At 63.5% G+C, this 110,014-nt stretch carries 112 protein-coding genes (2 of these 112 running past the window's edge); 54 read left to right on the top strand and 58 right to left on the bottom strand.

Annotation, left to right across the window (positions count from 1 at the left end):
- Positions 1-752, top strand: the 3' portion of a protein-coding gene (locus ACFFNA_RS09570) for a S1C family serine protease (RefSeq protein WP_378917685.1). It extends 196 nt beyond the left edge of the window; the window shows 752 of its 948 coding nt (coding positions 197-948); the start codon falls outside the window, past its left edge; its stop codon occupies positions 750-752.
- 3 nt (positions 753-755) lie between these two features.
- On the opposite strand, the gene ACFFNA_RS09565 is transcribed toward ACFFNA_RS09570, so the two are convergent.
- Entirely contained in the window at positions 756-1,583 is an 828-nt protein-coding gene (locus ACFFNA_RS09565; RefSeq protein WP_378917683.1) for an arginase family protein, read from the bottom strand.
- A gap of 181 nt (positions 1,584-1,764) precedes the next feature.
- Positions 1,765-2,181: a VOC family protein gene (locus ACFFNA_RS09560; protein ID WP_378917681.1), complete on the bottom strand. Its 417-nt coding sequence runs from the start codon at positions 2,179-2,181 to the stop codon at positions 1,765-1,767.
- 66 nt (positions 2,182-2,247) lie between these two features.
- On the opposite strand from ACFFNA_RS09560, the gene ACFFNA_RS09555 reads away from it, so the two are divergent.
- Complete coding sequence (locus ACFFNA_RS09555; RefSeq protein WP_378917679.1) at positions 2,248-2,874, top strand: TetR/AcrR family transcriptional regulator; 627 nt, start codon at positions 2,248-2,250, stop codon at positions 2,872-2,874.
- On the opposite strand, the gene ACFFNA_RS09550 is transcribed toward ACFFNA_RS09555, so the two are convergent.
- Positions 2,807-3,766: a LysR family transcriptional regulator gene (locus tag ACFFNA_RS09550; RefSeq protein WP_378917677.1), complete on the bottom strand. Its 960-nt coding sequence runs from the start codon at positions 3,764-3,766 to the stop codon at positions 2,807-2,809. The two genes, ACFFNA_RS09555 and ACFFNA_RS09550, sit on opposite strands and share 68 nt — an antisense overlap.
- Before the next feature lie 111 nt (positions 3,767-3,877).
- On the opposite strand from ACFFNA_RS09550, the gene ACFFNA_RS09545 reads away from it, so the two are divergent.
- Positions 3,878-4,513 (top strand): FMN-dependent NADH-azoreductase, encoded by a 636-nt coding sequence (locus ACFFNA_RS09545; protein WP_378917675.1) that lies wholly within the window; start codon positions 3,878-3,880, stop codon positions 4,511-4,513.
- 56 nt (positions 4,514-4,569) lie between these two features.
- On the opposite strand, the gene ACFFNA_RS09540 is transcribed toward ACFFNA_RS09545, so the two are convergent.
- The 3 genes from ACFFNA_RS09540 to ACFFNA_RS09530 form a co-directional block, all read right to left on the bottom strand.
- Positions 4,570-5,796 carry an ROK family transcriptional regulator gene (locus tag ACFFNA_RS09540; protein WP_378917673.1) on the bottom strand — a complete coding sequence of 409 codons (1,227 nt, stop codon included), beginning with the start codon at positions 5,794-5,796 and terminating at the stop codon, positions 4,570-4,572.
- 140 nt (positions 5,797-5,936) lie between these two features.
- The gene (locus tag ACFFNA_RS09535; protein WP_378917671.1) at positions 5,937-6,959 is read right to left on the bottom strand and encodes an SIS domain-containing protein; all 1,023 of its coding nucleotides are present in this window, start codon (positions 6,957-6,959) and stop codon (positions 5,937-5,939) included.
- Positions 6,960-7,886 (bottom strand): BadF/BadG/BcrA/BcrD ATPase family protein, encoded by a 927-nt coding sequence (locus ACFFNA_RS09530; protein ID WP_378917669.1) that lies wholly within the window; start codon positions 7,884-7,886, stop codon positions 6,960-6,962.
- Between the two features lie 148 nt (positions 7,887-8,034).
- Between ACFFNA_RS09530 and ACFFNA_RS09525 the strand changes: the two genes are divergently transcribed.
- The 5 genes from ACFFNA_RS09525 to ACFFNA_RS09505 all read left to right on the top strand — a co-directional run bounded on the left by ACFFNA_RS09525 (position 8,035) and on the right by ACFFNA_RS09505 (position 13,151).
- Positions 8,035-9,285, top strand: coding sequence for a sugar ABC transporter substrate-binding protein (locus ACFFNA_RS09525; RefSeq protein WP_378917667.1), 1,251 nt, complete (start codon positions 8,035-8,037; stop codon positions 9,283-9,285).
- Position 9,286: 1 nt separating this feature from the next.
- Positions 9,287-10,222, top strand: coding sequence for a carbohydrate ABC transporter permease (locus ACFFNA_RS09520; RefSeq protein WP_378917666.1), 936 nt, complete (start codon positions 9,287-9,289; stop codon positions 10,220-10,222).
- Positions 10,219-11,067 carry a carbohydrate ABC transporter permease gene (locus tag ACFFNA_RS09515; protein ID WP_378917664.1) on the top strand — a complete coding sequence of 283 codons (849 nt, stop codon included), beginning with the start codon at positions 10,219-10,221 and terminating at the stop codon, positions 11,065-11,067. The genes ACFFNA_RS09520 and ACFFNA_RS09515 overlap by 4 nt, the downstream gene beginning before the upstream one ends.
- Positions 11,068-11,098: 31 nt before the next feature.
- Complete coding sequence (gene kce, locus ACFFNA_RS09510; protein ID WP_378917662.1) at positions 11,099-12,031, top strand: 3,5-dioxohexanoate:acetyl-CoA acetone transferase; 933 nt, start codon at positions 11,099-11,101, stop codon at positions 12,029-12,031.
- 61 nt (positions 12,032-12,092) lie between these two features.
- A complete protein-coding gene (locus ACFFNA_RS09505; protein ID WP_378917660.1) occupies positions 12,093-13,151 on the top strand; it encodes an ABC transporter ATP-binding protein in 1,059 nt (352 codons plus the stop codon).
- A gap of 60 nt (positions 13,152-13,211) precedes the next feature.
- Here ACFFNA_RS09505 and ACFFNA_RS09500 read toward each other — a convergent pair whose 3' ends face one another.
- Both ACFFNA_RS09500 and ACFFNA_RS09495 read right to left on the bottom strand, forming a co-directional pair.
- Complete coding sequence (locus ACFFNA_RS09500; RefSeq protein WP_378917658.1) at positions 13,212-13,511, bottom strand: branched-chain amino acid transport AzlD family protein; 300 nt, start codon at positions 13,509-13,511, stop codon at positions 13,212-13,214.
- Positions 13,508-14,242 carry an AzlC family ABC transporter permease gene (locus ACFFNA_RS09495; protein ID WP_378917656.1) on the bottom strand — a complete coding sequence of 245 codons (735 nt, stop codon included), beginning with the start codon at positions 14,240-14,242 and terminating at the stop codon, positions 13,508-13,510. Before ACFFNA_RS09495 ends, ACFFNA_RS09500 begins: the two co-directional genes overlap by 4 nt.
- A 171-nt stretch (positions 14,243-14,413) precedes the next feature.
- Here ACFFNA_RS09495 and ACFFNA_RS09490 point away from each other — a divergent pair, with 171 nt between their 5' ends.
- Both ACFFNA_RS09490 and ACFFNA_RS09485 read left to right on the top strand, forming a co-directional pair.
- Positions 14,414-14,872 carry an Lrp/AsnC family transcriptional regulator gene (locus tag ACFFNA_RS09490; RefSeq protein ID WP_378917654.1) on the top strand — a complete coding sequence of 153 codons (459 nt, stop codon included), beginning with the start codon at positions 14,414-14,416 and terminating at the stop codon, positions 14,870-14,872.
- A 191-nt stretch (positions 14,873-15,063) separates the two neighbouring features.
- Positions 15,064-16,266: an MFS transporter gene (locus ACFFNA_RS09485; protein ID WP_378917652.1), complete on the top strand. Its 1,203-nt coding sequence runs from the start codon at positions 15,064-15,066 to the stop codon at positions 16,264-16,266.
- Positions 16,267-16,276: 10 nt separating this feature from the next.
- On the opposite strand, the gene mocR is transcribed toward ACFFNA_RS09485, so the two are convergent.
- Positions 16,277-17,728, bottom strand: a complete 1,452-nt coding sequence (gene mocR / locus ACFFNA_RS09480) for a rhizopine catabolism transcriptional regulator MocR (protein WP_378917650.1) — start codon at positions 17,726-17,728, stop codon at positions 16,277-16,279.
- 98 nt (positions 17,729-17,826) lie between these two features.
- Here mocR and ACFFNA_RS09475 point away from each other — a divergent pair, with 98 nt between their 5' ends.
- The 5 genes from ACFFNA_RS09475 (at position 17,827) to ACFFNA_RS09455 (ending at position 22,859) form a co-directional block, all read left to right on the top strand.
- Positions 17,827-18,945 (top strand): Gfo/Idh/MocA family protein, encoded by a 1,119-nt coding sequence (locus ACFFNA_RS09475; protein ID WP_378917648.1) that lies wholly within the window; start codon positions 17,827-17,829, stop codon positions 18,943-18,945.
- Positions 18,942-19,841 carry a myo-inosose-2 dehydratase gene (iolE, locus tag ACFFNA_RS09470; protein WP_378917646.1) on the top strand — a complete coding sequence of 300 codons (900 nt, stop codon included), beginning with the start codon at positions 18,942-18,944 and terminating at the stop codon, positions 19,839-19,841. Before ACFFNA_RS09475 ends, iolE begins: the two co-directional genes overlap by 4 nt.
- A 114-nt stretch (positions 19,842-19,955) precedes the next feature.
- Positions 19,956-20,912 carry a rhizopine catabolism ABC transporter substrate-binding protein gene (locus tag ACFFNA_RS09465; RefSeq protein WP_378917644.1) on the top strand — a complete coding sequence of 319 codons (957 nt, stop codon included), beginning with the start codon at positions 19,956-19,958 and terminating at the stop codon, positions 20,910-20,912.
- 55 nt (positions 20,913-20,967) lie between these two features.
- Positions 20,968-22,065, top strand: a complete 1,098-nt coding sequence (locus tag ACFFNA_RS09460) for an ABC transporter permease (RefSeq protein WP_378917642.1) — start codon at positions 20,968-20,970, stop codon at positions 22,063-22,065.
- Positions 22,065-22,859 (top strand): ATP-binding cassette domain-containing protein, encoded by a 795-nt coding sequence (locus ACFFNA_RS09455; RefSeq protein WP_111543000.1) that lies wholly within the window; start codon positions 22,065-22,067, stop codon positions 22,857-22,859. The genes ACFFNA_RS09460 and ACFFNA_RS09455 overlap by 1 nt, the downstream gene beginning before the upstream one ends.
- Positions 22,860-22,974: 115 nt before the next feature.
- Here ACFFNA_RS09455 and ACFFNA_RS09450 read toward each other — a convergent pair whose 3' ends face one another.
- From ACFFNA_RS09450 to ACFFNA_RS09440, 3 genes are all read right to left on the bottom strand, one after another.
- A complete protein-coding gene (locus ACFFNA_RS09450; protein WP_378917640.1) occupies positions 22,975-23,271 on the bottom strand; it encodes an HlyU family transcriptional regulator in 297 nt (98 codons plus the stop codon).
- A 51-nt stretch (positions 23,272-23,322) separates the two neighbouring features.
- Entirely contained in the window at positions 23,323-23,505 is a 183-nt protein-coding gene (locus tag ACFFNA_RS09445) for a hypothetical protein (protein WP_378917638.1), read from the bottom strand.
- Positions 23,506-23,602: 97 nt separating this feature from the next.
- The gene (locus ACFFNA_RS09440) at positions 23,603-24,280 is read right to left on the bottom strand and encodes a PadR family transcriptional regulator (RefSeq protein ID WP_378917636.1); all 678 of its coding nucleotides are present in this window, start codon (positions 24,278-24,280) and stop codon (positions 23,603-23,605) included.
- A gap of 271 nt (positions 24,281-24,551) precedes the next feature.
- On the opposite strand from ACFFNA_RS09440, the gene ACFFNA_RS09435 reads away from it, so the two are divergent.
- Complete coding sequence (locus tag ACFFNA_RS09435; RefSeq protein ID WP_111542997.1) at positions 24,552-24,809, top strand: DUF2798 domain-containing protein; 258 nt, start codon at positions 24,552-24,554, stop codon at positions 24,807-24,809.
- Between the two features lie 67 nt (positions 24,810-24,876).
- On the opposite strand, the gene ACFFNA_RS09430 is transcribed toward ACFFNA_RS09435, so the two are convergent.
- From ACFFNA_RS09430 to ACFFNA_RS09405, 6 genes are all read right to left on the bottom strand, one after another.
- Entirely contained in the window at positions 24,877-25,269 is a 393-nt protein-coding gene (locus tag ACFFNA_RS09430; protein ID WP_245445677.1) for a thiol-disulfide oxidoreductase DCC family protein, read from the bottom strand.
- A 40-nt stretch (positions 25,270-25,309) separates the two neighbouring features.
- Positions 25,310-26,374, bottom strand: a complete 1,065-nt coding sequence (locus ACFFNA_RS09425) for a DMT family transporter (RefSeq protein ID WP_378917634.1) — start codon at positions 26,372-26,374, stop codon at positions 25,310-25,312.
- A 104-nt stretch (positions 26,375-26,478) separates the two neighbouring features.
- Complete coding sequence (locus tag ACFFNA_RS09420; RefSeq protein ID WP_111543731.1) at positions 26,479-26,772, bottom strand: GYD domain-containing protein; 294 nt, start codon at positions 26,770-26,772, stop codon at positions 26,479-26,481.
- Between the two features lie 185 nt (positions 26,773-26,957).
- On the bottom strand, positions 26,958-28,979 hold the full coding sequence (rpoD, locus tag ACFFNA_RS09415; protein WP_378917632.1) for an RNA polymerase sigma factor RpoD: 2,022 nt from the start codon (positions 28,977-28,979) through the stop codon (positions 26,958-26,960).
- A 520-nt stretch (positions 28,980-29,499) separates the two neighbouring features.
- Complete coding sequence (dnaG, locus tag ACFFNA_RS09410; protein WP_378917630.1) at positions 29,500-31,434, bottom strand: DNA primase; 1,935 nt, start codon at positions 31,432-31,434, stop codon at positions 29,500-29,502.
- 152 nt (positions 31,435-31,586) lie between these two features.
- Positions 31,587-31,955 (bottom strand): RcnB family protein, encoded by a 369-nt coding sequence (locus ACFFNA_RS09405; protein WP_378917628.1) that lies wholly within the window; start codon positions 31,953-31,955, stop codon positions 31,587-31,589.
- Positions 31,956-32,317: 362 nt separating this feature from the next.
- Here ACFFNA_RS09405 and ACFFNA_RS09400 point away from each other — a divergent pair, with 362 nt between their 5' ends.
- From ACFFNA_RS09400 to ACFFNA_RS09390, 3 genes are all read left to right on the top strand, one after another.
- The gene (locus ACFFNA_RS09400) at positions 32,318-33,982 is read left to right on the top strand and encodes a Na/Pi cotransporter family protein (RefSeq protein ID WP_111543730.1); all 1,665 of its coding nucleotides are present in this window, start codon (positions 32,318-32,320) and stop codon (positions 33,980-33,982) included.
- Positions 33,983-34,089: 107 nt separating this feature from the next.
- On the top strand, positions 34,090-34,299 hold the full coding sequence (locus tag ACFFNA_RS09395; RefSeq protein WP_111542992.1) for a DUF2061 domain-containing protein: 210 nt from the start codon (positions 34,090-34,092) through the stop codon (positions 34,297-34,299).
- 159 nt (positions 34,300-34,458) lie between these two features.
- A complete protein-coding gene (locus ACFFNA_RS09390) occupies positions 34,459-35,643 on the top strand; it encodes an MFS transporter (protein WP_378917626.1) in 1,185 nt (394 codons plus the stop codon).
- Positions 35,644-35,704: 61 nt separating this feature from the next.
- On the opposite strand, the gene ACFFNA_RS09385 is transcribed toward ACFFNA_RS09390, so the two are convergent.
- Positions 35,705-37,942 (bottom strand): heavy metal translocating P-type ATPase, encoded by a 2,238-nt coding sequence (locus ACFFNA_RS09385; protein WP_378917624.1) that lies wholly within the window; start codon positions 37,940-37,942, stop codon positions 35,705-35,707.
- A 107-nt stretch (positions 37,943-38,049) separates the two neighbouring features.
- Here ACFFNA_RS09385 and ACFFNA_RS09380 point away from each other — a divergent pair, with 107 nt between their 5' ends.
- On the top strand, positions 38,050-38,466 hold the full coding sequence (locus ACFFNA_RS09380) for a MerR family transcriptional regulator (RefSeq protein ID WP_378917622.1): 417 nt from the start codon (positions 38,050-38,052) through the stop codon (positions 38,464-38,466).
- 18 nt (positions 38,467-38,484) lie between these two features.
- Here the strand turns inward: ACFFNA_RS09380 and ACFFNA_RS09375 are convergent, their stop codons facing one another.
- Both ACFFNA_RS09375 and katG read right to left on the bottom strand, forming a co-directional pair.
- Positions 38,485-39,042: a GNAT family N-acetyltransferase gene (locus ACFFNA_RS09375; protein WP_378917620.1), complete on the bottom strand. Its 558-nt coding sequence runs from the start codon at positions 39,040-39,042 to the stop codon at positions 38,485-38,487.
- Between the two features lie 195 nt (positions 39,043-39,237).
- Positions 39,238-41,424, bottom strand: coding sequence for a catalase/peroxidase HPI (gene katG / locus ACFFNA_RS09370; RefSeq protein ID WP_378917618.1), 2,187 nt, complete (start codon positions 41,422-41,424; stop codon positions 39,238-39,240).
- A 262-nt stretch (positions 41,425-41,686) separates the two neighbouring features.
- Between katG and ACFFNA_RS09365 the strand changes: the two genes are divergently transcribed.
- Positions 41,687-42,667, top strand: coding sequence for a hydrogen peroxide-inducible genes activator (locus ACFFNA_RS09365; protein WP_378917616.1), 981 nt, complete (start codon positions 41,687-41,689; stop codon positions 42,665-42,667).
- An 8-nt stretch (positions 42,668-42,675) separates the two neighbouring features.
- Here ACFFNA_RS09365 and ACFFNA_RS09360 read toward each other — a convergent pair whose 3' ends face one another.
- Positions 42,676-43,389 carry a DNA helicase gene (locus tag ACFFNA_RS09360; protein WP_378917615.1) on the bottom strand — a complete coding sequence of 238 codons (714 nt, stop codon included), beginning with the start codon at positions 43,387-43,389 and terminating at the stop codon, positions 42,676-42,678.
- A gap of 377 nt (positions 43,390-43,766) precedes the next feature.
- Here ACFFNA_RS09360 and ACFFNA_RS09355 point away from each other — a divergent pair, with 377 nt between their 5' ends.
- Complete coding sequence (locus tag ACFFNA_RS09355; protein WP_378917716.1) at positions 43,767-44,753, top strand: hypothetical protein; 987 nt, start codon at positions 43,767-43,769, stop codon at positions 44,751-44,753.
- A gap of 49 nt (positions 44,754-44,802) precedes the next feature.
- Here ACFFNA_RS09355 and pcaD read toward each other — a convergent pair whose 3' ends face one another.
- Positions 44,803-45,594, bottom strand: a complete 792-nt coding sequence (pcaD, locus tag ACFFNA_RS09350) for a 3-oxoadipate enol-lactonase (RefSeq protein WP_378917614.1) — start codon at positions 45,592-45,594, stop codon at positions 44,803-44,805.
- 106 nt (positions 45,595-45,700) lie between these two features.
- Between pcaD and ACFFNA_RS09345 the strand changes: the two genes are divergently transcribed.
- Positions 45,701-46,633 carry a LysR family transcriptional regulator gene (locus ACFFNA_RS09345; RefSeq protein WP_378917612.1) on the top strand — a complete coding sequence of 311 codons (933 nt, stop codon included), beginning with the start codon at positions 45,701-45,703 and terminating at the stop codon, positions 46,631-46,633.
- Between the two features lie 375 nt (positions 46,634-47,008).
- Here ACFFNA_RS09345 and ACFFNA_RS09340 read toward each other — a convergent pair whose 3' ends face one another.
- Positions 47,009-47,458, bottom strand: a complete 450-nt coding sequence (locus ACFFNA_RS09340; RefSeq protein ID WP_111543729.1) for a GatB/YqeY domain-containing protein — start codon at positions 47,456-47,458, stop codon at positions 47,009-47,011.
- Between the two features lie 278 nt (positions 47,459-47,736).
- Here ACFFNA_RS09340 and carA point away from each other — a divergent pair, with 278 nt between their 5' ends.
- Entirely contained in the window at positions 47,737-48,942 is a 1,206-nt protein-coding gene (gene carA, locus ACFFNA_RS09335) for a glutamine-hydrolyzing carbamoyl-phosphate synthase small subunit (RefSeq protein ID WP_378917610.1), read from the top strand.
- Positions 48,943-49,127: 185 nt separating this feature from the next.
- Here the strand turns inward: carA and ACFFNA_RS09330 are convergent, their stop codons facing one another.
- From ACFFNA_RS09330 to ACFFNA_RS09315, 4 genes are all read right to left on the bottom strand, one after another.
- Entirely contained in the window at positions 49,128-50,048 is a 921-nt protein-coding gene (locus tag ACFFNA_RS09330) for an aldo/keto reductase (RefSeq protein ID WP_378917608.1), read from the bottom strand.
- Entirely contained in the window at positions 50,045-51,310 is a 1,266-nt protein-coding gene (locus tag ACFFNA_RS09325) for a TCR/Tet family MFS transporter (protein ID WP_378917606.1), read from the bottom strand. The genes ACFFNA_RS09330 and ACFFNA_RS09325 overlap by 4 nt, the downstream gene beginning before the upstream one ends.
- Positions 51,311-51,465: 155 nt before the next feature.
- Positions 51,466-52,371 (bottom strand): KPN_02809 family neutral zinc metallopeptidase, encoded by a 906-nt coding sequence (ypfJ, locus tag ACFFNA_RS09320; protein WP_111542981.1) that lies wholly within the window; start codon positions 52,369-52,371, stop codon positions 51,466-51,468.
- Positions 52,372-52,637: 266 nt separating this feature from the next.
- Positions 52,638-52,787, bottom strand: a complete 150-nt coding sequence (locus ACFFNA_RS09315; protein ID WP_378917604.1) for a hypothetical protein — start codon at positions 52,785-52,787, stop codon at positions 52,638-52,640.
- Between ACFFNA_RS09315 and ACFFNA_RS09310 the strand changes: the two genes are divergently transcribed.
- Positions 52,786-54,603, top strand: coding sequence for a hypothetical protein (locus ACFFNA_RS09310; RefSeq protein WP_378917602.1), 1,818 nt, complete (start codon positions 52,786-52,788; stop codon positions 54,601-54,603). The two genes, ACFFNA_RS09315 and ACFFNA_RS09310, sit on opposite strands and share 2 nt — an antisense overlap.
- Here the strand turns inward: ACFFNA_RS09310 and ACFFNA_RS09305 are convergent.
- Both ACFFNA_RS09305 and mntR read right to left on the bottom strand, forming a co-directional pair.
- Positions 54,600-54,788, bottom strand: a complete 189-nt coding sequence (locus ACFFNA_RS09305) for a hypothetical protein (protein ID WP_111542980.1) — start codon at positions 54,786-54,788, stop codon at positions 54,600-54,602. The two genes, ACFFNA_RS09310 and ACFFNA_RS09305, sit on opposite strands and share 4 nt — an antisense overlap.
- A 103-nt stretch (positions 54,789-54,891) precedes the next feature.
- The gene (mntR, locus tag ACFFNA_RS09300) at positions 54,892-55,347 is read right to left on the bottom strand and encodes a manganese-binding transcriptional regulator MntR (RefSeq protein WP_378917600.1); all 456 of its coding nucleotides are present in this window, start codon (positions 55,345-55,347) and stop codon (positions 54,892-54,894) included.
- 233 nt (positions 55,348-55,580) lie between these two features.
- On the opposite strand from mntR, the gene ACFFNA_RS09295 reads away from it, so the two are divergent.
- The 3 genes from ACFFNA_RS09295 (at position 55,581) to ACFFNA_RS09285 (ending at position 58,664) form a co-directional block, all read left to right on the top strand.
- Positions 55,581-56,945 carry an Nramp family divalent metal transporter gene (locus ACFFNA_RS09295; RefSeq protein WP_378917598.1) on the top strand — a complete coding sequence of 455 codons (1,365 nt, stop codon included), beginning with the start codon at positions 55,581-55,583 and terminating at the stop codon, positions 56,943-56,945.
- A gap of 87 nt (positions 56,946-57,032) precedes the next feature.
- Positions 57,033-57,875, top strand: coding sequence for a protein-L-isoaspartate O-methyltransferase family protein (locus ACFFNA_RS09290; RefSeq protein ID WP_378917596.1), 843 nt, complete (start codon positions 57,033-57,035; stop codon positions 57,873-57,875).
- A gap of 135 nt (positions 57,876-58,010) precedes the next feature.
- Positions 58,011-58,664: a dihydrofolate reductase family protein gene (locus ACFFNA_RS09285; protein ID WP_111542976.1), complete on the top strand. Its 654-nt coding sequence runs from the start codon at positions 58,011-58,013 to the stop codon at positions 58,662-58,664.
- Between the two features lie 190 nt (positions 58,665-58,854).
- Here ACFFNA_RS09285 and ACFFNA_RS09280 read toward each other — a convergent pair whose 3' ends face one another.
- Positions 58,855-59,724, bottom strand: a complete 870-nt coding sequence (locus tag ACFFNA_RS09280; RefSeq protein ID WP_378917714.1) for a LysR substrate-binding domain-containing protein — start codon at positions 59,722-59,724, stop codon at positions 58,855-58,857.
- 97 nt (positions 59,725-59,821) lie between these two features.
- Here ACFFNA_RS09280 and ACFFNA_RS09275 point away from each other — a divergent pair, with 97 nt between their 5' ends.
- Entirely contained in the window at positions 59,822-60,421 is a 600-nt protein-coding gene (locus ACFFNA_RS09275; RefSeq protein ID WP_378917594.1) for a LysE family translocator, read from the top strand.
- Between the two features lie 21 nt (positions 60,422-60,442).
- Here the strand turns inward: ACFFNA_RS09275 and ACFFNA_RS09270 are convergent, their stop codons facing one another.
- On the bottom strand, positions 60,443-61,237 hold the full coding sequence (locus ACFFNA_RS09270) for an SDR family NAD(P)-dependent oxidoreductase (RefSeq protein WP_378917592.1): 795 nt from the start codon (positions 61,235-61,237) through the stop codon (positions 60,443-60,445).
- A gap of 220 nt (positions 61,238-61,457) precedes the next feature.
- Here ACFFNA_RS09270 and ACFFNA_RS09265 point away from each other — a divergent pair, with 220 nt between their 5' ends.
- Positions 61,458-61,910, top strand: coding sequence for a MarR family winged helix-turn-helix transcriptional regulator (locus tag ACFFNA_RS09265; RefSeq protein WP_378917590.1), 453 nt, complete (start codon positions 61,458-61,460; stop codon positions 61,908-61,910).
- 25 nt (positions 61,911-61,935) lie between these two features.
- Here the strand turns inward: ACFFNA_RS09265 and ACFFNA_RS09260 are convergent, their stop codons facing one another.
- A complete protein-coding gene (locus tag ACFFNA_RS09260; RefSeq protein WP_378917588.1) occupies positions 61,936-63,111 on the bottom strand; it encodes an MFS transporter in 1,176 nt (391 codons plus the stop codon).
- A 209-nt stretch (positions 63,112-63,320) separates the two neighbouring features.
- Here ACFFNA_RS09260 and ACFFNA_RS09255 point away from each other — a divergent pair, with 209 nt between their 5' ends.
- The 4 genes from ACFFNA_RS09255 to carB all read left to right on the top strand — a co-directional run bounded on the left by ACFFNA_RS09255 (position 63,321) and on the right by carB (position 69,405).
- A complete protein-coding gene (locus ACFFNA_RS09255; protein WP_378917586.1) occupies positions 63,321-63,677 on the top strand; it encodes an ArsR/SmtB family transcription factor in 357 nt (118 codons plus the stop codon).
- 54 nt (positions 63,678-63,731) lie between these two features.
- On the top strand, positions 63,732-64,490 hold the full coding sequence (locus ACFFNA_RS09250; protein WP_378917584.1) for a metallophosphoesterase family protein: 759 nt from the start codon (positions 63,732-63,734) through the stop codon (positions 64,488-64,490).
- Between the two features lie 197 nt (positions 64,491-64,687).
- On the top strand, positions 64,688-65,680 hold the full coding sequence (locus ACFFNA_RS09245; protein ID WP_378917582.1) for an SH3 domain-containing protein: 993 nt from the start codon (positions 64,688-64,690) through the stop codon (positions 65,678-65,680).
- A 221-nt stretch (positions 65,681-65,901) separates the two neighbouring features.
- The gene (carB, locus tag ACFFNA_RS09240) at positions 65,902-69,405 is read left to right on the top strand and encodes a carbamoyl-phosphate synthase large subunit (protein ID WP_378917580.1); all 3,504 of its coding nucleotides are present in this window, start codon (positions 65,902-65,904) and stop codon (positions 69,403-69,405) included.
- A gap of 84 nt (positions 69,406-69,489) precedes the next feature.
- Here the strand turns inward: carB and ACFFNA_RS09235 are convergent, their stop codons facing one another.
- Positions 69,490-70,662: an FAD-dependent monooxygenase gene (locus ACFFNA_RS09235; protein WP_378917578.1), complete on the bottom strand. Its 1,173-nt coding sequence runs from the start codon at positions 70,660-70,662 to the stop codon at positions 69,490-69,492.
- Between the two features lie 310 nt (positions 70,663-70,972).
- Here ACFFNA_RS09235 and ACFFNA_RS09230 point away from each other — a divergent pair, with 310 nt between their 5' ends.
- The gene (locus ACFFNA_RS09230) at positions 70,973-71,701 is read left to right on the top strand and encodes a DUF5343 domain-containing protein (RefSeq protein WP_378917576.1); all 729 of its coding nucleotides are present in this window, start codon (positions 70,973-70,975) and stop codon (positions 71,699-71,701) included.
- Positions 71,698-72,279, top strand: a complete 582-nt coding sequence (locus ACFFNA_RS09225) for a Swt1 family HEPN domain-containing protein (RefSeq protein ID WP_378917574.1) — start codon at positions 71,698-71,700, stop codon at positions 72,277-72,279. Before ACFFNA_RS09230 ends, ACFFNA_RS09225 begins: the two co-directional genes overlap by 4 nt.
- 6 nt (positions 72,280-72,285) lie before the next feature.
- Here the strand turns inward: ACFFNA_RS09225 and ACFFNA_RS09220 are convergent, their stop codons facing one another.
- From ACFFNA_RS09220 to ACFFNA_RS09175, 10 genes are all read right to left on the bottom strand, one after another.
- Positions 72,286-72,678 (bottom strand): RidA family protein, encoded by a 393-nt coding sequence (locus ACFFNA_RS09220; protein ID WP_378917572.1) that lies wholly within the window; start codon positions 72,676-72,678, stop codon positions 72,286-72,288.
- Between the two features lie 83 nt (positions 72,679-72,761).
- Positions 72,762-73,154 (bottom strand): RidA family protein, encoded by a 393-nt coding sequence (locus tag ACFFNA_RS09215; RefSeq protein WP_378917570.1) that lies wholly within the window; start codon positions 73,152-73,154, stop codon positions 72,762-72,764.
- A gap of 74 nt (positions 73,155-73,228) precedes the next feature.
- Complete coding sequence (locus ACFFNA_RS09210) at positions 73,229-73,693, bottom strand: cupin domain-containing protein (RefSeq protein WP_378917568.1); 465 nt, start codon at positions 73,691-73,693, stop codon at positions 73,229-73,231.
- Between the two features lie 288 nt (positions 73,694-73,981).
- Positions 73,982-74,728 (bottom strand): DUF899 family protein, encoded by a 747-nt coding sequence (locus ACFFNA_RS09205; RefSeq protein ID WP_378917566.1) that lies wholly within the window; start codon positions 74,726-74,728, stop codon positions 73,982-73,984.
- 140 nt (positions 74,729-74,868) lie between these two features.
- Positions 74,869-75,291 carry a lysozyme inhibitor LprI family protein gene (locus tag ACFFNA_RS09200; protein ID WP_378917564.1) on the bottom strand — a complete coding sequence of 141 codons (423 nt, stop codon included), beginning with the start codon at positions 75,289-75,291 and terminating at the stop codon, positions 74,869-74,871.
- A gap of 145 nt (positions 75,292-75,436) precedes the next feature.
- Positions 75,437-76,261 carry a carbohydrate ABC transporter permease gene (locus ACFFNA_RS09195; RefSeq protein WP_378917562.1) on the bottom strand — a complete coding sequence of 275 codons (825 nt, stop codon included), beginning with the start codon at positions 76,259-76,261 and terminating at the stop codon, positions 75,437-75,439.
- Between the two features lies 1 nt (position 76,262).
- Positions 76,263-77,135: a carbohydrate ABC transporter permease gene (locus ACFFNA_RS09190; RefSeq protein ID WP_378917713.1), complete on the bottom strand. Its 873-nt coding sequence runs from the start codon at positions 77,133-77,135 to the stop codon at positions 76,263-76,265.
- Between the two features lie 167 nt (positions 77,136-77,302).
- On the bottom strand, positions 77,303-78,571 hold the full coding sequence (locus tag ACFFNA_RS09185) for an ABC transporter substrate-binding protein (protein ID WP_378917560.1): 1,269 nt from the start codon (positions 78,569-78,571) through the stop codon (positions 77,303-77,305).
- 286 nt (positions 78,572-78,857) lie between these two features.
- The gene (locus tag ACFFNA_RS09180) at positions 78,858-79,346 is read right to left on the bottom strand and encodes a GNAT family N-acetyltransferase (RefSeq protein WP_378917558.1); all 489 of its coding nucleotides are present in this window, start codon (positions 79,344-79,346) and stop codon (positions 78,858-78,860) included.
- A 5-nt stretch (positions 79,347-79,351) separates the two neighbouring features.
- Entirely contained in the window at positions 79,352-80,281 is a 930-nt protein-coding gene (locus ACFFNA_RS09175) for a transglycosylase SLT domain-containing protein (RefSeq protein ID WP_378917557.1), read from the bottom strand.
- A gap of 180 nt (positions 80,282-80,461) precedes the next feature.
- Here ACFFNA_RS09175 and ACFFNA_RS09170 point away from each other — a divergent pair, with 180 nt between their 5' ends.
- Complete coding sequence (locus ACFFNA_RS09170; protein WP_378917556.1) at positions 80,462-81,031, top strand: methylated-DNA--[protein]-cysteine S-methyltransferase; 570 nt, start codon at positions 80,462-80,464, stop codon at positions 81,029-81,031.
- A gap of 171 nt (positions 81,032-81,202) precedes the next feature.
- Here the strand turns inward: ACFFNA_RS09170 and ACFFNA_RS09165 are convergent, their stop codons facing one another.
- Complete coding sequence (locus tag ACFFNA_RS09165) at positions 81,203-81,532, bottom strand: hypothetical protein (protein ID WP_378917555.1); 330 nt, start codon at positions 81,530-81,532, stop codon at positions 81,203-81,205.
- Positions 81,533-81,821: 289 nt separating this feature from the next.
- Between ACFFNA_RS09165 and ACFFNA_RS09160 the strand changes: the two genes are divergently transcribed.
- The gene (locus tag ACFFNA_RS09160) at positions 81,822-82,034 is read left to right on the top strand and encodes a cold-shock protein (RefSeq protein ID WP_010910991.1); all 213 of its coding nucleotides are present in this window, start codon (positions 81,822-81,824) and stop codon (positions 82,032-82,034) included.
- 433 nt (positions 82,035-82,467) lie between these two features.
- Here ACFFNA_RS09160 and ACFFNA_RS09155 read toward each other — a convergent pair whose 3' ends face one another.
- The 3 genes from ACFFNA_RS09155 to ACFFNA_RS09145 all read right to left on the bottom strand — a co-directional run bounded on the left by ACFFNA_RS09155 (position 82,468) and on the right by ACFFNA_RS09145 (position 85,084).
- Positions 82,468-83,079, bottom strand: a complete 612-nt coding sequence (locus tag ACFFNA_RS09155) for a glutathione S-transferase family protein (protein ID WP_378917551.1) — start codon at positions 83,077-83,079, stop codon at positions 82,468-82,470.
- A 263-nt stretch (positions 83,080-83,342) separates the two neighbouring features.
- Positions 83,343-84,191, bottom strand: coding sequence for an EAL domain-containing protein (locus ACFFNA_RS09150; protein ID WP_378917549.1), 849 nt, complete (start codon positions 84,189-84,191; stop codon positions 83,343-83,345).
- Positions 84,188-85,084: an EAL domain-containing protein gene (locus ACFFNA_RS09145; RefSeq protein ID WP_378917547.1), complete on the bottom strand. Its 897-nt coding sequence runs from the start codon at positions 85,082-85,084 to the stop codon at positions 84,188-84,190. The genes ACFFNA_RS09150 and ACFFNA_RS09145 overlap by 4 nt, the downstream gene beginning before the upstream one ends.
- A 206-nt stretch (positions 85,085-85,290) precedes the next feature.
- Here ACFFNA_RS09145 and ACFFNA_RS09140 point away from each other — a divergent pair, with 206 nt between their 5' ends.
- On the top strand, positions 85,291-86,493 hold the full coding sequence (locus ACFFNA_RS09140; RefSeq protein WP_378917545.1) for a pyridoxal phosphate-dependent aminotransferase: 1,203 nt from the start codon (positions 85,291-85,293) through the stop codon (positions 86,491-86,493).
- Positions 86,494-86,572: 79 nt separating this feature from the next.
- On the opposite strand, the gene ACFFNA_RS09135 is transcribed toward ACFFNA_RS09140, so the two are convergent.
- Entirely contained in the window at positions 86,573-86,968 is a 396-nt protein-coding gene (locus ACFFNA_RS09135) for a (R)-mandelonitrile lyase (RefSeq protein WP_378917543.1), read from the bottom strand.
- Positions 86,969-87,047: 79 nt separating this feature from the next.
- On the opposite strand from ACFFNA_RS09135, the gene ACFFNA_RS09130 reads away from it, so the two are divergent.
- The 3 genes from ACFFNA_RS09130 to ACFFNA_RS09120 all read left to right on the top strand — a co-directional run bounded on the left by ACFFNA_RS09130 (position 87,048) and on the right by ACFFNA_RS09120 (position 90,766).
- On the top strand, positions 87,048-87,242 hold the full coding sequence (locus ACFFNA_RS09130; protein ID WP_378917541.1) for a hypothetical protein: 195 nt from the start codon (positions 87,048-87,050) through the stop codon (positions 87,240-87,242).
- A gap of 195 nt (positions 87,243-87,437) precedes the next feature.
- Complete coding sequence (locus tag ACFFNA_RS09125; RefSeq protein ID WP_111542954.1) at positions 87,438-89,489, top strand: elongation factor G; 2,052 nt, start codon at positions 87,438-87,440, stop codon at positions 89,487-89,489.
- A gap of 788 nt (positions 89,490-90,277) precedes the next feature.
- Positions 90,278-90,766, top strand: a complete 489-nt coding sequence (locus tag ACFFNA_RS09120; RefSeq protein ID WP_378917539.1) for a methyltransferase family protein — start codon at positions 90,278-90,280, stop codon at positions 90,764-90,766.
- A gap of 80 nt (positions 90,767-90,846) precedes the next feature.
- Here the strand turns inward: ACFFNA_RS09120 and ACFFNA_RS09115 are convergent, their stop codons facing one another.
- Entirely contained in the window at positions 90,847-91,743 is an 897-nt protein-coding gene (locus ACFFNA_RS09115; protein ID WP_111542951.1) for a LysR family transcriptional regulator, read from the bottom strand.
- Positions 91,744-91,824: 81 nt separating this feature from the next.
- Positions 91,825-92,799, bottom strand: a complete 975-nt coding sequence (gene trxB / locus ACFFNA_RS09110; RefSeq protein ID WP_378917536.1) for a thioredoxin-disulfide reductase — start codon at positions 92,797-92,799, stop codon at positions 91,825-91,827.
- A 251-nt stretch (positions 92,800-93,050) separates the two neighbouring features.
- Here trxB and ACFFNA_RS09105 point away from each other — a divergent pair, with 251 nt between their 5' ends.
- Entirely contained in the window at positions 93,051-93,530 is a 480-nt protein-coding gene (locus ACFFNA_RS09105; protein ID WP_111542950.1) for an Lrp/AsnC family transcriptional regulator, read from the top strand.
- A gap of 252 nt (positions 93,531-93,782) precedes the next feature.
- On the top strand, positions 93,783-94,577 hold the full coding sequence (locus ACFFNA_RS09100) for a glycosyltransferase family 2 protein (protein ID WP_378917534.1): 795 nt from the start codon (positions 93,783-93,785) through the stop codon (positions 94,575-94,577).
- Positions 94,578-94,581: 4 nt separating this feature from the next.
- Here ACFFNA_RS09100 and ACFFNA_RS09095 read toward each other — a convergent pair whose 3' ends face one another.
- From ACFFNA_RS09095 to ACFFNA_RS09080, 4 genes are all read right to left on the bottom strand, one after another.
- Positions 94,582-95,229: an HAD-IIIA family hydrolase gene (locus tag ACFFNA_RS09095; protein WP_378917532.1), complete on the bottom strand. Its 648-nt coding sequence runs from the start codon at positions 95,227-95,229 to the stop codon at positions 94,582-94,584.
- A gap of 12 nt (positions 95,230-95,241) precedes the next feature.
- A complete protein-coding gene (locus ACFFNA_RS09090; RefSeq protein WP_378917530.1) occupies positions 95,242-95,814 on the bottom strand; it encodes a D-sedoheptulose-7-phosphate isomerase in 573 nt (190 codons plus the stop codon).
- Between the two features lie 7 nt (positions 95,815-95,821).
- Positions 95,822-97,315 (bottom strand): D-glycero-beta-D-manno-heptose-7-phosphate kinase, encoded by a 1,494-nt coding sequence (gene rfaE1 / locus ACFFNA_RS09085; protein WP_378917528.1) that lies wholly within the window; start codon positions 97,313-97,315, stop codon positions 95,822-95,824.
- Positions 97,316-97,456: 141 nt separating this feature from the next.
- Positions 97,457-98,089: a LysE family translocator gene (locus ACFFNA_RS09080; protein ID WP_111542946.1), complete on the bottom strand. Its 633-nt coding sequence runs from the start codon at positions 98,087-98,089 to the stop codon at positions 97,457-97,459.
- Positions 98,090-98,252: 163 nt separating this feature from the next.
- On the opposite strand from ACFFNA_RS09080, the gene rfaD reads away from it, so the two are divergent.
- The 4 genes from rfaD to ACFFNA_RS09060 are packed head-to-tail and all read left to right on the top strand — an operon-like array spanning position 98,253 to position 101,357.
- Positions 98,253-99,203 (top strand): ADP-glyceromanno-heptose 6-epimerase, encoded by a 951-nt coding sequence (gene rfaD, locus ACFFNA_RS09075; RefSeq protein ID WP_378917526.1) that lies wholly within the window; start codon positions 98,253-98,255, stop codon positions 99,201-99,203.
- The gene (waaF, locus tag ACFFNA_RS09070) at positions 99,176-100,183 is read left to right on the top strand and encodes a lipopolysaccharide heptosyltransferase II (protein WP_378917524.1); all 1,008 of its coding nucleotides are present in this window, start codon (positions 99,176-99,178) and stop codon (positions 100,181-100,183) included. The genes rfaD and waaF overlap by 28 nt, the downstream gene beginning before the upstream one ends.
- The gene (gene waaC, locus ACFFNA_RS09065) at positions 100,180-101,160 is read left to right on the top strand and encodes a lipopolysaccharide heptosyltransferase I (RefSeq protein WP_378917522.1); all 981 of its coding nucleotides are present in this window, start codon (positions 100,180-100,182) and stop codon (positions 101,158-101,160) included. Before waaF ends, waaC begins: the two co-directional genes overlap by 4 nt.
- The gene (locus ACFFNA_RS09060) at positions 101,157-101,357 is read left to right on the top strand and encodes a hypothetical protein (protein WP_378917520.1); all 201 of its coding nucleotides are present in this window, start codon (positions 101,157-101,159) and stop codon (positions 101,355-101,357) included. The genes waaC and ACFFNA_RS09060 overlap by 4 nt, the downstream gene beginning before the upstream one ends.
- A 49-nt stretch (positions 101,358-101,406) precedes the next feature.
- Here ACFFNA_RS09060 and greA read toward each other — a convergent pair whose 3' ends face one another.
- Entirely contained in the window at positions 101,407-101,880 is a 474-nt protein-coding gene (gene greA / locus ACFFNA_RS09055; protein WP_095090920.1) for a transcription elongation factor GreA, read from the bottom strand.
- 304 nt (positions 101,881-102,184) lie between these two features.
- The gene (locus ACFFNA_RS09050) at positions 102,185-102,721 is read right to left on the bottom strand and encodes a tetratricopeptide repeat protein (protein ID WP_378917518.1); all 537 of its coding nucleotides are present in this window, start codon (positions 102,719-102,721) and stop codon (positions 102,185-102,187) included.
- Between the two features lie 144 nt (positions 102,722-102,865).
- Here ACFFNA_RS09050 and ACFFNA_RS09045 point away from each other — a divergent pair, with 144 nt between their 5' ends.
- From ACFFNA_RS09045 to ACFFNA_RS09035, 3 genes are all read left to right on the top strand, one after another.
- Positions 102,866-103,291: a DUF3775 domain-containing protein gene (locus ACFFNA_RS09045; protein WP_378917516.1), complete on the top strand. Its 426-nt coding sequence runs from the start codon at positions 102,866-102,868 to the stop codon at positions 103,289-103,291.
- A gap of 186 nt (positions 103,292-103,477) precedes the next feature.
- Positions 103,478-104,512 (top strand): extensin-like domain-containing protein, encoded by a 1,035-nt coding sequence (locus tag ACFFNA_RS09040; protein ID WP_378917711.1) that lies wholly within the window; start codon positions 103,478-103,480, stop codon positions 104,510-104,512.
- Positions 104,513-104,628: 116 nt separating this feature from the next.
- A complete protein-coding gene (locus ACFFNA_RS09035) occupies positions 104,629-105,435 on the top strand; it encodes an extensin-like domain-containing protein (RefSeq protein ID WP_378917514.1) in 807 nt (268 codons plus the stop codon).
- Positions 105,436-105,541: 106 nt separating this feature from the next.
- Here the strand turns inward: ACFFNA_RS09035 and ACFFNA_RS09030 are convergent, their stop codons facing one another.
- Positions 105,542-106,261, bottom strand: coding sequence for a gamma-glutamylcyclotransferase (locus tag ACFFNA_RS09030; protein WP_378917512.1), 720 nt, complete (start codon positions 106,259-106,261; stop codon positions 105,542-105,544).
- Positions 106,262-106,371: 110 nt separating this feature from the next.
- On the opposite strand from ACFFNA_RS09030, the gene ACFFNA_RS09025 reads away from it, so the two are divergent.
- The 3 genes from ACFFNA_RS09025 to ACFFNA_RS09015 all read left to right on the top strand — a co-directional run.
- Positions 106,372-107,079 (top strand): LssY C-terminal domain-containing protein, encoded by a 708-nt coding sequence (locus ACFFNA_RS09025; protein ID WP_378917511.1) that lies wholly within the window; start codon positions 106,372-106,374, stop codon positions 107,077-107,079.
- A 143-nt stretch (positions 107,080-107,222) separates the two neighbouring features.
- The gene (locus ACFFNA_RS09020; RefSeq protein ID WP_378917509.1) at positions 107,223-108,533 is read left to right on the top strand and encodes a hemolysin family protein; all 1,311 of its coding nucleotides are present in this window, start codon (positions 107,223-107,225) and stop codon (positions 108,531-108,533) included.
- Positions 108,534-108,682: 149 nt separating this feature from the next.
- Positions 108,683-110,014, top strand: the 5' portion of a protein-coding gene (locus tag ACFFNA_RS09015) for an HD domain-containing phosphohydrolase (RefSeq protein WP_378917507.1). 246 nt of this gene lie beyond the right edge of the window; the window shows 1,332 of its 1,578 coding nt (coding positions 1-1,332); its start codon is at positions 108,683-108,685; its stop codon lies beyond the right edge, outside the window.

Below are 110,014 nucleotides of genomic sequence, written 5' to 3'. Positions count from 1 at the left end.
ACGCCAAGACGGTGCGCGTCTCGATGCCGGACGGCGCCTCCCGCGAGGGCCGAGTGCTCGGCCGTGATCCCGACACCGACATCGCGCTGGTGCGCGCCGACGGCAGCTTTACCGATGTCGCGCCGCTTGGCGATTCCAAGCGGCTGCGGCGCGGCCAGATCGCCATTGCCATCGGCAACCCGCTCGGCTTCGAATGGACCGTCACCTCGGGTGTCGTCTCGGCGCTCGGCCGCTCGATGCGCGCCTCCACCGGGCGGCTGATCGACGACGTCATCCAGACCGACGCAGCACTCAACCCCGGCAATTCCGGCGGGCCGCTGGTGTCGTCGGCCGGTGAGGTCATCGGCGTCAACACCGCCATGATCCATGGCGCGCAAGGCATTGCCTTCGCCGTCGCCTCCAACACCGCCAATTTCGTCATTTCGGAGATCATCCGCTTCGGCCGCGTGCGTCGCGCCTTCATCGGCGTTTCCGCCGACACGACCAACCTGCCGCGCCGCGCCGCCCTTTTGTCGCAAGTCTCGACCAGCACGGCGGTGCGGCTGCGCAGCGTCGAGAAGAATGGCCCGGCGGCCAAGGCCGGCCTGAAAGAAGGCGACATCATCGCCGCCATTGACGGCCGTCCGGTCACCGGCGTCGACGATCTGGTGCGCCTGCTCGATGCCGAGCGCATCGGCCGCGAGACGCTGTGCACCGTCGTGCGCCGCACCGGCGTCAGCCAGGTGACGGTGACGCCGGTGGCGCGCAGCTGAGGTCTATCGCTGCTTGAGCACCCGCCCAAGCAGCGAGACCAGCAACGCCGCCAGTTCGCCGGTCGGGTCGAGGTCGGGATCGAAGATCGTCATGTCCATGCCGATGCCGGCGGGACCGGCAACCAGTGCTGACAGGATGGCGACGAGATCGTCGGGATCGATGCCGGGGCTGCCGGGCGAATCCACTGCCGGCATCACCGTCTGGTCGAGCACGTCGATGTCGAGATGCATCCAGTAGCGAGACCGCGCCAGCGTCGACCGGGTCTTTTCCAGCACCCTCGCCGCGCCAAGCTCGCGCGCGGCAAAGACGTCGATCAACGTCATGGCGGTGGAATTGATGTCCGGCCAGGCGAAGTCCGGATCGCGGCTCTCGCGCTCGCCGATCTGGATCACCCGTTCGTCGGCCACAAGCGGCCCGGCGACATCAGGCCACCCGGTCAGCAATGGCTCGCCACGTCCGGTGGCGAGTGCGAGATCCATGCCGGCGGCCGAGCTAAGCGCGGCGTCGGCATCGTAATTGCCGGGATGACGGAAATCACTGTGACCGTCGACATGCACCAGCGACAGTGGACCGGACCGCCGTGCGGCCGCCAGCGCGCCAAGCAGGATCGAACAATCGCCGCCGACGATCAGTGGAAATTCGCCCTGCCCGATCGCGCCGGCGACAATCTCGGCAAGCTCCAGATTGAAGCGGCGGATCGCGGGACCGTTGCGCAGCCGGGTGCCCGGCTGCGGCTCCGTGCTGTAGGCGGGCCGTTCGAGATCGACCACCTTGGCGGGCGCAACCACCTCGACCAGGCCGGCCTCACTCAGCGCCTGCGGCGCCCGCATGTCCCCGGCACATGGCCGGGCCGCAGCGGGCGAAGACCAAGATTGGACGGGGCGCGGATAAGGCAGATTTCACGCATGGAAGGGCCTGGGTTTGCCAAGCCCACCATAGACCGCGAATGCCCGCCAGGTCACGCGGCCGGAACCGCCCCATCTCTGCCGACAGTTCTGCCGGCGGCCCCATTCAGGCTCCCTCGGTAAATTGAGCCTGAAACTCCGGGCTTAGCGGGATCGGCTTGATCACGTCGATCAGCACGCCATTGGGGTCCTTGGTGATGAAATGACGCTGGCCGAAGGGTTCGTCGCGCAGGCTGCACAAGATCGGCAGACCGGCAGCGGTGATCCGTTCGTAGACAGCATCTGGGTTCCTGACCTCGAAATTGATCAGCAGGCCGGACGTGCGGCCCCGCCCCTCTTCCGGGATCGTTTCATGATCGCCATGGACGATGCCGAGATTGACGCGGCGATCGTCGGCGGATTGCAGATGCACGTACCAGTCGCTCTCGAATAGCGGCTTGAAGCCGAAATGCGCGACATAGAAGGCCTTGGTGCCGGCAACATCGCCTGTCATCAGCACCGGGTAGTAGCTCGTGGTCTTCATCTTTCCTTCTCCCGTCAAACAACATACAGTCTGCATGTAAAGGGAATTAACATACAGGCTGCATGTATGCAAAAGGAATCCGCGCGCCGTTCCAACCGTGACCGCACCGAGGCGACGCGCGCCGACCTGATCGCCGCGGCGCGCAAGCTGTTCACCGAAAAATCCTATGCCGAGACCGGCACGCCCGAGATCGTCGCCGCCGCTGGCGTCACGCGCGGCGCGCTCTATCACCACTTTGCCGACAAGCAGGCGCTGTTTGCCGCCGTGGTCGAGCAAGAGGCAGCGGTGGTGGCTGACGAAATCGAGCGCGCCTCGCCGCCCTCGTTGTTTGCCCGCGACGCGCTGATCGCCGGTTCGGATGCCTATCTGACCGCCATGCGTGCGCCCGGCCGCACGCGGCTCTTGCTGCTCGATGGTCCCGCCGTGCTTGGCCGCACCGCCATGGATGCGATCGACAACCGCCACGGCAACCGCTCGCTGCGCGAGGGCCTCGTCGCCGCGATGCGGGCGCAGACGATGACGAGATTGCCGGCCGAAGCGCTGACCGCGCTGCTGGCTTCCGCCTTCGACCGCGCCGCCCTGGCCATCGAGGCTGGCGCGTCAGCCGAGGATTACCGCGCCGTTCTCATGGCGCTGATCGATGGACTGTCTCCGGCTCTTCCTCAGGCACCTCGCCCGGTTCGAATTCGTTGAAGCAGCCGAGCTGGCGCTTGAACTGCTCGATCAGCCAGGCCGCCGCCGGCTTCGGGGTACTGTCGTTACGATGCATGGCAAACAGTGGCGAGCTCACCTCCCTGAAAGGCTCGAGGTCGATTTCCACCAGCCGGCCGTTTGCCAGATCGTCGGCGATCAGCCAGCGCGGCAGCCCGCCCCAGCCCAGCCCCTCGCGCATCAGAATATGCTTGGTGCGCACATCCGTCAGCCGCCAGGTGCGGTAGGCGAAGACACCGAAGTCGCGCCCCTTGGTGCGCTCGGACTGGTCGGTCACGACAAGCTGGATGTGTTCGCGTGCATCCTCGATTGCCACGGGCTTCGGCAGCAGCGCCAGTGGGTGTTCGGGCGCGGCAGCCAGCACGATCGACATGAAGCCAATGCGCACAAGATGCACATCGTCGACCTCGCCCAGCAGGCCGCCGATGCCGAGATCGGCCTGCCCGCCGACGACATGATCGGGGATCAGGCCGAGCGAGCCGATATGCAGGCGCAGCATCACGGTTGGAAACTGCGCCTCGAACGCCTTCAACACCCGAACCAGCACCGGCGAGGGCAGCGCCGCATCGACTGACAGCGCGACTTCGGCCTCCAGGCCCTGATGATGGCCGTCGGCACGCGAGCGGATCCTCTGCAGCACGCCGACCATGCGCCGGGCGTCCTCCAGCATCGCCCGACCAATCTCGGTCAACTGTGGCTCGCGCGTGCCCTCGCGCTCGAATAGTTTCAGGCCAAGCTGCGCCTCGAGATTGGCGATGCCATAGCTGATGACGGATTGCGCGCGGTTGAGCTTGCGGCCGGCGGCCGAGAAACTGCCGGTCTCGGCGACAGTCAAAAAGACCTGAAGTTGGTCGAGCGTCGGATTGGGCTGCATGATCATATCCATTTCATGGATGGGTAGTATAGAAAATATACCAGTTTTTCAAATGGGTCGATAGGCCCATATCCGGCGGGACAAATTATTCCAACCCCCTGGAGAGCCAACATGTCCATCCTTCTCGTCACATCGAGCCCACGAGGCGCTGCCTCGCACTCGACCCGCATTGCCACTGAATTCGCTGAAAAGCTTGTCGCCGCCGACCCGTCGAACACCCTTGTCGTGCGCGACCTCGTCGCCAACCCGCTGCCGCACATCGATGCCGATTATGCCAGTGGCATCTACACGCCGGCCGAAGCGCGCACCCCGCGCCAGGCTGAAGTGGTCGGCGTTTCCGACGTCGTGCTCGACGAGCTGTTCGCCGCCGACACGGTGATCCTCGCCACCGGCTTCATCAACTTCAACATTTCCTCGACGCTGAAGTCCTGGGTCGATCATATCGCCCGCTCCGGCAAGAGCTTTGCTTATGGCGAGAACGGCCCCAAGGGCCTCGTCACCGGCAAGAAGGTTTATATCGTGCTGGCTTCGGGCGGCATCTACTCCGAAGGCGCGGCCGTGCAGTTGGATCACGCCATTCCCTATCTGCGCGGCGTGCTCGGCTTCCTCGGCATGACCGATGTCGACGTCATCCGCATCGAAGGCGTCGGCATGGGTGCTGACGCGGTGACCGCCGCGCTCGCCAAGGCGACCGCCAAGGTCGATGCCGTGGTAGCGGCCAGCCAGCAGATCTCTGCGGCGGCATAAGCCACCAATCGTTCGAATTTGAGAGGCAGGCGCCTGGCGCCTGCCTCTTTTTTTGGTCAAGCGTCCTTTGCTTCAGCGATCATATCCGTCGCGTCTTGCGCCATCTCGGGCAAAGGCGGCAACACGACAGCCGGATGCCGGCCTTCGCGCAGCATGAGCCCCAGACTGTAGTCGACGGCCAGCTTCATCGCACCGAGCGCGGTGCCACCGTCTCCCAGCGAACTGACGGCGATCCGTGTCGGCCACGCAAGCTCTGCCGCGACGCGCTCAACGTTTTCCGTCATCAGCGGGTTTCTGCCAACGCCGCCACCAAGCACGATCAGGCCGGGATCGAGCATACCGATGCAGCCGGCCGCCAGTCTGCCGATATCGGCGGCGTGACGCTCGACAGCCGCCATCGCAGACGCTGAACCCTGCCCCGCCCGCGCGAACAGATCCTTGGCCGAGTCGGGCGGCGCGCCTTCCTGCAAGGGCCAGTCGGCACGGCATCGCTCGATCAGCGCCCGCGAGCCGAGATAATGTTCGAGCCCTTCACGATAGGGCGTCTCGCTGACGGACCACGGAAACGGCATGCGGCCGATTTCGCCGGCGGCGCCGCCGGCGCCGCGAAACAACCGTCCCTCGGTGATGAAGCCAAGGCCAACCCGCACGCCAACTTGCAGAAAGGCGAAGGTCTGGTGGCCCTGCGCGGCGCCGTAATGCATTTCGCCGATTGCCGCGCAGTTGACGTTGTTTTCCAGGATGATCGGCACTTCGACATGACGCCGCAGCAGGCCAAGCACGGCGGACGGTCCGCCCGGCCGGTCGAAGCGGTCGTTGGAAACGATACGCGGCACCGCCACGGCAACGGCGCGCAGCGCACGAAAACCCTTGCCCACCTTGGCCATGGTGGCACGCGCCACCGACAGCACAATGGCGCCGACCTCGTCGGGGTGGCTGGATTTGGCTTCCGGTATCGGCTCTTCCGCCGCCGACAGCGGCTGCCCGTCCATCGAATAAGCGACAGCGCGCACCTGGGCTGCGCCGACATCGACGCCGATCGCATAACCGGCGCCCGGACCGATGCCATAGATGGTTGCCGTGCGGCCAATGGCGCCGCGCTCCAGCCCGCGCGAAGCGACGAGCCCCAGTTCGCTCAATTCCGAAACCGCTGCCGACATGGTCGGCTTCGACAGGTCGAGCATCGCGCCGAGCTTCGGCCGCGTCACGGGCCCGTGCGCGGCGAGCACACGCAGCACGGCGCGGGCGCTGTCGGTCAGATTGGGGATTTCCGCAGCCGCCATCTCTGCCTTTCGAGCTTTGCCCTGCCAATCCTGTTGCCGGTCCGTGAGAGCGAACACGCCGCCGCGACTCACAGCTGCACCCGTCCTCAATGCCTCATTGCCGGGCGGTTTGGCAATTTTCTCGATATCTGGCGGATGCGTCAGACTTCGGTCGGCGACCAAGGCTTCAGCTTGATATCGGTCTGGCGGTAACGGAAAACGATATCTGTGAGGCCAGCGGCATCCTGCATGTCGCCGACGATAAGCTGGATGGCGATGATCTCCAGGATGGCGTCGGCGACGGCGTTGCCAAGGGCGGGAATGGAGATCACCACCAGCCTGTCTGCAGAGGCGACAGCCGTGCGCCGCGTCACCAACACCGACGGACAGCCAAACATGGCGACATCGGTGGCGATCTTCACCTCGCGGCCGTCGCCGATGGCGATCAGTCCGGTCGCCGCATCCTGCGATTCCATCGGCCCATGCAGATAGTTCAGCGTGTCCCATCCGGATGCCGGTACCCGAACCGCCTCACGGATCAGCATCGCCGCCTCGCCGGCATTGGCGAAGCTGACACCGGCGCCGACGATATCGATGGATGTCCTGCCCTGCAGCAGCGTTGCCGCCTGGCCGGCCGCCTGCTCGGCACCAGAAAGAACGGTGGCGACCGCGCTTGGCAAACGCGCCCAGTCGAAGCTGTTGCCGGCAAGCCTGTCGATCAACATGCCGAGCGCCAGCAAGGTGCCGGTATAGCCGGTCGAACTCGCGCCATTGTCGGCGCCCGAATCCGTGGCAAGCACGGCGCCGGTCAGATCAGCCAGCGGATTGTCGCTGCCACGGCAGACGGCCAGCCGCGGTGCCTCCGACGCCTCGTGCATGACATCCGAAATTTCCCGGCTCTGCCCCGAGGCCGAAAGCGCGATGAAGGCATCCGCGGCGGCTTCCGTCCGGCCATAAAGATCGGTCGGCGTGTAAGCGAAGGCCCGCATGCCGCACGCGCGCAGATAAAGCGCACCGGCCAGGGCGGCCTGATAGCTGGCGCCAATGCCGGCAAGCCCGATCGCCTTGCCGGCAAAGGCGTCGAGGTCGAGACCATCGAGCGATCTGGTCACCGAACGCCTGCCGATTTCGAGACTTTCCGTCTGGCGCGCCACCGCCTGGCGGTAGCCGATACGCTTCATCATTCAAACGGCTCCGATCTGTGAGGACACACCTTGGCCGGCAAGTAGCCGCCTAGCCAGCGCGACCCCGCCGAGCACCGGCGGTTCGCGTAGTAGCAGCACCTGACTGGGTGGCGAGACTTTTGCCATGGCGTCGACGAAGGCCGTCATCAACATCGGCTGCTCCGATATGACGCCACCGCCGGCCACGACAAGGGCCGGATTGGCGCCGCGCTCGATTAGCAGTTCGACCAATGCGGCAAGCCCTGCCCCGCCTTCCCTGATCACACGGATAGCCAGCGCCGAGCCGGCGATCGCCGCATCGAACACGGCATTGGCATGGCGGCCCCAGACCGCCGCACCGCGCGTTTCGTTGAGCAGGATGCCAAGCTTGGTCTGGTCGTCAGTGCCGAGTTCCCGCATCAGCGCGCCAATCAGCGGGTCGCCGCCATCCTCGCCACGGTCGAGCGTGCGGCGGATAGCCTTGGCCGCCTCGCGCACTAGGGCAGGCGCGCTGCCTTCGTCGCCGAGGATCCAGCCCCAGCCGCCGGCAGCCAGCATCTTGCCTTCAGCCGTGCGTGCAACCGCAATCGAGCCGGTACCCGAGACGACGCCGATGCCGTCGACATGGCCAGCGGCCGGCACCATCAACTCGGCATCGTTGACGACCTGCACCGCGCCGCCGGTTCTGGTCGCCAGCAGCGCCTGGAAGCGAAGGCACTGTTCACCCGTGTCGCAGCCATGCGCGCCGACCGCCAGGGCAGCGGGCGCGATGCCGCCGCACAGATTGGTAACGATGCCGGCCAACGTTGTGGCATCGGTCTCCATCTCACGGACACGCCAGGTCTCGGTCACCAGCACCTCGTCGGCGATCGTGCGTTCGCTCAGGCACACCATGATGCGCGTCTTGGTGCCGCCGATGTCCACGCCTGCAATGATTTCCTGGGTCAACGACATCCACCGCACAAGCCGGACGAAGCGGGCTGCTTCGTCCAATTTCTATTAGTTAGGAAACTTTACAAACTATCTTTCCAGACGGCAAGAACTATGATTTGATAATCGTCGTGAAAAGCGCATCAAGCGCATGGGAGATTGCAACATGAGCAGGAGAAGGATTGGTCTGGCCCTCGCGGCCGCGTCTTTCGCGTGGGGACTCGCAGCAAGCGTGGCGCATGCCACCGACATCTCGTTCTGGACCTGGCGCCAGGAAGACAAGGCCGCCTACAACGAACTTTTCGCCGATTTCACCAAGGCCAACCCGGACATCCATGTGAAGTTCGAGTCCTTCCCGGACGAGAACTATCCAACGATCGTCTCGACCGCGCTGGCCGCCGGCAAGGGCGGCGACGTCATCCACACCCACGCTTATGGCTGGCTGGAGCAGTTCGTGAAGGCCGGCTATTTCGAGCCGCAGGACATGACATCAGTGCCCTCGCTCGCCAACCAGCCCGCCGATGCGCTGGTGGCCGGCACCTACCGCGCCGACAAGAAGGTCTATTCCCTGCCTTTCGCTTCGCAGACGCTCGGTCTGTTCATCAACAAGGATGCCTTTGCCAAGGCCGGGCTGACCCCGCCGACCACCTGGGACGAATTCATCACCGTCAGCAAGGCGCTCAAGGAAAAGGGCATTTATCCCTTGGCCAACGGCATGGGCACCAGCTGGTTCAACGAGATGTTCGTGGCCATCTTCACCAACCCGTTCCTCGGCCAGGACTTCGTCAGCGACCTGACGTCGGGCAAGACCACCTTCAAGGACCCGCGCTATGTCGCGGCACTCGGCAAGCTGCTCGAGCTGCGCGACTACATGCCTCCTGGATTCGAAGGCATCGACTATGAAACTGCAGGCCAGCTGTTCATCAGCGGCAAGGCGGCAATGCTGGCCGGTGGCAGCTTCGACATCGCCACCTACCGGACCCAGAACCCAGCGATCGACATGGACTTCGTTGCCCCGCCAATGGCCAAGACCGGCGACACGCCAGAAGTGACCAAGTTCTTCGACGGCGGTTATGCCGTCAACGCCAAGTCGGCCAACAAGGAGGCCGCGCTCAAGCTGGTCAACTGGATGGGCACCAAGGAGTTCGGCGACAAGTTCTCGGCCCTGCTCGGCAACATCTCGCCCATCAAGGGCGTCGTCATCAAGGACGAACTGCTCGCCCACGTCGCCAAGTTGAACGAAACGGCCATGCCGCATATCAATGTCGTCTACTTCCGTTTCGAGAAGCCGACGGGATCGGAGCTGCTGCAGGGCGACATCACCAAGATGATGTCGGGTTCGATCACCCCGGACCAGTTGGCCGCCGACCTGACCAACGGGCTCGCCAAGTGGTACAAGCCTTTCCAGGGCAAGTGAAATGAACAACGGCTGGCGCCACACTGCAAAAGTCTTTCGGTGGCGCCGGTCGCTCTGGATCGCATCCCTGCTGACACCAGCCCTGGTGGTCATGGTGCTGTTCGTGCTCTGGCCCCTGCTCTCGGCCTTCCGCCTTGCCTTCTATGAGTTCAATGGCTTGCAGCCCACTGGCTTCGTCGGCTTCGAGAACTTCCGCAAGGTGTTGTTCGAGACGCCGTATAGCGACTGGACCTACAATGCGCTGAAGCACAACATCATCGCCTTCGTGGCGCTGATGTTGTTCGAGAATGGCACCGCCTTCCTGCTCGCCTACGCATTGTTGAAGGCGCTGCCCGGCCATCGCATCCACCAGGTTATCGTCTTTCTTCCTGTCGTGCTCTCGGCGGTCATCGTCGGCTTCCTGTGGAAACTGTTCCTGCATCCGCTGTTCGGGCTGGTGAACCAGACGCTGGCGCTTGTCGGCATCGGCGCCATCCCGTGGCTCGGCAATGAATCGACGGCGCTGGGCAGCATCCTGTTCGCCAACATCTGGCACTGGCTCGGCTTCCCGACATTGGTGTTGCTGGCCGGCATGCAGCGCGTCAGCAAGGAAGTGATCGAGGCCGCCCGTCTCGACGGCGCCGGCGACTATGTGCTGATGACCCGGATCATCTGGCCGCTGATTGCGCCGAGCGTCACCATCGTCACCATCCTGACCTTCATCGGCAGCTTCAACTGGTTCGAAATCCCCTATGTCATGGCTGGCCTTACCGGCTCGCCCGGCGGCGCCACCGACGTGCTCGGCCTCTATTTCTACCGCACCGCCTTCGGCAGTACGACGACGGGCATCCAGGATTTCGGCCAGGGCAGCGCACTGGCCGTGATGATGTTCATCATCGTTGCCGGCGTCACCGCAATCGCGCTTCGCTACCTGCGCCGCCGTGAGATTGAACTGTGAGCGCAACAGCCGGCAGCAGGGACCGCGGCGAGTTGTTGAAGAACGGCGCCATCCAGCTGATGCTGGCGCTCAATGCCGTCATCATGATCTATCCGCTTTTCGTCATGGTGATCTCGTCCTTCAAGACCAATGCGGAGATCTTCAGTTCGCCGTTCGCCCTGCCGTCGAGCTTTTCGCTCGCCAATGCCGAACGTGTGTGGACCGAGACCAACTTCGTCCGCTACCTCGCCAATTCGGTCGGCATCACCACGGCGGCGGTGGCTCTGATCCTCTTGTTCAGCACCATGGCCGCCTACGCGATCGCCCGCTACCAGTTCAGGCTGAGCGCACTGGTGCTGATGTTTTTCCTGAGCGGCATGACTGTGCCGTTGAAACTGGCAATTATTCCGCTGTTCATCCAACTGGATACGCTGGGACTGGTCGACAGCTATGCCGGCCTGGTGCTGGTCTATGTCGCCATGGGCATTCCTTCTGCGGTGTTCATCATGACCGGCTTCCTCAGAACCTTGCCGCGCGAACTGGAAGAGTCGGCGCGCATGGACGGCGCCAGCGAATTTCGCATCATGCGATCGATCATGCTGCCGCTGGCGCGCCCGGCTCTGGTCATCGTCGCGATCCAGAACGCGGTTCCGATCTGGAACGATTTCTTCTTCCCGCTGGTGCTGATCACTTCGGATGATCTCAAGACGCTGCCGCAAGGCCTCACCGTCTTCGTCGGCGAGTTCACCACCGACTGGGGCGTGCTGTTCACCGGACTGACGCTGGCGGCGCTGCCCATCACCTTGCTCTACATCGTGCTGTCGAAGCAGTTCATCTCGGGCATCACCCAGGGTGCAGTCAAATAAGGCGCGGTCAAATAGACGAGGATTCTTTCAAGTGGCCAACCAGAACAAGATCATCATCACCTGCGCCGTTACCGGCTCGATCCATACGCCATCGATGTCGCCGCACCTGCCGGTGAGCGCCGAGCAGATCGCCCAGGCCGCGATCGAAGCCACCGAGGCTGGTGCTGCCATCGTCCATCTGCATGCGCGCAATTCCGCCGATGGCCGTCCCGACCAGTCGACCGAGGCCTTTGCGCCCTTTTTGCAGGTGATCAAGCAGCGCTCGGACTGCGTGATCAACATCACCACCGGCGGTGCTGCGACGATGAGCGTCGAGGAACGGGTCAAGCCGGCGGCGACCTTTGCGCCGGAAGTCGCCTCGCTCAACATGGGCTCGATGAATTTCGGCCTCTATCCCATGCTGGAGCGCTTCAAGACCTTCGAACACGAATGGGAGCGGCCATATCTCGAAGGGTCGCGCGACCGCATCTTCCGCAACACCTTTGGCGACATCGAGCACATCCTGCGCACCTGCGCGGAAAACGGCACGCGTTTTGAAATCGAGTGTTACGACATCGGCCATCTCTACACGCTCGCCCATTTCGTCGAGCGCGGCCTGGTCAAGGCGCCGTTCTTCGTCCAGAGCGTGTTCGGCATCCTCGGCGGCATCGGCACCCATCCGGAGGACGTCGCACACATGAAACGCACCGCCGACCGCCTGTTCGGCAACGACTACCGCTGGTCGGTGCTAGGCGCCGGGCGCAGCCAGCTGCCCATCGCCACCCAGGCGATTGCGCTGGGCGGCAATGTGCGGGTCGGGCTGGAGGATTCACTGTGGATCGGCAAGGGCCAGCTGGCGAAATCCAACGCCGAGCAGGTGCGTAAGGTGCGCCAGATCATCGAGGGTCTCGGCGCCTCGGTGGCCACCCCTGACGAGGCGCGGCAGATCCTGCAACTCAAGGGCGGCGACAAGGTCTCTTTCTGAGGCCAGATCTTTTCCAAGGCCAGATCTTTTCCAAGGCCAGATCTTTTCCAGGGATGACACGATGAGCGCGCTTTCCATCACCGATGTCGAGAAGGCCTATGGCAAGGCGAAGGTCATCCACGGCGTGTCGGTGGACATCGCTTCGGGCGAATTCGTCACCCTTGTCGGCCCATCCGGTTGCGGCAAGTCGACCTTGCTGAGGATGATCGCCGGGCTGGAGGACATCAGCACCGGCGAGATCGCACTCGAAGGCAAGGTCATCAACGACATCGCGCCAAAATCGCGCGATATCGCCATGGTGTTCCAGAACTATGCGCTCTACCCGCATATGACAGTGCGCGAGAACATGGCTTTCGCGTTGACGCTGAAGAAGGAAGACAAGCGCGAGATCGACGGCAAGATTGCACGCGCCGCGACGATCCTGGGACTGCAGGATCTGCTTGAGCGTTATCCGCGCCAGCTTTCCGGTGGCCAGCGCCAGCGTGTCGCCATGGGCCGCGCCATCGTGCGCGAGCCGAAGGTCTTCCTGTTCGACGAGCCGCTCTCCAACCTCGACGCCAAGCTGCGCGTGCAGATGCGCTCCGAAATCAAGGCTCTGCACCAGCGCCTGGGAACCACCATCGTCTACGTCACTCACGACCAGGTCGAAGCCATGACCATGGCCGACAAGATCGTCGTCATGAATGGCGGTGTCGTCGAACAGGTCGGCGCCCCGCTCGATCTCTACGACCGGCCGGCCAACCTGTTCGTAGCCCAATTCATCGGCTCTCCAGCGATGAACATCCTGCAGGGCCGCACCACCGCCGACGGCTTCACTGCCGGCGACGGCATCGTGTTCCCGCTACCGGTGTTGGAACAGATCGAAAGCGCGCTTGCCTGGGGCATCCGGCCCGAACATCTCAGGCTCTCCGACAGCGGCGTGCCGGCAGTGGTCGAAGTGGTCGAGCCGACCGGCTCGGAAACCCTTGTCATTGCCAAAGCCGGCAACAACACGCTGAGCGCGCTGCTGCGCGAGCGGGTCCGCGTGATACCGGGTCAGCAGGTCTTCCTGGCCCCGGACCTGACACAGCTCCATCTGTTCAACGCCGAGGGTCGGCGCATCACGTCCACGATCCAATAGATCGCGGCGGCGAGATGGCCGCCGATGAGAAAAGCTGGCGCCGGCGCCTGCCTTTTTGTCCTAGCCGATCAGATGCCTCAGAAGACCTGCCGAAGCGACGCCGATCAGCACGGTCGGCAGCATGGAGAACCGTGTTGCGGCGATGAACGTGATCGCCAGCGCCAGAAGGTCGGCGGGGTGCCTCGACACGAAGGCCGGTGCGATCACCGAGATCAGCACGCAGCCGGGCGCCGCTTCCATCACCGCCGTGGCACGGGCGCTGAGCGTGCGGTTGCGCAGCACGACATAGCCGCCGATCCGGGTCAGATAGGTGACGCCGGCCATCAGCACGATGGTGAGCAGGGTCGCCGCGTCGATCATGCTTCTCTCCAGAAGAACCAGGCCGAGACCAGCCCCGACACGGCGCCCGCCGCGACGTACCATGCGCCGGGAACCATGAGATAGGTCAGCGCCGCGACGACGAGGCTGACCAGCCAGGGCCGCGCGGCGGCCCCGCCCTTCCACATACCGCGCATCAACACCAGGAAGACGGCCGGGAACGCCATGTCGAAACCATAGGTCTCGACGTGACCAAGCATCGGGCCGAGCAAGGCGCCGGTCGTGGTGAAGACCACCCAGGTGAGATACATCGCCAGCGCCGCACCCATATAGTAGCGCGGGCTGAAGGCCGGTGTGATACCAGCCGCGGCACGCTGTCTGGCGTCGGCAAGCCCGAGCGCCCAGCTTTCGTCGCATAGGAAGAACAGCGCCGGAAACATCTTGCGCCGCGGCAGGTGGCGCAGGAACGGCGCCAGTGCCGCCCCCATCAGCAGGTGCCGGCTGTTGACCAGGAAGGTGATTGCGACGATGAGCACGATGTGCGGCGGCGACGTCCACAACTGGATCGCCGCGAATTCCGAGCCGCCGGCGAAATTCAGCCCCGTCATTGCCGAGAGTTCGACAACGCTCAAGCCTTTCTGGGTGGCCTGGGCGCCGAGCACCAGCGCATAGGGGATGGTGCCGAAGAGCACCGGCGCGCATGACGCCACGCCACGGCGGAACTCGGACCTCGAACCGTCGCCTGCCGCCTCGACTGCCTGTGAAATGCTCATGCTCTGCCCATCGGCTGGCCTCGCGGCCGCCGCTTTCGCTGCGTTTGAAATCAGTGATGTCGGCGGAAAACATACCCAAACCTTCTCGCAATTTGGTTGCGAAGATTGTTGTATTTCATCGAATTTTGGCATTGAATATCACAAATCGCCAAAGAAATGGAATTTGTAGCCATGAAGCTGGATGAGATCGACAAGCGCATCCTGCGGGCGCTGCAACGCGACGGCCGCATGGCCAACAACGATCTGGCCAACGAGGTCGGGCTGTCGCCATCGCCTTGCCTGCGGCGCGTGAAGCTTTTGGAGGAGGCCGGCGTCATCGACCGCTATGTCGCCGTGCTCAACCCGGCCAGCATCGGCAAGGGCCTGACCTTCTTCACCCGCATCTGGCTGAAGGCGCAGGACGAGGACACGATCGAGCATTTCGCCACCGAAGTGGCCAAGCTGCCGCAGGTGATGGAATGCTACCTGATGCTCGGCGATTGCGACGCCATGGTGCGTGTAGTGGCGGCCGGCATCGACGACTACCGCCGCTTCCAGTCGGAGCATCTGAGCCGCATCAAGGGCGTGCAGAACGTCAAGACCGACGTTCCCAGCCAGACGATCAAATACACGTCGGAGTTGCCGATCTGACGCATGTCGCCCAAACATGCGATGCGATTTTGGGAAAACGACATAGGTCCAAAAAAGACCGTGCCGCCGGGAGAACGGCGCCACCTCAGACTGGATAAAAAATGCAACCGGATTGTAGGATCGGCCTCTGCGTCAGCGTCCTTCGGGATGCAAGCAGCGCGTAGCGCTGCCCTCTGGCATGGGAGAAAAACATGAACCTTTCCTATCGGTGGGTCATCGTCGCGGCTGGCGCGCTGATGTCCTGTGTCGCCATCGGCACGATGTTTTCGCTGGCGATCTTCCTCGAGCCGATGGCGATCGACACCAACTGGTCGCGCGCCGGCATTTCGAGCGCCATGACGCTGAACTTCCTGGTGATGGGCCTTGGCGGCTTCGCCTGGGGCGCCCTGTCCGACCGCTTTGGCGCTCGCATCGTCGTCACGATCGGCGCGGTGCTGCTCGGCCTGGCACTGGTTCTGGCCAGCCGCGCCGGCTCGCTGCTGACCTTCCAGATTACCTATGGCGTTCTGGTCGGCCTCGCGGCCAGCGCCTTCTTTGCGCCGATGATCGCGCTGACCACCGGCTGGTTCGACACCAACCGCAGCCTTGCGGTCTCGTTGGTCTCGGCCGGCATGGGCGTAGCACCGATGACGATCTCGCCCTTCGCCCGCTGGCTGATCTCAGCCTATGAATGGCGCACGGCCATGTTCGACATCGGCATCACGGCATGGGTGCTGCTGTTGCCGGCCGTGCTGCTGGTCCGCCAGCCGCCGAAGCCAGCCATGGCCGATCTCGGTTCCGCGCCGGTTGCCGAAGGCGCCGGCCTGACGGTCGGCCAGGCATTGCGCTCGCCGCAATTCATCGTGCTCGGGCTGACCTTCTTTGCCTGCTGTGCCGCGCATTCCGGGCCCATCTTCCACATGGTCAGCTATGCCATGCTGTGCGGCGTGGCTCCCATGGCGGCAGTCTCGATCTACAGCGTCGAGGGCCTGGCTGGCCTTGGCGGCCGGCTTTTCTACGGCGTGCTTGCCGACAGGCTGGGCGTCAAGCCGGTGCTGATCGCAGGCCTGGCGATCCAGGCGATTGTCATTGCCGCCTATCTCAGCATCAGCCAGCTCGAGCAATTCTATATGCTGGCCGTCATCTTCGGCGCCACCTATGGCGGCGTCATGCCACTCTATGCGGTGCTGGCGCGCGAATATTTCGGGCAGCGCATCCTGGGCACCGTGTTCGGCGCCGCGACCATGCTGTCCAGCCTCGGCATGGCGCTCGGTCCGCTGGCCGGCGGCATGGTGTTCGATGCCTATGCCAACTATTCCTGGCTGTTCATCGGCTCGGCCATCATCGGCCTTGGCGCGGTCGGCATCGCCATCGCCTTCCCGCCGCTGCCACGCCGGGAGCTGCAGACGGCGTGATCTTGGAAATTTACCCGAAATGGGCTTTCAGCAAGGTACGAAATTTTTGCATCGTCTTTTCGGTGGTCTGCGCATCGGCAGCCGCAAAGCCCATGACAAGACCGTTCTGTTTTGTGCCGTGACGGTACTGGATCGATAAGGCCGAGACGTTGATCCCCTGTTGGAGCAACGCCTCGGCAATCGCCGCGTCGTTAGATGTCTCGCGGAAAATGCCGACAACCTGGATGCCCGATTCGGTGGCATGGAAATCCAGCCATTCTCCGAGATGCCTTTGAGAGCTCTCCAGGAAGAACTGCCGCCTTTCCGCATAGAGACGCCGCATGCGCCTGAGATGGCGGGTAAAGTGCCCCTCGTTCATGAAGTCCGCCAGCGCAGCCTGGGTGAGCAATGGGGCGAACTGGCCGGTCACGCTCAGCGCCGAGACAATTGTATGGTCTATTGCCTTGGGCACCACCAGAAAGCCGAGGCGCATGGCCGGAAACAGGATCTTCGCGAAGGTACCGACATAGACCACCCGGTTTGACGCGCCGATGCCCTGCAGCGCCGGTATCGGCTGCCCTTGAAAACGGTATTCGCCATCGTAGTCATCCTCGATGATCCATGAGCGCCAGGTCTCGGCCATGTGCAGGAGATTGAGCCGCTGTTCCATCGGCATGGTTACGCCGAGTGGGTGATGGCAGGAGGGCGTCACGAAAATCATGCGCGGAATGACAGGCGGTGGATCGAGGTTCCAGCCTGCATTGCCCACGCGCAGCGGCGCCAGTTTCGCCCCAGCCGAGACGAAAGCCGAACCGGCCCCGTAATATCCTGGCTCCTCCATCCATACCGTGTCGCCTTCATCGATGAGCAGCCGAGCCAGAAGGTCGAACGCCGACTGGGCACCATTGGTCACGACGATCTGCTCGGCGTTGCACTTAACGCCCCGCGACGCGGTGAGATATCGAGCTATAGCCTCGCAAAGGGGCGGATAGCCTTTGACGTGATAGGTCCCGAAAAGATCGATATGCGCAAATTTTGTCCGGCGGCTGAGCAGTTTCGACCAGGTGTTGAACGGGAAATTATCCGGGTCCGGCATGCCGGGATGAAATGCGAGCATGCCAGGTCTGCCGTGATGATAGGGTTGGGCGAGCATGGTCTGCCCGCGCAATGATATGGGATTCTCGCCCTCGGCCGATACATGTTCCGCCGCGGTCGAACGGGTGGGCAGATCCATGACCACCGAGGGCCTGCGTGGCCGTATGGCCAGATAACCCTCCAGCGCCAGCTGGTCGCAAGCGGCAATCACCGTGTTGCGGCCCACATGCAGATCCCGCGCCATCACCCGTGTCGAGGGCAGCGCCTGGCCGCTCGGCAGCACGCGCCGCTCGATCAGGTCACGCAACTGGACATAGAGCTGCCGGTGCAGGTTGGCGGAACTGCCGCGATCCAGTGCGATGCCGTCGATTGGAAAACTGGTCTTCATCGTGGTTCCGAAAAATCAATGCAATCTGGTTCTAACAATGGAACCAAAGCAGTCCTAGGCTCAAGAGAAATGCGTTCGGGTTCAGATGGGGCTGACCGATGCAGTGCATAAAGGTGGGAGTGATCGGTGCGGGTGGCGTCGCCCAGGTCGAGCACATTCCGAATCTGCTCAAGTTGCACCGGCAGTTCGAGATCCTCGGCGTCTATGATCCTTCGCGCAAAGTCCGCGCCTTTGTTGGCGAGGAATTCGGCCTGAGCACATTCGCCGATCTCGACGAGCTTCTCGCCATGCCGCTTGACGCGGTGGTCATAGCCTCGCCCGATGCCTTGCACTGGGAACAGGCTCTCGCCGCCTTCGCCAGAGGGCTGCACGTCTTCTGCGAAAAGCCGCTTTGCTACAGCGCCGGGGACATCGACGACTTGATCGCCGCCAGGGATCACGCCGGCAAGGTGCTTCAGGTTGGCTACATGAAGCGTTTCGATCCGAGCTACGAGGCGGCGCTGAAGATGCTGCCGGGCACGGCGCGGACGCTTCGCTACGTTTCGGTCGAGGTCTGCGATCCCGATGCGTGGCCGTTCGTGCGGCACCACTCCACATGCCGGGGTGACGACGTGGCAGTGGGGTTGGTTGCCTCGACCGAAGCCAGGCAACGCGAGCAGGTGGATCGAGCGGTGCCCGGCCTGGACGATCCCGACGCCTTTCGTGGTTTTGTCGGCGCCTATTGTTCAGCAATCGTACACGACGTGAACGCCGTCCACGGGTTGCTCGATGCGCTGGGGATCGCGGATGGCGACGTTGTCGGCGCGTCGCTCTTTGCCAGGGGCGAAGGCGGCCAGGGTGCCGTGCGGCTGCTCGGTGGCCAGGCGTTGTGGAACATGGTGCATCTGGCCGTACCTGGGCTCGCCGACTATCGCGAGCGCATCACGCTCTACTTCGATCACGCCGCGCTCGAACTGGAATTTCCCTCGCCCTATCTCAACCACCAGGCGACGCGACTGACCCTGCGCACCAGTGACGGCCATACGCTTTCCAGCCGTGACATCCGCAGCGGATACGAAGAGGCGTTTGTCGAGGAGTTGAAAGGGTTCTGGTCGGCGATCGTCGAAGGCACGCCGGTGCGCACCACCGCCGAGCAGGCTCGTCGCGACATGACGCTGCTGGCCGGCCTCACCCGGCATCATCTTGCCCAGCTCAAGCAATCAGGAGTTAGCCCGTGAAGGTTCGCATCGGCATAAACCCGATCACCTGGAGCAACGATGACGTGCCGGAGCTCGGCGGCGATACGCCGCTTGAGGTCTGTCTCGGCGAAACCAAACAGGCCGGCTATTCCGGCACTGAACTTGGCGGCAAGTTTCCGCGCCGGTCGGCTGACCTGAAGCCGATCATGGAGCGTTATGGCCTTGCCGTGATTTCCGGCTGGTATGATGGCCGCTGCGACGAGAAGGATGTCGGCGCGGAAATGGATGCGATCATGCCGCATCTCCAGCTATTGAAGGATATGGGCTCGACGCATGTCGTCTATGCCGACACCTCGCGCGGACGCCACAACGCGATCTGGGGGCCGATCTCGCAGCGCCCGGCCCTGAGCCCGCAGGAGTGGCCGGCCTACGGCAGAAAACTGACTGCGCTAGCCGAGCGGATGGCTGATTTCGGCGTGCGCATGGCCTTTCACCATCATATGGGAACCATCGTCGAGACCGATGCCGAGGTGGGCCTGCTGATGCGGCACACCGGCGATGCGGTCGGGCTGCTCTACGACACCGGCCATTCGATATTTTCGGGCGGCGACCCGCTGGCTTTGATCAGGGCGCACGTCAAGCGGGTCGTGCATGTACATTGCAAGGACGCGCGCAAAGCCGTCCTTGAACGTGCCCGCGCGCAAGACATGAGTTTCATGGGTGCGGTCATGGAAGGGATATTCACGGTTCCCGGCGACGGCTTCATCGACTATCCGGCCATTTTGCGCGTGCTTGCCGACAATGGTTACAGCGGCTGGCTGGTCGTCGAGGCCGAGCAGGATCCCAGCAAGGCCAATCCGCTGATCTATGCGACAATGGGATTCCGGAATTTGTCGCGCATGGCCAGGGAGGCCGGATTTACCGTCATGGAATGATCGAGGCCGCCATGCGGCCTCCAGGGAACCAGTGCTGATGAATGAAACTGGAATAAAGGGGCAACTGGACTGCCGACCGTAACTGCGGCGGCGGAAAACAAACAGGAGGTTGTTATGTTTTCGCTTTCAAAATTAATAAAGCCTGCGCTCGGCCTGCTGGCCGGCGTCACAATGATGGCAGCGGCCACCAGCCTTGCGGCCGCTGATGAGACGCGCGTGGTGTTTGTAACCCATGGCCAGAGCGGCGACCCCTACTGGTCGGTCGTGAAGAACGGCATGGACGATGCGGCCAAGACCCTGGGCGTCAAGGCCGAATATCTGGCGCCCGAAACCTTCGACATGGCCAAGATGGCGCAGATGATCGACGCTATCGCCGCCTCGAAGCCCGACGGCATGGTTGTTTCGATCCCTGACGCCGCGGCCCTTTCAGCTCCGGTCAAGAATGCGATTGCTGCCGGCATCCCGGTCATCGTCATCGATTCCGGCGGCTCGAAGCTGACCCATGATCTTGGCGGCCTGCTGTTCATGGGACAGGACGAATTTCAGGCGGGCGTCATGGCGGGCGAGCGCATCAAGGCGCTCGGTCTCACCAAGGCGGTCTGCGCCAATCATGAGGTGGGCAATTCCAGCCTTGACGACCGCTGCGCGGGCTTTGCCAAGGGCCTGGGCGTCGACGTTCCGGTGATGAATGGCGTCATTGACCCGACGGAAATGAAGAACCGCATGATCGCCTACATGACCGCCCATGCGGATACACAGTTCATCCTCGCTGTCGGCGCCAGCGGTGCCGAACCGACGCTGGCCGCGCTCGATGAAATGGGCCTCGCGGCCAAGGTGAAAACCGGCACGTTCGATCTGTCTCCCACGATCCTGCAGGCCGTTGTTGCCGGCAAGATGGAGTGGGGCATCGACGCCCAGCAATATGCCATGGGCTATATCCCGGTCGCGATGTTCGACCTTTGGAAGAAGTACAAGATCATGCCGATCGCCGACTATCCGACAGGCCCAGGTTTCGTCACCAAGGATACTGCCGCCTCGGTCATCGACCTGGCAAAACTGGGCAAGCGTTGACCGCTCGCGGCCGGGCCTCGGCCCGGCCGCTTTCACTGATGAAGGTAACGCATCCATGGCTGCAGAGATTCGCGACGAGCGGGTCCGGTCCGTCTCCCGCCTGAGCCGCCTGTTAAGCAGGCCGGAACTTGGTGCGGCGGCAGGGACCGTTCTGGTCTTTGTGTTCTTCGCCATCGCGGCGGGAAATACGGGACTTTTCAGTGCCAAGGGGATCATCAATTTCCTCGAGGTCTCGGCCCAACTTGGCATTCTCGCCGCACCCGTGGCCCTGTTGATGATCGCGGGCGAGTTCGACCTGTCGGTCGGCTCGATGATTGGTTTTGCCGGAATCCTGATCGCCATCCCCTCCGTGTTCTGGGGCTGGCCCATCTGGCTTTCGCTGCTGTTTTCCTTCGCTGTCTGCGGCGGTATCGGCGCGCTCAACGGGCTCGCCGTCGTCAGGACCGGACTGCCGTCCTTCATCGTTACGCTCGGAAGCCTGTTCATGCTGCGCGGCCTGACGCTCGGTCTCACGCGCGGCATATCCGGGCGAACCCAGGTGTCCGGCGTGCATGAACTGGCGTTGCACGATCCTCTCAACAGCCTGTTTTCGGGGCAGGTCTTTTCCGGCCTGATCGCGTGGCTTTCGGACATCGGCCTGGTCGGCAAGCGGGCGGACGGCCTGCCGTCGATCTCCGGCATTCCGGTATCGATCGTCTGGTGGATCGTATTGACATTGGTCTGTACCTGGTTGCTGACGCGCAGCCGCTTCGGCAATTGGATCTTCGCTGCGGGTGGTGAAGCCAATGCCGCGCGCAATCTCGGTGTGCCGGTAGCGCGAACCAAGATCACGCTGTTCGTCATGACCGCCATGGCGGCTGCGCTCTTTGCGGCGATCCAGGTCCTGGTCACGGGATCGGCCGACACGCTGCGCGGCACCCAGAAGGAGTTCGAGGCCATCATTGCCGTCGTCATCGGCGGCACGCTGCTCACCGGCGGCTACGGATCGGCCATCGGCGCCATGTTCGGCGCATTGATCTTCGGCGTGGTGCAAATGGGCATTTTCTACACCGGCATCGACACGGACTGGTTCAAGCTGTTCATGGGCGCCATGATGGTCATCGCGGTGCTGTTCAACAGCTATGTGCGCAACCGCGCCATGAGGAGCCGGTGATGGCCGAGCCCTATGTCGAACTGAAGTCGGTCAGCAAGTATTTCGGATCGGTCGTTGCACTGAAGGATGTGTCCTTCGACGTATGTCCCGGCGAGGTCCATTGCCTGCTCGGCGACAATGGCGCGGGCAAGTCGACGCTGATCAAGACGCTGTCCGGCGTCTACGCGCCCGACGAGGGTGAAATCCGCGTACAGGGCAAGCCGACAAGGTTTGCGTCGCCGGCCGATACGCGCAACAGCGGCATCGCAACGGTCTACCAGGACCTGGCTTTGGTGCCGCTGATGAGCGTAGCGCGAAACTTCTTTCTTGGGCGCGAGCCGATGCGCAAGTTCGGCCCGATCAGCCAGTTTGACGCCGAGTTCGCCAACCGCACCGCGTATGACGAATTGGCAGCGATGGGCATCCAGCTGCGCGATCCCGAACAGCCTGTCGGCACGCTTTCGGGCGGGGAACGGCAGTGCCTGGCCATCGCCCGCGCCGTTTATTTCGGCGCCAAAGTGCTGATCCTGGATGAGCCGACATCGGCGCTGGGGGTCCATCAGGCATCCGTGGTTCTAAAGCTCATCGTCCAGTCCAAGGCGCGCGGCATCGGCGTCATCTTCATTTCCCACAACGTTCATCACGCTTATGTGGTCGGCGACCGCTTTACCTTGTTGAAGCGTGGCAGATGCACCGGCACCTATGCGAAAAGCGAAATTGATCGCGATCAGTTGCTCAATCTGATGGCGGGCGGCAAGGAGCTGGTGGATCTGGAGCAGGAACTGGGCAAAGTCGCCAAAAACAGCTCGGCGTAAGGGAAGCAGAGGTCAAACTGTGCATGATCTCGGCCATGCAAAACGGTCGATTGGCTGGACTTGATGTCCGCTCCTGTCGCGCAAAGCCGACGATCGTCGCCTCGACCAGTCCACCCTACCCGAAGATCCGCTCACCCTGTTCGTCGACCAGCTGGATGCCCTTCTTGATCGAGATGTCGACGGCATCGTCGAGCCCGGCGAAGCGGTCGGCGCGGATGAATTTGTGCTCCTTCACCACACCATCGATCTCCTTGGAGACGACGCCGCAGGTCTGGTACTGGCCCTCTGTCTTGTAGGGCGTGGCGCTGATCAGGAACCCCTTGTGCTCGACCTGCTTGGCGGGTGCGGCACTATTCGGGTCAACCGCCTCGGCTCCGCCACCGCCACCGAAAAGACGCTTTAGAAAAGACATCGCTCAAGTCTCCCTGTTCGTCCTGCAATCGCGGCCTGCCCTGTTCGCGATTCACGACGTTGTTGTCCCAGCATGCGCGAATGTGCCGCCGCGTTCCAGTCCCCTGATGAAGACGTCGACCAGCAGGTCGATCTGCTGGCCGATCTCGTCAGCCTGCCGCCGCCTGTCGGCCGAGATGACTGTCAAGATCGAGAAGGCATGCAACGAGAAGCTGATCAGCGAATATGTCGGCAAGGAATGATCCCCGAGCATGCCTGAAGACGAAAAAAAGCCCGGGTCTCCCGGGCTTTTTTGTCTGTACTGGTTTTTTGTCTGTAGTGGACCGGCAGCTTCAGCCGCGCGACAGCGCTTCCAGCGCCTCGGCGGCGCCTTCGAGAATGGCGATCGCCTCGGCCTGCTTGTCGGCCGGGGCATCGACGAAGTCGCCGAGAGCCGCACGCAGCCGGTGACGCACGGCGCGGAACTCGTCGCGCGCTTCCGAGCGGCCACCACGACCGCCACGACGCCCGCCCTCTTCACTCTCGTCGTTCCAGCCGAACCAGTCGCGCGCCTTGGCCATCTTGCGGCCGAAACGCTCGAGATGGTCGAGCACGCCGTCGATCATCTCGCGGTTGTCGTTGAGATGCGCCTGCCCGGCTTCGGTGATCGAAAACACCTTCTTGTTGCCGTCGGCGGCGGAGGCGGCATAGCCGGCCTCTTCCAGGAAGGTCAGCGTCGGGTAGACCACGCCCGGGCTCGGGCTGTAGATGCCGCTGGTGCGCTCTTCCAGCGCCTTGATAATGTCGTAGCCATGGCGCGGCGCCTCGGCCAGCAGCGACAGCGTGATCAGCTTGAGATCACCGTCGGCCAGCATGCGCCCGGCGCGGAACATGTCGCCGGGGCCACCACGCCCGCCGCCACGACCGCCATGGCCGAATGGACCGAAACCGCCGCCACGGCCGCCGAACTTGCCGGCCATGTGCATGAACATGCGTTCGCCGAAATGATTATGCCCAAATTGCTTGTGCATTGATTGCTCCTTGAGTTCTATCTTACGATATATCTTAATTAGGCGCACCAATCACTGGAGTCAAGATATATCTTACGATGTATCTGAATGCGGCACCAGAGGCTTGCTTTTGCTGGAACGCGCCGCTAGAAGCCCGCGAGCGCCTCGGCTGCTCCGTAAGCGTCTGACGTCAAGCAACGCATCCAACCCCGGTCTTTCCGGGCAATTCCGCCGGTCACCGGCGAATGGATGCCAAATGCGACGGACCGGACACTTCAGGGAAACTCCCAAAATGACTGCAAGAAATCGGCGCAGGAAGCTGCCTGCGCGCTATGCTGCCATCCTCAGCCCGCTGGTGCTGTCGCTGTTGATGACCTTCATCGTCTCGTTCATCTCGACGCTGAGAAGCCTTGGTTTCCATCCCAGCCTGCCGTCCATCTGGATGACCGCCTGGGGTCTGTCCTGGATGGTGGCGTTTCCAACGCTGCTGCTGGTGCTGCCGATGGTGCGCCGCATCGTCGGCGCGCTCTGCGAGCCGGCCAGCCGATAAGGCCCGGCGAATGGAGGTCCGCAAATGGTTCCGGACCTCCATTCGCTCCGATCACCGATGGGAACCGCTACCAGCGGCCCTTGCGCCGGTTCCAGGCGTAGAGCAGGTCGGCGAAACGATCATAGGCAAAACGCGTCAGCGGCAGGGCGACCGGATTGCCGAAAAACCTCGCCAGCCAGCCCTCGCCCGGCGTTGCCTGCCACACGGCAATCGCGACATCGGCGCCGACCAGCAATCGGCCGGCGGCGTCGGTGGCGTGCAGCCGGCGGCGGATATCCTCGAGCGAAGCGCCAAATCCGGCAAGTGCTGCCGGTTCAAGGTTGATGTCGCGAAACTCGATCCGCCCGGCCTTGACCGCTTCGATCAGCCGCCGCTTCTGCCGGCTGATGCCGGCATCGCAAACCGGGCAGCGCGTGTTGTACCAGACGGTCAGCAAAGGCTTGGTTTGTTGCTCGGGCATGATTCTTCCAAAAACCGGCGCCTGCTTTCTGGAATCATGCTCAGCCGTGGCCATGCCTGTGGTGCAGGTCAGGATAATGCGGATGCCGGTGGCGCATGGGCGCATGCCGGTGCCAGTGCGAATGCGGCTCGCTCACCGGTCCGTCATGATGGTGCTGGTGGTGCTCGTCATGCACATGGCTGTGCTCGTGTTCCAGCGCCTCATGATCGTGCTCGTGCTCATGGCGTTCCGACAGATGCAGCCAGAGGCCGAAGCCCATCATAACCCCGGCGACCGCCAGCTTGAGCGTGACGGCGTCACCCAGGATGGCGATTGCCAGCAGCGCGCCGATAAAGGGGGCGAGCGAGTAATAGGCCCCTGTCCGTGCCGTGCCGAGATGACGCAGCGCCACGATGAACATCACCAGGCTGACCCCGATGGCAAAGAAGCCGACGGCCGCGGTGACCGCGACGATTGACGCTCGCGGAAACGAAGCCCCGCCGGCAAGCGCCAGTCCGACATTGACGACACCCGCCGCCAGCCCTTTGAGCATGGCGATCACCACCGGGTCGGTGGCCGAGATCTTGCGTGTGAAATTGTTGTCCAGCCCCCACGCCAGGCACGCCGCGGCGACGAGCACGGCACCAAGGTTGAAGGCGACGCCCTGACCTTGCCACGACAGCAGAACGGCGCCGGCAAGGATGGCGAAGGCGCCCAGGAGCAGGCGCCGGTCGACATTCTCGCGGTAGACGAGCCAGGCGATCGCCATCGTCGCCAACCCTTCGAGATTGAGCAGCAGCGCGGAACTGGACGCCGTGTTGAGGCTGAGGCCGAACATCAGCAACACCGGCGCAACGATACCACCCATGCCGATTGCCAGCGCCAGCCAGGGAATATCCCCAGCGGTCAGTTGCGCTTCGCCGGCTGCAGCCTGCTTGCCTCGAAGCAAGCGATACAAGGCGAGCCCGGCACCGGCGCCGAGATAGAGCAGGCCGGCCAGCATGAAGGGGTTGACGCTGTCGAGCAGCAGCTTGCAGAGCGGCGGCGCCGCGCCGAACAGGATGGCGGAGCCAAGAGCAAGCGGCACGCCGGGCCACAGATGCGCATGTGAATTCGGTTCGGACATGGCCGCATCCTAACGCATGTCGCCCAAAAGTGCGCAGCGGTTTTGGGCGACATGCATAAACTAAAGACCTGAAACGCGTCGGCCTCCGCGCTGTTTTCAGGGCTCTATCCCAGCGAGGTGATGATCTCGCGGTAGGCGAATTCGGGGAAGGCTTTCAGCGTCCGCGTCCTGATGTTGCCACTCGCCGCCAGCATCAGCGAGAAGCGAGCCAGCACCGCGTCGTCGGGCGCTTCGAGCACCGCCACCATGTCGTATTCACCCATGGTCAGGTAGAACGCCTTGAACGATCCGCCCATGTCTCCCAGCTGCTTCCTGGCGGCGTCGAGTCGTTTCGGTGAATCGCGCACATTTCTGGCGCCCTGTTCCGTCCAGTTCATCAGCACGATGTAGCTTGTCATGCACACCTCCCTCCGGGCCACGGAGCACGGCGGCTTCGCCGGGGCGGGCATCCGGGTTTGTCGCCCAGAAAAATGCATCCGACGCGAAATTATCCTCCCGAAGGATAAGAGCCGCAAGAGCGTGCCATGAACGAAACGAAAAAGGGCGCCATTGGCGCCCTTGAACTCTTTGCTGTCGGCAGGTCCTAGCTGTCCAGGAAGCTGCGCAGCTTGCGGCTGCGGCTCGGGTGCTTGAGCTTCCTCAGCGCCTTGGCTTCGATCTGGCGGATACGCTCGCGGGTGACCGAGAACTGCTGGCCGACCTCTTCCAGCGTATGGTCGGTGTTCATACCGATGCCGAAGCGCATTCTGAGCACGCGTTCCTCGCGCGGCGTCAGCGAGGCCAGCACGCGCGTCGTGGTCTCGCGCAGATTGGCCTGGATCGCCGCGTCGATCGGCAGGATCGCCATCTTGTCCTCGATGAAATCGCCCAGATGCGAATCTTCCTCGTCACCGACCGGCGTTTCGAGCGAGATCGGCTCCTTGGCGATCTTCAGCACCTTGCGCACTTTTTCGAGCGGCATGGCGAGCTTTTCAGCCAGTTCTTCCGGCGTCGGCTCGCGGCCGATCTCGTGCAGCATCTGGCGCGAGGTGCGCACGATCTTGTTGATCGTCTCGATCATGTGCACCGGAATGCGGATGGTGCGCGCCTGGTCGGCGATCGAACGCGTGATCGCCTGCCGGATCCACCATGTCGCATAGGTCGAGAACTTGTAGCCGCGGCGATATTCGAATTTGTCGACCGCCTTCATCAGGCCGATATTGCCTTCCTGGATCAGGTCGAGGAACTGCAGGCCGCGATTGGTGTATTTCTTGGCGATCGAGATGACGAGACGCAGATTGGCCTCGACCATTTCCTTCTTGGCGATCGCGGCTTCGCGCTCGCCCTTCTGCACCTGGTTGACGATCTTGCGGAATTCCAGGATCGAGATCGCCGTTTCGGTGGCCAGATTCTGGATTTCGGCGCGCAGGTCGCGGATGGCGTCCTTCTCGTTCTTGGTGAATTCCTTCCAGCCGCGCGAGGTCAGGTTGCCGATCGCGCGCGTCCAGTTCGGGTCGAGCTCCGAGCCCTGATATTCCTTCAGGAACTCCTCGCGGCGCACGCCGTAGCTTTCGGCCAGCCTGAGCAGCTTGCCCTCGTTCTGCACCAGGCGCTTGTTGATGTCGTAGAGCTGCTCGACCAGCGCCTCGATGCGCGCCGTGTTGAGCGACAGCGACTTCACCGCCTTGATCAGCTGGTCCTTCAGCTCCTTCAGCCGGCGATCCTGGCTGGGCGACAGCGTGCCGGCCGCGGCCAGCCGGTTCTCGACCTGCTGGTCCTGCAGCTTGCGCAGCTTCTTGTAGGTGTCGGCGATGACGTCGAGCGTCTCCATCACCTGCGGGCGCAGTTCCGCTTCCATCGCCGCCAGCGACAGGCTGGCCTCGTCCTCGTCTTCCTCGTCGTCATCGACCAGCCCGCGCGTGTCGGCGCCGACATTGGTGACGTCATCTTCCTCGTCGCGCGAACGGCGCGGCTTTTCCTCGACCTTGGCTTCCTCGATGCGCTCGACCACCGGCGCCTGCTTGGCCTCGGGACCGGCATAGGTAGCTTCGAGATCGATGATCTCGCGCAGCAGGATCTTCGATTCGTTGAGCTCGTCGCGCCAGATGATGATGGCCTGGAAGGTCAGCGGGCTTTCGCACAGGCCCGCGATCATCGTCTCGCGGCCGGCCTCGATGCGCTTGGCGATGGCAATTTCGCCCTCGCGCGACAGAAGCTCGACCGAGCCCATCTCGCGCAGATACATGCGCACCGGATCGTCGGTGCGGTCGGTCGGTTCTTTCTTGGCGGTGGTGGCGGCAACGGCGGTGCCAGTCTGCTCGGCCAGCTCGTTGGCGTCTTCCTCGGCATCGGCCGCTGTGTCCGCGGCCTCGGGCTCTTCGCCCTGCTCGTCGTCCTCGACCACGTTGATGCCCATGTCGGACAGCATCGCCATCGTGTCCTCGATCTGCTCGGAGGTCACTTCCTCGGAGGGCAGCACCGAATTCAGCTCGTCCATGGTGACATAGCCGCGCTTCTTGGCGGCCTTGATCATCTTCTTGACAGCATCATCGGAAAGGTCGAGCAGAGGGCCATCGGTGGCGCCTTCGCGTTCGGTTTCGACCTCTTCCTTTTCCTTTGTCGCCATAGTCTTTATCTTCTCCTAGCGGCCGAACATCAAAGCCGCGTAAGCTGTCGGACCAGTCAAATCGGATGCGCTCGCTTGTGAAACGCGCCTCACCGGGCCAGTAACTGCATCTATCGTTAAGTCCAGATTAACCCTGATATCTGTGGCAGGCAGCCTGCCTGTCCAGTGACCAGTACCTCACATCGCTTATTTCCCGTCGACGCGGGTTCGGGTTAACGTTTCGAATCGTCCTGATTCCGCCATTCTGCAAGAAGGTCAAGCGCCTCTCGCATGATTCGCCTTAAAAAAGCGAATCAATTACCCGACTTAGCCCGCCGCGCGCCATTTGGACGCGCAACAACGCTTTCACATTTCACTCTCTTACCGAGCCCGTCCCGCCCCTATGGGCCGGCAAGGGCTCTGTCTTCTTTTGGTGGAAGCAAGACCTTATCCCAAAACCGGTGCCCATTTTTCGGGATCATGCTTTTGGTTGGAGCATGACTTTATCCGAAAACCGGTTCCCACTTTTCGGGATCATGCTTTAAGCCCGCCCGGCCCTGCCCGAGGACACGCCGAATCCTTCGATCAGCGCTTCCGTCGCTTGTACATCCTGAAATTGCGCCTGAATTTCGATCAGGTGCCGGTAGTTTTCGTCTGTGGGATCGGTGGCGAGCGCCGCTTCCGCCTGTTTCAGCTCCTTATGTAAGGTGCGCGCGCTGCGCTGCAAGTGCAGGGCCTGGCTGAAAGCGTCGCGGGCATCCTCGAGGGCAGCGGTCTCCAGCGCCGGCCATTGCCGCGCCCGCCGGATCAGCCCGACCGCCCGCTCCCAGATCTCGGCGCAGCCGGCGCGCTCGATCGTCGAGATAACGGCCTGGCGGTCATTGGCCATGTCATGCGCCATCGCATCGAGGATGGCGGCGTGCAGCCGCCTCAGATCGGAGTTGGCGAGATCGAGAAACTCGATATGAGCGAAATTCTCGTCGATCAGCGCCGGATGGTTGACCAGCGCGACGATGATCGTCGCCTCGCGCATCGACATCCCCTCGCTGCCGCGCTTGACCAGCGCCGAGCGTCCGAGGCTCTCGGTGATCGGCGTGCGTCCGCCGCCGGCCTTGGCGAACTGTCCGCCCGGCGGCGGCGCTTTGCCCTGGCCCGGCCGCCCTTCCTGGCGGCCTTGCCTTGTGCCGCGCTGGGCGCCGAAGAAGCTCAGCACGCGCTCGCGCATCTCCTGTTGATAGTGGTAGCGCAGGCTTTCGTCGCGAATGCGGCTGGTCAGCTCGCGCAGCGTCTTTTCGAGCTCCGCCCGCCGCTCCGGTGTGTCGAAGACGCCGCCGGCCGTTTCGCGCATCCACAACAGGTCGGCCAGCGGTCGCGCGTCGGCCAGCACGGAACGGAAAGCATCCGGCCCTTCGGCCTTGACCAGGTCGTCGGGATCCTTGCCTTCCGGCAGCAGCGCAAAGCGCGCCGAGCGCCCGGCCTGCACTGACGGCAGCGCCATGTCGGCGGCCCTCCACGCCGCCTTCAGGCCGGCCTTGTCGCCGTCGAAGCACAGCACCGGCTCGCCGGCCATGCGCCACAACAGCTCGAGCTGGTTTTCGGTGAGTGCCGTGCCAAGCGGCGCCACGACATTCTCGAAGCCGGCCTGCGCCAGCGCGATCACGTCCATATAGCCTTCGACGGCGATGACCGTGCCGCCCTTCGCCAGCGCCTTGCGGGCGCGGGCGAAATTGTAGAGCACATTGCCCTTGTGGAAGAGCTCGGTGTCGGGCGAGTTCATGTATTTGGCCAGCGCGTCCGGTGCCAGTGCGCGCCCGCCAAAGGCGATGATCTTGCCGCGCGAATCCGGGATCGGGAACATAATGCGGTCGCGGAACCAGTCGTAGGAAACCGGGATGTCGTCGCCGTGGCGCACCAGCCCGCAGGCTTCGATATCGGCTTTCGGAACACCCTTGGCGGCGAGGTGCTCCTTGAGTGCATTGCGGCTGTCGGGCGCGAAGCCAAGCCGGAACGATTGCTGCGTCGCCGGCGTCAGCCCACGGTCGCGCAGATAGGCGCGGGCTTTCGCGCCCTCCGGCCCCTGCAGCCGCTCCTGGAAGAAGGCGGTCGCCATCTCCATGACATCGGTCAGGCTGGCGCGTTCCTTTTCGCGCTGTTCCTCCTGCGCATCGCGAACCGGCATCGGCAGGCCGGCCATGTCGGCGATCTTCTCGACCGCTTCGGGAAAACTCATGCCGTCGAGTTCGGTGAGGAACTTGAAATGATCGCCCGACACCGAGCAGCCGAAACAGTGGTAGCGGCCCTTCTTGTCCTCGCAGTGGAAGGACGGACTTTTCTCGCCATGGAATGGGCAGCAGGCCCAATAATCGCCGCGCGGCGCGTTGGTCTTCTTCCTGTCCCACGCGACGCGCTGGCCGATCACCGATGAAATCGGCACGCGGTCGCGTATTTCGTCGAGGAAGGCGGGCGGAAAGCGCATCGGGGAACTCGTTTCCCGACCATATAATCATGCCCGCGGAATCCGACGACCCCTAATGCGGACGATGCCCGGTTTCCACAGGGCAAAAAGAAAGGCGGCCGTTGCGGGCCGCCTTCTTTCAAGTTCCAGCCTTGTGCTGGCTCCGCCAGGTTTTACTGCGCGGCAAGCGCGCCAAAGATGACGCCGGAGAGGACGCCGACCAGCACATAGTCGTTGCCGACACGGATCCATTCCTGGCCGCGGCCGGGACGATGCAGGCCATAACGGCCATAGTCGCGGATCGGCTGGTGACGCTTCCAGCTGGAATATTTCTGGCCGTTGCGCCAATGGCTGCGCTTCACGACGACCGTCTTCTTCACGACGCGCTTCCTGACGTCGACATGCTTGCCGGGCTTCTGCCAGTCGACTTGGCTGTAGTTCGACTGCGGAGCGTTCGGCGCATTCATCGGCGCAGCCTGGCCGGTGAGCGACGTGGCGGCCAGCATCGAGAAAGCGAGAGCGGAAAGGACAATGCGTTTCATACGAAGTCTCCTTGGTTGTCGATGCCCAAGGGATAGCGACCCACCGATGAACCGAAACTGAACGCCTGCATTACAATTCTGTAATGAATTCCTTTACTTACCCAGGAGAGTTGAACATCGTCGCAAAGGCCGCAGCCGCCGTGCTACAGCGGCCTCGCAATGCAACCATTTGCGTGTCCGTCCATTTTCCGACACCGCCTGTCGCGCGGCAACGGCCCCTCGAAATCGACAAGATTTTATTATCCGGCTAAAATAGTCGGGCTATTGTCGGTCACTGCCATGAATTTGATTCGCAACCTCGCTTTTGCCTCTGATCGCCGCGCCGTCCGCGTCGCGAGCCCTGTCCGCATATGGGCGGCGACATGAGCGGTTCCGTCGTCCTTCTGCATCTGGCTGGCGCTGTGGCGCTGATGCTGTTTGCCACCCGCATGGTGAAGACCGGCGTCGAACGCGCCTATGGCGACGTGCTGCGCCATCGTCTGCGCGCCACCATGCGCAATCCGATCATGGCGGTGCTGGCCGGCACCGGCCTCGCCATCGCCCTGCAAAGCTCCACCGCCGTCACGCTGCTGGTCGGCTCCTTCGCCGGCTCCGGCATCGTCTCGGGCGCCGCCGGCCAGCTTGCCGTGCGCGGCGCCGAAATCGGCTCGGCGCTGGTGGTCAAGCTGCTGACCTTCGATCTCACGCTGCTGGTGCCGCTCTGCCTGATCACCGGCACGGTGATGTTCATGGCCACCGAGCGGCGCGATTGGCGCCAGTCCGGCCGCATCCTGGTCGGTATCGGCCTGCTGATCCTGTCGCTTGAGATGATCGGCCAGGCTTCGGAGCCGCTGCGCAACAGCCAGCTCATGCCGGTCATCATCAACTACTTCTCCAGCGATTCCATCACCGCCTATCTGCTGGCGGCGCTGATCACCTGGCTGTTTCAGTCGAGCATCGCGGCTGTTCTCCTGATGGCAACGCTGGCCGGCCGCGGCGTGATCAGCCCGGAACTCGGCGTCGTTCTCATCCTCGGCGTCAATCTCGGCTCTTCGATCATCGCGCCGATGCTGACCCGCTCGGCCGGGCCTGCCGTGCGCGTCGTGCCGATCGGCAATCTCCTGATGCGCGGACTAGGCTCGCTGGTCGTGCTGATCCTGTTCATGACCTTCAGGCCGCAGGTCGCCTTCCTCGGCGCGACGGCAGCGGACCAGATCGTCAACGCCCACATCCTGTTCAATGTGCTGATCCTGCTCGCCGGCCTGCCGCTGGCCGGGTTCGTCTACCGCGCTTCGGAAAAGATCGTGGCACTTGGCACCAAGCCGGCGCCGGCCTCGACGCTCGACGTCGTCGAACTGTCGGCGCTCAACGAAAGCGCGCTGGACGTTCCAAGCCAGGCGCTGGCCAACGCCACGCGCGAAGTGGTGCGGGTCTGTGAGACCGTCGAGATCATGCTCAAGCGCATCATCGAGCTCTATGAGAGCGCCGACGCCGACAAGATCAAGGCGCTGGCAGCCCTTGACGACCGCGTCGACCGCAAACATGCGGCGATCAAGCTCTATTTGGCCAAGCTTACCAGGAATCCGCTGACCGAGGACGAGGCCCTGCGCTGCCAGGAGCTGATCGGCGCCTGCGTCAAGCTGGAGCAGGTCGGCGACATCATCGTGCGCAACATGCTGGTGCATGTGAAGAAGAAGCTCGAGCGCGGGCTGGAATTCACCGACGAGGGCTGGAGCGAATTATGCGCCTTCCATAGCTCGGTGCTGGCCAATGCGCGGCTCGCCTTCAACGTGCTGGTATCGCGCGATCCCGAGACCGCCCGCCAGCTGGTGCTGGAAAAGGACCAGCTGCGCGACCGCGAGAAGGAAACCAGCGCCAGCCATTTCGTGCGGCTGCGCGACGGCACCGCCAAGAGCGTCGAGACCAGCTCGATCCACCTCGATACCATCCGCGATCTGAAGCAGATCAATTCGCTGCTGGCGTCGATGGCCTATCCGGTGCTGGAAGAGCGCGGCCTGCTCACCGGATCGCGGTTGAAGGCGAGCTGATTTAACGACGCGATCACGCACCGTCTTCGTTTCGGCGGCAAAATACCTTTGCTCTGTTTCCACCAGTCGGGATAAGGGTCGGTTGGCCAGCCTTTCGGAGGAAATCGATGGACACCCGTTCGCGCAGTTTCGCCAAGGCGCTTTCCTGGCGCGTGACCGGCACCATCGACACGATGATCATTTCGCTGGTCGTGACCGGAAGCATCAAGCTCGCTGCAACCATCGGCCTGACCGAGGTCGTCACCAAGTCGCTGCTCTATTATTTCCACGAGCGGGCGTGGCTCAAGATTCCATACGGACGCAAGACCCCGGCGTAGCAACCCCGGCGCGACCGGGCGTCCTCTCACCCAGTCGCCACGCGACTGGGCGACACGAGAAGTCGATCAAGAAAAGCTAAAGCGGCGCCAACAATTTCTGGATTGCCCGCGACGCCCATCCGTGGTTTGAGGCCTGCATTCGAGGAACCCCTTCCCGCCATGTCGCTTCCGCTCATCGCCCTGTTCATTGCCGCCTTCGCTTTCGGCACCACCGAATTCGTCATCGCCGGCGTGCTGCCGCAAGTGGCGGAGGGGCTTGGCGTCTCGGTTCCATCGGCCGGCTATCTCGTCTCCGGCTATGCCGGCGGCATCGCCATCGGCGGTCCGCTGCTGGCGCTCGCCACCAAGTCGTTGTCGCGCAAGACCTTGCTGCTCGGCCTCGCCGTCGCCTTCACCATCGGCCAGGCAGCCTGTGCGCTGGCGCCCGATTTCACCTCGATGCTGATGTTGCGCATTGCTGTGGCGATAGCGCATGGCGCCTATTTCGGCGTCGCCATGGTGGTGGCGGTCAGTCTCGTGCGCGAGGACCAGCGCGGCATGGCGGTCGCTGTCATCCTGTCGGGCCTCACCGCCTCCAATGTCATCGGCGTGCCGGCCGGCACGGCAATCGGCAACATCTGGGGCTGGCGTGCGACCTTCTGGGTGATGTGTGCGCTGGGCGTGGCGGCAACGCTTGCCATGGCAGCCCTTTTGCCGCGCACCACAGGATCGTCAGCCAAGCCCGCCGGCCTAGCGCGTGAGGTTCGCGTGCTGGCGCGCCAGCAGGTCTGGACCTCGCTGATCCTCATGCTGATGCTGATGATCGGCCAGTTCGGCCTGTTCACCTACATCACGCCGACATTACTCGAAATCACCGACCTTGATGAAAGCCTGGTGCCGTGGGTGCTGCTGCTCAACGGCGTCGGCGCCACGCTCGGCGTCTTCCTCGGCGGCAAGCTTTCCGACTGGAAGCTGATGCCGTCGCTGATCACCATGCTGGCCCTGCAGGCGGTGACGCTGGCGGTGATCTATGCCGTCAGCCCCTATCCCTTGCCGATGGTTGTCGCGATCGTCATCTGGGGCGGTCTCAACTTCGCCATCGGCACGCCGATCCAGACCCGCATCCTGGCCTGGACCGCCGATGCGTCCAACCTCGCTTCCTCGCTCATTCCATCCGGCTTCAATGTCGGCATCGCGCTTGCTGCATCGCTGGGCGCCGCCATGCTGAATGCCGGCTACGGCTACCGCAGCCTGCCGCTGCTTGGCGCCATCGCCATGCTGGTCGCCGTCGCGGTGGCGCTCGCCTCTTTTGTCTGGGAAGGGCGTAGCAACGCCACGCCGCCGCTGACGGCCCCAGCCGAGTAGATCACGATCCGGAAAAGTGGACGCCGGTTTTCCGAAAAGATCGTGATCAAGCAAAAACACCTCACCCACGCCAGCGCAGCAGTCGCATGGCGTTGGCGGTGACCAGCACGGTGGCGCCGGTGTCGGCCAGGATCGCTGGCCACAGGCCGGTGATGCCGGCAATGGTGGTGACCAGGAACACCGCCTTCAGCCCGAGCGCCACGGTGATGTTCTGGCCGATGTTGGCCATCACCGCCCGCGACAGCCGCACCATGCGCGCGACATCCATGACCCGGCCATGCAGGATCGCCGCCTCGGCCGTTTCCAACGCCACATCGGTGCCGCCACCCATGGCGATACCGATGTCGGCGGCGGCGAGCGCCGGTGCGTCGTTGATGCCGTCGCCGACCTTGGCCACCTTCAGCCCCTCGCGCTGCAACTCGCCGACAATGCGCTGCTTGTCTTGCGGCAAGAGCTCAGCCCGCGCCTCGATACCGAGCGAAACGGCGATCGCCTCGGCGGTGCGGCGGTTGTCGCCGGTCAGCATCACCGTGAGGATGCCCTCGGCCTTCAGCGCCGCAATGCCGGCCACCGCATCCGGCCGCGGCTCATCACGCATGGCGATCAGCCCGGCCATCACGCCATCGGCGACCAGCACCGAGACGGTCTTGCCCTGGCCGTTGAGACTGTCGATGGCAAGACGCTGCGCCTCGGTCACCGCAGCGCGTTCTCCCGCTGCCTGACCGGAGCCGAGGAAGATCGCGACACCGCCGACGCTGCCCTCGACGCCCTTGCCTAAAATCGCCTTCGCTGCCAGGGCCGGCGGCACCGGCGCCCTGGCGGCTTTGGCTCTGCCCAAGATCGCCACCGCCAGCGGATGGCTGGAGCCCTGCTCCAGTGCTGCCGCCAGCGCCAGCACGGTGCGTTCGTCGCGCCCATAGGCCACGATGTCGGTCACCACCGGTTTGCCAGCGGTCAGTGTGCCGGTCTTGTCGAAGGCGACGGCGGTGATCCGGCGAAACCCTTCCAGCACAGCACCACCCTTCATCAGCAAGCCGCGCCGCGCGCCGGTCGCCAGGCCTGCGGCGATCGCTGCAGGGGTCGAGATGACCAGCGCGCAGGGACAGCCGATCAACAGGATCGCCAGGCCCTTGTAGGTCCATTCGCTCCAGTCGCCGCCGGCGACGAGCGGCGGCAGCAGCGCCACCAGTGCACCGACCGCCAGCACCGCGGGTGTATAATATCGCGAGAAGCGGTCGATGAAGCGCTCGGTCGGCGCCTTGGCCTCCTGCGCCTCCTCCACAAGCCGCACCACGCGGGCGATGGTGTTGTCGGACGCAACCGCCGTCACCCGAACCTTGAGCACGCCATCGGTGCTGATCGTGCCTGCGAAGACAATTTCCGCGATCCCCTTGCGCCTCGGCGTGCTCTCGCCGGTCACCGGCGCCTCGTCGATATCGCTCGACCCCTCGACGATCACACCATCGGCCGGGATGCTATCACCCGGCCGCACCACGATCACGTCACCGACCGCAAGGTTTTCGGCTGGAACTTCGGCCATGCCGCCGGCCCGCTCGACAAGTGCCGTCTTCGGCACCAGATCGGCAAGACCTTGGATACTGGCCCGCGCGCGGCCGGCGGCGACGCCTTCCAGAAGTTCGCCGATCAGGAACAGCACCACCACGACGGCAGCTTCTTCAGTGGCGCCGATCATCACCGCGCCAACGGCGGCGATGATCATCAGCATCTCAATCGAGAACGGCGTGCCGGCCAATGCCGCCATCAGCGCGCGCCGGGCGATCGGCACCAGGCCGACCAGCAGCGCGGCCAGGAAGACCCAGCGCTCGGCCGCCGGAAACAGATGGCCGATGCCGTAGGCGGCAACAAGTGCCGCCGCACAAGCCAGCGTCAGCACCGCGCGGCGGGTGCGCCACCACGCCTGCCCCGGCCCGCCATCGCTGTGGAGATGGGCGGAACCCTCAGCTCGCTTGCCCGCCGGCTCACCGCCAAGGTGGTGACCTTCGTGATCGTGGCCTTCGTAATCATGGTCGGGATGGTCATGCGCCCTGGCCACTGAAGCACGCCCGTCGGTCTTGGCTTCCGCCTTGACGATGCCGTAGCCGAGCCGCGCCACCTGTTGCACCACCTTGTCCTCCGGCAGCGCACCACCGTGACTGACCGTCATGCTGGCGCCGGTCACCGAAATCGACACATCTGCGACGCCATCGAGACGACGCACCGCCGTATCGATCTTGGCCGCGCAGGAGGCGCAGTCCATGCCGCCGATCTTGAACCGCGTCTGCCTGAGGGGAGCCGTCATCACATCACCTGCCTGTCTTGCCCGCGCGGTGACCGCCGCATGGGTCTTGAATCCTGATGTCAGGCACTGTAATTGCTCTAGTCACTAGAGCTTCAAGAGGCAAAAACATGTTTTCGATCGGCGATCTCTCCCGTCGCACCGGGGTCAAGGTGCCAACCATCCGCTATTACGAGCAGATGGGTCTGGTTGCAGCACCCGAGCGTTCGGAAGGCAACCAGCGCCGCTATGGCAGGCAGGAGCTGGAGCGGCTGGCCTTCATCCGCCATGCCCGCGACCTCGGCTTCGCCGTCGAGGACATCCGCTCGCTGATCGAATTGAGCGGCCATCCCGAGCAGCCCTGCGGCCATGCCGACCGGATTGCCGAGGAGCAACTGATTTCCGTTCGGGAGAAGATCGCCCAGCTGAAGCGGCTGGAGGCCGAACTCGAACGCATCGCCTCTTGCTGCGACGGCAAGACGGTCGGCGACTGCTACGTCATCCGCGCCCTGTCCGACCACGCGCTTTGCGCTGATGAGCACGGGTGAGGATAGGTCGCGCGCGCCTTACAACTCCAGCCGGAACCGCAGGCTTTCCGCCCCGCCATAGGCGGCATCCTCGAAGAATCGATCGACGAGCTTGCCGCCATTGGCCAGGATCACCTTGTGCGAAGCCGGATTGCCCGGCTTGGCGGTGATCTCGACATAAGGCAGGCCGACCGCCCTCGCCTCGTCCAGCATGAGCCGCAGCGCCTCGGTGGCGTAACCGCGCCGCCGCTTCCACGGCACCACCGCATAGCCGATATGACCAAGCACATGCGGCGGCAGCGCTGCCGTGCCCTTCTGCCAGCGGAAGCCGATCGAACCTGATGCCTCGCCGTCCCAGATCCAGCGGCGGAAGCCCGGCAGGCGCGGCACCTTTCTGCCGTCGGGCAAGGTGATCGGGCCGCCCTTGGCCAGGGGATCATCGAGGTCGGCGAGAAAGGCCACGGGATCCTTTTCGATGGCGGCAAGCTGCTCACGCGTCGCTTGCTCGAGCCGGACATTGTCTGGCGACCAGCCGCGTTCGAGCGCCGCCTTGTAGGACGCCAAATGTTCAAGCGCGGGTTTGACGATTTGGACCATGTTGCACCGGTGGAGACGCTACCCCCGGCAAAATAGCAGCATTGCCCGGGAAGGCACGGTCCACCAAAGCGCATACTCTTACGACAAGGCCGCGTTCCCATCGCTGGAAACGCGGCCCTTGTCTTATGCCCTTGGGAGGAACCGGCGCTCCGTCGCGGCCATTCCTAGGCCGTGCCGGATTGTCCTTGTGTGAGCTCAGGCGATGTCGAAGCGGTCGGCGTTCATCACCTTGGCCCATGCCGCCACGAAATCCCTGGTGAATTTCGCCTTGGCGTCCGCCGTCGCATAAACTTCGGCCAGCGCGCGCAGCTGCGAGTGCGAGCCGAAGATGAGATCGGCGCGGGTGCCGGTCCACTTGACTTCGCCGGTCTTGCGGTCGCGGCCTTCGAACACATCCTTGGCGTCCGAAGTCGCCTTCCACTCCGTGCCCATGTCGAGCAGGTTGACGAAGAAGTCATTGCTCAGCGTTTCCGGCTGCCTGGTGAAGACGCCATGCTTGGACTGCCCGGCATTGGCGCCGAGAACGCGCAGGCCGCCGACGAGAACCGTCATCTCCGGCGCCGTCAGCGTCAGAAGTTGCGCGCGGTCGACCAGCGCTTCCTCGACGGTCAGCCGCTGCTTGCCGCTGACATAGTTGCGGAAGCCGTCAACGGTTGGTTCCAATGGCGCAAAGGAGTGGATGTCGGTCTGCTCCTGCGAGGCGTCCATGCGTCCCGGCGTGAAGGGAACCGTCACGCCGTGCCCGGCGGCCTTCTCGATCGCCGCACCACCGCCCAGAACGATCAGGTCGGCAAGCGAGACCTTCTTGTTGCCGGTCTGCGAAGCGTTGAACGCATCACGGATCGCTTCGAGCTTGTCGAGCACCTTGGCGAGTTCGGCCGGCTGGTTGACGGCCCAGTCCTTCTGCGGCGCAAGGCGGATGCGCGCGCCATTGGCGCCGCCGCGCTTGTCGGAACCACGGAAGGTCGAGGCCGACGCCCACGCCGCCGAGACCAGCTGCGACACCGACAGGCCCGACGCCAGGATCTTGGCCTTGAGCGCTGCAGCGTCCTCTTCGTCGATCAGCACATGATCGACCGCCGGAATGACGTCCTGCCAGGGCAGTTCCTCGTTCGGAACCAACGGGCCGAGATAGCGCACGAGCGGGCCCATATCGCGGTGGGTCAGCTTGTACCAGGCGCGGGCGAACGCGTCGGCGAACTGATCCGGATTCTCATGGAAACGCCGCGAGATCGTCTCGTAGGAAGGATCGAACCGCAAAGCGAGGTCGGTGGTCAGCATGGAAGGCGCGTGGCGCTTGGCCGAATTGTGCGCATCCGGCACGCTGCCCGCACCCGCGCCGCCCTTCGGCGTCCACTGGTGCGCCCCGGCAGGGCTCTTGGTCAGCTCCCATTCGAAGCCGAACAGATTGTCGAAGAAGTTGTTGCTCCACTTCGTCGGCGTCGTCGTCCAGGTCACTTCCAGGCCGCTACCGATGGCGTCGCCGCCCTTGCCGGTGCCGAACTTGCTCGCCCAGCCAAGGCCTTGCTGCTCGATGTCGGCGCCTTCCGGCTCCACGCCGACCAGCGTCGCATCGCCCGCACCATGGGTCTTGCCGAAGGTGTGGCCGCCGGCGATGAGCGCGACGGTCTCCTCGTCGTTCATGGCCATGCGCGCGAAGGTGTCGCGAATGTCGCGCGCCGAGGCCAGCGGATCAGGCTTGCCGTTCGGCCCTTCCGGGTTGACGTAGATCAGGCCCATCTGCACGGCACCGAGCGGATCCTGGAGATCGCGGTCACCGCTGTAGCGTTCGTCGGCCAGCCACTTGCCTTCCGGACCCCAATAGATGTCCTCCTCGGGCTCCCACACGTCGGCGCGGCCGCCGGCGAAGCCGAAGGTCTTGAAGCCCATCGATTCCAGCGCGACGTTGCCGGTCAGGATCAGAAGGTCGGCCCAGGAAATCTTGCGGCCGTATTTCTGCTTGGTCGGCCACAACAGCCGGCGTGCCTTGTCGAGGTTGACGTTGTCCGGCCAGCTGTTCAGCGGCGCGAAGCGCTGCTGGCCGGCCCCGGCGCCGCCACGGCCGTCGGCGATGCGATAGGTGCCGGCGCTGTGCCACGCCATGCGGATGAACAGCGGCCCGTAATGGCCGAAATCGGCCGGCCACCACTCCTGCGAGTCCGTCATCAGCGCATGCAGGTCCTTGATCACCGCGTCGAGGTCGAGGCTCTTGAATTCCTCGGCATAGTCGAACGCCTCACCCATCGGATCCGACAGCGGCGACTGCTGGTGGAGAATCTGGACATTGAGCTGATTCGGCCACCAGTCGCGGTTGACCCTGCCGACGGCAGTATGCACGACCGGGCATTTGCCCGTGCTGGGATCATCAGTTTGTGCGTCCATGTTTTTCTCCGATCGTGGCTGTGTTGAGCTGTTTCAACTGCTGCGTGAACAAGGACAATGGATGTCCCTGGAAGCGGTCCGTTTCATGGCTGGCGATGACCGTATGCCAGATACGCGACCGAATATCTTGGATGTCCTGTCGCTGCGGGCGCGCCCTGGACGAAGCCGTCCCGGCTGCTCCTCATCTCCCTTGCAGCTCCTATAGCAAAGCTGCACGATTAATTTAAGTTGGATTTCCTGATTGCAGCGATAAGATGACATTATGACAAACCTGACCCTGAAGCAGCTGCGCTATTTCGAGGCGCTGGCGCGGCACAACCATTTCGGACGCGCGGCGGACGCTTGTGCGATCTCCCAGCCTGCCATTTCGGTGCAGATCAGGGAATTGGAGGAAACGCTGGGCACGGAGCTTTTCGAACGAGGTCCGCGACAGGTCCGGCTGACCAATTTCGGCGAAGAATTTGCCTTGCGCGTCCGCGACATCCTGCGTTCGGTGGACGAACTCGCCGACCTCGCACGCTCTTCGCGCGACCGGCTGGTCGGTCGGCTGCGCATTGGCGTCATCCCGACGGTCGCGCCCTACCTCTTGCCGACGATCATTGGCAACCTCTCAAGCATGCATGATGGCCTCGATATCCATGTGCGCGAGACGCAGACGCAGAAGCTGATCCAGGAACTGGCGGACGGTCGGCTCGATGCGGCCATCGTTGCCTTGCCGGTGTCCGAACCGTCGCTGACGGAAATCGTGCTGTTTGCCGAGAATTTCGTCCTGGTCCGGCCCGGCGAAGACGAGGGAAAGCCGGTGCCCAATCGCGAAATGCTGCGTGAAATGCGGCTGCTTCTGCTGGAAGAGGGTCATTGTTTCCGCGACCAGGCACTGTCCTTCTGCAACATGCATTCGGCCCGACCACGCGAGTTGCTGGACGGCAGTTCGTTGTCGACCCTGGTCCAGATGGTCAGCGCCGGCATCGGCGTCACCTTGATCCCGGAAATGGCCGTGCCGGTGGAGACGCGCTCGGCGTCGGTCTCCATCGCACGCTTCAGGAGCCCCCAACCGTCGCGAACGATCGGCATGGTCTGGCGCAAGACCAGCCCGATCGCCAAACAGTTGCTGCGGATTTCCGAAGTCGTTCGGCAATCGGCCGACGCGCTGCGCGCGCAGCACAATCCGACGCCGATTGCGCACCTGCTGAACCTGACGGTTTCGGCACCGGCGATCACCAAATCAACGCTGCCTCAGTGACCGCGTGCTCAGCTCGCTGCCTGGAACCGGATTTCGCCCTTGTTCAGGAAGCAGGTCTTGTTGAACAGCGACAGATCCAGCGGGTTCGGCAACCGGACATCGCTGAGATCGGGAACCAGCTTTTTCGCCGGATCGTATGACCGGTCGATCTGCGAGATGAAGACGAGGATCAATCCCCTGTCGCGCGCAAAGGCCTTGAGCGTGCGAACCTGCGCCATCAGGTCGGGATTTTCCCGCTTCTGATCGAGCAGCTGCAGATAATCGATCACCGCCAGCGTGCCGCGCGGCGCCGATCCCAAAGTCTTGACGATGTAGTCGGCGCTGATGGCGTCGGAATTATCGAATACGAACTGGTCGTTGAACTGCGCCGGTTCCGCCCCGATGGCGCGAAACCGGTCCAGCACATCCTTCTCCGTATATTCCAGCGTGAAGAACACGCCGCGATTGCCGGACTTCATGGCTTCGATCGCGAGTTCGAGGCTCATCAGTGTCTTGCCGTGGCCCGGTCGCGCCCCGACCAGAACCAGGTCGCCGGGCGCCAGGTGTGCAAACAATCTGCCGGCGGGCGCTGCCTCAGTTGCCTTGGCCGCAAGCAGGCTCCAGCTGGCGAAGCCTTCCTGTGCCGCAACACGGTCAAGCGCCTCGTGCAGCGGAAGCTTCTCTTGGCGGGACAACAGCCTGGCTTGACGTTTCAGGTAGTAGATGGGCCCGGACAGCTTCATCGCAAAACCTCCTGATGCGAGCAGTTTTCGCAACCCCTCCTTATGCCTGGCGCTCGAACAGTTGGTTCGGTGAATGGATAGCCCCGCACGAATGATGCTTCCCCGCGGAGGGAGGAGGCGCGGGCCGCGCCAGAATCAAAATGATAGCGCAATCCCCGCGGATCGAAAATCACGGATTTTACGGACGTGGAGAAGTCCGCCGAAACCCTTGAACCAGTAGTCGGAGTATGCTTCCCCCGCGGTTCTCATGCGGGCTTCCTTTCGGGTGCGCTAAACAAGATGTGTTTCGCCGATTGGCGCGCGGTCTTTTATGATTGGTTCCTGGCGGAAACACCGCAAGGATTCGCAAGATGGCTTTGGCGGGGAGTAGTGATCCGGTGCGGTTGAGATCTGTCTTGCTGGGTGTCGTCGCCAGCCTCCTCCTTGTCGTCATCGCCTTGACGGTGTCGGCCCGGTCGTTTGCCGCGCTGCCATCGGGCGTTCCAGCCTGGCTGCAGGCCCATGTCGGCGACAGCGACGGTCAGATCTCACAAGTGGTTCTGGAGCGGGCGCGCGCGCTCTATCTGAAAAAAGTCGCGCAAGGTGCCGTCAAGAACCCCTGTTACTTCGCCATGGATGCAACACGCCCCGGCGATCTGGGCAACGGAGTGCTGGGGCGCCGATACTATGTCATCTGCGAAGCCAGCCAGTCGTTTCGCGCGATTTCATCAGGTCACGGCGGTGGTCGAAACCTGAAAGGCACTGTCGATTTTTCAAATGGCAGGCGGTGCTCGAAGAACTTCGGCAACGCCATGGATTCGGAATTGACCGCCGGCGGGGCCTATATGACCCGCGAGGCGAAAACGTCGTTCAAAGGCTTTTATCGCACCGGCGCGAAGCAGGACGCCGCATTTCTGCGCACCTTCATACAGTTCGACGGCGAGGGCGAAGCTGCTAACGCCAGGCAGCGTGTGATCGGCGGCCACGCGGCCCAGGTGCTGCGCGGCATGTGCCTGCGCAAAAATCCGGACAGCTCATACGCCGACCATGACGGTTTCGTGCCGTTCGGCAAGCTGGTGGAATACGCCGGCGGCCGCAGCAATGGCTGCACCAGCTGGTCGCCGGCGGATGCCCAACAGATCATCTCGATGGTCAAGGACAACCCGACGACGCTCTACATCTACCCTGAATCACGCGACATCGCCGCGGTGGCGGCTATCCGTTCGCAGTCGGGCGGTAGGCCCTACTGGAACGCGTCCTGCCTGAAGGAAATCGGCGCTCCGAAATTCTGGCCGCGAAAAACCCTCGAGCCGATGATTGCTCAATACAAAAAGGATCATCCGGCACCGCCGCCGCAGCCGCTGCCGATCTGCAAGGGGTCTTGAAGTCCGCACCCGGAGAGGCTGCGAACTTCACTGTTGGTTTCGCGCCCACTCAGCGCAGAAAACTGAGCACGGCCTGCATGAACTCGGCAGGGTATTCGACATTCGACAGGTGAACCGCGGGCAGGACAACCAGCTTCGCGCCGGGCACCGTCGCCGCGATCAACTCGCTGTGGCTGGCGGCCGTCACCGTGTCGTGCTGGCCGGCGATCACCAGTGTCGGCAGGGAGATCAGCGCTACGGTGCGGCGAAGGTCCGCATCGCGAACCGCCGCGAACAGGCCCGCCAGGCCGTGCCGGTTGATAGTCAGTAGCATGGTGCGGAATTCCTCGATGACCGGCTCGTTGGCCGCCACCATAGGCGCGGGGAACCAGTTGCTGAGGAAGACCTCGGCGGTTTCCGACATGTCCGGCGCCTGCTGCACGACGGCAATCCGCTCGTCGAAATAGCTTGCCGGCCCGAGATGGGACGAGGTGTTGCTCAGGATCAACCGGTCGATCCGCTCGGGCGCATGAATGCCGAGCCACTGCCCGACGAAACCGCCCAGCGACAGGCCGAGGAAGTGCGCGCGTTCAATGCCGAGCGCATCGAGCAGCTCGATGACGTCGCGGCCTAGCCGGTCGAGCGAATAGGCACCGGCCGGAACGCTTGATCCGCCGTGACCGCGAAAGTCGTAACGCAGAACACGGAAATGCTTCGACAACTCGCCGACCTGCCTGTCCCACATATGCAGCGTGGTGGCGATGGAGTTCGACAGCACCAGCACCGGCTTCCCGGCATCGCCATCAATGCGATAGACGATGCGTGTGCCATCGCCTGTTGTCACGAAATTCAGCTCATTCATGGTGAAGACACCTTCCTTTTGGGAGCGTTGAATGAGGCAAAGCGTAGCCGCCCTTCGTTTTTGATGATATTACAAAGATAGAACAATCTCTGTAGTAGAAGCTGACATGGCCGAATTCACCTTGCATGACCTGCAATGCTTCGATGCCGTGGTTCGCACCGGCGGCTTCCAGCCTGCGGCGGCCATGCTGCATCGCTCGCATCCGGCGGTGTTCGCCGCCGTCGCGAAGCTGGAACGACAACTCGACCTCATTCTTCTGGATCGCAGCGGCTATCGCGTGCGTCCGAGCGAGGCGGGGCTGTCGTTCCACCGCCGGGCACGTCAGCTGCTGCGCGAGCTGGAAGGCCTGCGGGTTCATGCCGCTCAGTTGTCGATGGGTGAGGAAAGCGAGATCCACGTGGTGATCGGCGACCTGTGCCCGCGCCCGCAGGCACTGGGAATGCTCGGACGGTTCTTCGCACAATACCCGGGCACGCGCCTGCATCTGCACTTCGAAGCCGTGGGCGGCCCACGGGAGCGCCTCTTCGACGGCGAAGCCGATTTGATCCTGCACTGGATCGACAAGAGCGACCCGCGTGTGGAATGGGTCGACCTGTGCAAGGTGCCATTCATTCCAGTGGTGGCGCCAGGCTTTCTGCCGGAGCGCATCAGGCAGCCAATCACGCCGGATCAGATGCAGGCGTTCACCCAATGCGTCATGCGCGACACGGCCAGCCATTCACCACAACAAGACTACTTCATGATCGAAGGTGCGCCGCAATGCATGGTTGCCGATCAGGGCATGAAGAAGGAAATCATCCTGCAGGGTCTTGGATGGGGTCACATGCCCCGCTTCCTGATCGAGGACGAGCTTCGCGACGGACGCCTGCAATCCATTGCCGGTCGTCATCTGCCAGGCCGCACCGACGAGCTGGTGGTGGCGCGCCGCCGCGACCGGCCGCACGGGCCGATCGCGAACCGGTTGTGGGATCATATCCAGCAGGAGGTGCCGACGCTGCGCCGTGCGCTCGAACCGCCGAAATCCGCCTATCGGGGTTGATGACCCTTTCGAGCTCGTCTCCGTGCCCTCGCGTAGTTTCCGGTCAGGGGCCAGATCTTCCGACGCCAGGAGCCGATCTCGAAACCGTCAATGACTCCGAAGCTTAATGCCCCGCGGTTTGGGACCGCTGACAATCCAGGCGTCATCGTAGTCGAGTGCATGCGCCCAAACGCACTTCGTCAGGTACTCCGAGGCCTGGCAGCGCGTCGACGACTTCGTCCGGCAGTTGATCGAAAAGGCCAGCACTGATCGGCTGTGGCTTTACAATCACTGGCATGCAAATTCGGCATTGGGTTATTTCAACCTGATAGCCTTTGAGGAAAAGAGCTTGAGAGTCAGCGTCTTGAAGCGCGCTACAACGCGGCGGGAAAAGGCCTACTGCAGCAGACCCTTGACGATGCCGCTCGCCTTGCCGAAATCCATCTGGCCGGCATATTTCTGCTTCAGTGCGGCGATCACCTTGCCCATGTCCTTCTGGCTGGCCGCACCCGTCGCCGCGATCGCCTCGCGCGCCGCCACGGCTACCGCGGCATCGTCGAGCTGCGTCGGCAGGAAGGCGCGGATGATCTCCATCTCGCCGCGCTCCTGTGCGGCCAGTTCCGGCCGCTTGCCGTCGTCGAAAGCCTTGGCCGATTCCTCGCGCTGCTTCACCATCTTGGCCAGGATCTGCAGGATCTCCTCATCGCTGGCCGGCTCCTTGGCAGAACCGCGATTGGCGATGTCGCGGTCGTGGATGGCCGCCTGGATCAGCCGCAGCGTCGGCAGCCGGTGCTTGTCTTGCGCCTTCATCGCGCTCTTCAGGGATTCGGCGATTTTGCCACGCATGGTGCTTTCTCCTTCGATCGGCGCGGACAATAGCGCCGAGGGCAAGCCAACGCAAACTCTGATATCTTTAGGCAAGTCACTGATATTGCTTGACGAAATAAATCAGACCCCGATTTCGCATCATCATTGACCACTCTGCCCCCTTCCCCTATGTACTGGGCCTTGCATGAACTGAAGCTTGAGTGCGTGGAAGCCGCGAATTCGCCGCTTTGCGCCATTTGCTGCGCCGATGGCCCACAGGGCCAATTTGAAGCGCGCAGCCTGATAGGAGTGCCGCCATGGCCGAGATGACGCCCCCTTGGGCCACCGAAAAGCCGACCGCCCTTCTGGTGCTGGCCGACGGCACCGTCATCGAGGGTCGCGGCCTGGGCGCCACCGGCTCCGCCGTCGCCGAAGTGTGCTTCAACACCGCGCTGACCGGCTACCAGGAAATCCTCACCGACCCGTCCTATGCCGGCCAGATCGTCACCTTCACTTTCCCGCATATCGGCAACATCGGCACCAATGACGAGGACATCGAGGACCTCAATCCGGTCGCCCGCGCCGGCGCCGTCGGCGCCGTGTTCAAGGCCGATGTCACCAACCCGTCGAACTACCGCGCCGGCACCGGTCTCGACCAATGGCTGAAGAAGCGCGGCATCGTCGCCCTGTCGGGCATCGACACCCGCGCGCTGACCGCGCTGATCCGCGAAAAGGGCATGCCCAACGCCGTCATCGCGCACGCGCCCGATGGCGTGTTCGACCTCGACGATCTGAAGCAGCGCGCCGCCGCATGGTCGGGCCTGATCGGGCTCGATCTCGCCAAGGAAGTCACGTCAGGCCAGTCCTCGGTCTGGCGCGAGACGCCCTGGGTGTGGAACGAAGGCTTTGGCGAACAGGCCGAACCCTCGATGCATGTCGTTGCCATCGACTACGGCGTCAAGCGCAACATCTTGCGCCTGCTCGCCGGCCTCGGCGCCAAGGTCACCGTGGTGCCGGCCAAGACCGGCGCTGAAGAAATCCTTGCCATGCAGCCCGACGGCATCTTCCTCTCCAACGGCCCCGGCGACCCGGAAGCCACCGGCGACTATGCCGTGCCGGTCATCCAGGACCTGCTGAAGACCGACATCCCGGTGTTCGGCATCTGCCTTGGCCACCAGATGCTGGCGCTGGCGCTGGGCGGTAAGACCGCCAAGATGCATCAGGGCCATCACGGCGCCAACCATCCGGTCAAGGACCACACCACCGGCAAGGTCGAGATCGTCTCGATGAACCACGGCTTTGCCGTCGATGCCGACTCGCTGCCCGCCGGCGTCGAGGAAACCCATGTCTCGCTGTTCGACGGTTCGAACTGCGGCATCACGCTGACCGGCCGGCCAGTGTTCTCGGTCCAGCATCACCCCGAAGCCTCGCCCGGCCCGCAGGATTCGCACTATCTGTTCCGACGCTTCGTCAATCTGATCCGCGAAAAGCGCGGCGAAGAATTGCTGGCCGAACGGACTTAACTCGAGCCGTTAACGCTGCCCCTCATCTGGCTGCCGCCATCCTCTCCCCGTGAACGGGGAGAAGGGGCTGGCCGCAACCTGGGCACTTTTTTCTGCAACGTTGGGAATTGGCAAAAGCTCCGGTGAGGGGCAGCGCAAACGTCAGCCGCAAGGAGCACGCCACAAACGTCGTGCCTTCGGAAGGTCTACGCCACCGGCCGGCCTTCGCTGGCTTCCAGGATGGCGAACCAGTGCTGGCGGTCGAGCACGATCTCCATCGCCTTGACCATGGCAGCCAGCCGTTCCGGCTTCATCGAACCGAGCACCGGCACCAGCCGCGCCGGATGGCGCAGCAGCCAGGCGATGGCGACTGCGGCGAGATCGCCAGCACCGATCTCAGCAGCCACAGCCGCCAGCGCTGCACGCACCCGCGCCTCTCGCCCCTCCTGTCCGGTGAACAGCGAGCCGCCACCGAGCGGCGACCAGATCATCGGCGCATAGCCAAGCCGCTGCGCATGATCGAGACTGCCGTCGGTCAATGCGGACGTCTTCAGCACCGACATCTCGATCTGGTTGGTGGCAAGCGTGAAGGGCAGCCGCGACGCCAGCAAATGGAACTGTGAGGGCGTGAAATTGGAAACGCCGACCGCCCTCACCTTGCCGGATTTGACCAGCCCGGCCAGTGTTGCCGCCGTCTCGTCGGCATCCATCAGCGGGTCCGGTCGGTGCAGCAGCAACAGGTCAAGATAATCGGTGCCGAGATTGGCAAGCGAGCGGTCGACCGAGGCGGTGATGTGGGCAGCACTGGTGTCGTAGTGCTTCAGGCGGTTTTGCGGCCGGTTGTCCGACGCCAGCATGATGTCGCATTTCGAGATCAGCTCGATCTCGTCGCGCTTGCCTTTCCAGCGCGCCAGCCCGGCGCCGAAGGCCGCCTCGACCTCGTAATTCCCATAGATGTCGGCATGGTCGAAGCTGGTCAGGCCGAGATCGACGGCGGTGTCGATCAGCCGGGCCACCGCCTCGGCATCCGGGCGAACAGCCCCATCGAGCAGGCGCCAGGCGCCGAAGACCAGCCGCGACAGCGACGGCCCGTTCTTGGTCAGGGCGATACGCCCGTCATGGCTCATATCTGCGCTCCATCTTCCGCGACGCCGGTGGTGACGTTTCTGAGCGCCGCCGGCTTTGCCACCTTGGTGACGAAGACGATGAGCGCCAGCATCAGGAAAACCGCGCCAACCAGATAGGGCGCGCCGCCGAAGGTCACGGGCGCATTCGGCCCCGTGAACCATGAGAAGATCGCCGTATAGAGCAGCGGCGTGATGATCGAGGTGATCGAGAAGATCGAGGTCATCGCGCCTTGCAGTTCGCCTTGCGCCGAAGGCGGCACCTTGGCGGCGGCGAGGCTCCTCAGCGGCGGATCGGCAAGCGCTTCGAGGCAGCCGGCGACGATCACCGCATAGATCATCCAGCCTTGCGACGCGAAGGCGTAACCGAAGGCGCTGAGCGCCGTGAAGGCAAGGCCGATGACCGCCGTCTTCCACTCGCCAAGCCTGGGGATCACGCGCGGCAGCACAGTCGCCATGACGATCGCCCCGCACAGGCCGAAGGCGCCGAGCGAAAAGCCGATCTGTTGCTCGCTCCAGCCATAGCGGTAATTGGAGACGAACGACCACACCGCCGGATACATCATGTGTCCAAGCGTCATCAGGAAGAAGACAAGCCCGATCCAGCCAATGCCTTTGTATTGGCGCATCTGCAGAAGCGTCCCGACCGGGTTCGCGCGTTTCCACTCGAAACGGCGGCGGTGCTTGTCATCGAGCGTTTCCGGCAACAGGAACAGCGCGATCAGGAAGTTCACGAAAGCCAGCCCGGCAGCGAAATAGAACGGCACGCGCGGCCCGAACGTGCCGAGCAGCCCGCCCAGAACCGGCCCGATGACGAAGCCGACGCCAAAAGCGATGCCGAGCAGGCCGAAATTCTTCGCCCGGTTCTCATCGTTCGAGATGTCGGCGATGAAGGCGGATGTCGTCGAATAGCTGGCGCCCGAAATGCCGGCCAGCACGCGCCCGATGAACAGCATCGGGTAGGACCAGGCGAAGGCGCAGATCAGATTGTCGATGGAAAAGGTCAGCACCGAGGCGAGCAGGATCGGCCGCCGTCCGAAGCGGTCGCTCAAGCCGCCCATGATGGGCCCGAAAAAGAACTGCATCGCAGCATAGACGAAGAACAGCCAACCACCCTCGATCGCCGCTCCGCTGATGCTGACGCCGGTCAATTCCCTGAGATAGGCCGGTAGCACCGGCATGATCATGCCGAAGCCGATGATATCGAGCAGCAGCGTGGTGAAGACGAGCGCAAGGCCCCGTCTGGCGGTTTTGGGGTCGATCATAAAGGGTCAAGCTCCTCTGCTCGCCCTGGTGCGCAGGCGGACGCACCTTATAGGCGAGCTTGCCGCACGGAACAATAAGGGAACAGGCCGGATGTGTTTATCCTGACATCCCCTGACGACGCTTCGCCGTCAGGGGAGGCTCGGGAAACAGTCTCTCAGAGCGGACCGCTCAGCGTGTTGCAGTCCGAAAGTTTGCCGCTCTTGTAGCCGCGCGTCAACCAGGTCTGCCGCTGCTGCGAAGTACCGTGGTTGAAGCTTTCCGGCACGACATAGCCCTGCATTTTCTTCTGCAGCGTGTCGTCGCCGATCTGCTTGGCGGCGTTCAGCGCGCTTTCGAAATCGCCCTGCTCCAATATGCCTTTCTGCGCGGTGTAATGTGCCCACACGCCGGCGAAACAGTCAGCCTGGAGCTCGATGCGCACCGACATCTGGTTGGCCTCGACCTCGCTCATGCCTTGCCGCATCTGGTTGAACTTGGACATGATGCCGGTCAGGTTCTGCACGTGGTGGCCGATCTCATGGGCGACCACATAGGCCCGGGCGAACTCGCCCGAAGCGCCGAACTGCTGGTCGAGTTGCTGGAAGAAGGTCATGTCGAGATAGACCTTGTGGTCGCCGGGACAATAGAAAGGTCCGGCCGCCGCGGAGGCAAAGCCGCAGGCCGAGCGGACCTGGCCGCTGAACAGCACCAGCTTCGGGTCCTCGTAGGTCAACCCTTGAGACTTGAAGATGCCGGTCCAGGTGTCTTCGGTCTCAGCCAGCACGGTGGCCACGAACTGCTTCATCTCGTCGTTGGCGGGCGTGGCGCCGCTGTCCTGGCCACCGCTGTTGTCGGTGATCTGGCCGCCGTCGCCACCGCCCAGGATCGTCGACGGGTCGAAGCCGAAATACCATCCGGCCAGCACCACCAGGATGACAAGGAAGATGCTACCGCCGCCGCCGGCACGGCCGCCGATCGGGATACGGAACTGACCAGGGCTGCCGCCGCCGAGTCCGCCGCCGCCGCTGTCGCTGCGGTCGTCCTCGATATTGTCACTCTGACGACGGCCTCTCCAGAGCATGGCAACTCCTCGCGCTGCGAACTTCCCCATTGTCCCGGTAAGCCCGGCTCAACCCAACAAACAATTATCGCAATGGTTGCGCCAAGTCACAGCATTTTTCGCGACCCAGGCAGTGCCGGCATGGCGGCTGCGCCGCTCTGGTCGGGAGAAGACAAGCCCTGTAGCATCGCCTGAACCAAGGGGGCGAGGAGCGCTTGCGAACGATCGGCCGAATGCTGCTTGTACTGGCCCGAATGCTGATTGTACTGGCATTGAGCTGCCTTGGCTTACGGGCAGCCGGCGCGGTGACGCTCGATTCCAGCGTTGCCGTCACCGATCCCGCCACCTTGCAGGCGCTGGAGCGTGGCGGCCTGTCGATCAGCCGCCTGCTGGGCCCAGCACTCGGCCTCACCCGCGACGTCGACAATCGCGGCCATGGCGAAGTCGACGGACACCAGCCAGAAATTCAATCCGAAATACATCGACGACGACGGCTCGACGCTCGACCTGACCGGCGTCGTCAACCGCATGGATCGCGGCTATCTCGGCCACACCGAATGCGGCGAGATCCGGCTGATCTATCGCTTTCATTATTCGGTCGCGGAAAAGCCGGTGAAGGGAAAGGTGAGCCAGCGCATTTCCTCGCGCCTGCCGTTGACCATGAGCCTAGTCTTCAACGCCAAGCCCACGCGAGCGCAGGCCCGCGCTTCAAAGGACTTGCCGAGCGCGACGGACGTGTCCTGCGCCGACGTCGCCAAGCGCTGGCTTGCCGCCGGGCAGAAGGACCTCGCGCCCGATCAACTCGCTGCCTCGCTGCGTTCCGACCAAGGCCCGCTCTCCGGCGCCATGCTGAATTCGTCGCAGATCATGCGGCTCGAACTCAACATGCAGGTGCTCAGGCTATCGGCCTCGACGCGGCGCGATTTCGGCGGCCACGCCGAGTACCTGCTGAAGATCTTCAAATGGAATCCGGCCACCTCGAGCTTCTACGAATCGAAGATGGAGAACCAGATCGATAGGGCTATCGTGCTGGCCGACAAGCCGTCCTTCGCCAAATGGCTGCTCACCGACCGCAACATCTACGACCTCGACCATGGCCGGCTGGTCGTCGACGAAAAATTCCTGGCCAAGAGCGCCGTCTCCGTCGCGCCCGGCGGCCTGAGCCGGTCGCAGAACAACATCGCCTACGGGCTGGTCGACGACGCCGATATCGACAAGGCGCTGAAGGACTACGTCGCCAGGGGCAACACGCTCGCTACCGTCAAGTCGGTGGCCGGCTTCGAATTGCGGCTCAACGAGATGACCTGCACCGGCTGCCACCAGACGCATGGCATTGCCGGCTTCCACTATACAGGCGCCGATCCGGCCAGTGAGCCGCGCCGCAACGCCGTCTTCGTGCCGGGCTCCGCCGTGTTCTTCGCCGACCTGCCGCGCCGACGCGCCATCGTCGAGCAGTTCGCCGCCGGCGGCCACCCCGACTTCACCAGAGGTTTCGCAGCCCGTCCGGACCAGAAATATGCCGAGGCGCTGAAAGGCACCGACCTCTACAATGGTTGGGGCTCGATCTGCTATCGCGGCGAGGATTTAAGCTTCAAGGACTGGAGTTGCGGCGAAGGCCTGCGCTGCGCCGGTGTCCACGAAAGCGCCATCCATCCGGGCTTCGGCACCTGCGTCAGCGAGGCCGGCACCGCGGTCGGCGATCCCGTCGAGTTCGGCGAGATAAAAATGTCGACATGGGGCAACGACCAGTATTGCCGCCTGTCGCCGGCCACCGCCAAGGCATGCGCCATCGATCCGGCGCGGGACAAGAAGCCGCTGGTCAAGCTCGCCGGCTATGGAGCCGCGCGCCAGCGCTACGACAATCCGCAGCAGAAGACCGGCGGCTTTCCCGGCGGCATGCTGCGCAAGGCGAGTTGCGACAAGCTTCCCGACGAGGCGACGTGCGGCCGGTTGGCCAAGACCGGCTTCAACGACTGCATCGCGTCGGGCAAGGACCACAAATTCTGCACCAAGGAATTCACCAAGACCGCTGGCCTGCGTGCCTGCGACAAGGCGCATCCCTGTCGCGAGGATTATATCTGCACCGCCGGCTACGATGACCTGCGGAAGCAAAAGCCGGCGAAGGCACCTGCATCCCGCCCTATTTCATCTTCCAGTTCCGCGTCGACGGCCACCCGCGCAGCTGGGTGCAGGATGTCAGAGAGTGAGCTTGCCGCACGCGGCTCAGGCAGCCTGCCCGAAGGGAGAGCCTAGTCCCGCTGCTTGGCGCCAGCGCTTTTGCCGTCGGAGCTTTTCGAGCGCTCCTCGAAGCGCGCGGCGCCTTTCTTCAGCGCGTGACCGGTCTCGGCCTCGGTCTTGCGCTCGTCCTTCGCCGCCGCCTGCTTCAATCCCTTGGCCGCCTGCTTGCCCTTTGCGGTCGGTGCCTGTTCAACGCCCATCGCTTCCTCCCTTGGCGCGCGACAATCGCGCGGTGTCAGTAGCAACGTGCGTAACATCAGGCGGTTCCAGCGGCTCGCAGGTGGGAATCAACAGCGATACGGCTTAGCGCGCCGCCGTCATCGCCTTGCGGAACGCTTCCAGCGTCTCGGCGCTGACATGGTGCTCGATGCCCTCGGCATCGATGCGCGCCGTCTCGGCACTGACGCCGAGCGAACGCAGGAATGCCTCCACAGTCTGGTGACGGATGCGGCTCTCCACCGCGACCTTGCGGCCGGTATCGGTCAGGAACACACCGCGATAGGGCTTTCTCGACACCAGGCCGTCGGCGCACAGCCTGGTCAGCATCTTGGCCACCGTCGGCTGGGCGACGCCGAGCCGTGCCGCGATATCGACCTGGCGCGCCTCGTTGCCGTCCTCGATCAGGTCGGCGATCAGCTCGACATAATCCTCGACCAGCGCGCTGCGGCGCGCTTCGCGCGTATGCCTGAACCCTTCCGAATGAACGTCGGCGTCAGGCAGCGGCTTTTCGCGCGGGACCGGTCTGTTCTTCAGCGCCAATGCGCGCCCCTCCTGGGAGTTTAGCCGTCCATGCATTTATAGCACGGGCTCTGATTCTTCAGGCCGTTTATTTGCATTCCGCCGCAGGTGCAACCGGCACTCCCGATTGCACCTTGTGCACACCGACCATGCGCCAGATAAAAAGCACCGACAATGAAATATAGCATATTGCATAATGTTGAGCCATGGCATAGCTTAAGGGAACATCAGCACGTCTCGCGGAAAGCCCCCTCATGTCTGAAGTCGAAGCCACAGCCTCCCGGTCCACATGGCGGTTCGCCAGGCCCGAGGACGACGACCAGCCCAGCCTGAGGGAAGTCAATTCTTCCATCGCAGTGCCGAGTTCGGGCGTCTGGTTCCGCCGGCTGTTCGCCTTCATGGGCCCCGGCTACATGGTCTCGGTCGGCTATATGGATCCGGGCAACTGGGCGACCGACCTCGCTGGCGGCGCCCAGTTCGGCTACACGCTGCTGTTCATCATCATGCTGTCCAACCTGATGGCGATCCTGCTGCAGGCGCTGGCTGCCCGCCTCGGCATCGCCACCGGCCGTGACCTTGCCCAGGCCTGCCGCGCCTACTATCCGCGTCCGGTCAATTTCGTGCTGTGGATCGCCTGCGAACTGGCCATCATCGCCTGCGACCTGGCCGAAGTCATCGGCACGGCGATTGCGCTGCAGCTTCTGTTCGGCATACCGCTGATCGGCGGCGCCATGCTCACCGCGCTCGACGCCTTCCTGGTGCTGCTGCTGATGAACAAGGGTTTTCGCTATCTCGAAGCCTTCGTCATCGCGCTTTTGATCATCATCTTCAGCTGCTTCGCCATCCAGATCTTTGTCGCCGCCCCGCCGGCCGGCTCGATCCTGCACGCCATGTTCGTGCCGTCGTCCGAGATCGTCACCAATCCGGCGATGCTCTACATCGCCATCGGCATCATCGGCGCCACCGTCATGCCGCACAATCTTTATCTGCACTCCTCGATCGTGCAGACCCGCGCCTATGAACGCACCGACAAGGGCAAGCGCGACGCCATCAAATGGGCGACGACGGACTCGACCATCGCCCTGATGCTGGCCTTGTTCGTCAACGCCTCGATCCTGATCGTGTCGGCGGTCGCCTTCCACAACACCGGCCACCAGGATGTCGCCGAGATCGGCCAGGCCTTCGAGCTGCTGTCGCCGCTGCTGGGCTTGAGCATCGCCTCGATCCTGTTCGCCGTGGCGCTGCTGGCTTCCGGCCTGAACTCGACGGTGACGGCGACGCTGGCCGGCCAGATCGTCATGGAAGGTTTCCTGCGCCTGCGCATCCCCAACTGGGCACGCCGGCTGCTGACACGCGGCGTCGCCATCATCCCGGTGGTGGTCGTCACCGCGCTCTATGGCGAAAAGGGCACTGGCCAGTTGCTGGTGTTCAGCCAGGTGATCCTGTCGATGCAGCTGCCCTTCGCGGTCGTCCCGCTGGTGCAGTTCGTCTCCGACAAGAAGAAGATGGGCAACCTTGCCATTCCGCGCAGCGTCGCCGCACTGGCCTGGGTGGTCGCCGCGGTCATCCTGGTGCTCAACTTCAAGCTGCTCTACGACACCATGTTCGGGGTCGGCTGAGTTTCGGCGTCGCCGAGAAATCGACTGCCCTCTGCGAAGAGGTAATCTCGCGACAAATCGGCAATCCGCGCTATCTTGTCCCGCGTCATGACCGGGATCGAAGACATCAGGACGTTCTACGCGCGGCTGATGGCCGCCAACGCCGGCTCGCGCGATCCGCGCCTGGAGGCGGTCTTCGCCGAAGTGCCGCGCGAAGCCTTCCTCGGCCCCGGGCCGTGGAGGATCGTCGCCGGCAACGGCAAGATCACGACGCCGAGCGCCGATCCGGCCCACATCTACCAGAACGTGCTGGTGGCGCTCGACGACGCCAAGGGCATCAACAATGGCGAGCCGTTCCTGCACGCCATGTGGATCGGAAAGCTTGCACTGAGACCCGGCGAGGCCGTTTGCCACATCGGCGCCGGCACCGGCTACTACACCGCGGTGCTGGCCAGGCTGGTTTCGCCCGGCGGCACCGTCACCGCTTTCGAACTCGACAAAAACCTGGCCGAGCTCGCACGACAAAATCTCGAAGCCTATGGCAATGTAACCGTCGTCCATGGCGATGCCGTGACGACGCCCTTGCCGCCATCCGACATCATCTATGTCAATGCCGGCGTCGCCGCGCCACCGGCGGGATGGCTGAAGGCGCTGCGGCGGGGCGGCCGCATGATCTTTCCCTGGCGCCCGGCCGAGCGCGTCCCGCTGGCGGTGATGGTGACCTGCACCGAAAAGGGCTTCGCTTGCGATCCCTTCATGCGCTCGTGGTTCATTCCATGTGTCGGCGCCTCGGTTGCAGGCCCTGCGGCGAAGATCCCGACACGGGACCAGGCCGCGCGCAGCCGCTCGATCTGGCTGACGTCGGACAAGGCGCCGGACCGCACCGCCACCGCGATCTTCGGCGAGGTCTGGTTCTCCTCGCGCAGCCTCGATGGCAGGCCGCGCAATTGACGCGCCGATGGCGGGTTTGCCGGAAATTTCAGATGGCCAGAAATTTCACATGGACTGTCGGGCGGGTGACCGGTCGCCCGTCCTTGGGTTGAAGTCCGGCCACGACGGTGTGGATTGAAAAACGGGAGTATTGGAATGAGAAAGATCATCGCAGCGACATTCGTCAGCCTCGATGGGGTCATGCAGGCCCCCGGCGGTCCGGAAGAGGATCCGGTCGGCGGCTTCAAGTTCGGCGGCTGGACGTTCCACTACTGGGACGATGCCATGGGCGCGTTCATGGGCGAGACCTTCACCAAGCCCTTCGACCTGCTGCTCGGCCGCAAGACCTACGACATCTTCGCCGCCCACTGGCCGTACCAGGACAACGATCCGATCGCCGAAAGCTTCAACGCCGTCACCAAATATGTGGCCACGCACCGGCACGACACGCTGACCTGGAACAACAGCCAGTCGCTGGGCGACGATGTCGTGGCGACGCTGCGCCAGTTGAAGCAGGAAGACGGCCCGGATCTGCTCATCCAGGGGTCGAGCGACCTGATCCAGACCTTGCTGGCCAATGATCTGATCGACGAGATCAGCCTGCTGATCTTTCCGCTGGTGCTGGGCAAGGGCAAACGGCTGTTCGGCAACGGCACAATGCCTTCCGCCTTGAAGCTGACCCGCTCGCAGGCCTCGAGCACCGGCGTCATCATGGCGACCTATGAGCGCGGCGGCGAGATCAAGGCTGGATCGTTCGCGCCGGAGAAGCCGTCCGAGGCAGAGATCGAGCGGCGCAAGACCTGGAAGTAGCGGGACCTGGGTTCCTCGCCCCCGCCAGAGCGGGGGAGAGGTGGCCGCGAAGCGGACGGAGAGGGGGTTTTCGTAGAACGAATGCCCATTGGAACTGGGCACCGTCGCGCCGGTCCCCCTCTCCGTCTCAGTTGCGCCGAGCCACCTCTCCCCCACATTCGTGGGGACGAGGAACCCAAGTCTACAACCCTCAAGCCGCCACCAGTCGCCGCGCCAGCCCGTCACGGATATGCCGCGCGAACTCCTGCGCTGCGGGCCCGACACCGTGCCTGGGCAGATGCAGGTTGATGGCAAAATTCGGCAGCGGCGGCAGGCCTGAATCGAGCGGCAATATGTCGAGATCGGCCGGCACGGTGGAGGCCAGCCAGGTGGTGACCGCAAGATCCGAGCGCACGGTCGCCGTCGTCGCGTCGATGTTGCCGTTCTCGAACACGGTGCGCCATTCCAGCCCATGCTCGCTGAGCGCCGACAGCACCGCCGGGCGGAAGGCGCAGGTGTCGGCGACGATCGAGACCGGCAGCGGCCGCTTGGCGCGGGCAACGCCGCCCTTGGCGCCGACCCAGACCAGCCGGTCGATGGCAAGGCACTCGCCGGCCGACGTGCCGACCCGTTCCTCGATCACCGCAAGGTCGATGGTTCCCGCCGCAAGGGCGGCGGCCAGCTCCGGTGACGAGGCGCAGACCAGCGATATCTCGACCTGCGGATAGGTCTCGGCATAGCGCTTCAGCACCGGCGCCAGCAAGGTGCCGACAAGATCGTAGGGCACGCCGAGCCGCACCTGGCCGGCCACCGGAGTGCCTGCCATTTCGGCCCAGATCTCGTCATTGAGGCCGAGCAGCCGCTTGCCCTTGCCGAACAGCCGCTCGCCGGCGCGCGTCAGCCGCAAGCCGCGCCGGTCGCGCTCGAACAGGCTCGAGCCAAGCGCCTCCTCCAGCCGCTTGACCTGCTGGCTGACCGCGCCCTGTGTCAGGTGCAGCGCATTGGCCGCCGCCGTCATGCTGGCCTTGTCGGCGACGGTGACGAAGGTGCGGATCAGCGCCATGTCGAGATTTCGGATCATGGCCTGCATTATGTCTGCTAATGCCAACCATGGCAAACATTGCATTTACTGAAGTTCGCGCGCGGCTACGATGGCAACTTCCTACAGAGGAAGTCGCATGCTCGAGCCCATCATCCCCCTCGTCCTGTTTGCGATCGTTGCCACCACCACGCCCGGCATCGCCACGACCCTGTCGACGGCGTCCGGCGCGCAGTTCGGCTTTCGCCGTTCCGTTCCCTTGCTGGTCGGCAGCGCCGCTGGCCTCGCCACCGTGACAGGGGCCGCGGCGGCCGGGCTTGCCGGCCTGCTGCTTGCCGTGCCCTCGCTGCAACTGGCGATGAAGGTCATCGGCTCGCTCTATCTCGTCTGGCTGGCGATCAAGATCGGCCGCAGCGGGCCGCCCAACCTGGACGTGACCATGGCCAGGCCGAACAGCTTTCTCGGCGGCGCCGGCATTCAATGGATGAACCCCAAGGGCTGGGCGATGGGACTGGGTGCTGCGGCCTCGTTCGCGGCTTTGGCCAGCGGCCCGCTGCAGCTTGCGCTGTTGCTCGGCGCCACCTTTGGCCTCGCGGCGGCCGCCTCGCTGTCGCTGTGGTGCGTGGCCGGCATGCTGCTTGCCCGGCTGCTCAAGACTGAATGGCAATGGCGCGCGCTCAACATCGTGCTTGGCTTGGTGCTCGCCGCCTCGATCATTCCGATGTGGCGGTCGGCCTAAACGCCAACCGCCACGCTCTCGTCAAGCCGCGTAGCGGGCGGCTGGCTTGTCGGCATGCAGGCTGCCGTAAAAGGCTTGCCGCGCGCCGAGGAAAGTGTCCAGCTTGGCCGCGTCGGCAAGCCCCGGCACCGTGACGGCTTCGCCTTTGGCCAGCCCGACTAGCGCGGCATCGACCAAATCATCGGCCGTCATGACGATCTCCTGCGGAAGGCTGTCGATATCACTGCCGGCAAGCTCCCAGAAATCGGTCCGGGTCGCCCCCGGCAACACGACCTGCGCCTTCACCTGCGTACCCGCAACTTCGCGCTGCAGCGCCTCGGTGAAGTTGACGACATAGGCCTTGGTGCCGCTGTAGATGCCGCCGAACGAGGTGTCGAAGGCGAGCACCGAGGCGATGTTGACGATGGCGCCACGGTTGCGCGCCACCAGCCCCGGCAGCACGGCACGGGTCAGCCGCGTCAAGGCGATGACATTGACCTTGATCATGCGCTCGGCCGCATCGGCGTCGGCGGTTGCGACGACCTGCTGGCCGCCGATGCCGGCATTGTTGACCAGCAGCGTTACGCTGTCGTCGGCGGCGATCGCCTGTTCGACGCGGCGGATATCATTGTCGTCGGCGAGATCGGCGCTGATCATGCTGACCTTGCGGCCGTAGGCATAGCGCAGCTTCTCCGCCAGTTCCTCGAGCCGGTCGGCGCGCCGCGCCACCAGCACCAGGTCATAGCCCTGCCCTGCCAGCCGGTCGGCATAGACCGCGCCGATACCCGCCGAAGCACCGGTGACGACCGCCGTGCCCTTGTTGTCCTGTCCACTCATTGTCCTGTTCCTTCTTTGACCGATTTGCTTCGCTTCAACCTGGCCGCCGGCACTGCTGGCAATCGCCCTCACCTTGCCGGCAAGCCGCCTGATTTCATTTAGTGGCATATGCCACCATTAGTGAAGTAGGCATATGCCACTATCTTGTCAATGATCGGAACGAGGATTATTTATGGACGCTGCGGGCGGACATCCTGTCGCCGTCGCTAAGGATAACATCATGTCGAAAGACTCGCTGCCCGGCCTGACACTGTGCAACAACGCGATGCTGCGTCGCGCTGCGCGCAAGCTCGGCCAGTTTTATGATGATGTGCTTGCGCCCTCGGGCCTGAAAGCCACGCAGCAGGGCCTGCTCTACCAGATCCACATCGGCAACGAGCCGGCGATGGGCGCCATTGCCGCGTCCCTGATCATGGACCTGTCGGCGCTCGGTCATACGCTGAAGCCGTTGATCCGCGACGGCTATGTCGAGACCTTTGCCGATCCGGACGATCGCCGCATCAAGCGCGTGCGGCTGACGCCGCGGGGTCTGGTCAAGCTCGACGAGGCGATGAAATTGTGGAGCGTCGCCCAGCAGCGCTTCGAGGATGTGGTCGGCAAGGATCAGGCGGCAAAACTGCGCGCGGCGCTGGATGACATCGCCGCGCTGGATTTTGATTTGCCAGCCAGCTGAGCCGGCCGGCGATCCAAGGACCGTTCTATTCTGCCGGGACCGCAACCGGCTTCACCAGCCGACCGGCCAGCACGATGCCGAGCCCGATCAGCGGGAAGGCCGCGGCGACCAGGCCGAGATCGGCCGGCGCGCCGTAGCGCAGCACGGCGCCACCGACCACGGCGCCCAGCGCCACGCCGAGATAAAGCGCAGAACCGTTGAGCGACAGCACGATCGGGGCGGCGTCGGGCGCCAGCTTGATGATGCGGCTGGCCTGCGCCGGCGGGAACGCCCAGCCGACAATGCCCCAAGGCACCATCATCGCCATCAGCGCCGGCCCGGCAATGTGGGGCGGCAGGAAGGTCGGTATGACCGACAGCAGGACCAGCATGGCGGCGCTCAGCGCCAGCGACCAGCCGACGGTGCGCGTTGCGCCGAAGCGATCCGCTGCCTGGCCTCCGGCAATGTTGCCGATCACGGCGCCGACACCGAAGGCGAGCAGCATGCCGGGCAGCGCGATCTGGCTGAGCCCGCCGCCCTCGATGGCCAGCGGCGCGACATAGGCAAAGACGGTGAAAGCGCCGGTCAGCGCCAGCAATGTCGTCAAAAGGATCGGCATGACACCGGGACGCAGGGCCGCCGCCAGCCGGCGCTTCAGGGGCAGCCTGGTGCCGACGATGCCGCGCGGCAGCCGGTACCACAGGATGGCGCCGGCGAGCGCGCCGAGGCCGGCAATGGCGTAGAAGGTACCACGCCAGCCGGCGAAGGTGGCGACCAGCGCGCCGAGCGGCGCGCCGACCGCGACGGCCACCGTTGTGCCGCCGACGACGACGGCGATGGCGCGGGCCCGGTGGTGGTCATCGACCAGCGCCACCGCGGTTCCCTGCGCGGTCGCGGCGAACAGGCCCGACGACAGCGCCATGACGATGCGCGCGATCAACAGAAGTTCGAAGGAAGAGCTCAAGGCGGCGGCAATGTTGCCGATGACGAAGAACACCAGCGTCCACAGGATGACGCGGCGCCGATCCCATTCGCCGGTCAGCGTCGCCAGGATCGGCGTGCCGACCGCATAGGCGAGCGCGAAGGCGGTGATCAGCGTGCCGGCCAGCGGAATGGAGATGCCGGCGTCCGCCGCGATGTCGGGCAGAAGGCTGGAGATGACGAAGCCTTCGGTCGAGATCGTGAACGATCCGAGCGCAAGCCAGAAGAGGCGCTTGTCCATGAGGCGGTGTCCTTAGTTCAAAACTTATTGAACAATTGGACATAACAGGGCATGATGTCAATGAAGCCAAGGGAAAATAGCTGAACCCTCCTGACAGCCCTGTGTCAGCACAGTCGGTCAGCACGGATCATGGAACGGAGAAACAGTGTGCATGGCCACGGCGGGACGGATGCGTTGAAATCGGCCCGAACTGCGCTTAGGTTCCAGCCATGACCTTGCCACACCCCAATACCGATCAGATCAGCCTGCCGATCGTACTCGGCGTGCTCGGCGATCCGACGCGGCTTGCCATCGTGCGCTATCTCGCCAGCAAGCAAGGCGTGCCGCTGAACTGCAGCCAGTTCCTCGATCTCTGCTCGAAGACCAATCTGAGCTACCACCTCGCCAAACTGCGCGAGGCCGGCGTTACCCGCACCGAAGCGGTCGGCACCAACCGGATGATCACGCTGCGCCGCGCCGACCTCGACGCCCGTTTCCCCGGCCTGCTCGGCAGCGTCATCGCCGCCGCCGGCGATGATCCGGCGCTGCCGGCGGTCGGCGGCCTCGACATCGAAATCCCCGCCTGAGGCTGTTCCTCGCCCCGCTTGAGAAACGCTGCCTCACACACGGAGCCACCCAAAATGCGCATTGCCGTCCTCGCCGATATCCACGGCAATGTGCTGGCGCTGGACGCCGTGCTTGACGATCTGAAGCACCGCGGCGGCGCCGACCTGACCGTCAACCTCGGCGACAGCGTTTCCGGCCCGCTGTGGCCGCGCGAGACGATGGAACGGCTGGAAGCACTCAACCTGCCGACGGTGCGCGGCAACCACGACCGTCGCGTCGCCGCCGATCCGGCCGACGACGCGATGTGGCCTTCCGACGCCTATGCGCAGGAGCGGCTGACGCAGGCGCAGCGCGAGGCGCTGTTCGCCCAACCGCTAACGCTTGAGATCGCGCCCGGCGTCATCGCCTTCCACGCCCGCCCCGACCATGACGAGAAATATCTGGCCGATGCGATCACCGATGGCCAGCTGGTGCGCGCACCACTGGCGGCGATCCGGCGGCGGCTGAAGGCGCTCGACCCGGCCTGCCGCATCGCGCTGTGCGGCCACAGCCACCGGGCGGAGCTGATCCGCGTTCCCGGTGGTCCGGTCATCTTCAATCCCGGCAGCATCGGCTGCCCCGCCTATGACGATTCAACGCCGCCGGCGCATGTCTCCGAGCAGGGCTCGCCGCATGCGCGCTATGGCATCGTCACCCTGGGTGGCGCGGGCCAGCCCGACCGCTTCGAGGCCATCGCCGTCGACTACGACCACGAGGCGGCGGCCAGACAAGCCGAGCAGGCGGGACGCCCGGAATGGGCCCACGCGCTCAGGACGGGATTCATGCCAGGCTGAACGCCCTTGCGTTCATGCCGCCCAACCGAACTGGCTCGCGTCCCATCGGACCGGCCGACAGCTGGTACAGTCGAAACGGCGGTCGAATTTTCGGGCTTACATGGCGGCACGTCGTCCCTTATAAAACCGGCCGGGCATGCGGCGGACTCGAGCCGCAGCGTGCATAGTGTCTTTGAGTATCAGCGCACGGCCAAATGATGAGGCGCACAGTTACGCTCCGAACAACCCTGCCTGCGCTGATTGCCGTTCCGCTGCTGATGGCGGCATGGCCGGCCATTGCCATGGCCGAAGAGGCGTCGGATCTCGTCATCTCCATCGTCACCGGCCTGGCACCGGACGATCTTCTCAATGTCCGCACGACCGCATCGCCGATCGCCAAGGTCGAAACGCGTCTGGCCGTCGGCGACAGCGTCACCAATCTCGGCTGCAACGACGTCAACGGCCACGAATGGTGCAAGATCGAGAGCACCGGCAAGGAAAAGCTGAGCGGATGGGCGCCGGCGCGCTACCTCACCCCCCTCAATCCGGCCCCCTATGTCGAAGGCCAGACAAAACCGGTCGATGCGACGGAGGTCGCCTCCAGCGGCAATGAGGCCGACCAGGCACAGCCGCCGGACAGCCCGCAGACCACCGGCACGGACAGTCCTGCAAAGCCGCAGCCGGCGGTCGCACCACCGCCCGACCTGACGGAGCGGTTGGGCGGCCCTGATCCGGTGGCTGGGGCCCAAAGCACGCTGAAATCAGCCGCCGAAATCGGCCAGACGGCTATGCAGGATGCCTACGGCCTGGCCTTCGCTGCGCAGGAAAACCCGACGACCGGCGAGATCGAAGAGCCGGTCGCGGCCCTGGCATCCACTGCCCCGCCGCCTGACCCGCAGACCGTCGCGCGGTTGGAACCGCCGTCCGATCATGCCGCCGATGCCACCAGCGAGATTCCCTGCGCCCGCTATGTCGGCGAGCCGATGACGCGTTGTGCGGTCAGCGTCGTGCGCGCTGGCACGGACAAGGCCGACGTCACGGTCACCTGGCCCGATGGCGGCACCCGCGTCATCTCCTTCGTCGCCGGCAAGCCGGCCGGCTCCGACGCGCGCAGCGACTTCCGCTTCACCCGCGAAGGCAGCCTGAACATGATCCGCGTCGGCGTCTCCGAACGCTTCGAGATTACTGATCGGTTGGTGCTGGGCGGTTAGGTTCTTAGGGGAGTAAGGGAGTAGGGCAGTAAGGCAGTATGTTTACAACGCGCTCGAACCCCTACTGCCCTACTTCCCTGCCCGCATTTTCGGGGTTACATCGGGCAAAACTCTTCCCTATAAGGCCCTCCTAGCCTGATACCAGAATCGCGAGCACAACCGGCCGGGTCTTCCCGTCCCGGTTTTTTGTGCAAGCCGCCCGCCGAACGGAATTTTCGCCCATGCCAAGACGCACCGACATCAAGTCGATCCTGATCATCGGGGCCGGCCCCATCGTCATCGGCCAGGCCTGCGAGTTCGACTATTCCGGCACCCAGGCCTGCAAGGCGCTGAAGGAAGAAGGTTTCCGCGTCATCCTGGTCAATTCCAATCCGGCCACCATCATGACCGATCCGGAACTGGCCGACGCCACCTACATCGAGCCGATCACCCCTGAAGTCGTCGCCAAGATCATCGCCAAGGAGCGGCCCGATGCGCTGCTGCCGACCATGGGCGGCCAGACCGCGCTCAACACAGCGTTGTCGCTGCGCCGCATGGGCGTGCTCGACCGCTACAATGTCGAGATGATCGGCGCCGACGCGCACGCCATCGACAAGGCCGAAGACCGCGCGCTGTTTCGCGAGGCGATGAAGAAGATCGGGCTGGAAACGCCGAAGTCGATGCTGGCCAACGCCACCGACGTCAAGAACACCGACCGCAAGACGCATGAGGCCGAGCGCGCCGCCGTCAAGGCCGAAGCCCCAGCCGACCTCGACGCCGCGCTCGACGCGCTGGAAACCCGCTGGAACCTCGGCGAAGGCGACCGCAAGCAGCGCTACATCAGCCACGCCATGGCGATCGCAGCCCAGGCGCTCGACCATGTCGGCCTGCCCGCCATCATCCGCCCGTCCTTCACCATGGGCGGCACCGGCGGCGGCATCGCCTACAACCGCGCCGAATTCTACGAGATCGTCCAGTCCGGCCTCGACGCCTCGCCGACCACCGAAGTGCTGATCGAGGAAAGCGTGCTCGGCTGGAAGGAGTATGAGATGGAGGTCGTCCGCGACAAGGCGGACAATTGCATCATCGTCTGTTCGATCGAGAACATCGACCCGATGGGCGTGCACACCGGCGATTCGATCACCGTCGCCCCTGCCCTGACGCTCACCGACAAAGAATACCAGATGATGCGCAACGCCTCGATCGCGGTGCTGCGCGAGATCGGCGTCGAGACCGGCGGCTCCAACGTGCAGTTCGCCGTCAACCCGGCCGATGGTCGCCTCGTCGTCATCGAGATGAACCCGCGCGTCTCGCGCAGCTCCGCTTTGGCTTCGAAGGCGACCGGTTTCCCGATCGCCAAGATCGCCGCAAAACTCGCCGTCGGCTACACGCTGGACGAGCTGGAGAACGACATCACCGGCGGCGCCACGCCGGCCTCCTTCGAGCCGTCGATCGATTACGTCGTGACGAAAATCCCGCGCTTTGCCTTCGAGAAATTCCCCGGCGCCGAGCCGGTGCTGACCACCGCCATGAAGTCGGTCGGCGAAGTCATGGCCATCGGACGCACTTTCCAGGAATCGCTGCAGAAGGCGCTGCGTGGACTGGAGACCGGCCTCACCGGATTGGACGAGATCGAGATCCCCGGCCTTGGCCATGGGACTGCGCCCGCCAACCATGCCGACGACCGCAACGCCATCCGCGCCGCGCTCGGCACGCCGACGCCCGACCGGCTGCGCATGGTGGCGCAGGCGATCCGCATGGGCACATCGCTGGAAGACGTGCACGCCATGTGCAAGATCGACCCCTGGTTCCTCGAGCAGATCGCTGGCATCGTCGCCATGGAAGCCCGCATCCGCGAGCACGGCATCCCTGGCGATGCCGTCAACCTGCGCATGCTGAAGGCGATGGGTTTTTCCGACGCCCGCCTCGCCTCGCTGACCAAAACCGACGCCGAGGTGATCCAGAATATCCGCGAAAAGCTCGACGTTCATCCGGTCTACAAGCGCATCGACACCTGCGCGGCCGAGTTCGCGTCGCCCACCGCCTACATGTACTCGACCTATGAAGTGCCGTTTGCTGGCGCGCTCGCCAACGAGGCGCAGGTCTCGTCGCGCAAAAAAGTCGTCATCCTCGGCGGCGGGCCGAACCGCATCGGCCAGGGCATCGAGTTCGACTATTGCTGCTGCCACGCCGCCTTTGCGCTGCGCGACGCCGGCTATGAAGCGATCATGATCAACTGCAACCCGGAGACCGTCTCGACCGACTACGACACCTCGGACCGGCTCTATTTCGAGCCGCTGACGGCGGAAGACGTGCTGGAAATCCTGCGTGCCGAGCAGGCGTCGGGCGAACTGGTCGGCGTCATCGTCCAGTTCGGCGGCCAGACGCCGCTGAAGCTGGCCGACGCGCTGGAGAAGGCCGGCATCCCGATCCTCGGCACCTCGCCCGACATGATCGATCTCGCCGAAGACCGCGACCGCTTCCAGAAGCTGCTGCACAAGCTCGGCCTGACCCAGCCGAAGAACGGCATCGCCTATTCGGTCGAGCAGGCCCGCCTCGTCGCCGGCGAGCTCGGCTTCCCGCTGGTGGTGCGCCCCTCTTATGTGCTCGGCGGCCGCGCCATGCAGATCATCCATGACGAGGGCATGCTGCAATCCTACCTGCTCGACACCGTGCCCGGCCTGGTGCCGGAGGACATCAAGCAGAAATACCCCAACGACAAGACCGGCCAGATCAACACGCTCTTGGGCAAGAACCCGCTGCTGTTCGACACCTATCTCTCGGGCGCCATCGAGGTCGATGTCGATTGCCTCTGCGACGGCAAGGCGACCTTCGTCTCCGGCATTCTCGAACACATCGAGGAGGCCGGCATCCATTCGGGCGACAGTGCCTGCTCGCTGCCGGTGCACTCGCTGCCTTCGGAATTGGTCGACGAGCTGGAGCGCCAGACGGCCGCCCTTGCCCGAGCCCTCAATGTCGGCGGCCTGATGAACGTGCAGTATGCGATCAAGGACGGCACGGTCTATGTGCTGGAGGTCAATCCGCGCGCATCACGCACCGTGCCTTTCGTCGCCAAGACCATCGGGCGGCCGATTGCCAAGATCGCCGCCCGCATCATGGCCGGCGAGAATCTCGAAGACGCCTTCGCCCATTACGGCGCCATGCCCGACCCCAGAAGCCCCGGCCACATCGCGGTCAAGGAAGCAGTGTTCCCCTTCGCCCGCTTCCCCGGCGTCGACATCCTGCTCGGGCCGGAAATGCGCTCGACCGGCGAGGTCATGGGCCTCGACCGCGACTTCGCGCTCGCCTTCGCCAAGAGCCAGCTCGGCGCCGGCGTCGACCTGCCGCGCTCCGGCACGCTGTTCGTGTCGGTGCGCGACGAGGACAAGAAAGGCATCTTGCCGGCGGTGAAGCGCCTGGCCGGCCTCGGCTTCAAGGTGCTGGCGACCTCAGGCACGCAGCGCTTCCTCGCTGAAAACGACGTCGTCGCCGAGAAGATCAACAAGGTGCTGGAAGGCCGCCCGCACATCGAAGACGCCATCCGCAACCGTCAGGTGCAGATCGTCTTCAACACCACGGATGGCCAGAAGGCGGTGTCGGACTCCAAATCGCTGCGCCGCGCCACGCTGATGCAGAAGGTGCCGTATTACACGACGCTGTCGGGTGCGGCCGCGGTGGCCGAGGCGATTGCCGCGCTGAAGGCGGGGAGCCTCGAGGTGCGGCCGCTGCAGGAGTATTTTGCCTAGAGCAATTCCAGGAAAAGTGTGAAACGGTTTTCCCGGGAAAAGCGCATAGCGCTTTCCCTTAGGGAATTGCGTCAAAACAAAGAGCTAGAGCGAAGCTGCGGCTGTCTCCGCTTCGGCATCGGCGTCGTAATTCCAGACCCAGGCACGTTCCTGCGGCTGAGCATCAAGCTTGCGGTCGCGGGCATGCAAATTGCCGCTGGCGTCATAGCGAGCACCACTCACGCGCGCCATGCGCTGGACGCCGGCAGTCCGCTCGCGCCGTAGCTGCTCGTAAATCAGCAGCGCCCGTGGGGCTGACTTGCGGTCCGCGTGGCTCAGCACGGTCGCCAGGGCAACTGCATCTTCGATGGCCTGATTGGCTCCTTGTCCCAAATGCGGCAGCATTGGGTGGGCCGCGTCGCCCAGCAGGGTCAGGCGTCCGCGAGTCCAGCTTGCGAGCGGCTCACGATCGAACAGGCCCCACCGAAACGTCGTTTTCAGTTGGGCAATGATCGTCTCGACCATTGGGTCCCAGCCGGCGAACTCCCGGGCAAGGGCGGAGGGATCGCCCCGTGCCGACCATGACTCCTTCATCGGCTCGTCAGTCGTCACAAAGCCGACGTAGTTGATGAGCAGGCCGGCCCGCACCGGAAAGACGAGAAAATGCTTGCCTGCACCGAGCCAGTTGCGCATCGCTCCTGGCGGCCACGAGACACCAGCCGCCGCGATCACCCCTCGATAGGCGACCGATCCCGAATAGAGCGGGGCGGACGGGGCGACCACGAACTGCTGAAGGGTAGAATGGATACCGTCAGCCGCGATCACGACGTCGGCCGTGGTGCGCAAACCATTGGCGAAAGTGATGACGGCCTGCTCATCGTCCTGTTCGAAGCCGATACATCTGTGGCCGGCCTTCACAATGTCGGCAGGTAGCCGATCGACGAACATTGCCAGCAAATCGGCGCGGTGCATGCCGTAGAACTCGATTTGGCCGGCAAGCTCGGGGGGCCACATCGCGGCGGCATACGATCCATCGGGGCGACGAAACTGTGGGTCGATCCATCTGGCCCCCGAACGGATCAGCTCGTCACCGAGGCCGAGCCGCCGAAGCATCCGGACACCGTTCGGTTGGATCGCGACGCCGGCACCGACCTCGGCCAGGGCCACCGCCTGTTCGTAGAGACGGACGTCCATGCCGCGTTGAAGCAGGGCGGCAGCAGTGGCGCCGCCGCCGATGCCGCCGCCAACGACCGCCACGCGTAGCGGGCTCGTGCTCATTGCTCCGGCTCCTGAAGCATTGTCAGCCTTTGGCGGCTGCCGCCACCGCGGCGGCCCGTGAATATGGGGAGCCTAACGCCGGTGCACAGCGCAAGCAAACGGCCGGCACTCCAGAGGGGGCTGCTGACGTTGGATACTGCTGAACGCCTCAATCGTCATAGCACAAGAATGCCGCCCATCTCGCCCAAACAATTGGGATCCCACCGTTATAGGGGTGCGACAACACAGGGTCGCCCGTAACAATGATGCGTCTACAATTGATAAGCATCATTTTATCTGTCAAATTCGCCGCAAATAAAGGGGGCAGAAAATGGCAAAAAAGCTTGAGAGGAATGAAATTGAAGAGACTTCTGAGTTGCCAGACCCACCGGTAACCGGTGGAGAAAAACAAAATACACCGCAACGAAAAATACCCGGAAATCTGCCCTACTTGACCGCCAGCGGAACTCTAAAGAAAGCCCTCGACCGCCTGATCGAAGCTCAGCGCCCGGAGAGATTTAGCGTTGATTTTCTTGAGAATGTGCTCAAGCTCTCGGGTGGAGCCGCCAGAGCTACAATACCAGTACTAAAGAAGATGAACTTCCTCGGCAGCGACGGTACACCGACCGAACAGTACGCCAAATTTAGAACAGACGGCGGCCGAGGAGCGGCGGCTTTGCTAGGCCTGCGAAGCGCATTTCAAGAAGTTTTCCGACGGAGCGAATACGCACATTCAGTGGAGGAATCTAAGCTTAAAGACATAATTGTCGAAATAACTGGCCTTAAACCCAACGATCCTGTTGCGATGGCCATCCGCAGCACATTTAACGTTATCAAATCCTACATTCCTGCAAACCTCGACCTAAGCGCTCCCAGCACTGAGATTCAAGAATCGACGGACCATTTGGAAAATAAGTCGCCTTTGCGATCAGAAGTTCGTGATAGTTCATCACGAGAAATTGGGCTGCTCTACAATATAAATATCGTATTGCCAGAAACGTCCGATCTAAACGTTCTCAATGCGATATTTAAGAGCATCAAGGAAAATTTGATGAAATGAGCCAGTCTGAAAAGATTGAATTGTTTATACTCAAGTGCGCTTCCTTGAAGATGTCGGTAGACGGCATCTCTCCGGCAGCTATCACCGCCCGGAAAATTGAAAAGGAGCCAGAAATTTTTGCCTCAATCAATCAGTTTTCCAGCGACGCTCGCGAGAACGCCGATCTCATGGCGCAGTACTACAGGCTATTCTACATGCTCGAAAATGACATTAGAAAATTGATTGATGAAACTTTAGCTGAAGCCTACGGCGTTAATTGGTGGAATCAATACTCTCCAGGCAGTGCAAAAGAGGAGTGCAAATTTAATCAGCAAAGAGAACAGGAATCGGCTGTTACCAGTCGCTCGGAGAATGAACTAGACTATGTTTCGTTCGGTCAACTAGGTGAAATAATCCGATCGAATTGGGTTCTGTTCGGCGGAATCCTTAGCAATCAGAAAGCGTTAGGCAGGGTAATGTTTTCATTGAACACGCTTCGGGGGCCTATCGCTCACTGTGGCTTGCTTGCGGAAGACGAAATTGACCGGTTGAAATTGACAGTCAAGGATTGGTTCAGGCTCCTAGAAGGACCGAAGTAAGCCCTCTCACGCCACCGCCACACACTCGATCTCGATATCGAACTCCATCGGCCACGACGCCACCGGCACGAAGCTGCGCGCCGGCGGGTTGACGTTGAAGTACTTCGCATAGACGCGGTTGATGGCGTTGTAGAAGCCGGAATTGACGGCGTAGATGCGCACCATCACCACGTTGTCCAGCGAGGTGCCGGCCGCCTCCAGGCAATGTTTCAGCGCCTTCAGCGACGCCTCGGTCTGCGTTTCGATATCACCGCGCACCATCTCGCCGGTCACCATGTCCACCGGCGGCGTCGCCGAGATGAACACGAAGCCGTTGGCCTTGACCGCAGTCGAACAGGGCAGGCCGAGCGCCCGCACCTTGGCCGACATGACCGGCACTTCGATGACTTCCTTCTTCATGGCAAATCTCCCTGGGTTTGCAGGGAGCTTATCGCGCCACCGGCCGAACGCCAGAGCCGAGCCATGGTCCTGGCCCGCTCAGCTCACGCAACTGCCACACATTCGATCTCGATATCGAACTCCATCGGCCATGACGCCACCGGCACGAAGGTCCGCGACGGCGGGTTCTCGGGAAAATGCCTGGCATAGACGCGGTTGATGGCGTTGTAGAAGCCGGAATTGACGGCGTAGATGCGTACCATCACCACATTGTCCAGCGAGGTGCCAGCCGCTTCCAGGCAATGTTTCAGCGCCTTCAGCGACGCTTCGGTCTGCGTTTCGATGTCGCCCTTGACCAGTCTGCCGGTCAAGATGTCGAGCGGCGGCGTGCCGGACACGAAGACCAGCCCTGCGGCTTTGGTCACCAGCGACAGCGGCAAGCCCAAGGCACGCACGGCTGCCGACAGCACCGGCACTTCGATGATTTCTTTCTTCATGGCAATCCTCCCTGGGTTTGCAGGGAGCTTATCTCGACACTGGCGGAACGCCAGCGCGGATGCATGGTCCAGAGCTACCCCTGCCCCGGATATGGCGTGCCGTCCTTGTGCAGGAAGCGGCCATCGGAACTGGGGCTCATCATGTCGATGTCGGAGCAAGAGATGACATCATTCGGGTTGCGCGAGCCGACCTCCAGATAGAGCGCTGTCGTGGCGGATTTGTTGATCATGTGATGGCCGTTGCCGCTATTCCTGGCGAAGGTGGCGCAATCGCCGGCCTTGAGCAGGGTCTCGCCGCCATCCTCGACCAGCGTCAACTCGCCTTCCAGCACAGTGACGAACTCGTCCTCATGACTGTGCCAGTGGCGCTGGCTGGACCAGCCGCCGGGCGGCAAGGTCATCAGGTTGACGCCGAAATCGGTGAGCCCGCCGGCATCACCCAGCCGCCGCCGCGTGCGATCGGCACAGGGTTGATCGAAAGGCGCGGGGTAGCCGGAGCCCTTGCGCACCGGCACGGCTGACAGGTCGATCTTGGGCATGGCTTCTCCCTCAGTTCTCGAAGGCCCAGCGCGGCAGATGCGGTGAAATTGCGCGGGCCCGGATTGGGGCGCCTTCCCTTCTCCCCCTTTGGGAGAAGGTGGCCTCGCGCAGCGAGGTCGGATGAGGGGTGTTCCAGCTTGGCGATACGCCTACTCAAAACGGCCCATCAGCGCCGAGACGGCGCACAATTGCCAACGCCTCATTTTTTCCAGCACCCCTTATCCGTCTCGGCGCTGCGCGCCGATCCACCTTCTCCCACAGGGGGAGAAGGTATGGCGCTCACCCGCTCAATGACAACACGCCCCACCATACTGCAACTGCTCTCGCCAGGTCCCCGGCCGGCCGTCAGGCGTAAAATCCATCAGGTTCCACAGGATCTCGCAGGTGCCGATGGCGCGCGGGTCCTGGCCGGGTTCCGGCGGTGCGAAGCCGAGCTCGGACGACCAGAAATGGCGGATGCCGTCGGCGTCGCGATGGAACACCGACAGCAGCGGGATCTGCGCGCCATCCGCGTCCTCGGCATTGTAGTCGCACTTGAAGCTGTTGGAGGCCGAAGAGACCAGCCGCATGTTGCGCCAGCCACGGTCGCGGCCGAGGGTGACCAGGTTTTCGAGCGCGGTTTTCGCCACCACCGCGAAATTGAACCCGGCTACTTCGAGATGACCGACCGCGCCGTCGAACTGGTCGAGCAACGCCGTGCAGGACGGGCATGGCTGGTCCTGTCGCGCGAGCTTCGCCGTGTCGCCGCCTGTGGCCACGTCACGCGTCTCCTGCGGATGGCGCGGAAACATCATGTTGTAGAGAATGAGGGAATCCTTGCCCGGCGCAAACAGCTCCGACAGCTTTAGCTTCGCGGGCTTGCCGTCCGGTCCCAGCGCATCGAACACATAGTCTTGGCGGATCAGTCCGCCGGGCGGCAGCGCGCGCCGCGCAACCGCGACTTCTTCCATGACGCGGCGCAGTTCGATTTCCTTCAGCAGCAGTTTTTCGCGGGCAGTGCGATATCGGGCGGATTCGTTGGGAAAGGTGATCATGATCGGCTCCTTGGGTCGTCGCGCCGGCGTCCCGGCGCGGTTGCTCTACGAACCAAGGACGTTTCGCGGCGATCGGTTCCGACATTTTTGCACGCCGCGCGGCGACGAGGGAGCGTACTTTCCCGAAGGGCGGACGAACGCTACTGTGCCGCCGGCACCGGACAGTCCAGGACGCCTTCCTCGCAGTGGAGATAGTCCTGCAAATCCTTCAGCCTGAGGTTGGTGAGCCCCGCCTGGCAATTGGCGACCACCATCGGACGGACGCTGCCCGCGTTGGCGGGCGGGCCGCCCTGGAAGGCGCATTCGGCGTCGCGGAAGGCGACCCAGGCGCGCTGCGCATCGATCAGCAGCTTCTTCGACGCCGCATTGTCCTTCAGCCGGGCTTCGATCTGCTTGTAGGCGCCGTTGAGCTTCTTGTCGGCCGCGTCGAAATCCTTGCCGGCGCATTCGTCCGTCGTGGCCTGGTCCTGCGCGTTGGCGCAGTCGTCGGCCCGCGCCACGCCGCCAAGCAGCGGAGCGGCAAGGATCAGGGTGGCGAGGCTGGAGAGCAGGAGCCGCATCATGTTTCCTCCGGTTCTAGCAAAGCCCCACCGACCGAAGCTTAACAACCGAACCGTTGCCGGCAAGACGCGACCTGCCGGCTTGGTGGACATTTCCTTTCCGCTGCTGGAACCCACGCGGCTTCGCGGCATTCCTCGCATCGGCCCCTCACCCCTTGACCCCGCCGGCGGTTAGGCCGGAGACGATCTTGCGCTGGAAGATCAGCACCAGCACCACCAACGGCACCGTGACGATCACCGATGCGGCCATGATGTTGCCCCATGGTATCTCGAACTGCGAGTTGCCGGAGATTAGCGCGATCGCCACCGGCACGGTCCGCTGCGCGTTGTTGGAGGTGAATGTCAGGGCAAACAGGAACTCGTTCCAGGCGCCGATGAAGGCCAGCAGCCCGGTGGCCGCCAGCGCCGGCCACATCAACGGCAGGAAGACCCGCGTGATGATGATCCACGGCGTCGCGCCGTCGAGGATCGCCGCCTCCTCGACCTCGACCGGCAGGTCGCGGACGAAGGTGGTGAGCACCCAGACGGTGAACGGCAAGGTAAAGATCATGTAGGAGAAGATCAGCGCGAAGAGCGAATTGTAGAGGCCGAACATCCGGATCAGTTCGAACAGCCCGGCCAGCACCGCCACCTGCGGGAACATCGAGACCGACAGGATGGTGAACAGCAGGGCCGAGCGGCCGCGAAAGCGGATGCGGGCCAGCGCGTAGGCGGCGGTGACGCCGAGCAACAGCGAGAGGGCGACGACCGCGCCCGAGACGAACAGCGAATTCAATAGGTTGCGCACGAACGTGCCTTCGGTCAGCACGTTCCTGTAGTTGGCGAGACTGACCGTCGTCGGCCAGAGATCGGTCCGGAAGAGATCGGTTCCTGATTTCAGGCTGGTGACGATGGCGTAGTAGAATGGGAACACCGCGACGAAGACGATTCCCCCGACCAGCAGGTAAAAGGCGGTGCGTTTCAGGGTCCACATGTCAGCGGCCTCCGTCCAGGCTAATCCGGCCGATCCGGATAGTGACGATGGTGAGCAGAGCGAGGATGAGGAAGAGCAAGGTCGAGGCGGCCGAGCCATAGGCGAACTTGTCGAACTCGAACAGGTTCTCGCGGGCGAACACCGACATCGACTTGGTGTGCACATTGTTGGGCGTCAGCACATAGATCAGGTCGAAGATGCGCAGGGCATCGAGCGCGCGGAAGATCACCGCCACCATCACCGCCGGGCGGATGAGCGGCAAGGTCACCCTCCAGAAAATCTGCCACGGGTTGGCGCCGTCGAGCTTCGCCACCTCGATGATCTCGCCCGGCAGCATCTGCAGCGCGGCGAGGATGAGCAGCGCCATGAACGGTGTCGTCTTCCAGATGTCGACGATGAGGACGGCCGCCATCGCGGTGTCGGCGCTGGCCGTCCAGGCGATCTTGCCGCTGATCAGGCCGAGGTTGAGCAACACGACATTGATGATGCCGAACTGGTCGTTGAGCATCCACTGCCACATCTTTGCCGAGACGATCGTCGGGATCGCCCAGGGGATTAGGATCGCTGCCCTGACTATGCCGCGGCCGGCGAACTCGGCATTGAGAACCAGGGCGACGATCATGCCGAGGATCGTCTCGCAGGTCACCGAAATCACCGTGAAACGCACTGTGTTCCAGACGGCACGCCACCAGACCGGGTCGACGAGCAGCCCGTCATAGAGGGCCCGGCCGCTCGGCATGTGCAGCACCGAGAAGTAATTGGCGAAGCCGACCCACTGGCGCGCGTCGAGGTCGGCCAGCGAGGCGTCGGTGAAGCTGAAATAGACCGTGCGGGCCAGCGGCCAGCCGGCGACGGCTGCGAGCACCAGCAGCATCGGCGCCAGGAACAGCCATGCCGAGCGCACGCGCTGGCGCCTCAACCGCGAGGGCGGGCGCCGGGCCGCGGCGATTTCAGGCGTCGGTTGCGCTCTTGCCACCGCAGATCCGCTGGCTCTTGTCTCCTGCTGGCTTGGATGCCTCGGCCGGCTTGGCCGCTGTAGCGTCACCAGGCACTGCCCTTCAACTTGGTCAGCGTCACTTCGAGATCGGCCAGATTGTCGGCCGCGCTGCCTTCGCCCGACATGGTCTTGTGGACGGCGTTCCAGAACTGGCTCGACGCCTCGTTGTACTTGATCTTGACCGCGGCTGACGGGCGCGGCGCCGCGTTGAGGAAGACCTGCTTCCAGCGCGGAATGATCGGCTGTTCCCTGGCGATGTCGGCATCGTCATAGAGCGCCTGGATGGTCGGCAGGTTGGACGTCTTCAGCGTCCGGTACTTCTGCATTTCGGGCGAGGCGATGAACTTGACCAACTCGATCGCCGCGTCCGGGTTCTTCGAATATTTGGACACCGCAAGGTTCCAGCCGCCCAGTGTCGCGGTCGGCCGGGCGCCTTCGCCCGTACCGGCCGGCAGCGGTGCCACGTCGAACTTGCCCTTGATCGGCGAGCCTTCGCCGTTGCCGAGCGCATAGGCATAGGGCCAGTTGCGCATGAAGACCGCGTTGCCGGTCTGCCACACGCCGCGCGATTCCTCTTCCTGGTAGGCAAGTACGCCGGGAGGCGAGATGGTTCCAACCCATCCCTTGGCCATGTCGAGCGCGGCCGCCGCTTGCGGGTTGTTGATGGAGATGGTGCCGTCCGGTTCGATGATCTGGCCGCCGCCATTCGACACCACCCATTCGAGCGCGTCGCAGGTCAGCCCCTCATAGGCGTTGCCCTGAAAGACGAAGCCCCAGATATCGTTGTTGCCCGCCGCACGCTCCTTGTCCATGACCAGCTTGGCGGTCTCGGCCAGGTCCTTCCAGGTGGCCGGCACCTTGGCGCCGTATTTGTCGAGGAGATCCTTGCGGTAGTAGAGCGCCGGCGCATCGGTGAAGATCGGCAAGGCGACGAGCTTGCCGTTGACGGTCTGCGACTGGATGATCGACGGAAAATGGGCGCCGACGATATCCTTGGTTGCAGCGGTCAGGTCGACGAGTTGGCTGGCGAGCTGCGGCGCCCATATGACATCGGTCTGGTAGACGTCGATGTCGCTGTTGCCGGCGGCAAGCCACAGCCTGTACTGGCCGAACTGGTCCGTCGTCGACGGCGGCATGACGACGATGGTGACCTTGTTACCGCTCTGCTTCTCGTAGCGGTCGAGTATCTCGCGAAGCACCTTGATGCCGTTGCCGGTGTCCCCCGACACGATCGACAGGTCGGTGGCCCGCGCCTGCGTGCCAGCCAGCAGGGCGGCAACCGCAAGCGCCAGGAATGCGTGAAAAAGCTTCATGATGGTGGATCTCCCTTTGCAGCTGGCAACGGAAGACCTCCCACGCGCCGGCAGCTTGTCGGACCCCACCCTGCATTGAATGCGGAGGAACGCTTTGGGTTCCCAACGCAAGCCACCGCGGGCCACTTTTGGGCGACTTGCATTAGGGCGTGTTGAGATTCAGGTCAGGCCGAGCCGAAAGCGGTGGTTTCCGAGAACCGGAGCGGAGCGTACTTTTCGTACGTGAGTACCGGAAGCGCAGGGAATCGACGCTTGCAGGCCGGCATCACCTGAATATCAACGCAGCCTAGCCTTCCCAGGCAACAGGCTTCATCCCCAGCCGCTCGTAGAGCCGGACGGCGGCGGGGTTCTCGACCGTGTTGGTCTTGAGGTCGACATAATCAGCGCCGCGATCGCGAAAGGTGCTGAAGGCGTGCCACATCAGCGCCTCGGCAACGCCCTTGCCGCGTGCCTCGGGGTGGACGGCGAGATCCTTGACGAAGGCCGAGGTCCAGCACAGCGCCGCCGCCGCCAGCCGGCCCTTGGCGTCGATGACGAGGAAACACAGCGCCGGGTCGAATTCAGGATCGCCTGATATACGCGGCCACCACTCGTCGAACGGGCCATCGGCACCGTCGTCGAACACTTCGGTCAAGAGCGCATGCAGGGCCGCTGCGTCACCGGCCTCGAAGCAGCGCATGACAAAGCCCTCCGGCCAGTGCGGAGGAACCAACGTCTCGTCGAGGATTTTGCGCAGCCGGATATCGTTCAGAGCCGGCGGGCGCGGTTCAGGCATCGCGCTCAGGCGTCGGGCTGCAGGCGGCGCTGGCGGTCGCGGCCAAGCCCGGTCGCCTCGAGCAGGCCCTTGCGCTTGGCGTCGAAATAGTAGCCGGTCTGGTAGAGCCAGTCGGCCCGCTTGGCATTGCCGCCGGACACCAGCCAGGCGCCACGCAGATATTTGACCGCGTATTTCAAATTGGTCTCGGCATCGAACAGGCCCTTGGCCGGTCCGTCATAGCCCATGCCGCGTGCCGTCGCGTGCTTGATCTGCATCAGCCCCCAATGACCATTGTTGTAGGCTTTCGGGTTGAACGTGCTCTCACGGTTGACGACATGGCGCACCAGATCCACCGGCACCTGGTAGAGGGCGGCGTATTTGTCGATCAGCCGCTCGACGTCACCGCGCACGCCCGTCGAATATTCTTCTTGCACGGGTGCCGTCGGGAACTGGACAAGGGCCGCCGGGTTCTGCGGCACGACATAGGCAACCTGCTGGACGCCTGGCATGACTTTCCGGTTGCCCTTGGCGGTCGCCGGCATGACGAGCCCGGCGGTCGTATAGGTCTCGGCTGTCTTGACGGGCTCATTGGCAGTCGCCGGTGGCGGCGCTTGCCAGGCATTGGCGGTCATGATGGCGGGTACTGCCGGCGCTGCCGGTGTCGATCCGGCAAAGGCAGCGGTCGCTGCAGCCGGCTGGACGGCGGGATCGAGTGCCGGCGTGGTCGGGGCAGACGTCAATTCAGCCGTCTGAACGGGCGCGATTCCCGATGATTGCGGCAGCACCGAAACGGTGTCCGGCAACGGTATCGTGAAGCCGGCGTCAGCGCCGGCGGTCGTCGCTGTTTCGGTCAGAGCAGGCGCGGACTTCATCTGCGAGGTCGACGTGCAGCCGCTGATGCCGGCGGTGGCCAGGATCACGCCGATCGCGATAAGAGTGTGTTTTGCTGGCAAGCCGCGCTCGGGTCCGATTTGTCGGGTTATTAAGAAATTCCTTACACCAGCGATTCATGACCGGCAATCGGGGCCGTCAGGTGGTTTTCGGGTGGCGAGACCCTGGCCAGGATGCCATATTGTTCTGGATATGTACCGGGACGACTCCCGGTTTTCGCCACTTTGCGGAAGGAACGCATCATGGAAACGACATCTTCGATCACGGCCGGCCACGCAGTGTTAGAAACAGTGATCGGCTTCATGGGCATCGCCTGGAGCGAAAAGGGCCTGATCCGGCTCTGCCTGCCCGAACGCAGCCGCGAGGCGGTGGAGCGGCGCCTGATGCGTCACGGCGGCGTTTCCGCCTCCACCGCCCAGCCGCCATGGGTCATCGACCTGATCTCTTCGATCAAGGCCTATGCGGCCGGCGAGGACGTCGACTTCACCGGCGTACCGGTCGATCTCGACGGCGTCGACGACTTCCGCCTTGCCATCTATGACGCGGCGCGAAAGCTCGGCTATGGCGAAACCACCACCTATGGCGAGTTGGCCAAACGCGCCGGCCATGGCGGTCTGCCGCGCGAAACCGGTGCTGCCCTTGGCGCCAATCCGGTGCCGCTGGTCATCCCCTGCCACCGCATCCTTGCCGCCGGCGGCAAGATCGGCGGCTTCTCGGCGCCCGGCGGCTCGAACACCAAGGAGAAGATGCTGGCCATGGAAGGCGTGCGCGTCGGCCCGCCGCCGCCGGCGCAGGTTTCGTTCGGGTTTTGAACAGCTGCGCCAAATCCAAGCGCGGGCAAGGTGCCTAGTTTTGACGCAATTCCCTAGGGAAAGCGCTACGCGCTTTTCCCGGCAAAACCGCTTCACACTTTTCCTGGAATTGCCCTTCGTTTTGACGCAATTCCGGACGGAAAACCGCTTCACACTTTTCCTGGAATTGCTCTAGTTGTTGTGGAAGAACCGCCGGCGGAAATGCCGATCATTGTCCGGCCGCTTGCAGTTGTAGACCGGACAGGACTTCGTATCGGCGCTCGGCACGTAGGCGCGTGTCCTGACCTCGCCCATGGTGCAGAATTGCTGGCTTTGCACATAGCGGTCGTAGAGCGGCAACCCCGGCACCCGCGTCGACTGGTAGCGCAGGATGACGGCGCCCTGGCGCGCGATCGTCGACTCGACCTTGCCGCAGCTCATATGCGTCGGATCATAGCGCGAGATCGCCTGCGCCTCGGCCGCCACCAGCGTCAGGCAGGCGGCAAGCAGAATGGTTTTCATGATCCTCTCCCCTCTCCCAAAGCGAGCGGATAGAGCGCGCGAGGGCTCCGATCCTGTTGCGACGATCTCACGCGATTGGGGCGGCCATTGGGCGGCCCTTTGATCACGGCTTTCTCACGCAGTCTTGTTTTTCGTGCGAAAGCAGACTATATGCGTTCCATTGATATTTCGGCCGATCGATCCGGGCCTCGCGATATTCGCGTTTGCTGACGTCTATCTCCAAAATCTCGATACACACCGGCTGGACCTCGGTCCGGTCAATCTAAAGCAAATGTGAAGGACTATCTAAATGGCAACTGGAACGGTCAAGTGGTTCAACGCCACCAAGGGCTTCGGCTTCATCCAGCCTGACGCGGGCGGCGCGGACGTTTTCGTCCACATCTCCGCTGTCGAGCGTGCTGGACTGTCGACCCTGGTCGAAGGCCAGAAGATCAACTTCGAAATCGAGCAGGACCGCCGCACTGGCAAGTCGTCCGCTGGATCTCTGAGCAAGGCAGCCTGATTTTGCGAATGGCGCGCGCCGGGCGAGAGCCCGGGGCGGGCGGCAAGTCACGGATGTACTGACAGTCGCGCGAGAAGCGCGCCGGAGCGGAAAGACCCGACAAGCTGGATCAGCAGATAGCTGCCAGCCCGGACCGGACGCTCCCGATCAGGCTACCGAAAATGGGAAGGCGGGATTTATCCCGCCTTTTTGTTTGTCTGGGGTGAGGAGTGGTTCGCGCAGCGGACGAAAAGCCAATTGCTTGGCTTTTCGAACGACGAACGCCCGGCAGGGCGATGACGGGCAGTGCGGCGCCTCAAGGCTGCCCGCCGCGCCAGCCAAGCCCAACAATGAAAAAGGCTGGCGCTGCCCCTCATCTGGCTGCCGCCATCTTCTCCCCGTATAGTGACTGGAAGAAGGACGCTTTCGCAGAAGCTTTCGCCAGTCTCCATCGTTACTCACCCAGCCATTCCATCGGCACATGCCCCGGATCCGCTTCCACTCGGCCAAGCCAGTCTGCCACCGCTGGATAAGCATCAAGCTGGAAGCCGCCCTGCTCTGCCGTATGCGTATAGGCATAGAGCGCGATGTCGGCGACGCTGTAGGCGCCGCCAGCGAAGAAGGCATTGTTTTCCAGATACTTGTTCATCACGCCGAGCGCCTTGTTGCCGCGCTCCAGCGTCACCGCCAGCCGCTCCGGCGTCGCATCCATGGCGCGTTCGGGAAAGGTCAGCAGCGCCTTGCGCACGGCGATATAGGGCTCGTGGCTGTATTGCTCGAAGAACAGCCATTGATAGGCCAGTCCCCGCTCATATCTGTCCGCCGGCAGGAAGCGCGTGCCTTCGGCGAGATAGAGCAGGATGGCGTTGGATTCGGCCAGCCGCCGACCATCGTCGAGCTCGAGCAGCGGCACCATGGCGTTCGGGTTCTTGGCGACATAGTCCGCTTTTCGCGTCTCGCCGGTGTGCGAACTCACCTCGACATTGGTGAAGACGAGGCCAAGCTTGGCCATCAGCAGACGCGGCTTGTAGCAATTGCCGCTGTCGATCATGCTGTAAAGTATCATTGCGGTTCCCCGGTGCGCTGCCTCTGCCGCGCGATTATCGCAGCGGCGGGGTCCTCAACCAATGATTTGTTTTGGCACGACCATCAGCGCCGCTGATGTGTGAACGTATGAGGGCGCTCAAGGGCGTGTTGAGATTCAGGTCAGGCCGAGTCGAAAACGGTGGCTTCCGAGAACCGGAACGGAGCGTACTTTTGGGTACGTGAGTACCGGAAGCGCAGGAAACCGCCGTTTGCAGGCCGGCCTCACCTGAATATCAACGCGCCCTAGCCGAACAGCGGCACGACCTTGCTATCCCTGCCAAGCAGCGTGTCGACAACGAGCGGCTCTTCGTCGAAGATCGTGCCGGCCAGCGCCGGGCGGGCGAGAAGAAAACCCTGCAGCAGATCGACGCCGCCTTCGAGCGCGACGCGCAGATGGGTGGGCTGCTCGATGCCTTCGACCAGCACCTTGGCGCCGCGATCGTGCAAGGTCGAAACCAGCGGGCGGAAGAACCGTTCGGCGGCGGCATGGCGGCAGAACTCGGCGAACCAGGTGCCGTCGATCTTGACGATGTCGGGGTGGAGCAGGCTGACCCGCTCCTCGGTCGAGTGGCCGGTGCCGAAATCGTCGATGGCGATGCGGATGCCGTCGCGCCGCATTTCGCGCACCAGCCGGGTGAGAAGCGCGTCGTCGGCCGCCTGTTCGGTGATTTCGCAGACCAGCATGGCCGGCGCGAGGCCGAAATCGCCGAGATGCCTGGTCATCAGCCGGATCTCGGCCAAGGCCCGCTCGGGATGGTCGTTGATCAGCGGATTGTAGTTGAAGAACAGATCGAGCCCGTCGACGCCAATGTTGCGAAAATTCCTGAGGTGAAGCACCCGGCACATGGTCTCGACAAACAGCCGGTCCGAAGCGGCGATGCTTTCGAAAAACACCTTCGGCGCACCGGGGCGGCCGGCACGGTGCGGCTCGATCAGGGCTTCGACCGCGACAGCGTGAAGGAAGCGGCCGCGCGGCGCGAAAATCGGCTGATAGGCGCTACGCAGCCGGAACTCGCCATGGATGCCGTATTCGATGCCGACCTCGTCGGCGAAGATCGCATCGCCGACATTGCGCCGCCGCTCGGGCCTCATGGCGCCACCCTGCGCCCGAAGGCTTTCGCTTGCCGCGTCGCATGCGGTGAGGCCGGTTGGACAGGCGCGACTCCAACGACCGCGGGGGCGGGTTGCTGCGCGGTTTTGCCGAAGACGCGAAAGCTTGTCGGCGCCAGCTCGGGCCGCGCCAGCACGAAACCCTGCACCATCGACGCTCCCGATTTCTCGGCGAGTTCCAGTTGCCAGCCCTCCTCGATGCCCTCGAACACCGTGCGGATGCCTTGCTCCTCGAAACTTTTCACCATGGTGGTCAGCAGCGCGAAGCCGGCGCCGGACTCCATCAGCTGCGTGATCCAGTAGGCGTCGAACTTGACGATGTCGGGCTTGAGCTCCTTGACGCGGTTGATGTCGGAATCATCGGCGCCATAATCGTCGACGGCGATGCGAAAGCCGTTGGCCCGAAGGGCTGCGACGAAGCTGTGCAGGGTCTCCTGCGACGCCGACCGCTGCTCGGTCACCTCGCAGACCACCCGGCGCGGATCGATGCCAGCCTCATGCAGCACCAGCCGCATTTCGCGCAAGGCATTGTCGGCAACGGTGCGCTCGGTGAACACCGATGGGTCGAAATTGACGAAGATCGAGGCCTCCTGCGGCAGGCAGGCGCCGGCGTTCAGAAGATGCAGCGTCCTGGTCAGCGCCTCGACATGCAGGCGGTCAGCGGCCGGACAGGTGCTGAAAAAGCTCATCGGCGATTGCGGCTCGCCGTCGCGGAACGGCCGGATCAGCCCTTCGAACGCGGCCACCGACAGTTTGCCTTCGTTGAAGGCGAAGATCGGCTGGAAGGCGCTTTGCAGCGTGTAGATGCCCCAGACACCGGTGGAGGTGCCGTCGTCCTGACGGATGATGTGGGCAAGCCCGATGCTGCGCGACACGGTTCCTCGCTCCGCAAACTGGCGGATTAAAACTGCAATCCTGCCACGCAAGCCTCTACCGCCCGTTAATGAATTTATTGTTGCCGATCACGGGTCCTTGAGATCTGGATCAGCCGACAATGCTTGCACTGCGCGAAATCATGCGACATGAGAAGCGCCGCGGGCCGCTCCCGGCCCGCGCCGACCTTGCTTGGAGATATCTGGTCATGGCCTTTCTCGCCGACACCCTTTCCCGCGTAAAGCCTTCCGCGACTATCGCGGTGACGCAGAAGGCGCGCGAGCTGAAAAATGCCGGCCGTGACATTATCGGCCTCGGCGCCGGCGAACCGGATTTCGATACGCCCGACAACATCAAGAATGCGGCGATCGAGGCGATCCGTCGTGGCGAAACCAAGTATCCGCCGGTTTCAGGCATCGTGCCGCTGCGCGAGGCGATCGCAAAAAAGTTCAAGCGCGAGAACAATCTCGATTACAAGCCTGAGCAGACCATTGTCGGCACCGGCGGCAAGCAGATCCTGTTCAACGCCTTCATGGCGACACTGAACCCCGGCGACGAGGTCATCATCCCGCGCCCATACTGGGTCAGTTATCCCGAGATGGTGGCGATCTGCGGCGGCACATCCGTGTTTGCCGAGACCTCCATCGACAATGGCTTCAAGCTGACCGCCGCGGTGCTGGAAAAGGCGATCACGCCGCGCACAAAGTGGCTGCTGATGAACTCGCCGTCGAACCCGTCGGGTGCCGCCTATACCGAGGCTGAGTTGCGCGCGCTGGCCGACGTCCTGTTGAAGCATCCGCATGTCTGGACGCTGACCGACGACATGTACGAGCACCTGACCTATGGCGACTTCGTCTTCAAGACCATCGCCGAGGTCGAGCCGAAGCTTTACGAGCGCACGCTGACCATGAACGGCGTGTCGAAAGCCTATGCCATGACCGGCTGGCGCATCGGCTATGCCGCCGGTCCAGTCCAGCTGATCAAGGCGATGGACATGATCCAGGGCCAGCAGACGTCAGGCGCCTGCACCATCGCGCAATGGGCATCGGTCGAGGCACTGAACGGCCCGCAGGACTTCATCGCCAGGAACAAGGCGATCTTCCAGGGCCGGCGCGACCTCGTCGTGTCGATGCTCAACCAGGCGCGCGGCATCACGTGCCCGTCGCCCGAAGGCGCCTTCTATGTCTATCCGTCCTGCGCCCAGCTGATCGGCAAGAAAACCAAAGCTGGCAAGGTCATCGACACCGACGAAACCTTCTGCTCGGAACTGCTTGAGGCCGAAGGGGTCGCCGTGGTGTTCGGCTCGGCCTTCGGCCTTGGCCCGAACTTCCGCATCTCCTACGCCACATCGGAGACGCTGCTTGAGGAAGCCTGCACGCGCATCCAGCGCTTCACGGCATCGCTGACCTGATCGAGCCAGTCTTGAAATTGAAAACCCGGCTTCAGGCCGGGTTTTTGTTGGCAACGACGCCTCCCCACAGGCTCGGCACTCAGCCGCCATATTGGACTGACGTCACCTCTTCCAGCCAGTCGGCGTGGACACCGTCGAGCGCCTCCTGCATGGCGATATGCGTCATCGCCGATTTCGGCGCCGCACCGTGCCAGTGCTTTTCGCCAGGCGCGAACGAGATGACGTCGCCGGCCCTGATCTCCTGGACCGGCTCGCCCCATGTCTGGGCAAGGCCGGCGCCTAAGGTGACATAGAGCGTCTGGCCGAGCGGGTGCGTGTGCCAGTGGGTGCGTGCGCCCGGCTCGAAGCTGACCAGCGTGGCCCGCAGCCGCGCCGGCGCCTCCTTCTCGATGATCGGCGTCTGCAACACGCGGCCGGTGAAGTACTTTTCCGGCGCTATGATGGTCGGCACGCTGCCGCAGGCAATGATCTTCATCGGGGTGATCCTGGAACTGGTGAAGCGATCGGCGACAAACGCCGCCCGACATTTGAGGCAAAAACGCATTTGACGCAAAATGCATTCTCGGCCGATATCATCCCAGGCGCAACCGGCCGTTTCGTGCACCGCCGCAAGACCAGGGTTTTTCGCCCTGGCCAAGGCCGCCGGCTGCAATCGTTTCCAGGGCTATTTCTTCGGCCGGCCGGCGCCGCGCGACAAGGTTGGTCCGTTGCGCGCCGTCCATGCCGAGCCGCTGGCGCTAAGCGCCTGAGGCCACGCCGAAGAGTTTCTATTTTTCTTGCCCTGCCGGCAAACAAGTGGGACGATGACTTTGGGCAGGTGGCGAAACCAAAAGAACCCCGCCCGCGACGGTCGAACAGGCCGGCCGCCGCTCAGGACCGATTGACCACGCCTGAACCATGCATGCCAGTCGGTCCTACGGGAAACGCCTGAGTGGAGGTCAGTCATGGGTACTCGCGCCGGAGGACGACGCACGGGACCGAAATGCATTGCCATAATCGGTCCCTTCGCAAGCGGTAAGACGACACTTCTCGAAGCCATATTGGCCCGCACTGGCTCAATTCCCCGACAAAATCCCGTCTCATCGGGCAACACCGTTTCAGATCATTCGCCAGAGGCGCGCGCCCACGCGATGAGTGTCGAGGCGACCTTCGCCACCACCGAATTCATGGGCGAGCAGCTTACTTTCGTCGATTGTCCCGGCTCCATCGAATTCGCCTTCGAGGCCGAGCCGGTGCTGGCCGCCTGCGACCTCGCTGTGGTCGTTGCCGAGGCCGACGAAAAGAAGATCCCCGCCCTGCAGCTGATCATGCGCAGGCTCGACGATCTTGGCGTGCCGCGCATCCTGTTCCTCAACAAGGTCGACAAGGCAATCGCCGGCGTGCGCGACACGCTGAAGATGCTGCAGCCAGCCAGCGCCGTGCCGTTGCTGCTGCGCCAGATTCCGCTGCGCAAGGATGGCGTCGTCATCGGCTCGATCGATCTGGCGCTGGAGCGGGCCTACATCTATCGCGAATATGCCGAGAGTGAAGTGACCGAAATACCGGGCGACGACAAGGCGCGCGAACTGGAGGCGCGCTTCTCCATGCTGGAGACCCTGGCCGACCATGACGACCAGCTGATGGAACAGCTGCTCGAGGAGATCGAGCCGCCCAAGGACGCCGTCTTCGACGACCTCGCCGCCGATCTGCGCGATGGCGCGGTGACACCGGTGCTGATCGGCACCGCCGAGAAAGGCAACGGCGTGCTGCGCCTCTTGAAGGCGATCCGCCACGACGCGCCCGACATCGAGGCGACCCGCAAGCGGCTCGGCGCGCCCGACGGCGCGGCCACCGTGGCTCAGGTGATGAAGACCATCCACACGCCACATGGCGGCAAGCTGTCGGTGTCGCGCATCCTGTCCGGCCAGGTCGTCGACGGCTCCGAACTCTGGCTGCCCGGCGGCGACACGGCGAAGGTTTCCGGCATCTACCGAATGCTCGGCAAGGACCAGTTCAAGCTCACCATCGCCAAGGCCGGCGACACGGTGGCGCTGGGCAAGCTGGACGAGGTCAAGACCGGCCAGACGCTGAGTTCGGCCAAGGGCGGCATCAAGCCGTTGCTTGAGTTCGAGCCGCCGCAGCCGGTCTTCGCTTTCGCGCTGCGCCCCAAGGAGCGCAAGGACGAAGTGAAGATGTCGGCCGCCATCCAGCGGCTGGCCGAGGAAGACCCTTCGCTCAGCCTGCGCCACAACCAAGACTCGGCCGAGACCGTGCTGTCGGGCCATGGCGAGATGCATCTGCGCGTCGTGCGCGAGCGGCTGGAAGGCAAGAACCAGATCCCGGTCGAAGGCCATGCGCCGGCGGTGCCCTATCGCGAGACGATCCGCAAAGCGGCGCAGCAGCGCGGCCGTCACAAGAAACAGTCCGGAGGCCATGGCCAGTTCGGCGACGTGGTGATCGAGATCAAGCCGCTGCCGCGCGGCTCCGGCTTCCAGTTCACCGACACCATCACCGGCGGCGTCGTGCCGAAGACCTATATCCAGTCGGTCGAAACTGGCGTGCGTGACTATCTGAAGTCCGGCCCGCTCGGCTTTCCCGTCGTCGATGTCGCCGTCAACCTGTCGGACGGCTCCTACCACGCGGTTGATTCCTCCGACATGGCCTTCCAGATGGCGGCCAGGCTGGCGATGAAGGAAGGCATGGCCGCCTGCGCACCGGTGCTTCTGGAACCGGTGATGAAGGTCGAGATCGTCACGCCCTCCGACGCGACCTCGAAGATCATCGCGCTCATCCCGCAGCGGCGCGGCCAGATCCTCGGCTATGATGCGCGGCCTGACTGGCCGGGATGGGATGTCGTCGAGGCAACCATGCCGCAAGCCGAGATCGGCGACCTGATCATCGAATTGCGCTCGGCGACCGCTGGCGTCGCCAGCTACCGTGCCGTCTTCGACCACATGGCTGAACTCACCGGGCGTCTCGCCGACGAGGCGATGAACACCAACGGCAAGGCCGCCTGATTCCATCTGATGCATGTCGCCCAAAACTGCGCAGCGGTTTTGGGACAACGACATGCATGAGAACAAGGATGCCACGTTCCCCTCGAACCTCGGTTCGAGGGGCCAAATGAAAACGACGCCCGGCGGGGACCGGACGTCGTTTTATCTGCGGACCGTTTCCTTGGGAGGTAAAACGGCAGGTCCGCCGCATTGGTGCCGTCGAGCTTCGGCGGCAGAAACGGTTCGGACGCGGTAGCCGCCTGAGCCCGGGTCGTCCGAGTGATGCCCCCATCTCCCGCACGACCACACCGCGTCCTATCGTCTGGATAGCACGTGCCGGGCGTCCGTGTCATGTTACCTGAGGTTACATGTCACTGTTACGTGGCAACTCTGATGAATTTTTGAGTCGCTCCGGCAGAGCTCGGGCAACAAAAAAGCCGGATCAACGAAGATCCGGCTGAGTTTGATTGGAAGTGCCTGTTAAGGCTAACCTCCAGAGGGGAACACTCTAGGGCGCTAATGGGAGGAGAACGCGCCCAGGAGATGATCTATATATCTGCTCATCATGCCCAAGAAACAAGCATCTATTTTGCAACACACGCATGCAAAAAGACGCAGGCTGTGGTCTAACCCATTCCGAGAGCCGATAGGACCAGCAAAATCAACGAAACGGAGCGCGCGGAGACGCGATTCTCACTACAGAATCACCAATCGCGATCGGTTTCTGTCCCCAAATGCCAAAAACGCGTAATGACGTGGAAGCAGGCAGCAACCGTTCATTTCTCAGGCAGTCAGGGAGGAAGCACCCAATGCGAACGTTTTCGGCGATCGCCGGCAGCGCGGCGTTCTTCATCGCCGCACCCGGCGTGGTAGCCGGGCTGGTGCCCTGGCTGTTGACCGATCGCTGGGGCTTGCCATGGTCGAGCCTGCCGGGCTTCGTCCCTGTTGGCGGGCTCCTGATCGTCGCCGCGACAGCTGCGCTGCTGCATGCCTTCGGCCGCTTTGCGCTCGAGGGGCTGGGCACGCCCGCTCCGGTCGCGCCGACCGAGAGACTGGTGATCGGCGGCATCTACCGCCACGTCCGCAACCCGATGTATGTCGCGGTGCTGTCGATCATCGTCGGCCAGGCTCTGCTGTTCTCGAGCTGGACGCTTGCCGCCTACGCCGTCATCGGCGCGATCGCCATGGTGTCGTTCGTCAGGCTCTATGAGGAGCCGACATTGGCCCGCCGCTACGGCGCGCAATACGAAGCCTATCGCCACGCCGTGCCCGGCTGGCTGCCTCGGCTGACGCCCTGACGCGGGTGAGCCGAAGAAACCAGGCAGCGCCGTTCCAGGGCATGTCGAGATTCAGGTCAGGCCGGACCGATGACATGCCCTCAAAAAGACCAGCTTCGGGCCTTGGCAATGATGAAATCGCGAAAGACATGCAGCTTGGCCTGGTTCTTCATTGCGTCCGGATAAGCGAAATAGGTGTCGAAGGACGGCACTTCGGTCGCCGGCAGCAATTGCACCAGGTCGGAGTCCTTGCTGATCACATAGTCGGGCAGCATGGCGATGCCGGCGCCGCCCTGCACCGCACGTTTGATCGACAATATGTCGTTGATCTGCAGCGTCGGCACCCTTTGTCCGCCTTCGAAATCGCCAACCGTTTCCAGCCAGTTCAGCTCCGACAGATGCGACGGCACCGGCACGCCGAAGGTGACGATGCGATGGCTCTTCAGTTCGGCCACGGAAGCCGGCTTGCCGTGCTTGGCGACATAGGTGGGTGAGGCATAGAGGTGGAAATGCACGGTGAACAGGCGGCGTTGGATCAGGTCCGGCTGCTGCGGCTGGCGCAGCCGGATGGCGCAATCGGCCTGGCGCATGGTCAGGTCCAGTTCCTCATTGGCGAGGATCAGTTGCAGGCTGATTTCTGGATAGAGCTCGATGAACTCCTGCACCCGCTCGGTCAGCCAGCCGGCGCCCAGCCCGACGGTGGTCGTCACCCTGAGCACGCCGGAGGGGCGGTCCTTGGTCTCGGTCAGCCGCGACTTGATGGTTTCGAGCTTCATCAGCACGTCATGCGCCGTGCGGAACAGCATTTCGCCCTGCTCGGTCAGCACCAGCCCGCGGGCGTGGCGGTTGAACAGCGGCACGCCGACATCATGCTCGAGCGCGCTGACCTGCCGCGAGATCGCCGATTGCGACAGATGCAATGTCTCGGCCGCATGGGTAAACGACCCCGCCTCCGCCGCAGCGTGAAACACGCGTAGCTTGTCCCAGTCCAACGCCATGATTCCCCTCGTTCCGTTTTGGCGTCTGAATGAAAAATCAGGCTTTTACACGGCCTTTATAAGCCGCTTTCTGAACTCTCTCTACTCCGCCGCTTCGCGGAGCACTTCGATGCCGGCCAGATACTTCTCCGCCTCGAGTGCCGCCATGCAGCCGAGCCCTGCCGCCGTCACCGCCTGGCGGTAGATTTCGTCGGTCACGTCGCCCGCCGCGAACACGCCGGGAACGTCGGTGCGGGTCGAATCCGGCGCCGTCCACAGATAGCCGTTCGGCTTCTGCTTCAGCTTGCCGGCAAACAGCTCGACCGCCGGCGCGTGGCCGATGGCCACGAACACGCCGTCGACCTTGAGATGCGTTTCCTGGCCGGTCACCGCATTGCGCAACTTCAGGCCTTCGACCGAAGGCGGCAGCGGCGCCTTGCCGGGACGTCCGGTGATCTCGTCGACGATCGTGTCCCAGATGACACGGACATTGTCCTTCTTCAGGAGCCGCTCGCGCAGGATCCGCTCGGCGCGGAAATCGTTGCGCCTGTGGATGACGGTCACGCTCTTGGCCAGGTTCGACAGATAGAGCGCCTCTTCCACCGCCGAATTGCCGCCGCCGATCACCGCGACATCCTTGCCGCGGTAGAAGAAGCCGTCGCAGGTGGCGCAGGCCGAGACGCCGAAGCCCATGAAGGTCTGTTCGGTCGGAATGCCCAGCCATTTGGCTTGCGCGCCGGTGGCGATGATCAGCGCGTCGGCCGTGTAGGTGGTGCCGGAATCGCCCTTGGCGCGGAACGGTCGCACATTGAGGTCGACCTCGGTGATGATGTCGTTGATGATGTCGGTGCCGACGTGTTCGGCCTGCTTCAGCATCTGCTCCATCAGCCACGGACCCTGGATGGGGTCGGCGAAGCCGGGATAGTTCTCGACATCGGTGGTGATCATCAACTGGCCGCCCTGCTGCAGGCCGGCGACCAGCATCGGCTTCAGCATGGCGCGCGCGGCGTAGACCGCCGCCGTATAGCCGGCCGGGCCGGAACCGATGATGAGAACGGGCGCATGCTTGGTGTTCATCTGGAAGCCTCTGCGGAGGACTGCCGGCAATTGCGGCATGGAAAACTCGTCGATATCGCGCGTAATGTAAGTGTTGCCCACGACGCCAGCAAGGCAAGTTGGCATTCGTCCCCGGAAAGCTTTGTCGCACCCTGTCGCTGCTTTGATCCTCCGAAATATTCCGAGCGAGGGATGGAATGGACAGCGAAGTCGTTTAATTACAAAATCACGCAAGATTCTTGCGTGTTGCCCCTGACTTATCGAGAGCCCTCATGCCGCTCAAGGCCGATCTCGACGCCATCGACTGGAAGATCCTGCGCGAACTTCAGGCTGATGGGCGCATGACCAATGTCGAACTGTCGAACCGCGTTGGCATTTCGGCGCCGCCGTGCCTGCGCCGCGTCAAGCGGCTGGAGGAAGCCGGCATCATCCGCGGCTACCGTGCCCTGCTCAACGCGCCGGCGCTTGGCCTCGATGTCGTCGCCTTCTGCCTGATCGGCCTGCATCACCAGGCCGATGCCGAGCTGCGCACCTTTGCCGAGCGCACCCGCGGCTGGCCGATCGTGCGCGACGCCTGGATGGTGTCGGGGGAATCCGATTTCCTGCTGCATTGCGTGGCGAGCGACCTCGGTGCCTTCCAGACCTTCGTCATCGAGGAACTGACCTCGACCCCGAATGTCGACACGGTGCGCACCGCACTCACCATCCGCCGGATCAAGGACGAAGGACTGGTCTCGTTTGCACAGCCTTGAGGCCGGTGGACGGCGGCACCACATCGAGCGTGCCCGGTCGAGGCGAATTCCCGGCTTCGCCTTACCAGGGCCGCTTTCGCATTCGACAGGCTCTGGTGTAGAAAGCGGTGGCATTCTGCCTGTCATGGCCGCCATGTTGGTTTCCTAAGGCAATTTCAGGAAAGCGTGTACGGTTTTTCGTCCGGGATTGCGTAAAAAACAGTTGGCGCAAGCAGCATAATTTCCCAGAACAGTGTGCCGTAGAGTGGGATCATGACTCGATTTTCTAGCCCGGTTTCGGCGCTTATCATCTGCATGAACGAAGCCGACATGATCGGCCCTTGCCTGGAAAGCGTCGACTTCTGCGCCGAGATCATCGTCGTCGATTCAGGTTCGACGGATAACACCCTGGACGTCATTCAAGCGTTCATCGCCAAGGGCTACCCGATAAGGCTGTTTCACAACGACTGGCCGGGTTTTCCACGGCAGCGGCAATTCGCGCTTGATCAAGCGACGCAGCCATGGTGCCTTTCGATTGAAGCCGATGAGGCCGTCGACGACCTACTCAGGCAGTCGATCATGACCGTGACGCAGCCTCGGAATGACACCATCGACGGATGGTACGTAAGACGCCGCGACAAGCTGAAAGGCTATGGCTATGCGCACCGCTGGGTGCTGCACAACAGGCTGCTGCGTCTTTTCCGCCGCGACAAGGCCACCATGGACATTGACCTGCGGGTCCACGAATCGTTCGAGGTGCCGGGCGAAACCGGTACGATTGAAAATGGCGTGTTGCTGCATCGCCGCGAAATGACCATCGCGGAGGACCTGGCGAGGGCCAACAGCTACTCCGGCCTCAAGGTTGCCACGCTGGTCGAGAGAGGCAAGAAGCCCGGCTTGATAAGGCTGGTCCTGTCGCCGCTCGGCAACTTCCTGAAATTCTATCTGGCCAAGCGCTACTTCCTGTGCGGCCGGCACGGCTTCGTCTATTCGATGATGGTGATGGTGTATTCGTTCGCCACCGAGGCCAAGCTTTATGAAGCTTCGCGAGACAACGACCCGGCGTGAGCCGTCACGGCTCGCCTGACACCGCGCCGAGTGTCGCTATTGCGGCGAGCAGGCCGCCAAAATCCTCGCGATCGCGCCAGGGCCTGACCGCGAAGCCCGATTGAACAACCGCTTCGCCGTCGACCAGCCAGCCCTGCGAGAGGCCGGCACGCTGTCCCGCCTCCATGTCCGCCGGCTTGTCGCCGACGATCAGCGAGCGCTGCAGATCGAGCCCGAAACGTCTGCCCGCCTCCAGCAGCATGCCCGGATTGGGCTTGCGCATCGGATGATCGGCGATCGCAAGCGGCCCCTCGCCCGCCTCGTGATAGGCGCAGGCGAGGACCATATCCACGAACGCGTTGTCGGCGCGCAGCAGGTCGAGCACGCAGCCGTTGACGGCGGCGAAATCGCCCCAGCCGTAATAACCGCGCGCAATGCCCGACTGGTTGGTGACGATGATGACGGGAATGCCGGCCCGATTGGCGGCACCGATCGCCGCAGCGATATCCTCGCGCAGCACCATTTCGGCCGGATCATCGGGATAGCCGGTATCGACATTGATGGTGCCGTCGCGGTCAAGGAACAGCGCCGGAGTGCCGGCGGGAAACATCTTCGAGCCGACCCGCTCGACCCACAGGCCGGGCTCCTGGAGCGGATAGGGTTCGGGCTTCACGACAGCGTCCCGTCAGCCATTGCTGAGACGCGCTTCGACCACTTCGCACAGATGGTGATAGAGGCACAGATGCCCCTGCTGGATGATCGGCGTCGAGGTCGAGGGCACGTTGAGCAGGATGTCGGACAGCGGCTTGAGCTTGCCGCCGGTGTCGCCGGTCAGGCCGATCACCGTCATGTCCATCATCCGCGCCTGTTCGGCGGCGGCGAGAATGCTCGGCGAATTGCCGCTGGTCGAGATTGCCAGCAGCACGCCGCCCGCCGAGCCATGCGCCTCGACCTGGCGCGAAAACACCGTGTCGAAGCCATAATCATTGCCCCAGGCGGTCAGCACCGCGGCATTGGCCGGCAGCGCGATGACATTGTAGGCCTTGCGCTCCTTGAGGAAGCGGCCGACCAGTTCGCCGGCGATGTGGATGGCATCGCTGGCCGAGCCGCCATTGCCGCAGATCAGGAAGGCTTTGCCCTGCGAAAGAGCCGTCACGACGGCGCTCACTGCCCGCTCCATCTCGTTGGTCAGGTCGCGCTCGACCATGGCGGAAATCGCGGCCGCCGAGCGGACCAGGTAGTCGTTCAAGTCAGACATGAATTCCTCAGTTGGTGGTGCCGCCAGCGCGCAATTTGCCAATGGTGCTGGTGGTGCTTTTGCCGGCGACGAGATCGACCAGCACGACGCGTCCGCCCGCTTTCTTCACCACATCGGCACCGACCACGGTGTCGATCGTGTAGTCGGCGCCCTTGACCAATATGTCGGGCAGCAGCACTTCAATCAGCGCCAAGGGCGTGTCTTCCTCGAACACCACGACCGCATCGACCGAGGCAAGGGCTGCGAGCACGCAGGCGCGGTCATGCTGGTCGTTGACCGGCCGCCCGGCACCCTTCAGCCGCCGCACCGAGGCATCGCTGTTGAGGCCGAGCACCAGCCGGTCGCACTGGCTGCGCGCCGCGTGCAAGAGACTGACATGACCGGCATGCAGGATGTCGAAGCAGCCATTGGTGAAGCCGACGCTCAAGCCCTCTTCCTTCCACGCCGCCACCATGCGTGCGGCTGACGTGGCATCGAGGATGGCGTCCTTGTGGGCGGTCGGCCCGTGCGAGCGGAACAGCGCACCGGTGAGTTCCTCGACCGTCAGCCGCGCTGTGCCGCGTTTTCCCACCACGACGCCGCCGGCGGCATTGGCGATCGAGGCCGCCGCGACGGGGTCGGCACCGGCCGCCAGCGCCAATGCAAAGCTCGCGATCACCGTATCGCCGGCGCCCGAAACGTCGAACACTTCGCGCGCCTGGGTCGCGATGTGGCGCGCCTCGGTCGGGCCGACCACGCTCATGCCCTTTTCGCTGCGCGTCGCAACGACGAAGTCGAAGCCATGCGCTGAAATCAGCTGGCGTGCCGCCGCCACGATCTCGTCATCGGCGAATACCGCATGGCCGACGGCTTCGCCAAGTTCCTTGCGATTGGGGGTGATGGCGGTCGCTCCGGCATAGCGCGCATAGTCGCGGCCCTTCGGATCGACCAGCACCGGCTTTCCCGCCTCGCGGCAGATGGCGATCAGGTCGCCGGCGACGCCGTCGAGCAATATGCCCTTGCCGTAGTCGGACAGGATGACGATGTCGGCGCGCGTCAGCGCCGCGCGGAAATGCTGGATCAGGCCGGCGCGCTCCGCGGCGCCGAGCGGCTTGATCTCCTCCTCGTCGAAGCGCAGCACCTGCTGGTTGAGCGCGCTGAAGCGGCTCTTCGACGAGGTCATGCGGCCACGCTCCTGCGCCAGACCCGCCGTGTCGGCGCCGAGTTCGCGCAGCATGCGCACAAGATTGTCGCCGGCGGCGTCAGTGCCGATCACCGACACGGGAACCGCGGATGCGCCGAGCGAGACGATGTTGGCGACGACATTGCCGGCGCCGCCCATCGTCGAGGTTTCGCCGCGCCCGTGCAGCACCGGGATCGGCGCTTCCGGCGAGATCCGTTCGATGACGCCATTGACGAAACGGTCGAGGATGAAGTCGCCGACCACCAGCACGGTGGCCTGGCCGAACCGCGCAATGGCGCGGTGCAGGGGTTCGGGAGAAGGCGGATTGTGCTTGATCATGTCACTGGCAACGCTTGGAAAAGGCCGATTTCAATCTTGCAGGGTATCATCAATCGACGGGCCGGATCGTTCATGGCGAAGCCGATATACCGCAAATCCACGCAGCGCAACGGCTGGCCATGGCCGCGATGGCCCAGGCGGTCAGCTCTTCTGCAAGGCGACATGGACACCCAGCCCGACCAGCACCGCGCCGCCGGCCCGCTGCATCAGGCGCTGTGCGCGGCTCGAACGCCGCAGCCGGCCGATCACGGCACCCGCCAGGAACACGCAGACGACATCTGCCGAAGAAAACATCAGATTGACGATGGTGCCCAACACGACGAACTGCAGCCAGACCGGAAATGCCGCCGAGGCATCGATGAACTGCGGCAGGAAGGCCATGAAGAAGATTGCCGTCTTCGGATTGAGCACCTCGACGGTGATGCTCTCGAAAAAGGCGCGCCGCGCCGATTTCCGCTCGATCGCGGGCAGCGCCGCATCGCCCTCCACGCGCTTGCGGAACAGCGAGACGCCGAGCCAGATCAGGTAGAGCGCGCCGACCAGCTTGACCGCCATGTAGAGCGTCGGCACGGCGTGGAACAGCACCGACAGGCCGGCGGCAGCGGCGAAGACATGCACGTAGCCGCCCAAGTGGATGCCAAGCGCCGCGGTCAGCCCGGACCAGCGGCCGCGCGCCATCGTCTGCGCTGCGGCATAGAGCATGGCCGGGCCGGGAATGTAGGCGAAGATCGCCGTGGTGGCGAAAAACGCGATGAGCAGTTCGGTCGACGGCATTCTTTGTCCCTCACGATCATGCCGGGCTGCACAAACCGACTGAAGCGGAAGCTTTGCGGCGCCACTGTGACATCCGCTCCGTTGCCTGCTTTATCGACAGCCCACCTTGCCTCCCTTATAAGGGCCGGAATCGGCAAGCGAAACGCGTATCAGGGCCAACAACATGATCATCGTCACGGGCGGCGCCGGCATGATCGGCTCCAACATCGTCGCCGCGCTCAACGCCGAAGGCCATGACGACATCCTGGTCGTCGACGACCTTACCGACGGCCACAAAATTTCCAATCTCGCCGATTTGCGGATAGCCGACTATCTCGACAAGGACGATTTGCTGCCCCGCATGGAGGCAGGCTCGCTCGGCCGCATCGAGGCCGTCTTCCACCAGGGCGCCTGCTCGACCACCACCGAATGGAACGGCAAGTTCATGATGGAGGTGAACTACGCCTTCTCGAAACGGCTGCTGCATGCCAGCCAGGCGCTGCGCGTGCCCTTCCTCTACGCTTCCTCGGCCTCCGTTTACGGCGGCGGCGCCGATTTTCGCGAGGACCCGGCGCTGGAGCGGCCGCTTAACGTCTATGCCTATTCCAAGAAGCTGTTCGACGACTATGTCAGGCGCACCATCTTCGATACCGACCATTCGCAGGTTGCAGGCCTGCGCTACTTCAACGTCTATGGCCCGCGCGAGGCGCACAAGGGCGCCATGGCTTCGGTCGCCTTCCATCTGTTCAACCAGGTCGAACGGGGCGAGAACCCAAAACTGTTCGGCGCCTATGATGGGTTCGGACCCGGCGAACAAAGCCGCGACTTCATCCATGTCGGCGATGTCGCCGACGTCAATCTGTGGCTGTGGAAGCGCGGCTCGAGTGGCATCTTCAATTGCGGCACCGGCCGCGCCCAGCCGTTCCGCGCCATCGCCGAAACGGTGATCGACACGTTGGGTAAAGGCGAGATCGAGTTCATCGAATTCCCCGACCATCTCAAGGGCAGCTACCAGAGCTTTACACAAGCTGATATGTCCCGTTTGCGCGCAGTCGGTTACAATGGCCAATTCCGGACAGTGGAAACCGGTGTCAGAGACTATGTCGAATGGCTGAAAGCCCAACGATCCTCGTGATCGGCCCACGCTGGGTGGGCGACATGGTGATGGCGCAGTGCCTGTTTTCGGCGCTGAAAGAGCTGCATCCCAACGCAGCGATCGATGTGCTGGCGCCGGCCTGGGCCGCACCGCTGGTCAAGCGCATGCCCGAAATCCGCCAGCAGATCGACTTTCCGCTGAAACCCGGCGCGCTCGAATTCACCCATCGCCGCCGCTTCGGCCGCTTGCTGCGCGGCCGCTACGACATGGCCTATGTCCTGCCGGGCAGCTGGAAATCGGCGCTGATTCCGTTCTTTGCCCGCATTCCGCGCCGTTTCGGTCATTTGCGCGAAATGCGCTATGGCCTGTTGACCGACATCGTGCCGCTGCCCGACAGCGTCAAACGACGCACGGCGCAGGCCTATTTCGGCCTCGCCCAGGGCGGCAGCTTCCGGGCGCCACGCCTGACCGTGGACGCGAAAAACCAGGTCGCCCTGCTCGACCGCTTCGGGCTGGCGCCGCAGAAATTCGTCGCCCTGATGCCCGGCGCCGAGTTCGGCCCGGCCAAGCGCTGGCCGAGCGAAAGCTATGCCGGGCTTGCCCGTGATTTTATGGCGAAGGGTTTGAAGGTCGCGCTGTTCGGCTCGAAGAACGACCGCGACGTGACGGCGGAGATAGCCGCCCTCGCCCCCGGCGTTGTCGACCTCGCCGGCCAGACGCGGCTGGAGGACGCCATCGACCTCATCTCAGTGGCAAGGCTGGCGGTGTCCAACGACAGCGGGCTGATGCATGTCGCCGCCGCCGTCGGCACGCCGATCGTTGCCGTCTATGGCTCGACCTCGCCGCAAAATACACCGCCGCTGGCCGAACGGCGCGAACTGGTCTGGCTCGGCCTGTCCTGTTCGCCTTGCCACCAGAAGGTCTGCCCGCTCGGCCACCTCAACTGCCTGAAGACGCTTGAAGTCGGGCAGGTCGCGGCGGCGGCGAAACGCCTGCTGGAAATCCCGGCAGCCGCATGAAGGTCCTCATCGTCAAGACGTCGTCGATGGGCGATGTCATCCACACCTTTCCGGCCGTCGAGGATGCCCGCCTTGTCAGGCCGGACGTATCCTTCGACTGGTGCGTGGAAGAGGCATTCGCCGGCATCGTGGCGCTGCATCCGGCGATCGACAGTATCCACACGGTGGCGATCCGGCGTTGGCGCAAGGCACTGCTCGACGGCGGCACCTGGCGCGAGGCGGCCGCCTTGCGCCGCACCTTGCGCGAATGCCGCTATGACCTCGTCATCGATGCGCAGGGCCTGCTGAAATCAGCCCTGGTGGCACGACAGGCGGGCGCACCGATCGCCGGCTTCGACCGGTCGAGCGCGCGCGAACCTTCAGCGACGCTGTTCTACGACGTCACCTACGCCGTGCCGCGCGACCTGCACGCCATCGAACGAACGCGGCGGCTGTTCGGGCTGGCGCTTGGCTATCAGCCCGATCTTTCGAGACTGGACTCCGGCATCGTCCCGCCGCCCGGCAATCTGGCCGGCATCGCCGGAAAAATCGCCTTCCTGCTGCACGGCACCAGCCGTGAGGACAAGAAATGGCCGGTCCAAGACTGGATCGAAACCGCCCGCCTGCTGGTTGAAAGAGAAATGACGCCGGTCACCACATGGTCGAACGAGTGTGAAAAGGCGGCGGCCGAAGCGATCGCGAACGCCGTACCGCCAACGATCGTAGTCCCAAAATCACCACTGGCCGACATCGCCGCGATCATCGGCCGCTCGACGCTGGTCGTCGGCGCCGACACCGGGCTGACCCATCTCGCCAGCGCCTTCGGTCTGCCGACGGTTGCGGTTTTTCTTGCCACCGAGCCCGGCCTCACCGGCCCGCGCGGGCCCTATGCGTCGACGCTCTTGGCCGCACCCGGGGAGCGTATTGCGCCGGCGGAAGTGGTGGGCGAGGCAGAGAGGCTGCTGGAGCTTGGTCGGACCAGTACCGGCAGAGATTGATTTATTCCATCAATTCAATTGGAAACGTTGGCGCCGCCCCTCATTGCCCTGCCGGGCATTTCTCCCCGTATAGTGACGGGGAGAAAGAAGCTGGCCGCAACGCCAACGCCTTACTTGCAACGCTAAAAATTGGCGAAATTATTGATGAAGGCGTCCTTCTCCCCGTTCACGGTGAGAAGATGGCGGCAGCCAGATGAGGGGCGGCGCGGCGTTTGAGATTGAAACAAAGGCCCCCGCTTTGGATCCCTAAATAAACTGCACCTGGACGATCTCATAACCCCTGGCACCACCTGGCGCGTTGACCTCGATGGCGTCGCCGACTTCCTTGCCGATCAGCGCGCGCGCGATTGGCGAGGAGATCGAGATGCGGCCGGACTTCACGTCGGCTTCCTGGTCGCCGACGATCCGGTAGGTCTTCTTTTCCTCTGTGTCCTCGTCGACCAGCACCACGGTGGCGCCGAACTTGACCTTGTCGCCGCTGAGCTTGCTGACATCGATCACTTCGGCGCGCGCGATATAATCTTCAAGCTCGTTGACCCGGCCCTCATTGAGGCTCTGCGCCTCTTTGGCGGCATGGTATTCGGCATTTTCGGAAAGGTCGCCATGCGAGCGCGCCTCGGAGATCGCCTCGATGATGCGCGGCCGCTCCTCCTGCTGGCGCCAGCGCAGCTCTTCCTTCAATGACGCGAACCCCTCGCCTGTCATCGGGACCTTGTTCATGATGCCTGACCTTTCCTGCTGCCACCCCCGCGTTTCGGGGAAAGCCTTGTCGATGGGTACAAAAAGAAAACGGTCCGACAGCCTCGGGCTAACGGAACCGTTTCACCGCAATTTCCCTGAATATAGCAATCTTCGCGGGTTTTTCACGCCCAAAAATCGGTTTTGCAAAAATCATCTACTGCTTTCACAAATGCCGTCGCTGCTTTCGCAAATGCCGTGGCGGCAGATGCGAACCTGTGATGGCCGGCAACAAAAAATCCGGCCGCGATCGCTCGCGGCCGGATTGAGGCGCGCTGGAGCCGAATCAGCTCCGCATGAAATGGTCGATCTGCTCCGACAACATGCCGTATTCGCGCGAACCCTTGCCGGTCCGCTTCTCGATTTCCATCAGCTGCTGCTGGGCACCGGCCAGATCGCCGATCTGCAGATGCGCTTCGCCGAGATATTCGCGCACCAGCGTGTAATTGGGATCGATGCGCAGCGCTTCCTCATAGTAGCCGAGGCCGACGGTGACGCGGCCGGAATGGCGGTGCGAATAGCCGAGATAGTTGAGGATGCGCGGATCCTGCTTGTTGGCGGCGAGGCTGAGCACGGCGATCGCCTCGTCATAGCGCCCGGCCATCGCCAGCGCATGGCCTGCATCATAGATGCTGTCGTCGTCCAGCATGCCTTCCTGGGGTGCGACGCACTTTTTCTTCTTCTTGTCCCAGACCTCCCCCTTTTTGCACTGGGTGACGGTCTGATCGCTGCCACCGCTACTGCCGGCGGCGAACGCCGGAACGGCAAGGAACTGCAGCGCGACAAGGGCAGTCGCCGCCTGGATCAGCATTCTTTTATGCATCGAAGCCTCCTTGAGGGGTGAGAATGCAACATTAACGCCGGACGGCCTGGGTTTCATCCCGAAAAAAAGCAAGCGGGAGAACATCAGGTGACGGATGCTGCAAATCCGCTATCATCCGAGCAAACGACCTGACGGAGACGGCCCGTGCAGCGGCGGCTTGAAAAGGACTGGGAGCTTTCGATCGGCCCCGACACCGTGCGCCTGTTCATCCTCAAGGCCAAGGCACTGAGCGCCGCTGTCAACGAAGACTACGCCGATGGCGCAGAACACGAGGTCGAACTCGATGGCGAGGCCCATGTCAACCACCATCATGACGGCCTTGCCGAGGAAAGTTCCGAAAACCTCACCGAGGAAGAGCTGCGCGAGCTGATCAACGACCTCAATGTCGATGAAGCAGCAGAACTGGTCGCGCTGGCCTGGATCGGTCGCGGCGACTACGACGCCGCCGAATGGGCGGACGCCCTTGCGGCTGCGCGCGAACGCGCCAACAAGCGCACGGCAAAGTATCTGCTTGGCATGCCGCTGCTTGCCGACTGGCTGGAGGAAGGGCTGGAAGCGATCGGCGCGTAACGTCGTGGTTACCGTTCGTGATGCGGCCAAGGCAACCTCCTTGCGGCGGCGCCGTTGAGGGCCATGGGGTCGATTGTCTTTTCCCAAACCTGCAGGATTGCACTGGTCGTAGCCATCGCGGCTGTGCTGGTTACGCCCGCCGACGCGAGACATCGCCATCGGCACCACAAGCCGTTGACACCGCGGGTGGAGCAGCCGCTGACACCGCGGGTCGACCGGCCGCTGAAACCGCGGGGCAGGCATCCGCTGAAACGGCGGGGCGAGCAGCCGGTCGCGTCGGGCCCGACACAGACACAGACACAGCAGAAAACGCTGGATCCGTTGACATCACCTGCCGACGTTCCGGTGCCTCAGCCACGTCCCGCAGACGCGCAGAAGGCCGACGCTTCAAAGAAGGAGGAGCTGAAGACACAAGGTCCAAAGAGCGGCGGAGCGGGCCGGTTCAATGAAGAAAAGTCTCATCGGAAAAAGCAGGCGCGCCCCGAACCATCGGCCGATTCGGGAAGTGAACCGGAGCCGCCGGCTGTAGCGCCGACGCCACCACAAAAGCCTGGGACCGCAGAGCCCGGGGTTGAGCCACCGGCCGTCGCCCCGCAGCCGCCGCAAAAGCCGGCGGATGCAGGTGACGAGAAAATGCTCCCCGACCCGCGCTCGGCCGATCTCCCCGACGGGAAAATGCCCGAAGAGGAAGTCGCTTGCCGCGAGCGACTGAAGACGCTCGGCGTCGAGTTCGAGGAACACAAGGCGGAAAGCAATCCCGAAATCGGCTGCTCGATCCCCTACCCAATCGTCCTGAAGACACTTGGCAAGTCAATCGCCATCGCCCCCGGCACCGAGCTCAATTGCCCGATGGCCGAGGTGGCGGCGCGTTTTGCCGCAAATGTCATCCAGCCGGCGGCGAAAGCCGATTTCGGCGCCGATCTGAAATCGATCGGCCAGGCATCGGCCTTTGTCTGCCGGCCGCGCCACGGCACACGAAAACTGTCGGAACACGCCTTCGGCAACGCGCTCGACATCGCCAGCTTCACGCTGTCGGACGGCAAGAAGGTCGAAGTCGGCCCGACGCCGCCGGAAAAAGACGCGAAATTCCTCAACGCCGTGCGCAAGGCAGCCTGCGGACCGTTCAAGACCGTGCTCGGACCAGGTGCCGACCCCGACCATGCCTTGCATTTCCATCTCGATCTCGAGCCGCGCCGCCATGGCGGCACCTTCTGCCAGTGAGCATGGTCGGCCGAGACCGCGTGCCGCAATTCGGCCGCAGGCATGAACGTGGGCACTGAGTTTTCCTTTACCCTTGATCGTTAAAATGCCGGACATCTGGGAACAGGACTCCGCCAATGGCCGGCAAATTTCGCGCCGTTTTTTCAGCCGCCGCGCGCCGATCGAAACGTGCAGCGATGGTGGCCGCCGGCCTTGCCCTCGCGGCGGTTTCGGCCTGCAACACCGGCAGCGTGATGTCGCTTGAACCGGCTGTCGATGTCGGCTCCCAGACGGCTGCCGTGCCGCAATACACGGGCATGCAGAAGCTTGTTCCCTCCAATCCCTACATGACGACCGCCGCCTATCCGCGCATGGATGAGCCGATGTCGCCGGTCGACCAGATGCCGGCCAGCGAAACCGACTGCCGCCAGCAGCTGAAGCGCCTCGATGTCGCCTACACCGACCTGGCGCCCATCCATGAAGGCCAGTGCGGCATCGATTATCCGGTCAAGGTCTCGGCCATCGGCAGCATCCAGATGAAGCCTGCCGCCACGCTGACTTGCGACATGGCCGCCACCTTCGCCGGCTGGACGAAGAACGAACTCGTTCCCTCCGCCCGCTGGCGCTATTTCTCCGGCGTCAAGACCATCCACCAGGGCTCCAGCTATTCCTGCCGCAACATCGCCGGCGAAGGCGTGCTGTCGGAGCATGGCAAGGGCAACGCGCTCGACGTCATGAGCATCGAACTCAACAATGGCGACGACATCGACGTGCGCAAGCCCGGCCTGTTTGCCTTCCGCACCCGCGGTTTCCTCAACAATGTGCGCGCCGACGGCTGCCAGTATTTCACCACAGTGCTTGGCCCCGGCTACAATTACGACCACCGCAACCACTTCCACTTCGACATCAAGAACCGCAGGAACGGTTATCGCGCCTGCCGCTAGGGCACGATCCCGAAAAGTGGATACCGGCTTCGGAAAAGATCGTGCTCAAACACCGAGATAGAGCCCATCCCGATTCCATCGGCATGGGACAGACTCTAGCAAAAGATCAGGCGGGACCAGCGCCACCGGTGGAAGCGATGATTTGGCGCGCCACCAGATCCTGGATATGCCACAAATTCCTGTCGCGAATACCGCTCTCCTCAAGTTTGCCGACGGTCCGGAACAGATACTGCGCCGACGAGCCCCAATGTCCGGCAGCCCGGGCCAGCGTGTCGGCAACCTGTTCCAACGGCTGCCGGCCGGCGTAGGCCCTGCCGTCTGGCGCGGCGACGAAAGCCAGGGCGATCAGCGGACCCTCCTTGGTCCCGACCTTGATCCAGCGCGGCACGTTGGTTGGCGGGTTCGCATCGATCTCCCGGCGCAGCAATTGGCCGAGCTGTCCGAAATGATCTTCGGCCGGCAGTCTGTAAACAATGCCGTTGCAACTGCCACCACGGTCGAGGGCCAACATCAGGGCCGGCAAATCGCGGGTTCCGCGCCAGCGCGTCAGCTTCAGGCAGAATGAGCGGTGCCACCCTTGCGCCGTGGCCGGGCGCTGTTCGACATGGACGAATTCGGGATTCCAGATTAGCGAACCGTAGGCAAAGACCCACAGCGTTTCGGGTTGGTATTCGACAAGCAGCTGTTCGACAAGGTCATCGAACTCCGCGTCGGTATGTTCGCTGGTTCCAGGCTCTGGACCGGGATCAGGCTCGATACGATCGACCTTGGCGACGAGGTCGGCGGTCAACGCCATCGATCTTTGGCCTGCCGGCTTTCGCTTCATTCCTGCCCCCTCGCAAAAACCATGGCTGACGATAGACCGACTGCGCGCGCCTGGCCATTGATTTCCAGTGTTCGTCAGGCAACAGATACCGCACAGATCGAGCGTCCTTCATGAGCCAGCGAAGTTTTCGGCGACGCGTTGCAATCTGGGTGGCGGCCTTCCTGGCCGCCTATCTGGCGCTCGCCTATTTCGCCGCGCCGGAATTCTGGACATTCCGGGATCGCGGCTTTCGCACCCAGCGCTTCGAGATGGTGACGCACACGCCGCAAGGCATTCCGGGTGATCCGATCAATGTCGGCCTTGTCGGCACGCAAAAGGAGGTCGTCCATGCCTTCGCCGTCGCCGGCTGGGACACGGCCGACGCCGTGACCTTGAAGACCGCGATCGAGATCGGTGAAAGCGTGCTGTTCGACCATCCCTATCCCGATGCGCCGGTCAGCCGGCTGCTGTTCGACGGCCGCGCCCAGGATCTTGCTTTCGAAAAACCGGTGGGAGCCAGCGCCGACCGGCGTCATCATGTCCGCCTTTGGCAGACCGGCGCGACCGGCGATGACGGCCGGCCGCTATGGCTTGGTTCGGCCAGCTTCGATCGCGGCGTGGGGCTGAGCCACGATACCGGCGCCATCACCCATCATATCGGCCCCGACATCGATGCCGAACGCAATTTCCTGATGCGCGATCTGGCCACCGCCGGCACGCTGATCTCGACCAGCGACATGGCCGGCATCGGCGCCACCAGCACCGGGCGCAATGGCGGCGGCGATCCCTATTTCACCGACGGCGAGGCAGTTGTCGGCGTGTTGAAACAACTGCCATGAGATCATTTGCCCAAAAGTGGTTCCGGTTCTGGGACAACGACATGCATCAGAACAAAGACTTAAAAGCGCGACGCCCGGATCCGTTTGAAGGCGACGCGCTTTAGCTATTTTCGAAAACCGCGCCGCAATGCTATTGACCGCTCATGCTGTACGTTGAAATCGCTATCGTGGTCGTCCTCATCTGTGTGAACGGCCTTTTGTCGATGTCCGAGCTCGCCATTGTCTCGTCGCGCCCGGCCAGGCTCAAGGCGATGATCGACCGCGGCGTCAACGGCGCCGGTCGTGCCCTTGAGCTTGGCTCCAATCCCGGCAAATTCCTGTCCTCGGTGCAGATCGGCATCACTTTGGTCGGCGTTCTCTCCGGCGCGTTTTCCGGCGCCACGCTGGGCGACCGGCTGGCCACCTTACTGGCCTCGAACGGCATGCGCGAAAACGTCGCCGATCCGCTTGGCGTCGGCATCGTCGTCGCCATCATCACCTATTTCTCGCTGATCGTTGGCGAGCTGGTGCCCAAGCAGATCGCCTTGCGCGATCCTGAACGCGTGGCCGCGCGGGCGGCCCCGGCAATGACCATCCTTGCCACCGTCTCGGCCCCTCTGGTCTTCCTGCTCGACATTTCCGGCCGCGCCATATTGTGGCTGCTCGGCCAGCGCGGCGAAAGCGAGGAGAAGGTCACCGACGAGGAGATCAAGATGCTGGTCGCCGAGGCCGAGCATCACGGCACCATCGAATCCGACGAGCGGCGCATGATCGCCGGCGTCATGCGGCTTGGCGACCGCGCCGTACGCGCCGTGATGACGCCGCGCACCGAGGTCGACTGGATCAATCTGCAGGCCGACGAGAGCGCCATTCGCAAGCTTTTGATGGAGACCCAGCATTCGCGCCTGCCGGCGGGCGATGGCGGCGTCGATGTCATGGTTGGCGTCGTCCAGACCCGCGACGTGCTGGCAGCACTCCTTGCCGGTCGTGTGCTCGACCCGCGCCGGCATGTGCGCGCCGCGCCCATCGTCTATGATCAGGCCGACGCGCTGGATGTGCTGCAGAAGCTCAAGGAATCCGATGTGCCGATGGCGCTGGTGCATGACGAATATGGCCATTTCGAAGGCATCGTCACCCCGGCCGACATTCTCGAAGCCATCACCGGCGTCTTCCGGGCGGATATCGACGCCGGCGACGAGGAGAATGCCGTCAAGCGCGAGGACGGCTCATGGCTGCTCGCCGGCTACATGCAGGCCGACGAGATGGCCGACATTCTCGGCATCGACCTCCCGGAAAACCGCGACTACGAGACCGTCGCCGGCTATGTGCTGTCACACATGCATCATCTGCCGGCGACCGGCGAATGCGTCGACGCACAGGGCTGGCGCTTCGAAGTGGTCGATCTCGACGGCCGCCGCATCGACAAGCTGATCGCCACCCGCCTGCCCGGCGCGCACCGCGAGGCGGTGCGCTGACGATCAACGCAATGTAGACCATTCGAGGGTCAGCTTTTTGGCCCACCCCGGAAGTTCTGTTTCTCGCGGGATAGTGCATCAGGCTTGGGATTTTCCCCCTAGGTATTTGCGGTACCCGGGGCTAGCATAGGCCCACTGGGAGGTGGGCGATGACTAACGTCTCGATCCGCCGGGCGGACTTTATGATGGTCCTCGCCTATGCTTCGGACCTTGCCACCGGCCATTCTCGCGACTTCGCGCTGAAATCCTGTGTGCTTGCAATGCGGATCGCCGAGCTTGCGGGTGTTTCCGATGAGGTTCGGCGCAATGCCTACCACCAGTCGATGCTGCGCTATGTCGGCTGCAATGCCGACACGGACCTTCTGTCGGCCACCTTCGGTGACGAAATAGCGCTCCGCCAGGATCTTGTCGGTCTCGACATGGGCAATCGTGTGGAACTGGGCAGGGTCTTCGTGCAGGCCTTCAAGCGGTTCTACTACGATCTCGAGCCTGACGCGCAGGCCAAGGCGATCGAGGCCGCGATGTCGCAGGCGCTCGCGGTGGCCCGCCCGGTGCTCACAGCGCATTGCGAGGTCGCGCAGCGGATCGGCGAGCGGCTCGGCCTGTCCGACGAGATCCGGCGCAATCTTGGACAGATCTACGAACGCTGGGACGGCAAAGGCCTGCCGCGTGGGCTGAGTGGTGAGGATGTCCTGCCCGCCGTGCGCCTGATCACATTGGCGCAGGATGCGATTGCGCTCAGCGATGCCCTCGGCATCGACGAGATGGCCGAAACCATCGCCAGCCGCGGCGACGGCCCATACGAAGCGGATCTGGCCCGGCTCGTCTCGGCTAACGCGGCGGTCCTGATGGAGGGCATCGGCGCGACGGTCGACCGCGAGACCATTTTGGCGCTTGAGCCCGATCCGCCGGTGACGCTGGATGAGGGGGCTTGCGATCAAGCGTTCCTGGCCATAGCCGACATGATCGACATGCGCATGCCGTTTACGCAGGGCCATTCGAGGATGGTGTCGGAACTGGCCACGGGTGCGGGGAAACGGATCGGGCTGCCCGACCCTGACGTTCGCGCGCTGCGCTGGTCGGGCTGCATCCATGATATCGGCGAACTGGTGGTGCCGGTGGCGACCTGGATGCGCAACGGCCCGCTGTCTGTCCGCGAGCGCGACGCGGCGCAGTTGCACGCCTATTATGGCGAGCGGGCCCTGGCCTCGTTCGGTCACGAGGGCGATGCGATGGCCGCTCTCGTGCTTCGCCATCACGAACGCCTGGATGGCTCGGGCTATCACCGCAAGGTTGGTGGCTCCGACCTGTCGCCGGCGGCAAGGATCCTGGCCGCTGCCGAAGCCTTCCAGACGTGGCGAGAGGAACGTCCGCACCGCAAGGCGCTGTCCAGCGAGGCGGCGGCGACACAGCTGCGCGCCGCTGTGCGTGACGGTTGTATTTGCCCCGACGCCGCAGAGGCCGTGTTGTCTTTCGCGGGG

Source organism: Mesorhizobium kowhaii (assembly GCF_042431665.1).
Taxonomy (GTDB): Bacteria; Pseudomonadota; Alphaproteobacteria; order Rhizobiales; family Rhizobiaceae; genus Mesorhizobium; species Mesorhizobium kowhaii.
Note: the sequence above shows the minus strand (reverse complement) of the source record. Positions and strands in the feature narration are given on the sequence as shown.

Coding starts and splice junctions, on each gene's coding strand:
- ACFFNA_RS09565 (WP_378917683.1), bottom strand. CDS start 1,583: ATGCGGGCGCCGCAGGCGCTGAGTGAGGCCGGCCTGGTCGAGGTGGTT.
- ACFFNA_RS09560 (WP_378917681.1), bottom strand. CDS start 2,181: ATGAAGACCACGAGCTACTACCCGGTGCTGATGACAGGCGATGTTGCC.
- ACFFNA_RS09555 (WP_378917679.1), top strand. CDS start 2,248: ATGCAAAAGGAATCCGCGCGCCGTTCCAACCGTGACCGCACCGAGGCG.
- ACFFNA_RS09550 (WP_378917677.1), bottom strand. CDS start 3,766: ATGCAGCCCAATCCGACGCTCGACCAACTTCAGGTCTTTTTGACTGTC.
- ACFFNA_RS09545 (WP_378917675.1), top strand. CDS start 3,878: ATGTCCATCCTTCTCGTCACATCGAGCCCACGAGGCGCTGCCTCGCAC.
- ACFFNA_RS09540 (WP_378917673.1), bottom strand. CDS start 5,796: ATGGCGGCTGCGGAAATCCCCAATCTGACCGACAGCGCCCGCGCCGTG.
- ACFFNA_RS09535 (WP_378917671.1), bottom strand. CDS start 6,959: ATGATGAAGCGTATCGGCTACCGCCAGGCGGTGGCGCGCCAGACGGAA.
- ACFFNA_RS09525 (WP_378917667.1), top strand. CDS start 8,035: ATGAGCAGGAGAAGGATTGGTCTGGCCCTCGCGGCCGCGTCTTTCGCG.
- ACFFNA_RS09520 (WP_378917666.1), top strand. CDS start 9,287: ATGAACAACGGCTGGCGCCACACTGCAAAAGTCTTTCGGTGGCGCCGG.
- ACFFNA_RS09505 (WP_378917660.1), top strand. CDS start 12,093: ATGAGCGCGCTTTCCATCACCGATGTCGAGAAGGCCTATGGCAAGGCG.
- ACFFNA_RS09500 (WP_378917658.1), bottom strand. CDS start 13,511: ATGATCGACGCGGCGACCCTGCTCACCATCGTGCTGATGGCCGGCGTC.
- ACFFNA_RS09495 (WP_378917656.1), bottom strand. CDS start 14,242: ATGAGCATTTCACAGGCAGTCGAGGCGGCAGGCGACGGTTCGAGGTCC.
- ACFFNA_RS09490 (WP_378917654.1), top strand. CDS start 14,414: ATGAAGCTGGATGAGATCGACAAGCGCATCCTGCGGGCGCTGCAACGC.
- ACFFNA_RS09485 (WP_378917652.1), top strand. CDS start 15,064: ATGAACCTTTCCTATCGGTGGGTCATCGTCGCGGCTGGCGCGCTGATG.
- mocR (WP_378917650.1), bottom strand. CDS start 17,728: ATGAAGACCAGTTTTCCAATCGACGGCATCGCACTGGATCGCGGCAGT.
- ACFFNA_RS09475 (WP_378917648.1), top strand. CDS start 17,827: ATGCAGTGCATAAAGGTGGGAGTGATCGGTGCGGGTGGCGTCGCCCAG.
- ACFFNA_RS09465 (WP_378917644.1), top strand. CDS start 19,956: ATGTTTTCGCTTTCAAAATTAATAAAGCCTGCGCTCGGCCTGCTGGCC.
- ACFFNA_RS09460 (WP_378917642.1), top strand. CDS start 20,968: ATGGCTGCAGAGATTCGCGACGAGCGGGTCCGGTCCGTCTCCCGCCTG.
- ACFFNA_RS09455 (WP_111543000.1), top strand. CDS start 22,065: ATGGCCGAGCCCTATGTCGAACTGAAGTCGGTCAGCAAGTATTTCGGA.
- ACFFNA_RS09450 (WP_378917640.1), bottom strand. CDS start 23,271: ATGTCTTTTCTAAAGCGTCTTTTCGGTGGCGGTGGCGGAGCCGAGGCG.
- ACFFNA_RS09440 (WP_378917636.1), bottom strand. CDS start 24,280: ATGCACAAGCAATTTGGGCATAATCATTTCGGCGAACGCATGTTCATG.
- ACFFNA_RS09435 (WP_111542997.1), top strand. CDS start 24,552: ATGACTGCAAGAAATCGGCGCAGGAAGCTGCCTGCGCGCTATGCTGCC.
- ACFFNA_RS09430 (WP_245445677.1), bottom strand. CDS start 25,269: ATGCCCGAGCAACAAACCAAGCCTTTGCTGACCGTCTGGTACAACACG.
- ACFFNA_RS09425 (WP_378917634.1), bottom strand. CDS start 26,374: ATGTCCGAACCGAATTCACATGCGCATCTGTGGCCCGGCGTGCCGCTT.
- ACFFNA_RS09420 (WP_111543731.1), bottom strand. CDS start 26,772: ATGACAAGCTACATCGTGCTGATGAACTGGACGGAACAGGGCGCCAGA.
- rpoD (WP_378917632.1), bottom strand. CDS start 28,979: ATGGCGACAAAGGAAAAGGAAGAGGTCGAAACCGAACGCGAAGGCGCC.
- dnaG (WP_378917630.1), bottom strand. CDS start 31,434: ATGCGCTTTCCGCCCGCCTTCCTCGACGAAATACGCGACCGCGTGCCG.
- ACFFNA_RS09405 (WP_378917628.1), bottom strand. CDS start 31,955: ATGAAACGCATTGTCCTTTCCGCTCTCGCTTTCTCGATGCTGGCCGCC.
- ACFFNA_RS09400 (WP_111543730.1), top strand. CDS start 32,318: ATGAGCGGTTCCGTCGTCCTTCTGCATCTGGCTGGCGCTGTGGCGCTG.
- ACFFNA_RS09395 (WP_111542992.1), top strand. CDS start 34,090: ATGGACACCCGTTCGCGCAGTTTCGCCAAGGCGCTTTCCTGGCGCGTG.
- ACFFNA_RS09390 (WP_378917626.1), top strand. CDS start 34,459: ATGTCGCTTCCGCTCATCGCCCTGTTCATTGCCGCCTTCGCTTTCGGC.
- ACFFNA_RS09385 (WP_378917624.1), bottom strand. CDS start 37,942: ATGACGGCTCCCCTCAGGCAGACGCGGTTCAAGATCGGCGGCATGGAC.
- ACFFNA_RS09380 (WP_378917622.1), top strand. CDS start 38,050: ATGTTTTCGATCGGCGATCTCTCCCGTCGCACCGGGGTCAAGGTGCCA.
- ACFFNA_RS09375 (WP_378917620.1), bottom strand. CDS start 39,042: ATGGTCCAAATCGTCAAACCCGCGCTTGAACATTTGGCGTCCTACAAG.
- katG (WP_378917618.1), bottom strand. CDS start 41,424: ATGGACGCACAAACTGATGATCCCAGCACGGGCAAATGCCCGGTCGTG.
- ACFFNA_RS09365 (WP_378917616.1), top strand. CDS start 41,687: ATGACAAACCTGACCCTGAAGCAGCTGCGCTATTTCGAGGCGCTGGCG.
- ACFFNA_RS09360 (WP_378917615.1), bottom strand. CDS start 43,389: ATGAAGCTGTCCGGGCCCATCTACTACCTGAAACGTCAAGCCAGGCTG.
- pcaD (WP_378917614.1), bottom strand. CDS start 45,594: ATGAATGAGCTGAATTTCGTGACAACAGGCGATGGCACACGCATCGTC.
- ACFFNA_RS09345 (WP_378917612.1), top strand. CDS start 45,701: ATGGCCGAATTCACCTTGCATGACCTGCAATGCTTCGATGCCGTGGTT.
- ACFFNA_RS09340 (WP_111543729.1), bottom strand. CDS start 47,458: ATGCGTGGCAAAATCGCCGAATCCCTGAAGAGCGCGATGAAGGCGCAA.
- carA (WP_378917610.1), top strand. CDS start 47,737: ATGGCCGAGATGACGCCCCCTTGGGCCACCGAAAAGCCGACCGCCCTT.
- ACFFNA_RS09330 (WP_378917608.1), bottom strand. CDS start 50,048: ATGAGCCATGACGGGCGTATCGCCCTGACCAAGAACGGGCCGTCGCTG.
- ACFFNA_RS09325 (WP_378917606.1), bottom strand. CDS start 51,310: ATGATCGACCCCAAAACCGCCAGACGGGGCCTTGCGCTCGTCTTCACC.
- ypfJ (WP_111542981.1), bottom strand. CDS start 52,371: ATGCTCTGGAGAGGCCGTCGTCAGAGTGACAATATCGAGGACGACCGC.
- ACFFNA_RS09310 (WP_378917602.1), top strand. CDS start 52,786: ATGGCGAAGTCGACGGACACCAGCCAGAAATTCAATCCGAAATACATC.
- ACFFNA_RS09315 (WP_378917604.1), bottom strand. CDS start 52,787: ATGGCCGCGATTGTCGACGTCGCGGGTGAGGCCGAGTGCTGGGCCCAG.
- ACFFNA_RS09305 (WP_111542980.1), bottom strand. CDS start 54,788: ATGGGCGTTGAACAGGCACCGACCGCAAAGGGCAAGCAGGCGGCCAAG.
- ACFFNA_RS09295 (WP_378917598.1), top strand. CDS start 55,581: ATGTCTGAAGTCGAAGCCACAGCCTCCCGGTCCACATGGCGGTTCGCC.
- ACFFNA_RS09290 (WP_378917596.1), top strand. CDS start 57,033: ATGACCGGGATCGAAGACATCAGGACGTTCTACGCGCGGCTGATGGCC.
- ACFFNA_RS09285 (WP_111542976.1), top strand. CDS start 58,011: ATGAGAAAGATCATCGCAGCGACATTCGTCAGCCTCGATGGGGTCATG.
- ACFFNA_RS09280 (WP_378917714.1), bottom strand. CDS start 59,724: ATGATCCGAAATCTCGACATGGCGCTGATCCGCACCTTCGTCACCGTC.
- ACFFNA_RS09275 (WP_378917594.1), top strand. CDS start 59,822: ATGCTCGAGCCCATCATCCCCCTCGTCCTGTTTGCGATCGTTGCCACC.
- ACFFNA_RS09270 (WP_378917592.1), bottom strand. CDS start 61,237: ATGAGTGGACAGGACAACAAGGGCACGGCGGTCGTCACCGGTGCTTCG.
- ACFFNA_RS09265 (WP_378917590.1), top strand. CDS start 61,458: ATGTCGAAAGACTCGCTGCCCGGCCTGACACTGTGCAACAACGCGATG.
- ACFFNA_RS09260 (WP_378917588.1), bottom strand. CDS start 63,111: ATGGACAAGCGCCTCTTCTGGCTTGCGCTCGGATCGTTCACGATCTCG.
- ACFFNA_RS09255 (WP_378917586.1), top strand. CDS start 63,321: ATGACCTTGCCACACCCCAATACCGATCAGATCAGCCTGCCGATCGTA.
- ACFFNA_RS09250 (WP_378917584.1), top strand. CDS start 63,732: ATGCGCATTGCCGTCCTCGCCGATATCCACGGCAATGTGCTGGCGCTG.
- ACFFNA_RS09245 (WP_378917582.1), top strand. CDS start 64,688: ATGAGGCGCACAGTTACGCTCCGAACAACCCTGCCTGCGCTGATTGCC.
- carB (WP_378917580.1), top strand. CDS start 65,902: ATGCCAAGACGCACCGACATCAAGTCGATCCTGATCATCGGGGCCGGC.
- ACFFNA_RS09235 (WP_378917578.1), bottom strand. CDS start 70,662: ATGAGCACGAGCCCGCTACGCGTGGCGGTCGTTGGCGGCGGCATCGGC.
- ACFFNA_RS09230 (WP_378917576.1), top strand. CDS start 70,973: ATGGCAAAAAAGCTTGAGAGGAATGAAATTGAAGAGACTTCTGAGTTG.
- ACFFNA_RS09225 (WP_378917574.1), top strand. CDS start 71,698: ATGAGCCAGTCTGAAAAGATTGAATTGTTTATACTCAAGTGCGCTTCC.
- ACFFNA_RS09220 (WP_378917572.1), bottom strand. CDS start 72,678: ATGAAGAAGGAAGTCATCGAAGTGCCGGTCATGTCGGCCAAGGTGCGG.
- ACFFNA_RS09215 (WP_378917570.1), bottom strand. CDS start 73,154: ATGAAGAAAGAAATCATCGAAGTGCCGGTGCTGTCGGCAGCCGTGCGT.
- ACFFNA_RS09210 (WP_378917568.1), bottom strand. CDS start 73,693: ATGCCCAAGATCGACCTGTCAGCCGTGCCGGTGCGCAAGGGCTCCGGC.
- ACFFNA_RS09205 (WP_378917566.1), bottom strand. CDS start 74,728: ATGATCACCTTTCCCAACGAATCCGCCCGATATCGCACTGCCCGCGAA.
- ACFFNA_RS09200 (WP_378917564.1), bottom strand. CDS start 75,291: ATGATGCGGCTCCTGCTCTCCAGCCTCGCCACCCTGATCCTTGCCGCT.
- ACFFNA_RS09195 (WP_378917562.1), bottom strand. CDS start 76,261: ATGTGGACCCTGAAACGCACCGCCTTTTACCTGCTGGTCGGGGGAATC.
- ACFFNA_RS09190 (WP_378917713.1), bottom strand. CDS start 77,135: ATGCTGCTGGTGCTCGCAGCCGTCGCCGGCTGGCCGCTGGCCCGCACG.
- ACFFNA_RS09185 (WP_378917560.1), bottom strand. CDS start 78,571: ATGAAGCTTTTTCACGCATTCCTGGCGCTTGCGGTTGCCGCCCTGCTG.
- ACFFNA_RS09180 (WP_378917558.1), bottom strand. CDS start 79,346: ATGCCTGAACCGCGCCCGCCGGCTCTGAACGATATCCGGCTGCGCAAA.
- ACFFNA_RS09170 (WP_378917556.1), top strand. CDS start 80,462: ATGGAAACGACATCTTCGATCACGGCCGGCCACGCAGTGTTAGAAACA.
- ACFFNA_RS09165 (WP_378917555.1), bottom strand. CDS start 81,532: ATGAAAACCATTCTGCTTGCCGCCTGCCTGACGCTGGTGGCGGCCGAG.
- ACFFNA_RS09160 (WP_010910991.1), top strand. CDS start 81,822: ATGGCAACTGGAACGGTCAAGTGGTTCAACGCCACCAAGGGCTTCGGC.
- ACFFNA_RS09155 (WP_378917551.1), bottom strand. CDS start 83,079: ATGATACTTTACAGCATGATCGACAGCGGCAATTGCTACAAGCCGCGT.
- ACFFNA_RS09150 (WP_378917549.1), bottom strand. CDS start 84,191: ATGAGGCCCGAGCGGCGGCGCAATGTCGGCGATGCGATCTTCGCCGAC.
- ACFFNA_RS09140 (WP_378917545.1), top strand. CDS start 85,291: ATGGCCTTTCTCGCCGACACCCTTTCCCGCGTAAAGCCTTCCGCGACT.
- ACFFNA_RS09135 (WP_378917543.1), bottom strand. CDS start 86,968: ATGAAGATCATTGCCTGCGGCAGCGTGCCGACCATCATAGCGCCGGAA.
- ACFFNA_RS09130 (WP_378917541.1), top strand. CDS start 87,048: ATGCATTCTCGGCCGATATCATCCCAGGCGCAACCGGCCGTTTCGTGC.
- ACFFNA_RS09125 (WP_111542954.1), top strand. CDS start 87,438: ATGGGTACTCGCGCCGGAGGACGACGCACGGGACCGAAATGCATTGCC.
- ACFFNA_RS09120 (WP_378917539.1), top strand. CDS start 90,278: ATGCGAACGTTTTCGGCGATCGCCGGCAGCGCGGCGTTCTTCATCGCC.
- ACFFNA_RS09115 (WP_111542951.1), bottom strand. CDS start 91,743: ATGGCGTTGGACTGGGACAAGCTACGCGTGTTTCACGCTGCGGCGGAG.
- trxB (WP_378917536.1), bottom strand. CDS start 92,799: ATGAACACCAAGCATGCGCCCGTTCTCATCATCGGTTCCGGCCCGGCC.
- ACFFNA_RS09105 (WP_111542950.1), top strand. CDS start 93,051: ATGCCGCTCAAGGCCGATCTCGACGCCATCGACTGGAAGATCCTGCGC.
- ACFFNA_RS09100 (WP_378917534.1), top strand. CDS start 93,783: ATGACTCGATTTTCTAGCCCGGTTTCGGCGCTTATCATCTGCATGAAC.
- ACFFNA_RS09090 (WP_378917530.1), bottom strand. CDS start 95,814: ATGTCTGACTTGAACGACTACCTGGTCCGCTCGGCGGCCGCGATTTCC.
- rfaE1 (WP_378917528.1), bottom strand. CDS start 97,315: ATGATCAAGCACAATCCGCCTTCTCCCGAACCCCTGCACCGCGCCATT.
- ACFFNA_RS09080 (WP_111542946.1), bottom strand. CDS start 98,089: ATGCCGTCGACCGAACTGCTCATCGCGTTTTTCGCCACCACGGCGATC.
- rfaD (WP_378917526.1), top strand. CDS start 98,253: ATGATCATCGTCACGGGCGGCGCCGGCATGATCGGCTCCAACATCGTC.
- waaF (WP_378917524.1), top strand. CDS start 99,176: ATGGCTGAAAGCCCAACGATCCTCGTGATCGGCCCACGCTGGGTGGGC.
- waaC (WP_378917522.1), top strand. CDS start 100,180: ATGAAGGTCCTCATCGTCAAGACGTCGTCGATGGGCGATGTCATCCAC.
- greA (WP_095090920.1), bottom strand. CDS start 101,880: ATGAACAAGGTCCCGATGACAGGCGAGGGGTTCGCGTCATTGAAGGAA.
- ACFFNA_RS09050 (WP_378917518.1), bottom strand. CDS start 102,721: ATGCATAAAAGAATGCTGATCCAGGCGGCGACTGCCCTTGTCGCGCTG.
- ACFFNA_RS09035 (WP_378917514.1), top strand. CDS start 104,629: ATGGCCGGCAAATTTCGCGCCGTTTTTTCAGCCGCCGCGCGCCGATCG.
- ACFFNA_RS09030 (WP_378917512.1), bottom strand. CDS start 106,261: ATGAAGCGAAAGCCGGCAGGCCAAAGATCGATGGCGTTGACCGCCGAC.
- ACFFNA_RS09025 (WP_378917511.1), top strand. CDS start 106,372: ATGAGCCAGCGAAGTTTTCGGCGACGCGTTGCAATCTGGGTGGCGGCC.
- ACFFNA_RS09020 (WP_378917509.1), top strand. CDS start 107,223: ATGCTGTACGTTGAAATCGCTATCGTGGTCGTCCTCATCTGTGTGAAC.